General features: G+C 67.1%; 85 protein-coding genes and 1 pseudogene. 44 read left to right on the top strand and 42 right to left on the bottom strand.

Features of this window, described 5'->3' with window-relative positions; all coding sequences use genetic code 11:
- Nucleotides 1-179 precede the first annotated feature (179 nt).
- Nucleotides 180-1,859 (bottom strand): alpha/beta hydrolase, encoded by a 1,680-nt coding sequence (locus tag TX88_RS15520; protein WP_409365863.1) that lies wholly within the window; start codon nucleotides 1,857-1,859, stop codon nucleotides 180-182.
- Between the two features lie 117 nt (nucleotides 1,860-1,976).
- On the opposite strand from TX88_RS15520, the gene TX88_RS15515 reads away from it, so the two are divergent.
- The 4 genes from TX88_RS15515 (at nucleotide 1,977) to TX88_RS15500 (ending at nucleotide 6,085) form a co-directional block, all read left to right on the top strand.
- Complete coding sequence (locus tag TX88_RS15515) at nucleotides 1,977-2,543, top strand: TetR/AcrR family transcriptional regulator (protein WP_044517973.1); 567 nt, start codon at nucleotides 1,977-1,979, stop codon at nucleotides 2,541-2,543.
- A gap of 122 nt (nucleotides 2,544-2,665) precedes the next feature.
- The gene (locus tag TX88_RS15510) at nucleotides 2,666-3,322 is read left to right on the top strand and encodes a biliverdin-producing heme oxygenase (protein WP_044517971.1); all 657 of its coding nucleotides are present in this window, start codon (nucleotides 2,666-2,668) and stop codon (nucleotides 3,320-3,322) included.
- Between the two features lie 238 nt (nucleotides 3,323-3,560).
- The gene (locus TX88_RS15505; protein WP_044517970.1) at nucleotides 3,561-5,156 is read left to right on the top strand and encodes a PPE family protein; all 1,596 of its coding nucleotides are present in this window, start codon (nucleotides 3,561-3,563) and stop codon (nucleotides 5,154-5,156) included.
- Nucleotides 5,157-5,272: 116 nt separating this feature from the next.
- Nucleotides 5,273-6,085, top strand: a complete 813-nt coding sequence (locus TX88_RS15500; RefSeq protein WP_044517969.1) for a hypothetical protein — start codon at nucleotides 5,273-5,275, stop codon at nucleotides 6,083-6,085.
- Here TX88_RS15500 and TX88_RS15495 read toward each other — a convergent pair.
- Entirely contained in the window at nucleotides 6,082-7,140 is a 1,059-nt protein-coding gene (locus TX88_RS15495) for a 3-deoxy-7-phosphoheptulonate synthase (RefSeq protein WP_044517967.1), read from the bottom strand. The two genes, TX88_RS15500 and TX88_RS15495, sit on opposite strands and share 4 nt — an antisense overlap.
- A 269-nt stretch (nucleotides 7,141-7,409) precedes the next feature.
- Between TX88_RS15495 and TX88_RS15490 the strand changes: the two genes are divergently transcribed.
- Nucleotides 7,410-8,357: a LysR family transcriptional regulator gene (locus tag TX88_RS15490; RefSeq protein ID WP_044517965.1), complete on the top strand. Its 948-nt coding sequence runs from the start codon at nucleotides 7,410-7,412 to the stop codon at nucleotides 8,355-8,357.
- A 15-nt stretch (nucleotides 8,358-8,372) separates the two neighbouring features.
- Here the strand turns inward: TX88_RS15490 and TX88_RS15485 are convergent, their stop codons facing one another.
- Together TX88_RS15485 and TX88_RS15480 are read right to left on the bottom strand one after the other, a co-directional pair.
- Nucleotides 8,373-9,497: a TDT family transporter gene (locus TX88_RS15485; protein WP_244438431.1), complete on the bottom strand. Its 1,125-nt coding sequence runs from the start codon at nucleotides 9,495-9,497 to the stop codon at nucleotides 8,373-8,375.
- Between the two features lie 76 nt (nucleotides 9,498-9,573).
- Nucleotides 9,574-10,734 (bottom strand): CynX/NimT family MFS transporter, encoded by a 1,161-nt coding sequence (locus tag TX88_RS15480; RefSeq protein WP_044519439.1) that lies wholly within the window; start codon nucleotides 10,732-10,734, stop codon nucleotides 9,574-9,576.
- 140 nt (nucleotides 10,735-10,874) lie between these two features.
- Here TX88_RS15480 and TX88_RS15475 point away from each other — a divergent pair, with 140 nt between their 5' ends.
- Complete coding sequence (locus TX88_RS15475; RefSeq protein ID WP_044517963.1) at nucleotides 10,875-11,537, top strand: FadR/GntR family transcriptional regulator; 663 nt, start codon at nucleotides 10,875-10,877, stop codon at nucleotides 11,535-11,537.
- Between the two features lie 11 nt (nucleotides 11,538-11,548).
- On the opposite strand, the gene TX88_RS15470 is transcribed toward TX88_RS15475, so the two are convergent.
- Nucleotides 11,549-12,892 carry a sensor histidine kinase gene (locus tag TX88_RS15470; protein WP_044519438.1) on the bottom strand — a complete coding sequence of 448 codons (1,344 nt, stop codon included), beginning with the start codon at nucleotides 12,890-12,892 and terminating at the stop codon, nucleotides 11,549-11,551.
- Nucleotides 12,893-13,020: 128 nt separating this feature from the next.
- Between TX88_RS15470 and TX88_RS15465 the strand changes: the two genes are divergently transcribed.
- The 4 genes from TX88_RS15465 to TX88_RS15450 are packed head-to-tail and all read left to right on the top strand — an operon-like array spanning nucleotide 13,021 to nucleotide 15,326.
- The gene (locus TX88_RS15465) at nucleotides 13,021-13,767 is read left to right on the top strand and encodes a Clp protease N-terminal domain-containing protein (RefSeq protein ID WP_044517961.1); all 747 of its coding nucleotides are present in this window, start codon (nucleotides 13,021-13,023) and stop codon (nucleotides 13,765-13,767) included.
- A 39-nt stretch (nucleotides 13,768-13,806) separates the two neighbouring features.
- A complete protein-coding gene (locus TX88_RS15460; protein WP_044517960.1) occupies nucleotides 13,807-14,232 on the top strand; it encodes a PPOX class F420-dependent oxidoreductase in 426 nt (141 codons plus the stop codon).
- 45 nt (nucleotides 14,233-14,277) lie between these two features.
- The gene (locus tag TX88_RS15455; protein WP_044517958.1) at nucleotides 14,278-14,811 is read left to right on the top strand and encodes a hypothetical protein; all 534 of its coding nucleotides are present in this window, start codon (nucleotides 14,278-14,280) and stop codon (nucleotides 14,809-14,811) included.
- On the top strand, nucleotides 14,775-15,326 hold the full coding sequence (locus TX88_RS15450) for a GNAT family N-acetyltransferase (protein WP_244438430.1): 552 nt from the start codon (nucleotides 14,775-14,777) through the stop codon (nucleotides 15,324-15,326). The genes TX88_RS15455 and TX88_RS15450 overlap by 37 nt, the downstream gene beginning before the upstream one ends.
- On the opposite strand, the gene zapE is transcribed toward TX88_RS15450, so the two are convergent.
- Nucleotides 15,323-16,363: a cell division protein ZapE gene (gene zapE / locus TX88_RS15445; RefSeq protein ID WP_044517955.1), complete on the bottom strand. Its 1,041-nt coding sequence runs from the start codon at nucleotides 16,361-16,363 to the stop codon at nucleotides 15,323-15,325. The two genes, TX88_RS15450 and zapE, sit on opposite strands and share 4 nt — an antisense overlap.
- Nucleotides 16,364-16,397: 34 nt before the next feature.
- Between zapE and TX88_RS15440 the strand changes: the two genes are divergently transcribed.
- The 3 genes from TX88_RS15440 to aftC are packed head-to-tail and all read left to right on the top strand — an operon-like array spanning nucleotide 16,398 to nucleotide 20,088.
- Nucleotides 16,398-17,168, top strand: coding sequence for a pyrimidine reductase family protein (locus TX88_RS15440; RefSeq protein WP_044517953.1), 771 nt, complete (start codon nucleotides 16,398-16,400; stop codon nucleotides 17,166-17,168).
- Between the two features lie 28 nt (nucleotides 17,169-17,196).
- Complete coding sequence (locus TX88_RS15435) at nucleotides 17,197-18,774, top strand: alpha/beta hydrolase (RefSeq protein ID WP_209446987.1); 1,578 nt, start codon at nucleotides 17,197-17,199, stop codon at nucleotides 18,772-18,774.
- 33 nt (nucleotides 18,775-18,807) lie between these two features.
- Nucleotides 18,808-20,088: an arabinofuranan 3-O-arabinosyltransferase gene (gene aftC, locus TX88_RS15430; RefSeq protein ID WP_044517951.1), complete on the top strand. Its 1,281-nt coding sequence runs from the start codon at nucleotides 18,808-18,810 to the stop codon at nucleotides 20,086-20,088.
- Here aftC and TX88_RS15425 read toward each other — a convergent pair.
- From TX88_RS15425 to TX88_RS15415, 3 genes are all read right to left on the bottom strand, one after another.
- Nucleotides 20,080-20,652 carry a class I SAM-dependent methyltransferase gene (locus TX88_RS15425; RefSeq protein ID WP_044517950.1) on the bottom strand — a complete coding sequence of 191 codons (573 nt, stop codon included), beginning with the start codon at nucleotides 20,650-20,652 and terminating at the stop codon, nucleotides 20,080-20,082. The genes aftC and TX88_RS15425 overlap by 9 nt on opposite strands.
- Nucleotides 20,653-20,740: 88 nt before the next feature.
- Nucleotides 20,741-21,490: a helix-turn-helix transcriptional regulator gene (locus TX88_RS15420; RefSeq protein WP_044517949.1), complete on the bottom strand. Its 750-nt coding sequence runs from the start codon at nucleotides 21,488-21,490 to the stop codon at nucleotides 20,741-20,743.
- Nucleotides 21,491-21,498: 8 nt separating this feature from the next.
- Complete coding sequence (locus tag TX88_RS15415; protein ID WP_044517948.1) at nucleotides 21,499-22,236, bottom strand: SGNH/GDSL hydrolase family protein; 738 nt, start codon at nucleotides 22,234-22,236, stop codon at nucleotides 21,499-21,501.
- 416 nt (nucleotides 22,237-22,652) lie between these two features.
- Here TX88_RS15415 and TX88_RS15410 point away from each other — a divergent pair, with 416 nt between their 5' ends.
- The 3 genes from TX88_RS15410 to TX88_RS15400 are packed head-to-tail and all read left to right on the top strand — an operon-like array spanning nucleotide 22,653 to nucleotide 26,877.
- Complete coding sequence (locus TX88_RS15410) at nucleotides 22,653-24,437, top strand: flavin-containing monooxygenase (protein ID WP_044517947.1); 1,785 nt, start codon at nucleotides 22,653-22,655, stop codon at nucleotides 24,435-24,437.
- Nucleotides 24,434-26,002 (top strand): SDR family NAD(P)-dependent oxidoreductase, encoded by a 1,569-nt coding sequence (locus TX88_RS15405; protein ID WP_044517946.1) that lies wholly within the window; start codon nucleotides 24,434-24,436, stop codon nucleotides 26,000-26,002. The genes TX88_RS15410 and TX88_RS15405 overlap by 4 nt, the downstream gene beginning before the upstream one ends.
- Nucleotides 25,999-26,877, top strand: a complete 879-nt coding sequence (locus TX88_RS15400; RefSeq protein WP_049924953.1) for an amidohydrolase family protein — start codon at nucleotides 25,999-26,001, stop codon at nucleotides 26,875-26,877. The genes TX88_RS15405 and TX88_RS15400 overlap by 4 nt, the downstream gene beginning before the upstream one ends.
- Here the strand turns inward: TX88_RS15400 and TX88_RS15395 are convergent.
- Nucleotides 26,874-28,328, bottom strand: coding sequence for an aldehyde dehydrogenase (locus TX88_RS15395; RefSeq protein WP_044517945.1), 1,455 nt, complete (start codon nucleotides 28,326-28,328; stop codon nucleotides 26,874-26,876). The two genes, TX88_RS15400 and TX88_RS15395, sit on opposite strands and share 4 nt — an antisense overlap.
- A 10-nt stretch (nucleotides 28,329-28,338) precedes the next feature.
- Complete coding sequence (locus TX88_RS15390) at nucleotides 28,339-29,334, bottom strand: Rieske 2Fe-2S domain-containing protein (RefSeq protein ID WP_049924948.1); 996 nt, start codon at nucleotides 29,332-29,334, stop codon at nucleotides 28,339-28,341.
- A gap of 114 nt (nucleotides 29,335-29,448) precedes the next feature.
- Between TX88_RS15390 and TX88_RS15385 the strand changes: the two genes are divergently transcribed.
- From TX88_RS15385 to TX88_RS15375, 3 genes are read left to right on the top strand one after another with little or no spacing between them, the layout of a single operon-like run.
- Nucleotides 29,449-30,267, top strand: a complete 819-nt coding sequence (locus TX88_RS15385; protein ID WP_044517944.1) for a FadR/GntR family transcriptional regulator — start codon at nucleotides 29,449-29,451, stop codon at nucleotides 30,265-30,267.
- Nucleotides 30,268-30,285: 18 nt separating this feature from the next.
- Entirely contained in the window at nucleotides 30,286-31,023 is a 738-nt protein-coding gene (locus tag TX88_RS15380; protein ID WP_044517942.1) for an SDR family oxidoreductase, read from the top strand.
- Between the two features lie 18 nt (nucleotides 31,024-31,041).
- The gene (locus tag TX88_RS15375) at nucleotides 31,042-32,538 is read left to right on the top strand and encodes a class I adenylate-forming enzyme family protein (protein WP_044519434.1); all 1,497 of its coding nucleotides are present in this window, start codon (nucleotides 31,042-31,044) and stop codon (nucleotides 32,536-32,538) included.
- An 8-nt stretch (nucleotides 32,539-32,546) separates the two neighbouring features.
- Here TX88_RS15375 and TX88_RS15370 read toward each other — a convergent pair whose 3' ends face one another.
- The 3 genes from TX88_RS15370 to TX88_RS15360 are packed head-to-tail and all read right to left on the bottom strand — an operon-like array spanning nucleotide 32,547 to nucleotide 35,117.
- The gene (locus TX88_RS15370; RefSeq protein ID WP_244438516.1) at nucleotides 32,547-32,987 is read right to left on the bottom strand and encodes a VOC family protein; all 441 of its coding nucleotides are present in this window, start codon (nucleotides 32,985-32,987) and stop codon (nucleotides 32,547-32,549) included.
- A 5-nt stretch (nucleotides 32,988-32,992) separates the two neighbouring features.
- Nucleotides 32,993-34,159 carry an Rv3169 family protein gene (locus tag TX88_RS15365; RefSeq protein ID WP_044517938.1) on the bottom strand — a complete coding sequence of 389 codons (1,167 nt, stop codon included), beginning with the start codon at nucleotides 34,157-34,159 and terminating at the stop codon, nucleotides 32,993-32,995.
- A gap of 16 nt (nucleotides 34,160-34,175) precedes the next feature.
- The gene (locus TX88_RS15360; protein ID WP_044517937.1) at nucleotides 34,176-35,117 is read right to left on the bottom strand and encodes a metal-dependent hydrolase; all 942 of its coding nucleotides are present in this window, start codon (nucleotides 35,115-35,117) and stop codon (nucleotides 34,176-34,178) included.
- A 118-nt stretch (nucleotides 35,118-35,235) separates the two neighbouring features.
- Here TX88_RS15360 and TX88_RS15355 point away from each other — a divergent pair, with 118 nt between their 5' ends.
- Nucleotides 35,236-35,787 (top strand): TetR/AcrR family transcriptional regulator, encoded by a 552-nt coding sequence (locus TX88_RS15355; RefSeq protein WP_044517935.1) that lies wholly within the window; start codon nucleotides 35,236-35,238, stop codon nucleotides 35,785-35,787.
- On the opposite strand, the gene TX88_RS15350 is transcribed toward TX88_RS15355, so the two are convergent.
- Nucleotides 35,784-36,626 carry an alpha/beta fold hydrolase gene (locus TX88_RS15350; RefSeq protein WP_044517934.1) on the bottom strand — a complete coding sequence of 281 codons (843 nt, stop codon included), beginning with the start codon at nucleotides 36,624-36,626 and terminating at the stop codon, nucleotides 35,784-35,786. The two genes, TX88_RS15355 and TX88_RS15350, sit on opposite strands and share 4 nt — an antisense overlap.
- On the opposite strand from TX88_RS15350, the gene TX88_RS15345 reads away from it, so the two are divergent.
- The gene (locus TX88_RS15345; RefSeq protein WP_244438429.1) at nucleotides 36,601-37,797 is read left to right on the top strand and encodes a phosphotransferase family protein; all 1,197 of its coding nucleotides are present in this window, start codon (nucleotides 36,601-36,603) and stop codon (nucleotides 37,795-37,797) included. The genes TX88_RS15350 and TX88_RS15345 overlap by 26 nt on opposite strands.
- On the top strand, nucleotides 37,794-38,612 hold the full coding sequence (locus tag TX88_RS15340; RefSeq protein ID WP_162563143.1) for a hypothetical protein: 819 nt from the start codon (nucleotides 37,794-37,796) through the stop codon (nucleotides 38,610-38,612). The genes TX88_RS15345 and TX88_RS15340 overlap by 4 nt, the downstream gene beginning before the upstream one ends.
- 12 nt (nucleotides 38,613-38,624) lie before the next feature.
- Here TX88_RS15340 and TX88_RS15335 read toward each other — a convergent pair whose 3' ends face one another.
- Genes TX88_RS15335 through TX88_RS15325 form a run of 3 tightly spaced genes read right to left on the bottom strand, consistent with a single transcriptional unit; the run spans nucleotide 38,625 to nucleotide 42,593 of the window.
- Nucleotides 38,625-40,097, bottom strand: coding sequence for a TLP1 C-terminal extension domain-containing protein (locus TX88_RS15335; protein ID WP_049925187.1), 1,473 nt, complete (start codon nucleotides 40,095-40,097; stop codon nucleotides 38,625-38,627).
- A complete protein-coding gene (locus TX88_RS15330) occupies nucleotides 40,094-40,915 on the bottom strand; it encodes an enoyl-CoA hydratase-related protein (protein WP_049924945.1) in 822 nt (273 codons plus the stop codon). Before TX88_RS15330 ends, TX88_RS15335 begins: the two co-directional genes overlap by 4 nt.
- A gap of 31 nt (nucleotides 40,916-40,946) precedes the next feature.
- A complete protein-coding gene (locus TX88_RS15325) occupies nucleotides 40,947-42,593 on the bottom strand; it encodes an AMP-binding protein (RefSeq protein WP_044517930.1) in 1,647 nt (548 codons plus the stop codon).
- Nucleotides 42,594-42,888: 295 nt separating this feature from the next.
- On the opposite strand from TX88_RS15325, the gene TX88_RS15320 reads away from it, so the two are divergent.
- A complete protein-coding gene (locus tag TX88_RS15320; protein ID WP_049924944.1) occupies nucleotides 42,889-43,638 on the top strand; it encodes a TetR family transcriptional regulator in 750 nt (249 codons plus the stop codon).
- 17 nt (nucleotides 43,639-43,655) lie between these two features.
- On the opposite strand, the gene TX88_RS15315 is transcribed toward TX88_RS15320, so the two are convergent.
- Nucleotides 43,656-44,855, bottom strand: a complete 1,200-nt coding sequence (locus TX88_RS15315; RefSeq protein ID WP_044517926.1) for a cytochrome P450 — start codon at nucleotides 44,853-44,855, stop codon at nucleotides 43,656-43,658.
- A 192-nt stretch (nucleotides 44,856-45,047) separates the two neighbouring features.
- Here TX88_RS15315 and TX88_RS15310 point away from each other — a divergent pair, with 192 nt between their 5' ends.
- From TX88_RS15310 to TX88_RS15295, 4 genes are read left to right on the top strand one after another with little or no spacing between them, the layout of a single operon-like run.
- Nucleotides 45,048-46,583 carry an aldehyde dehydrogenase family protein gene (locus TX88_RS15310; RefSeq protein WP_084621919.1) on the top strand — a complete coding sequence of 512 codons (1,536 nt, stop codon included), beginning with the start codon at nucleotides 45,048-45,050 and terminating at the stop codon, nucleotides 46,581-46,583.
- A 47-nt stretch (nucleotides 46,584-46,630) separates the two neighbouring features.
- Nucleotides 46,631-47,491: a mycofactocin-coupled SDR family oxidoreductase gene (locus TX88_RS15305; RefSeq protein ID WP_044517924.1), complete on the top strand. Its 861-nt coding sequence runs from the start codon at nucleotides 46,631-46,633 to the stop codon at nucleotides 47,489-47,491.
- A 53-nt stretch (nucleotides 47,492-47,544) separates the two neighbouring features.
- Nucleotides 47,545-48,657: a Zn-dependent alcohol dehydrogenase gene (locus TX88_RS15300; RefSeq protein WP_044517922.1), complete on the top strand. Its 1,113-nt coding sequence runs from the start codon at nucleotides 47,545-47,547 to the stop codon at nucleotides 48,655-48,657.
- Nucleotides 48,654-50,045, top strand: a complete 1,392-nt coding sequence (locus TX88_RS15295) for a lipocalin-like domain-containing protein (protein WP_044517920.1) — start codon at nucleotides 48,654-48,656, stop codon at nucleotides 50,043-50,045. Before TX88_RS15300 ends, TX88_RS15295 begins: the two co-directional genes overlap by 4 nt.
- Nucleotides 50,046-50,051: 6 nt before the next feature.
- Here TX88_RS15295 and TX88_RS15290 read toward each other — a convergent pair whose 3' ends face one another.
- Nucleotides 50,052-51,212, bottom strand: coding sequence for a cytochrome P450 (locus TX88_RS15290; RefSeq protein ID WP_044517918.1), 1,161 nt, complete (start codon nucleotides 51,210-51,212; stop codon nucleotides 50,052-50,054).
- 93 nt (nucleotides 51,213-51,305) lie between these two features.
- Between TX88_RS15290 and TX88_RS15285 the strand changes: the two genes are divergently transcribed.
- Complete coding sequence (locus TX88_RS15285) at nucleotides 51,306-52,118, top strand: SDR family NAD(P)-dependent oxidoreductase (protein WP_044517916.1); 813 nt, start codon at nucleotides 51,306-51,308, stop codon at nucleotides 52,116-52,118.
- 22 nt (nucleotides 52,119-52,140) lie between these two features.
- Here the strand turns inward: TX88_RS15285 and TX88_RS15280 are convergent, their stop codons facing one another.
- Genes TX88_RS15280 through TX88_RS15265 form a run of 4 tightly spaced genes read right to left on the bottom strand, consistent with a single transcriptional unit; the run spans nucleotide 52,141 to nucleotide 56,012 of the window.
- Entirely contained in the window at nucleotides 52,141-52,944 is an 804-nt protein-coding gene (locus TX88_RS15280; protein ID WP_044517914.1) for an SDR family NAD(P)-dependent oxidoreductase, read from the bottom strand.
- Nucleotides 52,945-52,951: 7 nt separating this feature from the next.
- Nucleotides 52,952-53,665 carry a TetR/AcrR family transcriptional regulator gene (locus TX88_RS15275; RefSeq protein WP_209446986.1) on the bottom strand — a complete coding sequence of 238 codons (714 nt, stop codon included), beginning with the start codon at nucleotides 53,663-53,665 and terminating at the stop codon, nucleotides 52,952-52,954.
- Nucleotides 53,665-54,810, bottom strand: a complete 1,146-nt coding sequence (locus TX88_RS15270) for a sulfotransferase family protein (RefSeq protein ID WP_044517912.1) — start codon at nucleotides 54,808-54,810, stop codon at nucleotides 53,665-53,667. The genes TX88_RS15275 and TX88_RS15270 overlap by 1 nt, the downstream gene beginning before the upstream one ends.
- Entirely contained in the window at nucleotides 54,807-56,012 is a 1,206-nt protein-coding gene (locus tag TX88_RS15265; protein WP_044519430.1) for a DUF1214 domain-containing protein, read from the bottom strand. The genes TX88_RS15270 and TX88_RS15265 overlap by 4 nt, the downstream gene beginning before the upstream one ends.
- Nucleotides 56,013-56,654: 642 nt before the next feature.
- Between TX88_RS15265 and TX88_RS15260 the strand changes: the two genes are divergently transcribed.
- The gene (locus TX88_RS15260; RefSeq protein ID WP_049924941.1) at nucleotides 56,655-57,263 is read left to right on the top strand and encodes a hypothetical protein; all 609 of its coding nucleotides are present in this window, start codon (nucleotides 56,655-56,657) and stop codon (nucleotides 57,261-57,263) included.
- 71 nt (nucleotides 57,264-57,334) lie between these two features.
- A complete protein-coding gene (gene msrB, locus TX88_RS15255; RefSeq protein WP_044517911.1) occupies nucleotides 57,335-57,751 on the top strand; it encodes a peptide-methionine (R)-S-oxide reductase MsrB in 417 nt (138 codons plus the stop codon).
- Between the two features lie 13 nt (nucleotides 57,752-57,764).
- Here the strand turns inward: msrB and TX88_RS15250 are convergent, their stop codons facing one another.
- Genes TX88_RS15250 through hemE form a run of 4 tightly spaced genes read right to left on the bottom strand, consistent with a single transcriptional unit; the run spans nucleotide 57,765 to nucleotide 61,658 of the window.
- Nucleotides 57,765-58,508, bottom strand: coding sequence for a class I SAM-dependent methyltransferase (locus TX88_RS15250; RefSeq protein ID WP_044517909.1), 744 nt, complete (start codon nucleotides 58,506-58,508; stop codon nucleotides 57,765-57,767).
- A gap of 36 nt (nucleotides 58,509-58,544) precedes the next feature.
- A complete protein-coding gene (gene hemQ, locus TX88_RS15245; protein WP_044517907.1) occupies nucleotides 58,545-59,240 on the bottom strand; it encodes a hydrogen peroxide-dependent heme synthase in 696 nt (231 codons plus the stop codon).
- A gap of 4 nt (nucleotides 59,241-59,244) precedes the next feature.
- Nucleotides 59,245-60,600 carry a protoporphyrinogen oxidase gene (locus TX88_RS15240; RefSeq protein ID WP_044517906.1) on the bottom strand — a complete coding sequence of 452 codons (1,356 nt, stop codon included), beginning with the start codon at nucleotides 60,598-60,600 and terminating at the stop codon, nucleotides 59,245-59,247.
- On the bottom strand, nucleotides 60,597-61,658 hold the full coding sequence (gene hemE / locus TX88_RS15235; RefSeq protein ID WP_044517904.1) for a uroporphyrinogen decarboxylase: 1,062 nt from the start codon (nucleotides 61,656-61,658) through the stop codon (nucleotides 60,597-60,599). The genes TX88_RS15240 and hemE overlap by 4 nt, the downstream gene beginning before the upstream one ends.
- Nucleotides 61,659-61,769: 111 nt before the next feature.
- On the opposite strand from hemE, the gene TX88_RS15230 reads away from it, so the two are divergent.
- On the top strand, nucleotides 61,770-62,351 hold the full coding sequence (locus tag TX88_RS15230) for a DUF3000 domain-containing protein (protein WP_044517903.1): 582 nt from the start codon (nucleotides 61,770-61,772) through the stop codon (nucleotides 62,349-62,351).
- 1 nt (nucleotide 62,352) lies between these two features.
- Nucleotides 62,353-63,600: an HRDC domain-containing protein gene (locus tag TX88_RS15225; protein WP_044517900.1), complete on the top strand. Its 1,248-nt coding sequence runs from the start codon at nucleotides 62,353-62,355 to the stop codon at nucleotides 63,598-63,600.
- 11 nt (nucleotides 63,601-63,611) lie between these two features.
- On the opposite strand, the gene TX88_RS15220 is transcribed toward TX88_RS15225, so the two are convergent.
- Nucleotides 63,612-64,511: an alpha/beta fold hydrolase gene (locus TX88_RS15220; protein ID WP_044517899.1), complete on the bottom strand. Its 900-nt coding sequence runs from the start codon at nucleotides 64,509-64,511 to the stop codon at nucleotides 63,612-63,614.
- Nucleotides 64,512-64,597: 86 nt separating this feature from the next.
- Here TX88_RS15220 and TX88_RS15215 point away from each other — a divergent pair, with 86 nt between their 5' ends.
- The gene (locus TX88_RS15215; protein WP_044517898.1) at nucleotides 64,598-65,101 is read left to right on the top strand and encodes a phosphate-starvation-inducible PsiE family protein; all 504 of its coding nucleotides are present in this window, start codon (nucleotides 64,598-64,600) and stop codon (nucleotides 65,099-65,101) included.
- Here TX88_RS15215 and dxs read toward each other — a convergent pair.
- Nucleotides 65,098-67,011 carry a 1-deoxy-D-xylulose-5-phosphate synthase gene (dxs, locus tag TX88_RS15210; protein ID WP_044517896.1) on the bottom strand — a complete coding sequence of 638 codons (1,914 nt, stop codon included), beginning with the start codon at nucleotides 67,009-67,011 and terminating at the stop codon, nucleotides 65,098-65,100. The genes TX88_RS15215 and dxs overlap by 4 nt on opposite strands.
- Before the next feature lie 28 nt (nucleotides 67,012-67,039).
- The gene (nhaA, locus tag TX88_RS15205; protein WP_044517894.1) at nucleotides 67,040-68,332 is read right to left on the bottom strand and encodes a Na+/H+ antiporter NhaA; all 1,293 of its coding nucleotides are present in this window, start codon (nucleotides 68,330-68,332) and stop codon (nucleotides 67,040-67,042) included.
- 187 nt (nucleotides 68,333-68,519) lie between these two features.
- Here nhaA and TX88_RS15200 point away from each other — a divergent pair, with 187 nt between their 5' ends.
- Nucleotides 68,520-69,608, top strand: a complete 1,089-nt coding sequence (locus TX88_RS15200; protein ID WP_049924929.1) for a GGDEF domain-containing protein — start codon at nucleotides 68,520-68,522, stop codon at nucleotides 69,606-69,608.
- A gap of 19 nt (nucleotides 69,609-69,627) precedes the next feature.
- Here TX88_RS15200 and TX88_RS15195 read toward each other — a convergent pair whose 3' ends face one another.
- Together TX88_RS15195 and TX88_RS15190 are read right to left on the bottom strand one after the other, a co-directional pair.
- Nucleotides 69,628-70,848 (bottom strand): class I SAM-dependent RNA methyltransferase, encoded by a 1,221-nt coding sequence (locus TX88_RS15195; RefSeq protein WP_044517891.1) that lies wholly within the window; start codon nucleotides 70,846-70,848, stop codon nucleotides 69,628-69,630.
- Nucleotides 70,845-72,848: an APC family permease gene (locus TX88_RS15190; RefSeq protein WP_209446985.1), complete on the bottom strand. Its 2,004-nt coding sequence runs from the start codon at nucleotides 72,846-72,848 to the stop codon at nucleotides 70,845-70,847. The genes TX88_RS15195 and TX88_RS15190 overlap by 4 nt, the downstream gene beginning before the upstream one ends.
- Nucleotides 72,849-72,944: 96 nt before the next feature.
- On the opposite strand from TX88_RS15190, the gene TX88_RS15185 reads away from it, so the two are divergent.
- Both TX88_RS15185 and TX88_RS15180 read left to right on the top strand, forming a co-directional pair.
- Nucleotides 72,945-73,619, top strand: coding sequence for a potassium channel family protein (locus TX88_RS15185; protein WP_090425326.1), 675 nt, complete (start codon nucleotides 72,945-72,947; stop codon nucleotides 73,617-73,619).
- Entirely contained in the window at nucleotides 73,619-74,287 is a 669-nt protein-coding gene (locus TX88_RS15180; RefSeq protein ID WP_044517885.1) for a potassium channel family protein, read from the top strand. The genes TX88_RS15185 and TX88_RS15180 overlap by 1 nt, the downstream gene beginning before the upstream one ends.
- Before the next feature lie 15 nt (nucleotides 74,288-74,302).
- Here TX88_RS15180 and TX88_RS15175 read toward each other — a convergent pair whose 3' ends face one another.
- Nucleotides 74,303-75,004 (bottom strand): DUF3159 domain-containing protein, encoded by a 702-nt coding sequence (locus tag TX88_RS15175; RefSeq protein WP_044517884.1) that lies wholly within the window; start codon nucleotides 75,002-75,004, stop codon nucleotides 74,303-74,305.
- Nucleotides 75,001-75,372, bottom strand: a complete 372-nt coding sequence (locus TX88_RS15170; RefSeq protein ID WP_044517882.1) for an OB-fold nucleic acid binding domain-containing protein — start codon at nucleotides 75,370-75,372, stop codon at nucleotides 75,001-75,003. Before TX88_RS15170 ends, TX88_RS15175 begins: the two co-directional genes overlap by 4 nt.
- Before the next feature lie 134 nt (nucleotides 75,373-75,506).
- Between TX88_RS15170 and TX88_RS15165 the strand changes: the two genes are divergently transcribed.
- The gene (locus TX88_RS15165; protein WP_044517881.1) at nucleotides 75,507-76,226 is read left to right on the top strand and encodes an alpha/beta fold hydrolase; all 720 of its coding nucleotides are present in this window, start codon (nucleotides 75,507-75,509) and stop codon (nucleotides 76,224-76,226) included.
- A gap of 12 nt (nucleotides 76,227-76,238) precedes the next feature.
- Here the strand turns inward: TX88_RS15165 and TX88_RS15160 are convergent, their stop codons facing one another.
- Together TX88_RS15160 and dut are read right to left on the bottom strand one after the other, a co-directional pair.
- Entirely contained in the window at nucleotides 76,239-77,042 is an 804-nt protein-coding gene (locus TX88_RS15160) for a DUF3710 domain-containing protein (protein ID WP_044517879.1), read from the bottom strand.
- The gene (gene dut / locus TX88_RS15155) at nucleotides 77,042-77,506 is read right to left on the bottom strand and encodes a dUTP diphosphatase (RefSeq protein WP_044517877.1); all 465 of its coding nucleotides are present in this window, start codon (nucleotides 77,504-77,506) and stop codon (nucleotides 77,042-77,044) included. Before dut ends, TX88_RS15160 begins: the two co-directional genes overlap by 1 nt.
- 25 nt (nucleotides 77,507-77,531) lie before the next feature.
- Here dut and TX88_RS15150 point away from each other — a divergent pair, with 25 nt between their 5' ends.
- Nucleotides 77,532-78,011, top strand: coding sequence for a DUF3093 domain-containing protein (locus TX88_RS15150; RefSeq protein ID WP_044517876.1), 480 nt, complete (start codon nucleotides 77,532-77,534; stop codon nucleotides 78,009-78,011).
- Nucleotides 78,012-78,018: 7 nt separating this feature from the next.
- Here TX88_RS15150 and TX88_RS15145 read toward each other — a convergent pair whose 3' ends face one another.
- Nucleotides 78,019-78,321 (bottom strand): DUF4193 domain-containing protein, encoded by a 303-nt coding sequence (locus tag TX88_RS15145; protein ID WP_003880601.1) that lies wholly within the window; start codon nucleotides 78,319-78,321, stop codon nucleotides 78,019-78,021.
- Between the two features lie 165 nt (nucleotides 78,322-78,486).
- Here TX88_RS15145 and cei point away from each other — a divergent pair, with 165 nt between their 5' ends.
- Nucleotides 78,487-79,134 carry an envelope integrity protein Cei gene (gene cei, locus TX88_RS15140; RefSeq protein ID WP_044517873.1) on the top strand — a complete coding sequence of 216 codons (648 nt, stop codon included), beginning with the start codon at nucleotides 78,487-78,489 and terminating at the stop codon, nucleotides 79,132-79,134.
- Here cei and TX88_RS15135 read toward each other — a convergent pair.
- Nucleotides 79,108-79,941: an inositol monophosphatase family protein gene (locus tag TX88_RS15135; protein ID WP_044517871.1), complete on the bottom strand. Its 834-nt coding sequence runs from the start codon at nucleotides 79,939-79,941 to the stop codon at nucleotides 79,108-79,110. The two genes, cei and TX88_RS15135, sit on opposite strands and share 27 nt — an antisense overlap.
- A gap of 155 nt (nucleotides 79,942-80,096) precedes the next feature.
- On the opposite strand from TX88_RS15135, the gene ppgK reads away from it, so the two are divergent.
- Complete coding sequence (gene ppgK / locus TX88_RS15130) at nucleotides 80,097-80,918, top strand: polyphosphate--glucose phosphotransferase (protein ID WP_044517869.1); 822 nt, start codon at nucleotides 80,097-80,099, stop codon at nucleotides 80,916-80,918.
- A 205-nt stretch (nucleotides 80,919-81,123) separates the two neighbouring features.
- On the top strand, nucleotides 81,124-82,566 hold the full coding sequence (locus tag TX88_RS15125; RefSeq protein WP_044519427.1) for an RNA polymerase sigma factor: 1,443 nt from the start codon (nucleotides 81,124-81,126) through the stop codon (nucleotides 82,564-82,566).
- A gap of 117 nt (nucleotides 82,567-82,683) precedes the next feature.
- On the opposite strand, the gene TX88_RS15120 is transcribed toward TX88_RS15125, so the two are convergent.
- Nucleotides 82,684-84,123, bottom strand: a complete 1,440-nt coding sequence (locus TX88_RS15120) for a histidine phosphatase family protein (RefSeq protein ID WP_084622010.1) — start codon at nucleotides 84,121-84,123, stop codon at nucleotides 82,684-82,686.
- A gap of 334 nt (nucleotides 84,124-84,457) precedes the next feature.
- Here TX88_RS15120 and TX88_RS15115 point away from each other — a divergent pair, with 334 nt between their 5' ends.
- Entirely contained in the window at nucleotides 84,458-85,393 is a 936-nt protein-coding gene (locus TX88_RS15115; protein ID WP_044519425.1) for a LipP1 family hormone-sensitive lipase, read from the top strand.
- On the opposite strand, the gene TX88_RS15110 is transcribed toward TX88_RS15115, so the two are convergent.
- On the bottom strand, nucleotides 85,390-87,033 hold the full coding sequence (locus TX88_RS15110; protein ID WP_044517868.1) for a flavin-containing monooxygenase: 1,644 nt from the start codon (nucleotides 87,031-87,033) through the stop codon (nucleotides 85,390-85,392). The two genes, TX88_RS15115 and TX88_RS15110, sit on opposite strands and share 4 nt — an antisense overlap.
- A 246-nt stretch (nucleotides 87,034-87,279) precedes the next feature.
- Here TX88_RS15110 and TX88_RS15105 point away from each other — a divergent pair, with 246 nt between their 5' ends.
- Both TX88_RS15105 and TX88_RS15100 read left to right on the top strand, forming a co-directional pair.
- Nucleotides 87,280-88,056, top strand: a complete 777-nt coding sequence (locus TX88_RS15105; RefSeq protein WP_044519424.1) for a glucose 1-dehydrogenase — start codon at nucleotides 87,280-87,282, stop codon at nucleotides 88,054-88,056.
- 5 nt (nucleotides 88,057-88,061) lie between these two features.
- Complete coding sequence (locus TX88_RS15100; protein WP_044519423.1) at nucleotides 88,062-88,853, top strand: SDR family NAD(P)-dependent oxidoreductase; 792 nt, start codon at nucleotides 88,062-88,064, stop codon at nucleotides 88,851-88,853.
- Nucleotides 88,854-88,924: 71 nt separating this feature from the next.
- Here the strand turns inward: TX88_RS15100 and TX88_RS33345 are convergent.
- A pseudogene (locus TX88_RS33345) lies at nucleotides 88,925-89,117 on the bottom strand (hypothetical protein); the annotation flags it as partial.

The raw sequence follows: 89,117 nt of genomic DNA, 5'->3' as shown, positions 1-89,117 counted from the left end.
AGGCGATCGCCGTACCGGTGCCCACTGCCGCGCCGACGCCCGCGGCCACCGCGCCGACGCGTATCCAGTGCACCCACGGACTGGTGCGGTGACGACGATGCCGAGCCATCTGGACCCCCCTGGTCATTTGTGTCAGCAGCAAATTATCAGCTGCGTCAACAACGTGCCGGGCGATCAGGTCAGTCAGACAGATCGCTGCTCGCGATGGCGTCCTGAACCCGCTGGGTCAGCGCGGGATCCCAACCGCGCGGCGCCAGGATGTCGACCCACAGGTCAGCGGCATCCGGGCCGAAGGCGTGGCCGTACCCGTAGGGCACGTCCGCGGAGAAGATCATGTCCAGCGTCACCTGCCAGAACGTCACGAACGGCAGCCATCGCATCCCCGGGTCCACGTCGGGACCCAGCGGTTCTCGCAACCAGTCCGGGCGGTGCAACAGCAGGTCGAACGACCACCACGTGATCGGGTCGCTCGCGTGCTGCCAGAACACCACGCGCGGAAACTCCCACGGGCCGGTCAGATTCACATCGGAGGTCCGGGAGGCGAAGCGGATGTGGCGCCCCTCGTCGACCACCGGCAGGCGTTCCAAGGAGCCGAGGTCCCGGTTGGCGGTGATCCTCCCCCACGGCTGCGCGAAGTTGGGTGTACCGACCAGCAGCGCACCGTCGGTGCGGGCGACGATGTCCGCACCGGAGGCGAACGCGGATTGTCCGCCGAATGAACCCAGACTCTCCCCGAACACCACGAGTTTCGGCCGTTTGGTTTCGGGCAGGGCAGCCCAAACCCGGTGTACCGCTTCGAACAACGCCTGTCCCGCCAAGGGCGGGGTCTCGCGATCGGCGATGAAAGACAGCGCGCTGGGCAGGAACGAATACTGCATCGACGCGATCGCGGTGTCCCCGCGGTTGACGTATTCGAGGGCGGACGCGACATTCGGGTTCACCCAACCGCGGCCCGTGGTGGTCACGACGGCCAGCACCTTCCGTTCGAAGGCGCTGGTGCGGCGCAGTTCGGCGATCACCTGCTCGGCGATGCCTTCGACACTGTCGGCGGAGGTGCGGCCGGCATAGACCCGGATCGGGGTGAGTGCCGGGGCTCCCGTCACCTTCGAGATCTGTTGGGCGCTCGGGCCGCCGGCCACAAACGTGCGACCTTCCCGCCCGAGGGTGTCCCACGCCTGCGCCGAGGCCGGCGAACCGGAACGCTCCGGCGCACCCGGTTGCGTCACGCCCTCGGCGGTGCTCTTGTCGGCCACCTTCGCCGAACGTTCGGCCATGCTCAGCAGTCCACGATGCAGCGCACCGTCCAGCCCCATCGCTACCAGGGCCACGACGATGACCACCGCGGCCAGCCGGGCCGCCGGGCCGGGTACGACCCGCCTACCGAGATCGGTCAAATGGTTGGTGGCCCAACGCAATCCACGCCCGATGGCGACGAGAGCCAAGGCGATGGCCACCGCGATCAACAACACCAGGATGTAGAAGGACCGCTCGGTGCGCGGCATCCCGATCAGGTCGCGCAGGATCTGCTGCCACCATGACCCGAGCACCAGGAACAACGGGACGACCACGACAGCGGCACCGGCCAGCGTCCACCACCCGATCCTGCGGGTGCGCGACGACCACTGCGGGCGGATCCCGCACCGCCGCACCACCCACGCCACGGCACACCCCAGGCCGTATCCGATCCCGACGCTGATACCCGTCGCGACCCCTTGCAGATACCAGGCGCGCGGCAGCAGCGACGGGCTCATGGACCAGGCGAAGAACAGCAGCGCGACCGACAAACCGACCGGATGCAGGGTGCGCGCCGCGGTGGCGAAGCGTGAAGGGATGGGTGAGCCCCGCAAGGCACGCAGCACGAAGTACCACCGTTCATTCAGTTGGGTATCGAGACTGTAGTGGACCGCGTGATCACCGGCCGATTGCTAAGGCTGTACTAACAGCTTCGGATTTCGCAGCGGGCGTTAGAGTCGAGCGTGCCCAGGATCAGCGCCTCATCGGTCGAAGAACACCGCGAGCTGGTCCAACAGCGCATCTTCGAGGCGTTCGCGACACTCATGGCCGAGCACAGCTTCGACGCGATCACGATGGCCAAGCTCGCGGCCGAGGCCGGGATCGGCCGGACCGCGATCTATCACCACTTCCCCGACAAGGAATCCGTGGTGATCGCCTTCGCGTCGCACGAGACGACCCGCTACCTCGACGGGTTGCGGGCCGCCCTGGCCGAGGTCGACGATCCGGTCGGACGCCTGGGGGTCTACATCCGGCATCAGCTGGAGGCCGGGCAGGAATTCCACATGGGCATGGGCATGCAGCTCTACGGCGCACTGTCGACCGAAACCATGCTGGCCATCCGGGACCATGTGGTGGCTGTCGAGGACGTGCTTCGCGAAATCCTGGTCCAGGGTGTGGCCACCGGGCAGTTCGTCGTGGACGGCGAGCCCGCCACGATGTCGTTGATCCACGCATGTCTCGCGCCGCGCCACCTTCCGGTGGAGGCGATCGAACGATTCGTCCTGCGCGCACTCGGTGTCGCGCTCTAGCCGCGACGCGGCCCCCGAACACCCGTAGCTCCCCGAACCCGTCGGCACCGTGCTAGGTTTTCGACAAGTTGTCAGGATGCTGACAACGTGTCAAAGTTGAGCCCTACCAAGTGGAGCCGAGAATGCCGCCAAGCGCTGTCGCAACCGAGTCCGTCCGTTCGCTGTCCGCGGCGATGCGTCAGGACTCGACCGACCAGCACGACGCCGCCGAGCAGTCGCCGTTTGTCACCGAACTGCTGAGCGGCCGGGTCAACGAGCAGGGCTACGTGGACTATCTGCTGCGGCTGCGGGCGATCTACGACGCGCTGGAGACCGCCGTCCGGGAGCACCGCGACAACCCCCTCGTCGGCGCCGTGTACGACCCCGCACTCGAGCGGCTCGAAGCCATCGATGCCGACCTCGCCCACTGGGCACCCGGCGCGGATCGCGTCGTCGACTCACCTGCGGTACGCGCCTACTGCGCCCGGTTCGCCGATGCCCCCTGGGGCGGGGCGCTGGTGGCGCATCACTACACCCGCTACCTCGGCGACCTTTCCGGCGGCCAGGCCATCGGTCGCATCTTGGGGCGCTCGTTCGATCTCGACGGCGAAGGGTTGGCGTTCTACGACTTCCCGATGCGGCCCAAGCCGTACAAGGACGCCTACCGCGACCGCCTCGACGGACTGGGCCTCGACGGGGATGAGATCGACCGCGTGGTCGACGAGGTGAAGCTGGCGTTCAGCCTCAACCAGCGGGTCTTCGACGAACTGGCCGAGAACCTGCCGGCCTACCGCCGCTAGTTCAGCTCGAACCCAAATTGACGATTCCGGCAAAACATAGGAAGTTCATACCCCAAATCGACTGAAGTTAGCTTATGCTAACCATACTTGTCTGATGGGGGAGCAAACGATCGAAAGGAGACGCCGGGCCGCCTGCATGCACTGCACCCCGGACAACGCCGATGACCATCTGCACCCCCATCCCCACAGCAGCAAATAGCGACGCCACTGCGTCCCCCACCCTGCCCGGCGGTCTGCGATGACCGCCCCGGTCTGGATGGCCGTCCCGCCCGAAGTGCACTCGGCTCTGCTCAGCAGTGGCCCCGGCGCCGGACCGCTGTTGGCAGCCGCCGGCGCATGGAGCGCCCTGAGCACCGAATACTCCTCGGCGGCAAGCGAATTGACTGCACTGATGGGCACGGTGCAGGCCGGCTCCTGGGAGGGTCCGAGCGCCGAGCGTTACACGGCGGCACATGTTCCCTACCTGGCGTGGCTGAGCGAGACGAGCGCGAGCACCGCCGGGGTGGCCACCCAGATCGAGACCGCGGCGGCGTCCTACACCGCCGCACTGGCGGCCATGCCGTCGCTGGCCGAGCTGGCGGCCAACCGGGCAACCCTCGGCGTGCTGGTGGCCACCAACTTCTTCGGCATCAACACCATCCCCATCGCGGTCAACGAGGCCGACTACGTCCGCATGTGGATTCAGGCCGCGACCACGATGACCGTGTATCAGGCGGCTTCCGAGGTGGCGATGACGGCCGCGCCGCCGTCCACCGCAGCGCCGATCCTGCTGGCCCCGGGTGCCGGGGAAGCGGGCGCCGCGTCGGCCACCATGGCGCAGTCGGCGGCCGTGGCCAGGGCCGGCGAATCGGGCTCGTCCCTGAGCTTGAGCGACTTGATCAGCTCGTACGAGGAGTTCGTCGAGTGGATCGAGGCCAACGATCCGATCGGCAATTGGATCAAGGGGCAGTCCGACCACTTCTACGGGATGTACGACCAGCTCCGGGAATTCATTCTCGAGCCCTGGAAGATTCCGCAGATCCTCGGTGAGATCATCGCCGACCCGTCGTTGCTGTTCAGCACCTATATCAATGTGTTCTTCCTCGGCGCCTACGCGGCGACCTTCGCGGTGCTGGGCACCCCGCTGTACGCCGCGGCGGTCGCTGCGGCCTCCCCGGCCATGCTCGGACTGCTCGGGATCGTCGGGATGGCAAATGCCTACGACATTCCGATCGAGGCGCCGGCCGAGGAGATCGCCCCGCGCGCCGAGCAGCCCGCGGCGGCCGCGCTGCCCGGCTCCCCGGCACCGGCATCGGTGACTGCGGGCGCCGCACCTACGACGGCACCCACCTCCGCGCCCGCCGCCCCCGCACCGTCAACTCCCGCTCCGATGCCGGCCGGGGCCGAGAACGCCCTCTACGCGGTGCCGGGCGGAGGTTCAGGATTCGGTTTCGGCTCGACATCTAAGTACAGCGCCACAGCCAAGGCTTCGGACTCCGTCGGGGCTTCCGCAGCGGCCGCTGCGACGGCGGCAGCGATCAACAAGCGACGGGCCCAGGCCCGCAAGCGTCGCGGCGGGACGGCCAAGGACCGCGGTTACCGCTACGAGTTCCTGACGGCCGACGGCGATGCCGCCGCGCCCACGCCCGAGCAACCCGCGAGTACCAGCGCATCCGGCAGCGGCGCTGGAGATCTCGGATTCACCGGCACTTCGGTGAAATCGACCATTGCAGAGCCAGCCGGGCTGACCATGCTGGATGACGACACGTTCGGCAGCGGCACCAGCACCCCGATGATGCCGGGCAGCTGGCAGCCCGGGGCAGACGATCGGTCCGAGAACGAGGCCGGCGCCTGACCGATCTGTGTTGAGGCCGTGAACAATTGGTGAGAACTCGAGCTGTCGGCCGTCCGTGACGCCGGTGCCCGGCAACTCGCGGCAATACTGGTGGCTCCGAGCTGAGGGGGCACCGCATGACCGGCGACACCGCGCAGCCGCCCGGCACCTGGGAAAGTACGCTCCCCCACTTCTCGACCGTGGAGAAGCACGGCGGCATCACCGTGCCGATCTGCCGGCCGTCGAAAACGCTGCGGTACTTCGCCGGACTCAGCTTCGTGCTGTGGGTGGTGGTCGGGGTCGGGGCGGGTTTCTGGTTTCGCAGCATGCAGACCCACCACCCGTCGCCCTGGTTGGGTGTCGCAACGATCATAGGTTCGTTCCTGCCCGCCATCCTCGCGACCATCGTCGCCGACGAGGCCCGCGACACGTTCGGGCAACGCAGGACCGGCAATTGGATCGCAGTGATACCCGCATTGTCCGGCGTCGCGGTCGGGTTGCTCGGTGCCGCCGTCTGGTTCAGAGATTTCAGCAGCGGAGCCATCGCGCTGGCCAGCGTGGTGTGCTCGGCCGGCGCGGTGACCGCCACAGTCACGGCATGGCGGGGTGTGCGCTACATCCGGCGGCGCCAAGACCGGCTGGCGGCCTTGCGCGGCCACGGCTTTCGTTCGGCGGGCGAGCTGTGCACCCTGACATTCCTGAAACGCTGGACCGCGGACGACCCGCAGTTCACCGTCACGGTCGCATTCGAGGGTCCGACCGGACACCGGGTGGTGACTGCGAACATGGTCGCCGATCACACCCGGGTTCCGCTGGCGGGGTCACCCGTCGTCGTCTTCACCGCGCCTCACGACACGGGCGACGACGTCCTGATCGAACTCGACCCCGCCAATCCGCCCCGGTTCGACCGTGATCCCGGCGGCCGGTACCGCAAGCCGAGCGGCAATTAGCCGTTGCGGTTTGCGAGCTCCCGCAGCACCAGATCGGTTGCGTCCCAATCCATGCACTTGTCGGTGACGGACTGTCCGTAGGTGAGCGGCCGCGCCTCGGGCGCCTGCGCACCGGCGACCAGGAAGCTCTCCAGCATCACACCGCTGATCGGCAGCCCGTCCCGAACCAACTGGGCCACCTCCGCGGCCACCGACGCCTGGCGGACATGGTCCTTGCCGGAATTGGCATGGCTGCAATCGATCACGACACGAGCAGGCAGTCCGGCACCGGTGAGCTTGGCTGCCGCGTCGGCCACCGCGTCGGCTCCGTAGTTCGGTCCGTCGGTCCCGCCGCGCAGGATCACGTGGCAGTCCTCGTTGCCTGCGGTGCTCACCACCGCGCCGCGGCCCATATCGTCCATACCGAAGAAGACATGCTCGGCGGCAGCGGCTTTCACGCCGTCGACCGCGACCTGGATGTTGCCGTCGGTGCCGTTCTTGAACCCGACCGGCATCGACAGCCCCGACGCCAGCTGGCGGTGCACCTGCGACTCGGTGGTCCTGGCACCGATCGCGCCCCATGCCACGGCATCGGCGATGTACTGCGGGCTGGTCGGTTCCAGGAACTCACACCCGGCGGGCAGGCCGATGTCGATGATGTCGAGCAGCAGTTGACGGGCGATGCGCAAGCCGCGGGCGACGTCGAAGGTGCCGTCCATGCCCGGGTCGTTGATCAGACCCTTCCAGCCGGTGGTGGTGCGCGGCTTCTCGAAGTACACCCGCATCACGATCTTGAGCTGGTCCTTGAGCTCGTCGGCCACCTTGACCAACCGGCTGGCGTATTCCAGCGCGGCCGCGGGATCGTGCACCGAACACGGACCGACGACCACCAGCAGCCGGTCGTCGCGACCGGCCAGGATGTCGGCGATCTCGTCGCGGTCGCGGGCCACCCGCTCGGCGCGGCGCTCCCCCAGCGGGAACTCGGTCAGCACGTCGTGCGGGCTGGGAATCGCGCTGAAACTACGGACCCGTCGGTCCGATGTGGTGGGGGCGTTGGCGATCTGCGCCAAATTCATTTTCAGGTGCCTTCCTGGTGGTGGGCACCTGGCAAAGGATCCGGCGCCCTGTAACGACGAAAGGCAGCGACCGATGGTCACTGCCTGGGCTCCGGGTGGATGCGTGCTTAGTGCTGCGCTTTATCGGCTCCGCCCGGAGCCTCGATAAAGCGCCAATAGCTGGCACACACACCGATAGTCACGTCGGCCAGGCTACACCACGGGCCGAGCAGGGCCACAACCGGTGCGTTCACAACCGTGATTTGTGACCACGACCTACGATCCTGAGCATGCCGCTCAGCGCCCGGATGCCCGAGCTGGCAGCGTTCGAAGTGCTGCTGGCGATCGCGCGCACCGGCAGCCTCGGAGCCGCCGGGCGTGAACTGGGTCTCACCCAGCAGGCGGTCTCCGCCCGCCTGGCCTCCATCGAAAGCCAGACCGGGGCGAGGTTGGTGCAGCGCAGCCCCCGTGGATCGCGGCTGACCGCGGCCGGCGCGGTGGTCGCCGAGTGGGCCGACCAGTTGCTCGACGTCGCCGGGCGCGTGGACGCCGGGTTGGCCGCGATGCGCAGCGAAAGCCACAGCCGGATCACCGTCGCGGCCAGCCTGACCATCGCCGAGCAACTCATGCCGCGCTGGTTGGTGTCGCTACAGGCCGACGCCGCGCGCCGCAACGCCACGGCACCACAGGTCATCCTCACCGCAGCCAACAGCGACCAGGTGATCGCCGCGGTGCACGACGGTTCGGCCGACCTCGGCTTCATCGAGTCCCCTGGTACGCCTGCGGGTTTGCGCAGCCGGGTGATCGCCCATGACGAGCTGGTCGCCGTGGTGCCCCCGGATCACAAGTGGGCCCGCCGATCGGCCCCGGTCAGCCCCGCCGAACTCAACGACACGGCGCTGGTGTCACGGGAAACCGGTTCGGGCACAAGGGAAGCGCTCAGCTCCGCGCTGCGCTCCGCATTGGGCCCGACGAGCCGGCAGGCCGATCCCGCGATCGAATTGTCCTCGGCGGCGGCGATGCGCGCCGCGGTGCTGGCCGGCGCCGGACCGGCCGTGATGAGCCGGTTGGCCGTCGATGACGACCTCACGCTCGGCCGGCTGCGCGAGGTGCCCATCGCCGGGCTGGATCTGCGTCGCGAGTTGCGCGCCATCTGGTCGGGAGGCCGCACCCCGCCGGCCGGGGCGGTGCGCGATCTGCTCAGTCACATCGCTTCACATCAACACCGCCGAGAGTGACGCACGGGCCAGACGTCAGCCGCGCAGTAGCCGGCCGGACCGCACCCCGCGCACCGTGTTGGTGGCGACCGTGGCCCAGGCGCCGAGCAACAGCACGTACAACACAACCGCAAGCCCGGAAATGACCGCCGCACCGGTGGCGGCACCCAGCGCGGTCGCACCCGTCACGCAGGTGCCCACCGGGAAGGTGAAGCTCCACCAGGTCAGGCTGAAGGACAGCCCGCGCCGCGCGGCGTGCACCGTGAGCGCGGTGGCCAGGCAGAACACGAACGCTCCGAATCCACCCATCACCAGGCCGTACACGATGCCGAAGGCATGCAGCGCCGAGACCGTGGCCGCGTCGGTGAGCACCGATCCGGCGTGGGCGGCCAGCAGGTTGGCCGCGGTGATCGACTGGCCCACGACACCGAGCACGATCCACACCGTGGGAATCGCCTGCACCTGGCTGAAGCCGCCGTGCATCAGCCGCGAATACACCATGGTCGTGGTGATCAGACCGGCCAGCAGGCTCAAACCGAACATGGCGTAGCAGGCCACCAGCAGGGTCATCCCGGCCTGTCCCGGGCCGAGGTGCGACAGCAGCAGGGCGCCGGTGGAGGCCGACACCATGGGCGAAACCACCGGCATCATCCAGGCCGGGACCGCCTCCACGTCGGTGTGGTCCTCCCGGGTGATCATCGTGAACGGAAGCCACAGAGCGACAACCAATCCCAATACCGTGCCGGCGGTCCACAGCACCACGTCCAGGGCCAGCGCCGCGGACGGCCCGATGATCGAAGGGCCCAGCAGCAGCGCCCCTGCCCCGACGGTGAGCAGCGCCATGGCCGGTGCACCGTAGAACTGGCCGACCACGTGATGCGCTGCATAGGCTTTCGCCTGCTCACGGTGCCGGATCCAGTGCGTGGCGAAGGCCGCGGTCAGCACCACCAGCACGGTGCCGGCAAGAACCCATACCGCAGTGGCGAATTCGTGCAGTCCAGGCACATGCAGCGGCAGGGTGGCCGCGGCTGTCGCGACGATTCCGGTGCCCATCACCGAGGCGAACCAGTTCGGCGTGATGTGCCGGAATGCCGAACCCGCACTGTCCAATTCGGTCAGCAGGGCGGTATGGAACGGCCTCGGCGCGGTATAGGTGGTCACCTCACCAATGCTGGTGGCTGCGACCGATCACCGGTAGGCACCACGATGTTGTGGCGTCACAAACCGGGCTTGTGGCTCAGACGTAGCGGTTACGGCCGGCGAGTGCACCCGCCACCATCTGCACCAGGTAGACCGCCAGCACCATGACGAACGGAGCGGTCCAGCCCGCGGTCATGTCGTGGAGCAACCCGAACGTGAACGGCCCCACGCCGGCCAGCAGGTAGCCGAAGCCCTGCGCCATCCCGGAGAGCCGCGCGGTGTCCTCGGCATTGCGCGCCCGCAGCGCGATCACGGTGAGCGCCAGCGAGAACACGCTCATCCCGATGCCCACGAAGAAGCTCCACAGCAGGGGCGCCGCGCCGGGATCGACGAGCAGGCCGATCATGCCGATCATGCCGATCACGCCGAGCCCCACGATCCAGCCACTCTGGTTCTTCTGCTTGGCCGCCAGTGGCGGAACGATCAGGCTGATCGGCACCGCGAGGATCGACACCAGGCCGAGCAGGAGCCCGGCATCTGACTTGCTGACCCCGTTGTCGATGAACACCTCGGGCAGCCAGCCCATCATGATGTAGGCCAGGAACGACTGGCAGCCGAAGAACAACGTGATGGTCCAGGCCAGTGGGCTGCGCAGCAGGGACCGCGTGGAACCGCCCGGGGCGGCTTTCTCGGTGCGGGCCTGGCTGATGCCGCGCGCGCCGACCAGCCAGAACAGCAGCGCGACGATGGCCACCAAGGCCCAGGAACCCAGCGCCCCGCGCCAGCCGCCGAGCAGGGGCTCCAGGGCCGGGGTGACCGCAGACCCGAGCGCCCCGCCGCCCTGCAGGGCCGCGGTGTAGATACCGGTCATCAGGCCGATCTGAGCCGGGAACGACCCCTTGATCACGACCGGGATGAGCACGTTGACCAGCGCGATGCCGCCCGTGGCGACGAGCGTTCCGCCGATCACCACGTAGGGGCCGTCCAGCACCCGGATCAAGAGGCCGATGCTGAGGATCACCAGGGCGACCGAGATCGCCCGGCCCAGCCCGATCCGGCGGGCCAGCCACGGTGCGGTCAGGCCCGCGGCGGCGAAGCACAGTCCCGGCAGGGTGGTGAGCACGCCGGCCCAGACGGCCGAGGCACCGAGCGATTCCCGCATCTCCCCGAGAACCGGTCCGATGCTGGTGATCGCCGGCCGCAGGTTCAGCGCGGTCAGGATCACCGCCACGACCAGCAGGACTCCCCCGGCCGCCATCTGTCCGGGGCGGACCTCTACGGCACCGTCCAGCTCGAGCTCCAGATCGTGCTCGTAACCGTTCAGGGATTCGTTGCGCAGGGTCCTACTCACCCGGTTATGATGCCATACATCCCATGATTGGATGAAAGGACTTTCCAGTGCCGCTCGCCACAACGCGACGCACGGGCCTGGTCGACCAGGTCATCGAGCAACTGCGCACCCTGGTCACTTCCGGCGAATGGCCGGTCGACGGCCGGATCCCCACCGAGCCCGAACTGGTCGAGGCGCTCGGCGTCGGGCGCAACACCGTGCGCGAGGCCGTCCGGGCACTGGCACACAACGGCATCTTCGAGGTACGCCAGGGCGACGGCACCTACGTGCGCGCCACCAGCGAGGTATCGGCAGCACTGCGCCGGCTGTGCGGATCCGAACTGCGCGACGTGCTGCAGGTCCGCCGCTGCCTCGAGGTGGAGGGCGCCCGCCTGGCCGCCACCGCGCGGACCGAGGAAGACCTCGCCGAACTCCGCGCCCAATTGGCGCACACCGACACCACCGACCACGCGCGGTTCACACACTCCGACACCGAGTTCCACCTGGCTGTCGTGCGCGCGTCGCACAACCCGGTGCTCATCGAGATCTACCGGGGGCTGCTGGAGGCGATCACCGCCAGCGTCGCGACCACGAGCGCCACCCCCGGCGGCATGTTTCCGCACGACGGGTTGGTGGAGGCCATCGCCGACGGCGACGTTGAGCGCGCCGGGCGCGAGGCCGCGGGCTTCCTCGACGAGATCCTGGCCAGGTCAACGGTTCAGGACTGCTGAGCAGACTCGACTCAGAACGGGGCGTCGTCCATGCGCGCCCGGGTCAGCGGCAGCCGTAGCAGCAACCGCGCACCGCCCAGCGGGCTCTCCAGCAAAGCCGCTGTGCCACCGTGCAATTCGGCCTGCTGAGCGACCAGGGCCAGGCCCAGGCCGGATCCCGAACGCGACGCGGTGGAGCCGCGGGCGAACCGCTCGAACACCTCGGCCCGTTCCACCTCCGGCACCCCGGACCCGTTGTCGTCGACCACGATCTGCACGTCGTCGGCCGAACTGACTGCGCTGAGCCGGATCTCGGTGGCGCCACCGTGTTTGACGGCGTTGGCGATGGCGTTGTCGATCACCAGGCGCAGACCCGCCGGCATACCCAGCATCAACACCGTCGGCGAGGGCATCAGGGTGGCCCTCAGGCCCGGGTACGTGCGCAGCGCGTCGTGTGCGGCGCGATCGAGCAGCTCGGTGACATCCATCGGCACGAAATCCTCGACCGTGGTCAACTCCCCCTGAGCCAACCGCTCCAGGGCGGTCAGGGTGCCCTCGATGCGGCTCTGCGTGCGCAGCACGTCCCCGATCACCTCCTGGCGCTGGTCGGCGGTCATGTCCAGGGTGGACAGCACTTCCAGGTTGGTACGCATCGCCGTCAGCGGGGTGCGCAGTTCATGGGAGGCCACCGCGGCGAAATCGCGGGCCGACTCCAGCGCGGCCTTGGTGCGCTCCTGCTCGTTACCGATGCGCGCGAGCATGCCCTCGACCGCCTCGGCGATCTGCACGGCCTCGCGCACGCCGCGCACCTGCACCTCGTCCGGCTTGGACTGGGCATTGATCGCGCGGGCCTGCTGGGCCAGCAGGCGGAACGGGGTGATCATCACCAGCGAGATCACCCAGCCCACCACGACGGTGCTGCCGATGACGCCGCCACAGATCAACAGGACCCGCAGGTGCAACTCGTCGATCCGGCGCTGCGTCTCCGCCAAAGGTGCCCCGAGCGCGATGCTGGCCGGACCCGCGGTGAACGTCCGCACGCGGTACTCGACGCCGTCGATCGTGGTGTTGGCGTAGCCGTTCTCCAAGCGCGGCAGGACGATGTCACTGGGCACCGAGACACTGACGCCCCCGATGTGGGCGGTGCGGACCAGCCCACCGTCGTCGGGCATGGGCTTGTCGGCCGAACCCTGCTTCGTGGCGGTGAGCAGCGTGCTCACGTCACCGAGGCTGCTCAACGAATCCAGCCGCCGGTCCAGCTGGCTGTACTGGTCGTTGGTGACGCCGATCCATACCCAGGTCCCGAGCGTGATGACCGTGACGACCACCGACAGCGCACCGACGATGACGATGGTGCGCAGCGACAGCACCCGCATCACCGGCCGCAGCACGGGCCGCAACAGATTCAGCACGCGCTCTTCGAGATTCACCGGCGCTATCTTGCCCGATCGATCACCGTCAACTTGTGGTTGACGATATCCGATCGTCAACCTAGAGTTGACGCATGAGCCAACCCGTCACCATCACCAACCCCGTCCGTCTCGACGACCTCATCGGCGCGATCAAGAAGGCTCACACCGAACCTCTTGAACAGTTGATCGACGCCGTGATCGCCGCGGACGCCCTCGGCGAGATCGCCGACCACCTCATCGGACATTTCGTGGACCAGGCCCGGCGCTCGGGCGCTTCCTGGACCGATATCGGCACGGCCATGGGAGTCACCAAACAGGCCGCCCAGAAGCGCTTTGTGCCAAAGGTTCCCGATTTCGACCCGGCCGCGCTCGACCCCAACGCCGGATTCGGCCGGTTCACCCCGCGGGCCCGCAACGTCGTCGTCGTCTCCCAGAACACCGCGCACGCGGCCGGCAACGCCGAGATCACCCCTGAACACCTGTTGCTGGCACTGTTCGCCGAACCCGACGGAATCGCAGCCAAACTCCTTGCGAGTCAAGGCATCACCGCCGAGACGGCCCGTGCCGCCATCACCCTGCCGCCGCCCAGCGGGGAGGTCCCGGCACTGATCCCGTTCAACGCGGGCGCCAAGAAGGCGCTGGAACTGACCTTCCGCCAAGCACTTCGGCTCGGCCACAACTACATCGGCACCGAGCACATCCTGCTCGCCCTGGCCGAGGCCGAAGGCGAGGACGGACCGTTGCATCGGCTCGGCGCCGACCCGCAGCGCTTCGAGACCGAACTGGCCGCCGCCCTGGCACCGTTCGCCGCCAAAGGCGAGGGCACCGGAGAGGAATGAACCGGGAATGAAAGCGTCGGCGCAACCGTAGAACCTGATGTGTTACTCAACGACGCCGCACGCGAGTTGATCGGCGCAGGCGCCGACGCCACGCTCGTCACGCTGAATCCGGACGGTAGTCCACAGGTCACCCTGGTCTGGGTGGCGTTGCAGTCCACCCCGGACGGTGACGAACTCGTCACCGCCCATCTGTCCGAACACAAGAAGGTTCGGAACGTCCGCCGTGACCCCCGGGTCGCGGTGACGATCGTCGATCCGGGCCGGGTCGGCGAGGTGATGCGGCCGTACCTGGCGATCAACGGCACCGCGCGCATCGTCGAAGGCGGTGCGCCGGAACTCCTCAAGGAGCTGGCGCAGACGCTGGCCGCTCCCGACGCCCCGTTTCCGCCGAAGGATGCGCCGCCCGGGTGGCTGACCCGCATCCGGATCGACAAGGTGGGTGGCGTCGGGCCCTGGGTGTCCTGACCCATCCGGCTGTAACACGTTTCACTCTGTGCGATCATGCCTGGCATGCCTCGCTGGTTTGCGTTCATGTTCACGGCCATGGTGGTGGCGGTTACCGCCCTGGTGGCCCCGCCGGCGGCCTTCGCCGAAAGCACCCCGATCGGCAACATCGGCGACACGCTGCGCGTCCAGACCGACAACGGCATCGTCGCCGATGTCACCGTGCACGACGTGCTCGCCAGCGACGTTCCGCCCGGCTGGGGCTGGAACGGCTCGCCGCGATGGCGCGCCCAGGGCGGACCGTGGCGGGTCCCGATCACGGTGACCGCCATCCAGGCACCCAACCCGTATGCGATGGCGCTGGCCTTCACCTTCAACGGCGTCACCCCGTACGCCGACGCGTACGCACCCAAGCACACCGATGCGCCCAACCGGCTCGAGGCTGCGCTGCGCAACGCGCCCCCGGGAGCCACCGTCAACGGCGACGTCTACTGGGACGTCTACCGCGCACTGGTCACCAACGTGGTGTTGACCGACACCAAGTCGGGCAAGCACCTGGCGCAGTGGAATCTGTGGCAGCCGGGCGCGCCCCTGCCTTGATCAGCCTCGCCACGGAGGCTGATCTTCCGGAACTCGCGGCGGTCGCGGCCGCCACCTTTCCCCTGGCCCGTCCCCCGTCGGTAACGCCGGACAACATCGCCGCCTTCATCGCCGAGACCCTGTCCGAGGAACGCTTCGGCGAGTACCTCACCGATCCGAACCGGATCGTGCTGGTGGCGCGGGAGGACTCGATCACGGGTTACGCCATGCTGATTCACGGTGTCCCCGACAACACTGACGTCCAACGGGCGGTGCCGCAGCGGCCCGCGCTGGAGCTGTCGAAGATCTATGTGCTGCCCGGCCGGCACGGTGGCGGAGTGGCCCAGGCCCTGATGTGGGCGGCCCTGGCCGGCGCCGCCGAATCCGGCGTCGGCTGCGTGTGGCTGGGGGTCAACCAGCAGAACCGGCGCGCACAGCGCTTCTACGCCAAGAACGGTTTCACCGTCAGCGGCACCAAGACCTTCCGGCTCGGGACCCGCATCGAGAACGACTACGTGATGGTCCGCCCGGTCTAGACGGTCTTCTGCTGCGCGGCGGCGGTCAGGGCCAGCAGACGCGACGTGGCCCGCAGATACTTCTTCCGGAACCCACCGGCCATCATCTCCGGGCTGAAGATGGTGTCCAGCTTCGTCCCCGATGCCAGCACCGGGACACCCGCGTCGTAGAGCCGGTCGGTGAGCGCCACCAGCCGCAGCGCCACGCTCTGATCCTCGATCGGGTGCACCCCGGTGATGAACACCTCGGTGACGCCTTCGATCAACGCGTGATAGCGCGACGGGTGCATGGTGGCCAGGTGCGCACACAGCGCGTCGAAGTCGTCGAGGGTCGCGCCGGGGACTCCCTCGGCGCGCTGCGCCACCGCGTCATCGGACAGCGGCTCGGGGGCGGGCGGCAGGTCACGATGCCGGTAATCGGGCCCCTCGATCCGCACCGTGGTGAAGATCTGCGCCAGCGTGTTGATCTCACGCAGGAAGTCCTGGGCGGCGAACCGGCCCTCACCCAGCTGTTCGGGCAGGGTGTTCGAGGTGGCCGCGATCGACACGCCGCGCTCCACCAGAGCCGAGAGCAGCCGGGAGATCAGTGTCGTGTTGCCGGGGTCGTCGAGTTCGAACTCGTCGATGCACACCACGACATACTCCGAGAGCAGCTCGATGCACTCGTTGTAGCCGAACACGCCGGCCAGCTGGGTCAGCTCACCGAACGTGGCGAACGCCGTCGGTGCCTCGCCCTGAGACAGCGTGTAATAGGTCGATGCCAGCAGGTGGGTCTTGCCGACGCCGAACCCGCCGTCCAGGTACAGCCCGACCCCGGGCAGGACCTCACGCTTGCCGAACAACTTCTTCTTGCCGGCCCGTCGAAGGGCGGCCTGCTCGCAGAAACTGCGGCAGGACTCCACCGCGGCGGCCTGGGACGGTTCGGCGGGGTCGGGGCGGTAGCTGTCGTAGCTGACGTCGGCGAACGTCGGCGGCGGAACCAGCTGTGCGACCAGCCGCTCCGGTGTGACGGTGGGATGACGATCGGCGAGGTGAGCGACGCCGCTGGACCCGTGCATGGAGGCAGCGTAGCGACGTGCTCCAATTCAGTTCATGTCCGATGACACCGCCGGGACCGACCTGACCGTGCTGGGAAACGTCGACAAGATCGCCGACGGCCAGCTGGCCGACTACTATGCCTACCCCGATGACCTGCAGCGATGTTGGGTGCGGGGCAACATGATCAGCAGCCTGGACGGTGGTGCCACCGAGGACGGCAAGTCCGGCGGCCTGGCCGGTCCGGGTGACCGGGCTGTGTTCAATCTCATGCGCCAGACGGCCGACGTCATCCTGATGGGCGCGGCGACGGTGCGGATCGAGAACTACTCCGGCGTGCAGCTGTCGGTCGCCCAGCGGCAGGAGCGACAGCGCCGTGGCCAGGCCGAGGTGCCGCCGATCGCCGTCATCACCGCATCGGCCGAGCTCGACCACAACTCCAAGTTCTTCACCCGCACCGAGGTGGCACCGCTGATCCTCACCGCCACCGAGACCGTCGCGGGCGCACGGCACCGGCTGGGCACGCTCGCCGAGGTACTCGACGCCTCCGGTGCGGACCCCACGCGCGTCGACCCGGCGGTGGCACTGCGAATCCTGGCCGAACGCAAGCTCTTCCGGGTGCTGACCGAGGGCGGCCCGTCGCTGCTGAGCCTGCTCATCGAAAACGACCTGCTCGACGAGCTGTGCCTGACCGTGGCGCCGATCCTGCTCGGCGGCGTGGCACGACGCATCGCCACCGGTCCGGGGCAGGCGCACACCCGGATGCGGCCCTCGCACCTGCTCACCGACGACGAGGGCTACCTGTACACGCGCTACGTCCGCGGGTAGTGGGAACGCTGTCGCTACTGTGGTCAGCATGCGTCATCAGCTGGTGAAAGCCCTGCGAAGGTCGGCGGTCGCCGTGCCCGTTCTGTCACTGGGGCTCACTGCCTGCGCGCCGCTGTTCGCCGCAGATCCGCGGTATGCCACCGATTCCGGCGCCCACCCGCAGGGACAGCCCGTGACCACCTCGGCGGGCCCACCCAGTGCCCCCGGCATCGACGCGCCCAACAATGACCTGTCCTGGCGAGACTGCACCCCGCGCGTGTTCGGCGACGCCGGCGTCCAGCCGACTCCCGACGTGACGCTGGACTGTGCCACCTACGACGCCGATCTCGACTCGATCAACGGGGCCACCGGCACGGTGAGCATCGGCGTGGTGCGGGCCCGGTCGTCGCAGACCCCGGCCGACGCCGGTCCCCTGGTGATGACCACCGGATCCGACATCCCCACCTCGATACAGCTGCCGACGTGGTTGGCGCGTTCGGGAACCGACATCCTCAAGACCCATCCGATCGTCGCGGTGGACCGGCGCGGTATCGGCATGTCCGGCGCGCTGGATTGCCGCGACGTCTACGACCGCCAGGAAATGCAGGACCAGACGCAGTTCCAGGCCGGTGACGATCCGGTGGCCAACCTGGGTGCGGTCACCATGACCGCGACCACCAGTTGCACCGACACGATCGCCCCGGGCGACTCGTCCTACGACAACGCGCACGCCGCCGAAGATCTGGAAAGGCTGCGCAGCACCTGGGATGTGCCATCCCTGGCTCTGCTCGGCGTCGGCAACGGGGCCCAGGTGGCGCTCGCCTACGCCGGCTCGCACCCCAACAAGGTGTCGCGGCTGATCCTGGACTCCCCACTGCCGCTGGCGGTCGGTGCCGAGGTTGCGGCCGAACAGCGGGTCAAGGGGCAGCAGGCCGCACTGGACGCGTTCGCCGCGCAGTGCGTGGCCACCAACTGCCCGCTGGCCCCCGATCCGAAGGGCGCCGTCGACGCCCTGCTGGCCGACGCCCGCGCCGGTCGCGGACCCGGCGGAGCCTCGGTCGCCACGCTGGCCGACGCGATCGCCACCGGATTGGGCTTCCCCCAGGGCGACCGGGTGGCCGCCACCAACAACCTGGCCGGCGCCCTGGCCGCGGCCCGCGCAGGTGATGCCGGACCGATCTCGGGTTTGATCACCCAGGCCGACAACCTGCGCCAGAGCGACGGGCAGTTCGTCAACTCCTGCAGCGACGCACTCAACCGGCCCACCCCCGATCGCGTCCGCGAACTGGTGGTCGCCTGGGGCAAGCTCTACCCGCAGTTCGGCGCCGTCGGCGCGCTGAACCTCGTCAAATGCCTCAACTGGCCCAGCGGCACCGCACCCAAAGACCCGCAGAACCTCAAGATTCCGGTGCTGCTCCTCGGTGTGCACAACGACCCGATCGTCGGCAACGAGGGCGTCGCCGCCGTCGCCGCGACCATCATCAACGCCGGGGCCAACAACCGCCGGGTGATGTGGCAGGGCATCGGCCACGGCGCCAGCATCTACACCCCGTGCGCTCTGCCGCCGCTCACTGGCTACCTCAACAGCGGCAAACTGCCTGAGACCGACACGTACTGTCCCGCCTGACGCGGGGCCCGATCGGCGTCGGTATAAGGTTCGCTGGTGGCGGCAGCAGATTCCATCATCTCCGGTTTCGTGAACGCATTCCGTCCCCGCACCTCCGCGCCGAGCACCGCCACGGTGCTGCGCTCGGTGCTGTGGCCGCTGGCGATCCTGTCGATCATCCATCGCAGCTACGTGCTGGCCACCAACGGCTACATCACCGACGACTTCGGTCCGGTGTATCGCGCGGTGTCGAACTTCCGGCGGCACTGGGCCATCTACAACGAGCACTTCAGCTACGTCGACCCGCACTACCTGTACCCACCCGGTGGCACGCTGCTCCTGGCTCCGTTCGGCTTCCTGCCGGAGTTCGCGTCCCGGTTCTGGTTCGTGGCGATCAATTCCGTGGCGATCATCATCGCCGCCGCTCTTCTGGTACGGCTGTTCAAGTTCTCGCTGACCTCGGTGGCCCTGCCCGCCCTGCTGCTGGCCATGTTCTGCACCGAATCAGTCACCAACACCCTCGTTTTCACCAATATCAACGGCTGTGTGCTGCTGGCCGAGGTGCTGTTCTTCACCTGGCTGCTGTCGGGCAACGTGGGGCATCAGTGGTGGGCCGGCGCGGCAATCGGGTTGACCCTGACGGTGAAGCCTGTGCTGGCCGTGCTGCTGCTGTTGCCGCTGCTGAACCGGCAGTGGCGGGCATTGGTGACGGCCTTCGCCGTCCCGGTGGTGTTCAACGCGGTGGCCTGGCCCATCTCGGCCGACCCGATGGGCTTCGTGCGCAACACGGTGCCCTACATGTTCGAAACGCGCGACTACTTCAACAGCTCGATCATCGGCAACGGCGTGTACTACGGGTTGCCGGAGTGGCTGATCCTGTTGTTGCGCATCGGATTCGTGATCCTGGCCGTGGCCAGCCTGTGGCTGCTGTACCGCTATTACCACGAGCGCGACCAACTATTCTGGATGCTCACCTCTTCGGGCGTGCTGCTGATCACCTCGTGGCTGGTGCTGTCGCTGGCCCAGGGCTACTACTCGATGATGCTGTTCCCGTTCCTGATGACCGTGGTGCTGCCCAACTCCGTGCTGCGCAACTGGCCGGCCTGGCTGGCCGTCTACGGATTCATGACGATGGACCGTTGGCTGATGTGGCGCTGGCCCACCACCGGGCGGTACCTGGAATACATGAAGATCACCTACGGCTGGTCGCTCATGCTGATCGTGGTGTTCTGTGTGCTGCTCTTCCGGTATCTCGACGCCAGGCAGGACGGCAGGCTCGACGAGGGCATCGACCCGCCCTGGCTGAGCCGTACCCGGGAAGCCGAATCAGTCTGAGGTGAACTGCATGACCTGACCCGCCAGCCGGGTCTGGGTCCGCATCTGCAGGCCGTACCGCCCGCAGACCTCGTCGAGTTCGTCGGGATCGACCAACCGGAACGGTGACCGGTCGAGCCGGTGGATCGCCGTCGCCATCGGAGTGCGGGTCAGGTCGTAGCCGGTGAACACGCCGCCGGGCCGCAGCACCCGGGCGATCTCGGCGACGGCCTTCTCCCATTCAACGATGTGGTGCAGCATCAGGCAGCTCAGCACCGAATCGAACGAGTCGTCGGCGAAGGGCAGATCGGTGGCGTCGGCCCCGCGCACGGTGACATCGCCGAACGCCTGCAACCGCCTGGCCGCCGAGCGCACCATGGCCGGATCGAAGTCGGTGGCGGTGATGGCCAGCTCCGGGTTGGCCTGGTGTAGCCGGGCCGCGATATCGCCACTGCCCGAGCCGATTTCGAGCACATCGTGGCCGAGCCGATCGACCGGGATGCTACCGAGGACGGCCTGCCCGGTTCCTCCGCGCCACAGCGCCGTCTTGCAGAATGCGCGCTCGATCCGTGACATTGCCGGCATGTGAGCCCCTTTTCTCGATGTGTTGATCCTTCATCGAGCATCGCGCTCGGGGCGGTTCGGCGCTTGTACCGATCCGTCCGGTTTCGGGTCAGCTCAATGCCCGCGCCACATCACTGGGTGCGATCCCGGTCAGTTCACGACACACCCTGGTGGCGTGCGCGCCGTCGGCGAATCCGGCCATGTGCGCCGCATCGGTGATCGACGTTCCCGCGCTCAGGTGCTCCAACGCGGCCAGCAGCCGTGTCCACCGCGCCGTCGCCGCGAACGAGGTCCCGGTCTGTTTACGGAAGAGCCGGCCCAGGTAGTCCGCCGACATCGCCACCTCACCGGCAACCGAACCGAGATCAGTACGACTCGGTATCCGGGCGGTGACGAGTTCGATCGCCTGACGCACCTGCGGGTGCACCGCCGTCCCGGCAGGGACACCGGCCCTGCCGAGCAGGGCGTCGACCACCATGTCCGCCGCACCGGAGAGATCCCCGGCCCGCGCTGCGGCCGCGACCGCCATGACCAGCGGCTCGGCACCGTCCACCGCCCACAGGCCGGGATGGCGGGCGTGCGCCCGGATCGTGGCGTTGAGCGTTGTCGCCGTGTCTGTTTCAGGCCCGAGATAGATCGACAGCGCCGCGCGCGCACCGTCGGGCCGCATCGCATGCCGGGTCCCGCCCGCGACCGCGGCGATGGAGCAGCGCTGCTCGGTGCCATCTGCGGCCACCAACGCCAGCGGGCCATCGATGCCGACCGCGAGTTGCACCGCCGGATGGTGGTGCAACTCGATGTCACCGAACGAACCCAGCACCGCCATCATGCCGGGTCCGGTGGTCCAGCTGCCGCGCATACCGCAGATTACCGCGGCGGCAGCGACGCAACCATGTCCACGTGTTCCTCGATCACATCGGCGATCACCATCGCCCCGTGTGGATTCTGATGCACGTGATCGGTGGTGAGTATCAGGCCCCGCGACGCCGCGATCCGCTGATAGGAGTCGCCGAGCAGAAAGTGCCGCATCGCCGACCGGTACACAAGACCCATTCCGGAGTCGAATTCGACTGCCGGACCGGATTTTCGGCCCACCAGATATCCCGTCTGCCGTTCATTCAGCGGCAGATACGCGACGCGGTGCGCGGCGGCTGTCGTCCGGATGACCTCGCTGTACTCGGCGGCGGCCCGCGCCGGTGCGGCGCGCAGATCCTGGCCAAGCACCGGCAGCGAGGCCAGGGCGATGTCGGCTCGGGTCTCCGCACGCAGGCGGGTCACGATCATGTCGAGGTCATCGCGGTAGGTGTCGATGCTCGGATACACCGGCAGGTTCTTGCGGCGCACCGCCCGCCGAGCCGCCTCCGCGGAGATCCCGGCCCGCGCGTCGTTGGTCCCGATCAGCACCGTCACGACATCCGGGGCGGCCGCGATCACCGCGTCCAGCCGCTGCAACAGGTTGTGCGCGAGATCCCCGTCGACCCCGGCCCGGACGAACTCCGCCCGCTCACCGACCGGCCGTTGCCGCAGCATCGCGATGTAGTCGGCGCTCAGCCGCCCCCGGGTGATGCTGTCGCCCGCGCACACGACGCGAATCCGGTTGGTCATATTCCGTCCCTCACCTCGATGGCTGCCTGAAAACAGCCTGGCCCGGGCGAGCCGCGATGGCTTGTACGGATCCGTCCTACCTGCCGCGGTCCGGTACACCTAACACTGGCAATACCACATGTAACAACGACGTCTTTCTACCCGAACCCCGCACCAACGGGCCTCACTCAGTGGCCGCAGGCAATGGGCCTTAGGTGGTCGACACTTCACGCGAAGCCTTGATAATGCTGTTGGCCAACGGATTAACCATCATGTCAACGGCGAGCGTGGCAATCCTGCGCATCGGCCCATCGGCAGCACGAGCCCGGGTGACGCAACCGCGAATTCCGGCCCCAACATCATCGGATCGGCATATCGTTTTACATTCGTCACATAGTTTGTAACATAGGCAGAATTGCTGCCGAAAGGGAGACCACATGGCCTTCGACCCCGACGTCGTGCATGCGAAGTACCTCGCGGAGCGCGACAAGCGCCTCGTTCCCGGCCGCACGGCCATCCGCGATCTGGCCGGAGATGAGCACGCGGCCGGCTACCGGGCCGATCCCTTCACCCCGTACACCGAGCGTGAGCCGATCATCGACGACCCCGACGTGGTCATCGTCGGCGGTGGTATCGCCGGAATCCTTGCGGGGACGCATCTGCGCAAGGCGGGCGTCGAGCGCATCAGGATCGTCGACGAGGCCGGGGGCGTCGGGGGCACCTGGTACTGGAATCGGTATCCAGGGGTGATGTGCGACGTCGAGTCGTATCAATACCTGCCCATGCTCGAGGAACTCGACTACATCCCCAGCAGGCGCTACGCCTTCGGCGAGGAAATACGCCTGCATCTGCAGGCGATCGCAGACCGTTTCGACTTGATCCCCGACGCCCTGTTCCACACCGGTGTCACGGAAACCGTGTGGGACGACGAAGACGGTCGCTGGAAGGTCCACACCAATCGGGGCGACGAATTATCTTGCCGCTTCTACGTACTGGCCGTCGGAATCCTCAATCTCATGAAATTGCCGGCCATCCCGGGGATGGACGACTTCGCCGGCCGTGCGTTCCACACCGCGCGATGGGACTACGGCTTCACCGGGGGCCGGCCCGGCGAAGCGCTCACCGATCTCGGCGACAAGGTCATCGCCCTGATCGGGACGGGAGCAAGCGGGCTCCAGTGCCTGCCACCGCTGGCCGAGGCGGCCAAGCACGTCTACGTGTTCCAGCGCACCCCGTCGGCGATCGGGGTACGCGGCAACCGCCCCACCGATCCCTCGTTCGCAGCGGATCTGAAGCCGGGCTGGCAGAAAGCCCGGATGGACAATTTCCAGTCGATCATGCTCGGCCGGCCAGTCGAGGCCGACCTCACCGACGACGGATGGACCCATCACTACGCCGCCGTCCAGAATCCGCCCCGGCGCAAGGGAATGAGCGCCGAAGAGTTCATGCGGACCGCAGAACAGCTCGACTTCGCGATCATGGAGGAGCACCGCCAACGCATCGACGGGCTCGTCAAGAAGCCTGACGTCGCGGCCGCACTCAAGCCGTACTACCGCTACCTCTGCAAGCGACCCTGCTTCCACGACGAGTACTTCGACGCGTACAACCGCGACAACGTGACCTTGATCGACTGTCCTGCCGGCATCGAGCGGATCACCGAGCGCGGCCCGGTCGTCGGAGGACACCAGTACGACGTCGACGGCATCATCTACGGCACGGGATTCGAGGCCGAGGTCACGCCGCTCCCCCGGCGTATCGGCCACGACATCGTCGGTCGGGACGGCATCTCGCTCGCCGAGAAGTGGGCCGACGGGGCCGCGAGCCTGTACGGAATGATGAGCCGCGGATTCCCGAACATGTTCGTCATGCCGGCACCGGGCCAGCAGTCCGTGGTCACGGTCAACTACACCCAGCTGGCCGTGTTCGGGGCCGAGTTCGTCGCCGGCACCGTGGAATTGCTCGGGAAGCAGGGCGTCGAGGTGTTCGACGTGAGCGCAGACGCCGAGGCGAACTGGATACAGCAGATCGTGGACACCTACGTCGATCCCAGCGGCGTGATGTCGGCGTGTACGCCGTCGCGCCTCAACAATGAGGGCGACCCCGGCGCCATCAGGCCGCGCGACACCAATTACGGTCGCGGATTCGGCGACTTCTTCGCCTACCGCGAACTTCTCGAAACATGGCTTGCGGCAGGCGAATTCGACGGCCTGGACCTGGCATGACGGGGCGACAGCGGGTGGCCGTCGTGACCGGGGGCGGCGGCGGAATCGGCGCCGCGATCGCTGAATCGATCTCTCGTACCGGCGCTTTTGTCGTCACCGTGGACCCGCTGGTGTCCGTCGACGGTTCCGAGCAACTCCCCCGGCCCGAGAAAGACACAGAGACCACGGCCGGTCGCATCGTCTCCGCAGGCGGAGCCGCACGTGCGTCCGGGGTGTCGGTCACCGATGAATCGGGTTTGCGCCAGTTGTTCGGTGAGCTGGCCGATGAGTTCGGCGGGCTGGACGCCGTGGTCAATGTGGCCGGCATCAGCCGTCCTACCGGATTCGCCACCGGCAGTGACGACGACTGGTTCGGCGTGCTCTCGGTACACCTCGACGGCTATCGCAACGTCCTGCGCGCCGCCCTGCCGCTGATGGCGGCGGCCGGCCGAGGTCACATCCTCGGTGTCACTTCCGGATCGGGCTGGCGGTCGGCCGACGCGGGTGCCTACGGCTGCGCCAAGCGCGCCGTCGCCGCACTGACCTGGCAGCTGGGCCGGCACGCTCCCGATGGTGTTGTGGTCAACGCCATCTCGCCGATCGCCGCCACCCGCATGGTGGCCGCAGCGCTGGGCCGCACGCAATCCACGGGTGGGCTGTCACTGAGCTCGATGCCTCAGCCCGAACACCTCGGGCCGCTCGGTGCCCACCTCGTGAGCGACGAGTTTGCCGCATGCCGGGGTCAGGTGATCTTCACCGCCGGATCCGAGGTGGCAGTGATCGACGAGCCCCGGCTGATCGAAGCGGTGCGCAACGACACTCGGCTGCTGGAAGCCGCGACCACCGTGGCACTGGCCCCTGCGGAGGCCAACCAGGCGAGCGGGGGCGGCAGCAACGCCCGCTTCGGCGCAGTGTTCGACGAGCCCGACGACGGCGATCCCTCGACCACCGCGACGCGTTCTTGTGCGGTTGTCGCCGACCATCCCGAGGTCGCGGAAGCCGTGTCCGGGGCTCTCAAGGCGTGGGGCGTGGCGTGCCGGGTGATCGACGACCCCGCATCACTGGCAGACGTCGACGCGCTTGATGCCGTGATCGTTGCCAGGGCGGGCACACCGGGCGCGACCGGTGCGACCACGGGTTGGGAGCGCGTGCTCGACGAGCACGACGGACTCGTCGGACAGATCCAGGCCGACGCCCGGTGGTCCCGTGCCGTGGCCGATGTGGCAACAGCGGCGGGTCGCCCCATCCGGCTGGTGACCCTCACCGACGCCACCACGGCCGGCGGCCGCAGTCGCGCTCAGGCCTCCGCACAACTGGCGCGAGCCGGCCGGACGGCCACCGGCGAGCTGGTCCTGCCCTTCGCCGTCAGCGTGGAGGCCGGTGGCGCAGACGATGCCGCCGAGCTCGGCGCCCACCTGGCGTGCAGCCGAGCGGCCGCCGGGCTGGCCGGCGCCGAATTGGTCTCGGGTGCGGGCTGGTTCGGCCTCCGAAGCCACCCGCGGCCCATCAGTGCCATCAGCTTCGGCGGCCCCGCCGTGCCCCCCTGGTTCGACGACACGCTCCGAGAGGCAGTGCAGCCACGATGACCACGTCGCCGATGGAAAAGCCGGCCCGGATCGTCGACGCCCACGTGCACCTGTGGGATCCGGCCCGCACCGATTGGTACCCGTATCTGTCGGGGCGACAGGAGCTGGACATGGGTGACGTGTCGAGGATGTCGCGTCGCTTCGATGCGCCCACCTACTTCACCGAGGCCGCCGGGTGGAACGTCGAGAAGTTCGTCAACGTCGCCGCCGCCACCGGGTGGAACTCGATCGACGAGGCACTCGAACTCGACCGGCGAGCAGACATCGACGGTCACCCCGCTGCGATCATCGGCGGCTTGCCGCCCACCGACTCGGTGGCCGAGACCGTGGCCGCACTGGACCGGCAGCTGACCGCGCGCCGGTTTCGGGGGGTCCGCCCGATGGGCGCGAGCGAGGGACCGCTTCCCGGTGACGAGGTGCTCGACGCATTGCAAGAGCGAGATCTCTTGGTGGAGGCGATGATCCATCCTGATCAGCTGTTGGCCACGGCCCGCAGGATGGAGAACCACGATTCCCTGGTCGTGGTCATCGAGCACACCGGGTGGCCGCGCAACGGATCCGACGAAGAGCGAGCTCTCTGGACCGAGGGGATCAAAGCCCTCGGCGGCCTGGGCGACAACGTGCTGTGCAAGCTCTCCGGCCTGGCCGGTCCCATGGGTTCGATGGCGGCCGATGCGCTGGCCCCGTGGCTCGAGTACGCCATCGACGCCTTCGGGGTCGACCGATGCATGTTCGCGAGCAACTTCCCGGTCGACGGGATCCACGGGACTCTCGACGAGTTGTTCTCGTCGTACTCAAGTGTTGTCGCGGGCGTCGACCCCGACGCCCGCGACAAGCTCTTCGCCGCCAACGCCGAACGCGTCTATCGCTGTTAGCGGTCGGGCAGCCTCCCCGCGCTGACCACCGACTGCAGCTCGGTGTACTCGGCCAGACCTTCCCCGGCGAACTCGCGTCCGATACCGGACTGCTTGAATCCGCCGAAGGGGGCTGAGATGTCGAGCATGTACATGTTGATGCCGTAGGTGCCGGTACGGACCTGGCCCGAAACTTCCAAGCCGTGCGCGACGTCCTTGGTCCACACCGAACCGGCCAAGCCGTAGTCGCTGTCGTTGGCGATCCGGATGGCGTCGCGTTCGTCGGTGTACTTGATTACGGTCAGCACCGGACCGAAGATCTCCTCGCGCGCGATCGTCATGTCGTTGGCGGCGTCGGCGAACAGCGTCGGTCGTACATACCAACCGCGATCCATGGGCGAATCATCGCCACCGAGCACCATTTTGGCTCCCTCGGCGGCACCGGCACGGATGTAGTCCTGGACCCGGAGCTGCTGGCGTCGGGAAACCAGCGGCCCGATATCGGTGGCCGGGTCGGCGGGATCGCCGATGACCAGGCCCGACATCATCTCGGCGAGCGCATCGACGAACTCGTCGTGCCTGCGCTCGCTGACCAGGATGCGGGTCTGGGCCACACACGCTTGGCCGTTGTTCATCAGGCCGGCCATCTTGAGGCCGGCCACCGTCTTGCCGATGTGCGCGTCATCGAGGACGATGGCGGCCGACTTGCCGCCGAGTTCCAGGCTGTAGCGCTTGAGCTGCTCACCGCACAGGGAGGCGATGTGACGCCCGGTGGCAGAGCTGCCGGTGAACGCGATCTTGTCGACGCCGGGATGGCGCACCAGTGCCTCGCCCACCTCGCGGCCACCGGGCACCACCGATACCACCCCCTCTGGCAGGCCGATATGCTCGATCATCTCGGCCACCCACAGTGAATCCAGTGGCGTCTCCGGTGCGGGCTTGACCACCACCGTGCATCCGGCGATGAGTGCGGGAATGAGCTTGGGCATCAACAGGTTCTGCGGCACGTTCCAGGGAATGATGATGCCCACTGTGCCGACTGGCTGCCTGCGTAGATGCACCTCGCCGAAGACGCCGTCACGGCGCTCTTCCCACGGAAACGCGTTCGCCGCCTGAACCGCGAGGTGCATCATCGAAGCCGCTCCGGCGGCCTGACCCAGCCGGCTGAAACTGGCGGGCGAACCCATCTCGGCGGTGATCAGGTCGGCCATGTCGTCGATGTGCGTGGCGTACACGGCGGCGAATCTCTCCACAGCCGCGATCCGCTCGGCGTGACTGAGGTGCGGCCATGGCCCCTGGTCGAACGCCAGGCGCGCGGCCCGGACCGCCGCGTCGACATCTTCAGCCGACCCTGCCGCGGCGTGCGCGATGACTTCTTCGGTGTGCGGGGACACGACATCGATGCGACCGGCGCCGGTTGGGTCCTGCCAGCGTCCACCGATGAACAGCTGCTCGTATGACGGAATCTTCATGAGTCGCCTTTCAACCATTCGGCCCGACCACGTACCACGCGGTGCTCTCCACCGGCTCGGCATAGGACAGTTCCGCCCAGTGCCGGAACTCGGTGATCGCGGACTCGCCCCGGGCGAGGGCGGGCCTGTTCCGGTAGATCTTGGCTTCCCAGATCGGGATGTCCTGTTCGATCTGCCTGCAGAAATCGCGCGCGAAACCCAGCCCCATGCGGGTCTTTTCGCCGGTCTCCGGGTCGAGTGCGACAAAGAACGTGTACCGCGCCTCGACGTATTCGCCGTCGATCGGCGTCACCGTCAGCAGCGTGCAGGACCTACCCAGGCCGCGGTGCCGCACTACGTCGATGCCCATCCCGTGCAGCTCTGAGTCCACCGCCCCGGACACCGGGCCCCGCGGTGTCTCGAAATTGATCTCGGCCACCGCACGGAACTGATGTCCGTTGTGCTCGACATCGAGCGCACCGAACGCCGAAACGCCGTGCACGGTCGCGAAATGCGCTATGTCAACGGTATTCTCGAAGACTTCCTGAGGATGGGACCGGAACGTCCAGCGCGCCGCCTCTGGCGCGTGGAACGCAAAAGCGGCATCCTCGGCTTCCGGAATCTCGGGCAATTCCCACTCCGGCGCGGTGCCATCGGGCGCGTACCAGACGAAAACGATGCCGGCGCGCTCGACCGTGGGCCAGGACCGTAACTTCGCGATCCGGTTGGGCGCCCGCGTATAAGGGATCTCGACGTTCGCGCCCTGCCCGTTGAACTTCCAGCCGTGGAACGGACACACCACGCAGTCCTCGCGCACGGTTCCTCCGACCGCGATGTCCGCACCGAGGTGAGGGCAGTACGCGTCGAGCACATGGACGGCGCCGGATTCGCCCCGGTAGCAGATCAACCGACTACCGAAGTAGTGGAGCGAGGCAACGTCGCCCATCGCGATGTCGCGGCTGTACGCAACCTGAAACCAGCCCTTGGGATAGTCCGCGAACGGGAAGCGTTGCGCCACCGCCGGCATCGCACCACCTCTCAATCCCGAGGCCAAGATGGCAATGATGCTAACATAGCAATGAAAGACAAATTGGACCGATTTTGTAACGCAGTTCCCGGACGGCCATTAGGTGGACATCCCATGACAACCCTTGGTGTAGGCCGAGAGACCCGTCGCCGACTGACATCTCCCCGGATCGCCGAAACCGTCGCCGACGAACTTCGCCGCCAGATCGTGGACGGCGAATTGGCGGATGGTGATCTCCTTCCCCCGCAAGCCGTCCTCGTGGAGCGGTTCAATGTCAGCCTCGTGTCCCTGCGAGAAGCGATGCGAATCCTGGAGACCGAGGGCCTGGTATCGGTGCGGCGGGGCAACCAGGGCGGCGCCATCGTGCACGCCCCCACCAAGGCCAGCGCGGCCTACATGCTCGGTCTGGTGCTACAGAGCGAACATGTGCTGCTCGATGATCTCGGGGCGGCCCTGCGCGATCTGGAGCCCACGTGCGCCGCACTGGCCGCACAGCGGTCCGACCGGGCAGAAACGATCGTGCCCGAGCTACGGCGACTCACCACCGCCATGTCGGAAAATCTCAACGAGGGAACGGCTTTCACCGATCTGGGACGTCAGTTTCACGACGCGATCGTGCGTGGTTGTGGCAACTCGACGGTGACGGCCGTCGTCGGCAGCCTCGAGGCGCTGTGGAGCGGCCATGAGCGGCGCTGGGCCAAGCGGAGCGCGGCGTCGGGCGAGTACCCGAAAACCGCCGAACGCAAGGCCGTGTTGAAGACCCACATGGCGTTGACCGACGCGATCGAAGCCGGCGATCCGGAACGTGCACGGCGCATTGCCGCGCGCCACCTCGCCGACGCCCAGACCTACGTGTTGTCCGGGGACGGCGCCCAGCGGATCGTCGCCACCTCGACACACGATTCGGTGCGCGCCCGCGACTGGCGCCCCTAGCAAGGCAGGGATGGGTACATGGCCTCACCTGGGCACGATGCCCGCATTGCCGTAGTCACCGGCGGCAGCGGTGGAATCGGAAAGACCTGCGGCCGAGCACTTGCCGACCGCGGCTATGACGTTGTCCTCACCGCACGGCGCGAAGCCCCGCTCCGCGTGGCCGCCGAAGACATCGGAGCCCGGTGGATAGCTGCTGACGCATCGGATCCGGCCGGATTCGCCGGCGCAGTGACCACTCTGGACCGGGTGGACCTCCTCGTCCACGCCGCCGGGGTGCTCGGCGGTACCTACGCCCGTAAACAGTCCTTCGAACAATGGCGAACAACCATGTCCGCCAATCTGGACTCGTGCTTCGTGGTGACTCAGGCGGTGTTGCCCAAGATGGGCCCGGGCTCCCGCTTCGTCTTCGTCTCGTCTTCGGCCGCACACGAACCGATGCCGGGCCGCACCGCGTACTCTGCGTCGAAGGCCGGCATGAACGCCTTCGCCAGGGCGCTGGCCCTCGAAGTCGACCGCGATGGCATCAATGTCAGCATCGTCACCCCCGGACCGGTGGAAACCGAGATGCTGCAGGATGTTCCGTTCGAAATGCATGCCATCACGGCGCACGACGTAGCCCAGGCCGTCGCTTGGGTGGACACTGTCCCCGGATCGGTCGACCTGCCCGAGATCCGGCTCAACGCGATCACTCGCGGGCCGTCGGCACGGCCACCTGTCGTCCCGTTGGAAGTCCAGCGACGAGCCCTCGACACCTGAGTATTGGACAACCTGTTGATGCCTGAAGCCCAGCAGTCCCCCACCACCGCCGTCGCCGACGAGGCCATCCCGTACGGCCGCCAGCTCACTGTGCGAGCGGAGGCGGATCCGGACGGAATCGCGCTCATCGTCGTCGCGAAAGACGGCTCCGAGACGGCCATGACCTGGGCCGACCTGGAAAGCACGGCCAATCGATGGGCGCGCGCCCTGCAATCGTCCGGGGCCGTCCAGGGTGCGATGGTCGCGTTGTCGATCCCCAACTCGGTCGAACTCGTCGTCGCCGCCCTGGCCACCTGGAAGCTCGGTGCCATTCCCATACCGATGCGTTGGGACCTGCCGGACTGGGAACACCAACGACTGCTGGACGTCATCGACCCGGCCCTGGCGCTCAGCGAGGACAACCTGCTCGGGTTGTCCGGGATCGCATACGGCGAGGCCGATACCCCTGTGCCAGAGTGCATTTCACCGGCGCTCAACGGCATCTGCAGTTCCGGGTCGACCGGTTTGCCGAAGATCATCCTGAACACCGCACCGGCCGTGTGGACTCCGGCGACCAGTATTCCCTTCATGATGCAGTGGGCACCGGTCAGCCGGCCCCAGACGATCCTCGTGCCCGGGCCCATGTATCACACCAACGGGTTCAACACCCTGAACTACCTGCTCGGCGGCGACCGCCTGGTGGTCCTGGAAAAGTTCGACGCCGCATTGGTTCTCGACGTCGTCGAGCGTCATCGCATCACGAACTTCACGGCTACGCCGACGATGCTGGCGCGCATCGCCGATCTGCCCGGCGTCGAGGACCGCGACCTTTCCAGCATCGCGTGGATCCTCCAGGGTGCCGCCGTGATGCCACCCAGCCTGTTGCGCCGGTGGTTCGAGTTGCTCAGCCCCGAACAGGTGGTGATGGCCTACGGGATGACGGAGAACCTCGGGCTGACCGCACTTCGGGGCGACGAGTGGCTGAATCATCCCGGCAGTGTCGGACGAGGCTTCCGCGACACCGACATCCGCGTGGTCGACGAGCAGGGAAACATGGCGGCATCCGGTGTGCTCGGCGAGATATACCTGCGTGCGCCGATGAACGATCAGTACCGCTACATCGGTGGGGCGCCGCCGCTCCCGACCACGGCGGACGGCTTCACGTCCGCCGGGGACATCGGCCATCTGGACGACGACGGCTATCTGTACATCGCCGACCGCCGCACCGACATGATCGTCACCGGGGGCGCCAATGTCTTTCCCGCCGAGGTGGAATCGGCCCTCATCGATCATCCCGAGATCGCCGATGTCGTGGTGATCGGGATCTCGGATCCGCAGTGGGGCCGGCGGGTACACGCGGTGGTCCAGCCGATCGATCCGACCCTCCCACCTTCTGCCCAGGAGGTGATCCGTTTCGCGAAGGACCGGCTGGCCGGCTACAAGGTGCCCAAGACCGTCGAATTCATCGATGAGATGCCGCGGACGGCTGCCACGAAGGTCAACCGTTCGGCCATGGTGTGGGCGCGCGAACGCTGAGCACCGGGCTATTTCATGACTGAAAGCTCGCCGAGGGAAAGCAGTTCGACCATCACGCCATCCGGGTCGGTCACGGTGGCAGCGATTCCGCCGCCCGGTGTGGACATCGCGCGTGGCGTGCCGCCAAGTCCGCTCGCCTCGAGTCGGGACAGCGTGGTCGGTACGTCGACCTGGAAGGACAGCAGGAAGACCCCGCGGGTGGGAAGGCCCGGCTGGGGCTCGGCCTCGTCGATTGTCCGTGGGCCGAGGTCGAGTAGTTCGACGATCCCGGAGTCCGGGTGTCCGGTGTCGCCGAGGAACACCGTTCGCACTGTCTCGGTCGCTACCCCTAGGAGTGATTCGAGGTCCGCATGGAGCACTTTGTCCGCGAGCACGGCGAGCCCGATGCAGTCACGGTAGAACCGCAGCGACTCCTCCATGTTCCGGACGCACAGGCCGGCGTGGTGCATGGTGGTCACAGGAATGAGTTCTCCGCGGTCAGGCCCATCTCCGGGAACGCCCCGAGGGCGAAGGACTCAAGATCCCCCAGACCGACACCACCGCCTACCGGATCTTCGACGCGCACAAGAAGATCGCGCAACTGATGAACTCGGCGCGCAATCTCCGGCTTGTCGCAGTCGGTGATGTGATTGCCTTCGACCCGGAGTTCGCCGACCCACTCGCCGTACACCCAGTCGTTCCATCCGTAGTAGCCGGCCGGACCGAGGTGGTAGCCGGTCGGACCCGCCGCGGTCACGGTGATCGGGCGCTTCGTGCCGTCGCTGTCGATCAAGGTGATGGTGCCATGGGTGAAGCGTCGGTTGCCGTCCTCGAAGTTCAGCTGTTGCTCCACCGATGCGAACCGACTCGACGAACCATCGTCGTTCTGTTGTTCTGCCTGACAACGGGTTTGACTGAATCCGTCGCCTCGCTCCTCCTGGTAGAAGACGAACAGGGAGTATTTCGAGCCGTCCGGACGGGTCAGCATCATCGGAGACCATGTCATGAACATCTGGTTGATCCGGTGGCGGCCGCGTCGGGGCAATCCGGGGATCGGTTTGCCGACGCCGGGGCGCAGGCCCCAGGAATGGTCCCGTATCGAGATCCACTCGTCGCGGCCGAATTCGGTACGCTCACCCGCGACGTCGACCCAGCCCGACGCAACACCGATCTGGTGGTAGCGCAGCACATTATGGGTGACCCGATAGCCGTCCGGGCTGCGATCCGGCCAGGGATCCTCGAGTCCAGGAGTGAATTCACCCTCCATCAGTACGTCGAATGAGATCGGCGCATGCTCGTTCGGCTCGAGGCGCACCCGAATCGACTTCAGCGGTTCGACCACCTCGTACCGCACGGGGCCCACGACGGTGTTGGACGGGTCGGACGCCAGTCGCCGCCCGGCTCGCACGGTCCACTGCTCCGTACCACGGCATACCCCGGCGGCGCCGTCGAAAACTCCCCGGTTGGTGTACTTCCCCACTCCGAGCACGATCTGGAGCGAGTTGTCCCGCGCGTGCGCCATGGTCCAGATCTTCTCGGTCCAGGACGGATCGGATTGGCTCACCGTCGCGAACGTGTCCACGATCTGATGGGTCAGCATCTCGTCCTCGGGGAGCAGGTCCCCGTAGTTCGTCGACAGCACGTACCGATTTGTCCTCTCAGCGTTGGTTTCCGGCGTCGGGAGGGGCCCCGAAGAACGCCGTCATGTCGGTGCCTCGTTCGTACTCACGCATCCAGGTATCCGCCCAGTCCGGAAGCGGCTGATCGGCCGGGTCATGATTCGGCGTCTGCGAAAGTGCCAGGCGCCACGCCATTCTCGCCAAGTGTCCGGTGGGGACGGCATTGAAGAGGGTGGGCGCGCCGGTCTGCCGGGAACGTCTGCGGGTTCCGCCCGGACCGCGGAACTTGAACTCGTCGACCAGCAATGCCGGAGACATCAGCTCACGTGCCGACGCGCCCCGCTCCTCGAACGGGATCTGCTCGTCGAACGCGGCGGCGATGTTGGCGGCGACTTCGCTGGTGTGCCGGAACGTCTCCCGGAAGTGTTTGACGCGGTACCACCGGTTGGGCACCAGGTGGCGGTACAGGATCAGCCCCGAGCTGCGGTGTTCGATCTCTTCCACGAAATGCCACATCATCAGCGACGCCACCCGCTGGTCACCGCCGCCGAACAGCGCCTCCCGATTGTCGAGGATGACCTTGAACAGCGGGGTGAAAGTCGCTTCGAGGTTGGCGATGTAGGCGGCATGGAATTCGACAGGCCGATTCTTGATCAGGTCGTCATATGACTTGACGGTGTCCTGGTAGCACTGCTCCAACGCCGGATACCGCTCGATGAGGGCCAGCATGTGCTTGCGGTGCGCCGCGGCGTGTTGGGCTTCCTGGCGCAGGAACGCTTCGGCTTCGGCCGCGACTTCCGGATCCTGCTCGAGCCGGTCCTGGGCCTGCCTCAGCGAACTGATGATGTACTTCTCGAACGGAACCGCGATGAATGTGAATGCGTTGCAGAAGATTCCGAAGTTCGGGTTTGCGGGCTGCCACCTGAACGGAACGCTTGCGTCGAACCCCCACGCGATCTTGCGGACCACCAAGTCCGTCATCGATCGTCACCTCTTTGCGTCGCACGAGTAACATTGCGCTGCCTGCCAAAGAAGTGACAGGCCCGACTCAGTGTGACACTATGGGCACTTCATGTAAAGGAAACGGACGGTGGTACAGATGGCCGCGGACGCCGCACCATCGATGCGAAAGCGCATTCTCGATGCCGCCCATGTCGTGCTGTCCCGAAGCGGTCACGACAAACTGCAACTGTCCGAAGTCGCCGCCGAGGCCGGCGTGTCACGGCCCACCCTTTACCGCTACTTCGGTTCGCGGGAAGGTTTGCTGGAGGCGTTCAGCCTCTACGAGCAGGACAACTTCGATGCCGGTATCGCCGCCGCGATGGCGGGACTGAGCGGGGCGGACCGCCTCGATGCCGCGCTGCAGTTCATCGTGGAGTTTCAGAACTCGTTCTCGGCACGAGCCGTCGTCGACATCGAACCCGGGCATGTACTCGCCGAGATGCGCCGGGTGCTGCCGACCATGCACGCCCGGCTGCGCCACGTCATCCCCGGCGACAAAGCCGATATCGCCGCGTCGGCGGTTGTTCGGATCGCGGTGTGCCACTACCTGGTCCAGGGTGGCTCGCCGGACCAGTTCCTGGCCGAGCTGCGCCACGCGGCGGGGCTGGAGCCCCGCCGCCGACGCCTGCCCAGAGCTGCTGCCGGCTAGTCGGCCAGCCAGGCGCTGATCCGCCGCCACACCTCGTCCGGCGCCTCCAGGTGCAGGAAATGCCCGACCCCGTCGAGCAGCTCGAAGGCCGAACCGCCCGCCGGAAGACAGCCGGCGACGTCGGTGAGGAGCTCCGCTCCGATCGCGCCGTCGGTTGATCCATGGAGGTAGAGCGTGGGGATCGGCGGCAGGCACATCGTCGCGGCCGCCTCCGCCTCCGTGCCGGGGTCGGCAACCTCGGGATTGAAGGAAGCCCGGTATGGGTTGACGACGCCGGCGATCGTCTCGGCTCCGACCCAACGACGAAGCTCGGCGATATCGGCTGCCGCGTCATACCCGGGCGACCAGTCCGCCCAGAGCCCCTCCCAGAACCCGTCCCCCAGCAGGACGGGCTCCGCCAAACCGGCCTGCTGGATGAACCAGACGTAGAAGGACCGCTTGAGTTGCCGGTAGCTGAACAGTCCCGCGCCCAAGGCGGCGGTCGGCGGGATGGCCAGTGATACGAACTGCGAAAACGCCGACGGCGCAAAGCTGATCGCCCCATAACCCGCGTTCGCACCCCAGTCATGACCGATCAGGACCGCGCGCTCGTCACCTCGATGGGCAGCGCGCACCTCGAGAATGTGCCGGACATAGGTACCGACGGACACCGGATGCGAGGCCGGTGCCGCGTACCCCGGCAACCACGGAGCCACCACCCGGTAGCCGTGCTCGGCCATTTGCGGGCCGAGGTGCCGCCAGGTGTGCGGCGTGTCCGGAAAGCCGTGCACCAGCACCGCGAGCGGCAAGGATTCGTCATCGATCGCCCCGAAGGTGAGCCCAGCAGGTCCGGACGACATCGGCAGCCCCCTCGTACGGCGTTTCGTCGGGTCCGATCGATATTACAAGGAACGTGCCGCACGTAAAGCCATATTGCTTTACATCAATACGCCTCTGTGTAACAGTATCGGCATGGCCGGCCTGACCCTCGTACCGCGAGACCTCGCCGAAACCCGGGAGCAGCTGCGCGGCTGGGTCGAACGCCGATTCGGCCCGGGTGCCACCGTCTCCGAGTTGACTGCGGCCAATCGCGCTGCCGGATGGTCCAGCGAAACCTTGGCCTTCTCGGTCCACGCGGGCGAAAACGGCGCGGAGCCTCGCGATTACGTCATCCGTATCCCTCCGGCGGGCGGCGGAATGTTCGCGGAGTACGACTTCGCCGGGCAGACCCGCACACAGGAGCTGATGCGGCGCCACGGAGTCACGACCCCGTCACCCGTCTACTACGAGCCGGACGAGAGCTGGATCGGTTCGCGCTTCATGGTGATGCCGCGCATCGTCGGGCACACGCCGTCGGACACGTCGTATGCGACACGTGGGTGGCTGCACGACGCCGGCTCCGATGTGCAACGGCGACTCCATGATTCGTTTCTGGACACCTTGATCGCCGTCCAGCGAGTTCCCGTCGACGAGGCGCCATGGCTGCGGCGGCCCACCGGTTTCGGCGTCGGACCCGAAATCGCCTGGTGGAACGACTATCTCCACTGGGCCACCGACAACGACGTCCCCGAACTCATGGTCCAAGCCTTTTCCTGGCTGGAACGTCATCAACCGACCGACGAACTCCCGCCCGCGATCAGCTGGGGTGACGCCCGTCTGTCGAACACCATCAGCGACGACACCGGCATGATCATCGCCGCGATCGACTGGGAACAGGCGTGCATCTGCCCAGCCGAGGCCGATCTCGGCTGGTGGCTGGCCACGCGCCGACAAACCCTGGAAGTGCAGAGGGTTCGAGCCGACCCCGAGCTGCCCGGCTTCGACAGCCGTGAGCAGGTGGTCCGCCGCTACCAGGACATGCTCGGCAGAGAGCTGCAGCACCTGGACTGGTTCGAGATGTTCTCGATGGCCAGGATGGCCTGCTGCATCCTGCGTACCCATGTGTTGTTGCGCCGCCTCGGCCTGACCGACCACGGCTTCTTGCGCGCACCCGTCATGCCCTCCTGGGCGGTGGAGACGATCCGCCGATGACCGGGAACTGGAAGCACTTCTCCGTAGCCGTCGCGGCCGTCCTGCGCACCCGACGCCGTCCCGCTGCTCCGACTGCCGCCAAGACCGATACACTGCAGATCAACATCGAACTATGTTATGGGCCAAAGGTTCTCACGACCGGTCGGCCGGTGGAACGGATGACGCCGGAAGACTGCATAACCATGCTCCGTCGAGAAGTGGACGAGCTCACCCCACTGGCCGATCACCTTTACGGGATGACGGAACTGGCCGCGCACGAGCAGGAGGCCACCGAGGAGACCTTCGTCCGCCTCGACGACTTGCGCTGGCTTCTGGGCAATTACGTGATCAAGGGTGGGCGTATCCGGCGTCTCATCCAGTTGCCCGACCTCCTCACCTCCATCGAGCTTCTCGATCCGCCGGGGGCAAGACAGCCTCAGCCCGCCCTCGAACCGTTCCGGGCGAGCGCTGCCGAGTTGCTGCAGCGGATCCGCGACACCAACGTTGCGACAGTCGACTGGCTCATGACACATCGGGTCGCGATTCCGGATCCGGAGTACCTGGACACCAACGCACTGCTGGGCCGGTTCGACCGGCTGGATGCCGAGCCGATGTCGATATCTGCCGATCCCCTGTATCTGCTGACCTGTCACGTCCACGACTTCCTGGACACCGTCGAATGTTCCGGCGACGTCGAACATCCGGTACTGGATGTTCTCGAGGCACAGCTGGGCAGAATCCTGTCGACGATCGAGAGCGAGATCGTCGCCGCACAGGCGTTCAACGCCGCGCTCATCGCGCTCGCACGCGGGATGCGCCCGGCTGATGCCGCGTAGCGGGCCGGTCCCCTACCAGCGCGCTTCGTTGCGCTTGCCGTCGGTGGTCACCGTCACCGCTTGCCCGACGAGCTCACGCGATTCGGCGTCGGCAAGTAGACCGGGCTCGTGCACACGAGCCAGTGCCCGCCCCGCCTCGGTATCCAACACCACCAATCCGCGCTCGGCCGCACCGTCACGACCATGGGCCACGGTGTAGGCGCATACCGTCGCGGGCCCTGCCCAGGTCGTGAGCAGCTCGCGCCGCGGTTGTTGCGCATCGACCTCGGCCTGCACACTCGCCGGATCCGAGGGCGCACCCGTAGGCTCCGGCCTCGACGACCAAATGCCTGCCACATGCTTGGCCAGATGCATGCCGACACCCGTGATCAGCGCGCGGCCGGGGTGTTGACACAGACGATCGTAGGCACTGGCGATGGCATGCATCTGGTAGCCGCTTGCCGGTCCGCCGGCGTACGGGAGCCCTCCGGTGACGGTGAGTCCACGCGAGTCGTCCAGGGCCAGACCCAGAGCGTCACAGGCCAACCGGAGCGAAGACGGGAAGCACGAGTACAGATCGAACAGGTCGATCTCGTCCAGTCCGATGCCCGCGTGGTTCAAGGCATGCCTGCCGACGACAGACATCGCGGCAGACCTCGACATGTCGTCGCGCTCGGCGATACTCGCCGGATCTTCGGCGTGCGCCCAGCCACTCAGGTACAGCCGCCGATCTTCACCGACTCCCAAGGCATCAGCCTTCGCGCGAGTCGCCAGCAGCACCGCGGCGGACATGTCGACGTCCATCACCGCCACCTCGTGCTTGGTGTACGGCCAACCGACATAGCGGTTGTCCGCGGTGGCGGTGCCGACTGCTGCAGCATCGAGTGCCGTCGGCCGCCAGGCGTGTGGATTGCCTGCGGCGACAACGCTCATCGCAGCCATCATCGCCGCGGCCTCCGCGGCGTCGTCTACCAGGGACGCGCCGCGCTTGGCCCGCCGTGCGGTGTCCCAGAGCGGAAACGTCTCCCACGCCTGCATCACCTCGTGGGCCAGTTCGGATGGGTGCGGTGGCTCCCAGGGGAATGGTGAAGATCTGCGATGGCTCCACGGCAGCCGCTCACCGGCCTTCTTCGCTCTCCTCACGGTGGCGAGTGCCTCCGCACTGCAGATCAGCGCGATGTCCAACTCGCCTCGCTGCATCGAATCCGCCGTACGGTTGATCAGGTCCTGCGGTGTCGTGCCACCGATTCCCGAATAGAGACGATGCCGCGGCGAGGCGCCCAGCGCGGTCGCCAGACGACCCGCAGGGTCGTCGTAGGGCCAACTCTGGCAGTACACGATCTGCAGGGAATCGATCTGCGGCAGCACCGATTCGAATCCGACGGCCGCCTCGCGCGCCCGCGCCTCCCAGCTCAGCAGTGGTTCTGGCGCGTGCCCGTCCCGGACGGTGTGCTGGGCTGCGCCGATGACGCACAGCCGGCGGTCGTCGCGATGCCCCTCCGTCACGACCCGGACCACCGCGGCGGACGTTTCTCGGCGAAGGCCCGTGGGCCCTCTTTGGCGTCTTCGGTGGCGAAGACCTCCCGAGATATCCGGGCTTCGTTGCGGTAGGCCTCGCGCATGTCGAGCTTCAGCCCCTCCAGCACGCTGCGCTTGGTCGCCTGAATCGCCAGCGGCGCATTCTTCGTGATGCGAGCGGCATATTCAAATGCCTTGTCCAGCAATGCCTCCTCGGAAACCACCGCGTTGAGCAGGCCCATCTGAAGTGCCCGCTGCGCGTCGATCTGATCGGCACACAACAGGAACTCCATGGCCTGGGCGAAGGGAATCTGCCGCGGCAGCCGTACCGTCGTGCCGCCGCCCGCGAACAGACCCCGCGCGGGTTCCAGTACCCCGAAAGTGGCGTGCTCAGCGGCGATCCGGATGTCGACACCGCCGAGCATCTCCATGCCGCCGGCCACGCACGGACCATTGATCGCCGCGATGATCGGCTTATAGATCTTGGTACCACGCAGCACCGCATCGGTGCCGTCGGACAACGAGTACCCGTTTACCGACGTCGCCGTACCGTCCTGGAGTTCCTTTGCCAGGGCGGTGATCTCCGGAACGTACGTCTTCAGGTCGGCGCCCGACATGAAGGACCGGCCGACCCCGGTGAAGATCGCCACCCAGGCCTTCTCATCGGACTCAAAGCGCTTCCACGCCTGGGCCAACTGGTGAAAGTGCTCGAGGTCGCAGGCGTTCTTGGCCTCCGGTCGATCGAGAGTGATGAGCACGACGTGCTCCAGGTCGGGGCGCGCCCCGAGTTCATAGTGAACCGGCACGGGTCCTCCCTTCTGACGATTCCCTTTGCTGTCAATGCCTTTCGGATACGAAGGGCGTGGAGTCCGGATACGCGTCCATCCTCCCGTGGGCGAGGAACTCCTCGCGCAACGTCTCGCGGTCGGTATCCGTCATGAGTGTGTAGGCAGTGCCCCGGGGCGGCCTCCACCAGACCGGGTCCCGGCACAGCCAGGCCTCGGACCGCAGCGGCTTCTTGTCGATCTTGCTCTGACCGATCACCGGAAGTTCCGATGTGATGCGGACGAAGCGGGGCGCCCATTTGGTACCGAGATCGGGCTGGGCATCCAGAAAGGAGGCAAACGACCTCGGATCGAACGACCGGCCCGCCCTCAGCTCCATCGCCACCAGAATCTGATCCCCGGCAAGCGGATCGGGCACGCCGACGACGGCAACCGCGGCCGCTTCGGTGAATCGTCCGATGATCCGCTCCACCGGGCTGGCCGCGAAGTTCTCCGAATCGACCCGCAACCAGTCGCCCACCCGTCCGGCGAACCAGAACACACCGTCGGCGTCGCGATAGGCCAGGTCGCCGGACCAGAACCAGCCGCCGCGCAGCCGCTCCGACTGCGCTCCCGGGTTGTTCCAGTAGCCCTCGAACCCTCCGGCGGTGTCGCGGCGCACCAACTCGCCGATCGCCGCGGCAGCATTGGACATCTTGCCGTCGGAATCGAAGCGTGCCGTCTCGCATTCCATGCCCGCGTCGGTGACAACTGCGATATCGGCGCCGGGCGGAGCGGTTCCGAGCGATCCGGGCTTGGTCGCCGGCATGAGCGCGATGCCACCCTCGCTGGAGCCGTAGCCGCTGAGCACAGTGACGCCGAAGCGCTCTGTGAACTCCGCGGTATCCCGCGGAGAAGCCTCCGGCGCAAGTACCGCCCGCAACCGGTGTTCCCGGTCGTTCGGGGTCGCCGGGGTGGCCAGGATGTAGCCGAGCGCGCGACCGACCGTGCTGGTGAAGGTCACGCCGTGAGACCGGACATCGTCGAGCCACGCACCCGCCGAGAAACGATCGCGCAGCACCAGCCGGCAGCCGCTGGCCAGCGCGGGAAACAGGGTGGCGTTCAACGCGTTCCCGTGCGCCAGGGTCAGCGGGCAGTACAGGACGGCGTTCGGCCGGAAACCCATTCCCGCCGCCGTCCCCGCCAGTCGGGCCTGACTGCATTTCGTGGCCTTGGGTGCCGATGTCGAACCGGAGGTGAACAACAGGAACAGCAGTGACGACGGCGCTGGATCTCGCTCCGGCAGGCCTGCGCCCGCGTAGTCGGCCCACGGCGCGTCTTCGACCCGCACCGGATTCTCGACGAGATCAGCGAAGGCGTGATCGGCGATCACGAGTTGGCATGCCGTGTGGTCGATGTCGCGGGCCAGTTCCGCACCGCGGCGGGTCGAGTTCACCCCGACGACGCACGCCCCGGCCAATGCCGCACCGAAGATCTGGAACACGTACTCGGGCACTGTCGGTAGTAGGACGCCCACGTGCGGCGGACGGTCGGGATCCAGCGTCGCGCGCATCCACGCCGCCCGCACCGCGGACTCGGCGACCACCTCACGCCAGGTCCAGGAACGCTCGCCATGGACCAGACCGACGTTGTCGTCGTCGGCACGGGCCCGGACCAGTGCCGCAACCGTCTCGGCACGCCCGCCGGCTGATGCCGTCACGCGGGTACGGTCCGAATCTTCATCACGCCCACTCGACGATTCTGATCGACGGCCGTGGCGCACATGGTGAAACTCCTGGGATTGCTCGCCGACTTCTCAACTTCCCTCCAGGACAATTGCGGTAATCCTTATCGTTGTAATTACCGTACCTGTTGCGAGAAGCCGGCGCAGCCCGTTGCAAACATCGCGGGGAGGTTTACGGTAACGATAACCGTAGGCGGTGGGCAAAGCGTACAGTTACCTTACGTCGCAGCACGTCTCGTGTCTGAGTACGCACCGGAACCCAGGAGGGTCGATGGCAGATTCCAACGCGGCCATGAAGCCGAGTACGGCCAGGGCGCGCAGCGCCAGGCCCAAACGGCGTCCCCGGGGATCCCTTGATGTCGAGGAGATCATCTCCGGCGCATTCGAATTGGCCGAGGAGGTTTCGATCGCCGGCCTGAGCATGCCGGAGTTGGCCAGACACCTGGACGTTCCGATCACCAGCATCTACTGGCACTTCCGCAAGAAGGAGCAATTGCTCGATGCCATGACGGCCAGGGCCATCCAGCAGTACCACTTCAGTAACCCGTTCGTGGACGGTGGTACCTGGCAAGAAGGACTGCGCAACCACTTCCGCAAGATGCACGTCGTTTTCCGCGAGAACCCTGTGCTGTGCGAACTCATCCTGATGCGCACGGGCGAACTCAGCGCGCAGGCGACTCAAGCCTCGGTCGACAACCTGGAGACGGTCATCCGCACCATGGTCGACGCGGGATTCAACCCCGACGAAGCGCTGACGGTGTACATGGCGTTGTCCGCGCACAGCCGGGGTACGTCGATGATCGAGCATCTCAACACCGCTCAGGCACAGAACGGCGGCCCCCGCGCCACCGGGGTGACGCCCGAACATCCATTACTGAACGAGCTCGAGTACAAGGGGCACAAGATCGACGCCCTCGAGTTCGATTTCACGCTGGAAGCGATCATCAACCGCGCCGAAGAACTCCTGGCGAAGCCCAAGGGCACGAAGTCCACGAAATCGAAGAAGACCGCCAGGCGCTGATTCTCGGACTTCGAACGTCACGGCAGGACCCGCACCGGAACGTTGTGCCAGCCCACCACATTGGTCATCGCCACCCGCTTGAGTCCGGCTCGATCGACCTCGAATCGCGGCATGAAGTCCAGCAGCTTGTCGATCGCGATCACGCTCTCCATGCGGGCGAGTGCGGCGCCGAGGCAGCTGTGCACGCCGTAGCCGAGCCCGACGTTCTGCGCCTCGCTGCGGTCCCGGTCGATGTCGAAGGTGTCGGCATCGGTGAAGGCACGCTCGTCGCGGTTGGCCGAACCGACGCACAGCAGAACGGGATTGCCGGCCGGGATGGTGCTGCCGTGCAGCTCGATGTCCCGCATGCTGTAGCGCACCAGGTACTGGGCCGGAGCTTCCCAGCGCAGCAACTCCTCCACCGCGGCCGGGATCTTGCTGCGGTCCGCGCGCAACGTCTCCCACTGCTCGGGGTGCTCGGCGAAGGTCACCACGGCGTTGCCGACCAGCTTGGTCACGGTCTCGGCGCCCGCTCCCCCGAGCATCGAGGCGAAGCCGGCGATCTCGACGTCGTCGAGTTTGGACATCTCGCCGTCGCGATCGAGTTCGACGGCGATCAGATCGCTGATCATGTCGTCCTGGGGGTCGGCCCGACGCTGCTGAATGATCTCGTAGTACATGAGGCCGGTCTCGATACCGGCCGCGATACCTTCCTCCGGCATCTCGACCTTGCCGTACTCGCGTTCCAGTTGCTTGTCGAGCAGCAGACGCACTTTCTGGCGCAAGTCGATCGGGACCCCGAGCATGTGGGTGATGACCTCGACCGGGAACAGCGCCGAGAAGTCCTGCACGACATCAAATTCCGTCGGGTCCGCGGCATTCAGGAACCTGTCGATCTGATCGGACACCGTCTGGCGCTGCTGCTCGATGGCGCGCGGCGTGAACACCTTGTTGACCAGACTGCGCATCCGGCGGTGGTCAGGCGGATCCATCATGATGATCAGCGGCGGCACGGGGTCATCGGACTGCACCATCTGCAGATCGACACCGCGGGACGACGAGTAGGTTTCGAAGTCCTTCAGGGCGACCGACACATCGGCATGGCGGGTCAATGCGTAGAAGTCGTACTTCTCGTTGTAGTAGACCGGGGCCTCGTCACGCAGACGGCGGTAGGTGTCGAATGGCGCGTTGAAGAAGTCGTCGGAAAACGGGTCGAACACCACTTTCGATTGGGTCACTGCATCCTCCTGTACGTCCCGCGACGGGACCGATCCCGAGCTCGGGCGCGAACCTCCGACCACCGTCGAAGCACCGTTGACACAACGTTACCGTAGGACATACCGTAATCTTCGCAAAATGCGTTTCACGGTCGCATTCCTATCCACTACCCGCGGACTGTTGCCCGACCGGATTGTCAACTGGGAGCGTGCATGACAGCGCCATCGTCCTCGGCTTCGGTGCAGCTGGAGCCCACCGAATCCACCACGCTGAACGCGCGCGTCGCAGCCCGGGCCGAAGGCCGCCTGCTGATCGACGGCGAACTACGCGAAGCGCGATCCGGCAGGCGGTTCGACAACATCAGCCCGGCGACCGGCAAGGTGATCGGCAGCGCCACCGCCGCCGGCGCCGAGGACATGGATGCCGCCATCTGCGCGGCCCGCCGCGCGTTCGACGAGACCGACTGGAGCGTCAACCGGCAACTGCGCAAACGCTGCCTGCTCCAGCTGCAGGCCGCACTGGAGGCCGAGCGCGAAGAACTGCGCGAGGAGATCATCGCGGAGGCCGGCGCTCCATGGATGACCACCGTCATGGCGCAGGTCGATTGGCCACTCGACGATGCGCTGATCTACCCGACCGAGTTGATCGACTCCTTCACCTGGGAACGCGAGCTCGGTATCGGCAAGGCCGGTGACGGCCGGCGCCGCGTGGTCAAGGAGCCGGTCGGTGTCGTCGCCGCGATCGCCCCGTGGAACTATCCGTTCGAGATCGTGGCCAACAAGCTCGGGCAGGCCTTGGCGACCGGCAATACCGTTGTGCTCAAACCGGACCCGAATACACCGTGGACGTCCACCCGGATCGGCCGGCTGATCGCCGAGCACACCGACATCCCCGCCGGCGTGGTGAATGTCGTGACCACGCCCGATAACGCGGTGGCCGAGCTGCTCGTCACCGACCCCCGAGTGGACCTGGTGTCATTCACCGGGTCGACGCACGTCGGACGACTGATCGCCCGCAAGGGCGCCGACACGCTCAAGCGGGTGTTCCTGGAACTCGGCGGCAAGTCGGCGATGGTGATCCTCGACGACGCCGACGTGGATACGGCGCTGCCGAACACCGCCCAGGTGTGTTTCCACGCCGGCCAGGGCTGCGCGGTCAACACCCGACTCCTGGTTCCGGCCGCGATGTACGACACCATCGTCAACAAGGTCACCGAGCTGTTCTCGATGCTGCCGCCCGGTGACCCGGCCCGCCAGGACACCGTGCTGGGACCGGTGATCAGCGCCGGGCAACGGGACCGGATCCTCGGCTTCGTGGAACGCGCCGGGGCCTCCGGCGCCGAGGTCCTGACCGGCGGCGACAAGCCCGTCGGGCTGCACCCCGAGCTCGCCGGTGGTTACTACCTGACACCGACACTTGTTGCCGGCGTGGATAACTCATCCGAGATCGCACGCCAGGAGGTCTTCGGTCCGGTGATGGTGGTGATGCCGTACTCAGATGATGCCGAGGCACTCGCGCTGGCCAACGACAGCGAGTACGGCCTGTCCGGGTCGGTGTTCTCCGGTTCCCCCGAACGCGCGATGGGCTTTGCGAACCGGGTCCGCGCCGGTTCGTTCAGCGTCAACGGCGGACTGTTCTACGGTGCCGACGCACCCTACGGCGGATACCGGGCCAGTGGTGTCGGACGGCAGAACGGCATCGAGGGATTCGAGCAGTACCTGGAGACCAAGACCATCGGCTATCTGTGAGCCGGCAGCCGGATTCACCGGCGACAACACGACAAGGGAGTCAGGCAGTGGGCAGAGTCGAGGGCAAGGTAGCTGTCATCAGCGGTGCGGCGCGCGGGCAGGGGCGGTCACATGCCAGATTGCTGGCCGCCGAGGGCGCCGACATCATCGCGATCGATCTGTGCCAGGACATCGCGACCAACGACTACCCGTTGGCCCGGCCGGAAGACCTCGACGAGACGGCCCGGTTGATCGAGAAGGAAGGCCGCAAGGCCTACACCGTCATCGCCGACGTCCGCGATCGCGTCGCCCTGTCGGCCGCCGTGGACGCCGGGGTGGCCGAATTCGGGAGGCTCGACATCGTGTTGGCCAATGCCGGCATCGCGCCGCTCACCAAAGGTGGTCCGCAACAAGCCTTCGTCGACGCGGTGGACGTCGATCTGGTCGGCGTGCTCAATCTGGTTCATTCCAGCCTGAAGCACCTCAAGGCCGGCGCCTCGATCATCGCGACCGGTTCGCTGGCCGCGTCACTGTCCTCAGGGAACACCAGCGGTATGGACGCCGGCCCGGGCGGTGCCGGCTACGGTTTCGCCAAACAGGTGGTGTCGCACTACGTCAACAATCTCGCCCTGCAACTGGCCCCGGAGTTCATCCGGGTCAACGCTGTCCACCCGACCAACGTCAATACGGACATGCTGCACAGCACGCCGATGTACCGGGCGTTCCGGCCGGATCTGGAAAATCCGACGCGCGAGGACGCCGAGTTGACCTTCCCATTGATGAACGCCATGCCGGTCCCCTATGTCGAACCCGAGGACGTCAGCGAAGCGGTGCTCTACCTCGCCTCCGACGCTGCCCGTTACGTGACCGGCCAGCAACTGCGTATCGATGCCGGCGGTGCGCTCAAGGCCATACCGTGGTCAGGGTAGTCAGCGCCCGGTGACGTGAAGCCGGGCATCCGGACGAGCCAGAGGAACCAGGGATGAGCGAACGCGGCGCGATTCTCCGCACCATCGGCAAGCCGCTCGAAGTCGACGAGATCACGCTCGCGCCCCTTGCCCCCGACCAGGTTCGAGTGCGCATCGTCGCCAGCGGCGTGTGCCATTCCGACCTGTCTCAGGCCACCGGAGCACTGCCGGCCGGCACACCGTGCGTCCTGGGACACGAAGGCGCCGGCGTCGTCGAGTCGGTGGGTTCCGACGTGCACCATGTGAAGCCCGGCGATCACGTGGTGATCGCCTGGGTGGCCGCCTGTGGTCATTGTTGGTTCTGCCTGCGCGGAGAAGTCCATCTGTGCCGCAACGCGATCCGCGACACCTATTCGATGCCGTATGCCACCGACGCCGGAGGCAACGCCCTGTTCACGTCGATGGGGGTATCCAGCTTCGCGACCGCCACCAACTGCCTGGCGCGCGCCGTGGTCCCGATCGACGCCGACATTCCGTTGGACATCGCGTCACTGATCGGCTGCGGTGTCGCCACCGGCGCGGGGGCTGCACTCAACACCGCGCCGGTCGAGCACGGCAGCGCCGTCGCGGTCATCGGGCTCGGCGGCGTCGGCCTGGCGTCGCTGATGGCCGCGAAAGTCCGTGGCGCCGCGGAGATCATCGCGATCGATCCGGTGGCATCACGCCGCGAGACCGCGATAGCTCTGGGCGCCACCCACGCCGTGAACCCGGCCGATGGTGATGTCGTCAAGCAGGTCCGGTCGCTCACCGGACGGCGCGGCGCGGACTACGTATTCGAAGCGGTCGGGCGCCGAGCCACCATCGAGACGGCGATCGAGGCGACCCGGCGCGGCGGCACCACGTGCATCGTCGGTGCCGCACCGGTGGAGGAACGCGTCTCCCTTTCGGCCTATGACCTCTACATGCACGCCAAGACCCTTGTCGGGTGCCAGTACGGATCAGTGGTACCCGGGCGGGACTTCCCGATGCTGTTGAACCTGTGGCGAACTGGGCGACTTCCGCTGGAACGCTTGATCACCGGCCGGGTCACGCTCGACGAGGTGAACGGCGCGTTCGACGATCTGCGCAGTGGTACCGGCATCAGATCCGTCATAGTCAATGAGCAGGAGGAGAGCGGGCCACCATGAGCACGACCGATGCATCGACACAGTCCGATTGGCGGCGGTACCCGTTTCACCTGGTGCCCGGCGATCCCCAGCTCGATTTCCCCGGCGCCGAGGGCACCCATCCCGAGTACCAGTCCGACACCTGGTACCTCGCGGGCTATCTGACGGGACAGGAATCCGGTCGGCGGTTCGCCTTCATCACCATCTACAACAGGAACCGCCCCGGCGGTGAGGTGGTCGCCGACTTCCACACCTTTGCGCTGTTCGACCTCGATCACGGCAGCTACGGCACCTTCACCGACTACGACATGCCGCCGCGAAACATGGAGCCCGGCACTGTGCACAAACTCGACAGCGCCGAGGGATACCTGGATCTGCGCTACGCGAGCAGTGCCGGCACATCCACCTGGGCGGCGTGTCGTGACAGCAGCGGAGCACTGATCCCGTACACCTATGACTTCGCTGCATTCGGCCGTGACATCGACGACGCCGCAATGGAATTGCGGCTGCACCTGACCCCCACCCGGTCTCCGGTGCCGGTCGGGGCGTCGGTCTACAACGGCAAGATCGTCGCGAGCCTGCAGGACGACACCTACTCGTACTTCCAGACCGGTGTGCGAATGACCGGAACATTGCGCTGGGGCGCGTTCACCGAGAAGGTCACGGGCCCGTCCGGCCATATCGACCGGCAGTGGTTCCCGAGCTACGCCGGCGGCGGCGCCACTGCCGGCGACATCCGCGGCCAGGGCCACCAATGGCACACCATCAGCCTGGACAACGGTGCCGACCTCAGTGTGTGGCGACAGTTCGACCGGCGCCTCGGCAACGCGCTGGTGCCGTTCACCGGAATCACGGCGGCCTACGACGACGGCACCGCACCGGAGTGCGTCGAGGACCTCGAGGTGACCACGACCAGTTTTGTGCGCTGGCCCAACAGGATTCGCAGCCTGGTGCGACCGCCGTCGCCGCACCGATACATGCCCGGGCGGCACAGCATCAGGTCGGCGAAGCTCGATCTGGAGTTGACGGGTGAGCCGCTGGTGCAGGCTCCCGCGCATGCGTTGCCGGTCGAGTACCTCGAAGGTCCGTACCGCTACCAAGGGACGATGGCAGGCACGCCCGTCACCGGATTCGCGCTCTTCGAGTCCTCCGACGCGATGTATCGCGACTGGGAACTGGTCGATGTTCTGGCGACCCAGATCTCTTCTGCCGGTGCCGACTCCGCCGAGCTGACGTCGGCCATCGTCGAGGTGCGTTCACGTGTCGCGCAGCGCGACAAGCCAGCCACATTGAACTGCCTGGACAGCCGGTTGCGCCCCCTGCTCACCGCACTGCCGGATGACGCGTCCGGCGACCTGATCGAGGTCCTCGACGCGCTCGCCGAGGCCGTGGAGAACGACGTGCGATAGTCGATGTCAATCGGCCTGCAGCAGTATCGGAAGTTTGGTCGTTTCCCGCAGAAGTGTCGACGCGCCCATCTGCACGCCATCGAGTACCTGATAGTCCGGCCAGCGCCGCAACACCTCGGTGAACACGATTTTGGCTTCCAGCCGGGCCAACTGAGCGCCGAGGCAGAAGTGCTCGCCTATCCCGAAGGCCAGATGCGGGTTGGGTGACCGGGTCACGTCGAATTCTGCCGCGTCCGAACCGAACACATCTTCGTCCCGGTTCGCGGCGGCATAGAGCATCACCAGATACTCGTCGGTGCCGACATCGACGCCACCCAATGTCACCGGGCATGTCGTGGTACGCGCCATCGCCACAATCGGTGTGACCCAACGCAACATCTCCTCGACCGCGGTCGGGATCCGGGAGTCGTCCTCGGCGAGTGTGGCCCGCTGCCCGGGATGATCGGCCAGGGCGACCAGTCCCCCGCTGATGAGGTGTCGGGTCGTCTCGTTGCCCGCGACCAGCAGGCTCATGCAGAACCCGAGTTGCTCGGCCCTGTCAAGTTCGGCATCCACGGTGATCGCCGTGAGCAGGTCCTCCGGCGGATCCACCTCTGCCGCACGCTCGTCGAGCTTGGTGTTGAAGTAGACGAAGAAGTCGACCGCCGCCATCGCCCGCGGATCGGTCGGGTCCGTCGCGGCAATCGCGATCGCATCCGACCACGTGCGGAATGTGGGGAGGTCCTCGGCCGGGACCCCCAGCAGGTGAGCGATCACCAGGATCGGTACCGGTGCGCTGATCGCGTCCACGGCATCGATCGGCACCGTCGGATCGATTGCATCGAGCACCTCGGACGTGATGCGCTCGACGATCGGTGCAAGTTCGGCAACTCTGCGGACGGTGAAGCCCTTGTTGACGATGCGCCGCATCGCGACGTGCCGTGGCGGATCGACGTAGAGAATGGACTCCGTACCGGTCACGGTGCGCTTCAGATCGCCGATCAGGACACCCTTGGACGAACTGTAGGTCGCCGGATTCTTGCTGATCGCGACGATCTGTTCATGGCCGGCGACCGTCCAGAAGCCGGCCTCGGGATGCCGCGCGACGGGGCAACCCCGGCGCAGCTCCGCGAGTTCGCGGTCGGGTCCGTATTGCCAGAACTCCGGGTCATGGACATTCGGAACCAACGTGCAGCCCCTTCCTGGAACGCCACTGCCAGCCTCAACGGTATACCTTACGGTAAGCATTGTGTACTGCTTTGACGAGACCCAGGAGACGGCATGACTCTCGATGCTTCGAGCATTCTTCTGACGGACCGCGTCGCGGTCGTCACCGGAGGCGGCGCAGGTATCGGTCGCGGCATCGCGGCGGGACTGAAAGCCTTCGGAGCCAAGGTGGCGATCTGGGAACGGGCCCCCGAATCGTGTGCGGCGGCCGCCGACGAGATCGGTGCGCTCGGCATCCCCACCGATGTCCGGGACAGCTCCGCCGTCGATGCCGCGCTGGCGCAGACCGTCGCCGAACTGGGCCCGGTCACCATCCTCGTCAACAACGCCGGGGGTGTATTCCGGTCGGGCATCCTCGACACCACCGAAAACGGCTGGGACACGCTCTACAGATCCAACCTGCGCCATGTCTACCTGTGCACTCAACGTGTGGCGCGGGAACTCGTCGAGCTGAACCTACCGGGCAGCATCATCAACGTCACCTCCATCGAAGGCGTCCGCGCCGCACCGGGTTACGCCACCTATGCCGCCGCCAAGGCCGGGGTCATCAACTACACCAAGACCGCGGCACTGGAACTCGCACTGCATGGCATCCGCGTCAACGCCCTGGCCCCCGACCTCACCATGACCGAGGGCATCAGAGCTCTCTCCCCGCCGGGCGCCGAAGAGCGGGCCGGGTTGATGGTCCCGATGGGCCGCCCCGGCCATGTCGACGAGATGGCCGCCGCCGCAGTGTTTCTCGCGTCCGATATGTCCAGCTACATCACAGGTCAGACCATCCACGTGGATGGCGGCACCCAAGCCTCCAGCGGCTGGTCCCACCATCCCGACACCGGCGAGTACGTCCTCGGCGCCACCAAGATCTGAGGCCGGCCTCCGCCTCCCGGCCTCAGATGAAGTCCGAACCGCCATCCACGTTGACGGTGGCACCGGTGACGTAGCCGTTGCGTCGTGACGCCAGGTAGGTCGTGATCGACGCGATCTCCTCCGGCAGTCCGGCGCGGCCGAGGTCGCACGGCTGATGAAAGTTGTCGTCGATCCACGTCATCACATCGACGGGATTGGTTGCGTCCAAGCCATCGGCGGCCAGGATGTCTTTGAGGTTCTCGGTGAAGCTTGCGGTGACGATCGTTCCCGGGCATACGCAGTTCACCAGAATCCCGTCCTTGGCAAGGCTTTTCGAGAGGTTCTTGGTGACGCTGCTCAGCGCGGCCTTCGAGGCGGTGTAGGCGACGATCCGGGGGTTCTGGCGCTGGATGGAATGCGCGGAGAGCGTGACGATGCGGGCCCAATCGGCGGCGCGCAGCATCGGCAGGGCGGCCCGGATCGAGCGCACCCCGGACATGGTGCCCAGCGCGAACGCGGCATCCCACTCGGCGTCGTCCATCTCCTCGAAATAGCCGTCGCCCGGACCGATGGTGTGCACCAGGCTGTTCAGCGCGCCCCACCTTTCCCGCACGGCCTCGAAGCCGGCCGCGATCGAATCAGAGTCGGTCATGTCGACGCTGATGCCGACGGCATCCGGCGCACCGGCCGCCAGACAGGATTCCGCGGCGGCGTCGAGAGCTTCACGACCACGTGCCATCACCGCGACGCGGGCCCCTTCGCCCGCCAGAGTCTCGGCGATCGCCAATCCCATGCCTTTGCTGCCGCCGGTGACAACGGCAGCCGAACCCGCCAGACCCAGATCCATGTTCTCCCTATCTCGATCGGGTGTGCACACCACTCTTGGACGCGTTGCGCTTCATCGGTTTTCGCTCAGTCCGCGGTTCGTTCACGACCGCTTGGATCATCTCGGGCGCAACTCCGAGCCCGCGAAGGCAGAAGCGCAGTACATGCGCCCGGATTTCCTGCAGGTCACAACCCGGCGTTGCCCATTGCCGCTCGATGTTCGACCACACGACGCCCTGGATCGAGAGGACCTCGACCTCGGGGTCGATGTCGTCGAACAGCCCCGCCTGCCTGCCGTGTTCGAGCTGGTCGACGAGTGGGCGGAGCATCTCGCGGTAGGCCGGGCCGACCAACTCGGGCGCGGCGAACATCTGGGACTGGGCCTCCAGCGACATCTGGCGTAGGTCCGACCGGATGCCGGCGTTGAACGCGAGGTCCAGTCGGCCATCGATCCAGGCGGCCACGGCACGAACGGCGTCAGGAGCCGCCGCCATGTGCCGCTCGAGGCGTTGCACCTCGACACGAGCCATCTCAAGGAACAGCGCCGACACGAGTTGGTCTTTCGAATCGAAGTGCCGGTAGAACGCCCGGGTGCCCAGATTCGACCGATTCAGCACCTCCGCGATACTGAGGGCACTGACGCCGTCCTCGCGGACGATCTCGGCGGCAGCGGTCAGAATTGTGCTGCGAATCCGTGGATCTGGCTCGAGCTTCTTCCTGCCGCCCGTCGTAGCGGGTTCCATCAGGCCGTCGCGTCGTAGGTCGCGAGGTATTCGCCGAATGCTTCCCGGACTTGTTCTTCCGTGAGTCCGTAGTCGGCCAGCTCGTAGTTGTGTGTTCCTCGCTGGCCGGGCTTGTGCCCGTCGGCCCATTCCTGCACCTTGGCGCGCGCGGCGTCGGTGAAGGTGAGACCCAGTTTGTCGTAACTGTCGGCCACCGTCCTCACCGAGTCGGTCTGCAGGTCGGCGAACGACACATCGACAAAGCGGTCATCGCCGAACTTCCTGCGGAAGTCCATGGCCCGGCCCATACCCTCGGCCCACCATGCCAGCTGCTCCGCACCGAGCTCCGCTGGGTCGGTGTAGTCGCTGCTCCAGCTGCGGATGTAGGCGATCAGACTGCATACCGACCCTAGAACCTTCGCCGGATCACGATGGCTCCAAAGGAATTTCGCGTCAGGATACGCCTCTACGAAGGCATCGAGGGCGAACATGTGCACCGGTGTCCGCAGGTGCCACAAGCTCGGCTTACAGCGCCATTGCAACAGCTTGAGCACCTGCTTGTGGTATTCGTACGTTTCGCGCATATCCGCCTGGAGCAGCCACTCCACATAACCCGGCACTCGCACGACACCGTCGAAGTGGTAGGTACGAAAACTCATGCCCATCAGATCCTGGCATTCGGTCGCCGCTTCGGGCTCACTGCTCATCATCGCCTTGAAGTCGGGGAACATCTGATTGATCATCGCGATGCCCTCGGCAGCCTGGGCGATCCTCGGATCGGTGTGCTGCGTCGCCGCTTCCGGCGGCGGCGTCGGTGCCTGAGATTCCCAGGTCCGCAATGACCGGAACTGCGGGTCGTTCGCCACCAATTGCCCCAAAGCCGTTGTGCCGGTGCGCGGCAGTCCGAGAATGACGACAGGCCCCTCGATCACCTCGTCGCCGATCTCCGGATGCCGCTTGTACGTGTCGATGATCTTGAGCCGTTGGATCAGGGCGTTGCTGATGGTCGCGTGTTGCATCACCCGGCCCAGGTCGTTGAGCTGAGCCTCGTTGTTCAGCGCATCCACGGTGCGCTCGAGGCCCTCTCGGTAATAGGACGTACCGAAGTCATCCAGACCGGTGGCGGCGCACGCACCCTCCTCCAGTTCGTCGGCGCACAATGTCATCTGGCGAACCTCTCGTGTACCGCGCGGCGACGCGCCTCGATGACCCGGGCACGTACTTCAGGGGTCGTCATGCTGGTGCCGTCCGGTAACGCCGAGGCCACCTGGTCGAGGTTGACGACACGTGCCTCGGGCACCGGCGCGCTTTCGGTTCGCACACAACGCAAGAGCATTGCGCCATTGCTGTGTCCGGCGGTGTCCAGCCAGTTGGTCACGCCTGGATCCCGTGCGGACAGGACGAATCGGACCTTGCCGTCGGCGTCCTCGACGGCCTGGTGACCATTGAGGCTGGACTGGTGCCGTCCGTAGTTGATCGTCTCCAACCATGGGTTGCCGAGCGAGACGCTCCAGTACACACCTTTGGGCGGTTCGAACTCGAGAATCAGCGCCTGATCGGGCTCCAACTCGAATCGTCCGATGACGGGCCGATTTTCGGCGGCCGCCCCCATCGAACTCATGTCCATCGGCGGGACGAACCCATTGGCCTCGGCCATCGCACCGAAGTCCAGGAAGAATTTCAGGTTGTCATAGACGAACTCGCCCAGCGCGAACAGCTGACGTGCGACCGAGACATCCAGGTCGACGGACCGATCAGCCAGTTCGACTTCATCGCCGATGCGCTCGATCTGCAACGTCGCCGGAGTCTCGGAGTCCCAGTCGTAGAGGAAGTTCCGCACCGTCAGCGTCGGATGGTCCCCGGCGAGTTGCAGCCAGTTCCCCTTGTGTTCGTCGGCCGACAGGATCGCCTCGAAGTTCCCGTCGGCGTCCACCTCGAGTTCGTCGACGAGTCGGTTGGCGGTCGCTGCCATCCCGTCCATGGTCTGCAGCCCGACGTAGCGGGCAGTGCCCCGATTGCCGAACAGCCGATAGGTCTCGCCGGCGCGGAGGTTGGCATTCATGTACACGCAGTCCGGGCACTCCAGCCCCCAGGTGACCACGTCATCCATCCTGGCGCGGGTGACCGCCAGGATGGGATCGGGGTCCACGCGCAGCGCCATGTCGATCCCGACTGCCAACAGAATCATCAGGTGACGCATGCCCGCGGCGTAATCCAGCCGGTTCTTGTTGACCGGCGTGGAGACCACGAGTTGTTCTGCCGCGGACAGCCGCTCCTGGAGGTGAGCCCACGCCGCGGCCATCTCGACATCGTCACCGCCGATCCCCGAGAGGGCGGCCTCGGCGATCGAATGCGGCAGCCACGCCATCGGGTTCTTCCACGCCGTCGGCGCCGCCTCGTCAGCCACGGTACCTCCGCCTCCACCACGCGACGCGCAGTTTTGAAAACATCGTTTTCGATTGATATCTGGAGCATTACACCGAGCCCCATCGATGTCAACAGGCGACCGCGACAGGAGGTCCCGCCGTACGCACGGCTGCAACTCCCGGGATCGACCGATGACAACGGATATCCAGACACGTCAGGTCCACGGTCCGACGCGCTACGCACCGGGGAGCCCATCATCGTGACGCGATCCGCCACCGGCAACAGGTGACGTGAATGCACTGTTATGTAACGCTCAATTCCCCACTGTCGACAATGACCGCGAACAACTTCGCAGGATGAACCCCGTCATTCGCCGCGATGCCCGATGACCCAGGCAAGCGATTCGCTCACGTGTGTCACGGATTACTCTGTATATCAATTGATTTCATGACGATCATCATCCGAGCACCGCAGCTGGTGGTTCATGCCCGCGCAACGACATCGGCATCGGACCAGCACCGCGAGCGCACGCCCTCGTTTACATATGATGCCTCTGATGTCACACTTCGACGTATCCGAAGAAAGCCGGCCGGTACCCGGGGAATCGAAGGAGACGACACGACATGAACTGGGGTTGATTCGAATGAACGACGGAAACTCCGGCCACTTCCGCGACGGGAGGCGTGCCAAACATCGGCGCTCGGGCCTGGCACGCACAAACGATTCGCTGAGTCGATACGCGATGACGCTCGTCATCGACGACGTCGGTGAGGCGGTGTGCGCGGCAGGAGGATGGATGATCGACCGCGTCCGGGCGGGGTGGCGCATCGAGGCGGTACTTCCTCCCGACTGCGACGCGAAACCACTGGCGATACTCGGCGTCAGTGCCACGCATGCCGACACCGGATCGGACCCGTCGTGGTTCTCTTCCAGGCCCGCCGCACTGGCAGTCGGGATCGGCGTGCTGTCGCCCGCCAACCCGATCCGCACGCAGGTACACGCGCTGATGCGAGATCCGGGTATCGAAGTCACCATCTGGGGCGACGGCGAATTCACATCCGGCAGGGCCTTCGAGGCAGTGCAGTATCGACTGAGCCGGGCTGCGCAGGCGTTCAAGGCGCACGCGATGCGTGCGGCATCACTGTCCACGATGCCGGGCCCAACCGAGTTTCTCCGCAGTTGCACGTCCTGGTATCCACTCGACCGTGGCGTCGACCTCGATCGCGTAACCCCAGGTGGCGGCTCACCGTGAACGCGACGCCCCGGCTCGGGCGGATCCGTCACACCTGGCGCGGACCGGCCCGGAGCACGTAATTTGGGTTCATGACGACCGACGGTCCCAAGCTGCAACTGACCGATGACGAGTGGCGCGAGAAGCTGACCCCCGAGGAGTTCGCGGTGCTGCGCCGGGCGGGCACCGAGCGGCCCTTCACCGGTGAGTACACCGACACCAAGACCGAAGGCGTGTATGAGTGCCGCGCCTGCGGGGCCGAGTTGTTCCGCAGCACCGAGAAATTCGAATCCCACTGCGGTTGGCCGTCGTTCTTCGATCCGGCCGATTCCGCCGCGGTGATCCTGCGGTCGGACACCTCGCTGGGCATGCGCCGCGTCGAGGTGCTGTGCGCCAACTGCCACAGCCACCTGGGCCACGTGTTCGAGGGCGAGGGCTACCCCACCCCGACCGATCAGCGGTACTGCATCAACTCGGTCTCGCTGAAGCTGGTACCCAAGTCGGAGTGACGGGCGGCCGTCCTCAGTCGACGCGGGTGGCGTGCACCTCCCAGAACGGCATGTGCACCCGGCCGTCGACCAGCCACGGTTCGATCACCCGCAGCCGTTCCAGCAGCGGGGTCATCTCGTCGGCCATGTCAGGGTTGCGGGCAGCCATCGTCTCGAAGACCTCGACGCTGACATTGCCCTGGTAGGTGGTGGTTCCGAGATAGGTGATCTCCCAGCCGGCGTCCGGAAGGACTTCACGGAAATCCTCGGCAGACATCGAACGCGGCATCCTGAAGCCGTTGACGTTGTGCTCACCGAATTCGTACATGTACAGCCGCGCACCGGGTTTCGTGGCCCGGTGCAGCGCCCGCACGTACGACTTCTGCAGTTCGGGCTCAGCGGTGAAAACGTGGCAGAAGGCGGTGTCGACGACGGTGTCGAACCTCCCCTCCAGTCCCTCCAGCTTCGTGGCGTCCGCCACCTGGAAATCCACCGTGACGCCGGCCTGCCGCGCGTTCTGCCGGGCCCGCTCGATCGCGGCCGGAGACGCGTCAACACCCGTGGCCGACAACCCTTTTGACGCATAGTGGATGGCGTGGTGACCGGGACCGGTGCCGGGATCGAGCACCTCGCCCTTGACGGCGCCCAGCGCGACGAGCTGCTGCACGACCGGCTGCGGCCCGCCGATGTCCCATGGTGTCGCGGCCGGCAGCCCGTGCGCCGTCCGCTCGTCGCGGTACATCTCTTCGAAGCGATCGGATTCTTGCGGAGCAGTCATGTCCGCGAGGGTAGACCCGCTAACTAAAAGCCCAGGTCAGGGCAGCTTGGCGACCAGGTCCTCGACGCTGACCCGCGGCCCGGTGAAGAACGGCGTCTCCTCGCGAGTGTGGCGACGGGCGTCGGTGGCGCGCAGATCGCGCATCAGGTCGACGATGCGGTGCAGCTCGGGCGCCTCGAAGGCCAGGATCCACTCGTAGTCGCCGAGGGCGAACGCGGGCACCGTGTTGGCCCGCACATCCTTGTAGCCGCGGGCGGCCATGCCGTGCTCGGAGAGCATGCGGCGACGCTCCTCCTCTGGCAGCAGGTACCACTCGTAGGAACGCACGAACGGGTACACGCAGATGTAGTTGCCCGGGTCCTCACCGGCGATGAAGGCCGGGACGTGGCTCTTGTTGAACTCGGCCGGGCGGTGCAGCGCCACGCTGCTCCACACCGGGTCGCTGACCCGGCCCAGCGCGGTGGTGCGCCGGAAGTCCGAGTAGGTCGCCTGCAGCGCCTCGATGTTGTCGGCGTGGGTCCAGACCATGAAGTCGGCGTCTGCGCGCAGGCCGGCCACGTCGTACAGGCCGCGCACGACCACCCCACGCTCTTCCTGGGTCTTGAAGAAGGCCGTCGCCTCGTCGATCACCGGGGTACGTTCGTCGCCCAGTTCCCCGGGGCTCACCGCGAACACCGAGAACATCAGGTAGCGGATGGTGGAGTTCAGTTCGTCGTAGTCGAGCTTGGCCATAGGCCTATCGTGCCACGCCGCTGTACACCAGTTCCGCGGCCGCCCGGGTGGCGGTGCCCACACACGCCGGCACCCCGATCCCGTCCAGATAACCGCCGGCCACCGCGAGCGTCGGAGGCAGTCCCGCACGCAGTTCGGCGACCAGATCACCGTGGCCGGGGCCGTACTGCGGCATCGCGTCGATCCAGCGGTGCACATGGCTGTCCACCGGGTCCACGGTGACTCCGAACAGCGTGTTCAGATCGCGCGCCGACCAGGCCAGCAGATCGTCGTCGCCGGTGTTGGCGGCCATGTCGTCGCCGTAGCGCCCGAACGACAACCGCACCATCTCGACGTTTCCGCGCCTGCCCCACTTGCGCGACGACATCGTGACCGCCTTGGCGTTGAGGTGTTCACCCGCGGCCACCAGCACACCCGATTGCTGCGGCAGCGGTGTCCCGCCCGGCAGCGCCAGGGCCACGACCGCCGCCGAGGCCACCCGGATGCGTCTGGCCGCGGCCGCCGTCCGCGGGGCGATGTGTTCGATCAGCGCCGGCAGGTGGGGTGCCGGAACCGCCAGCAGCACCGCGTCGGCCTGCCAAGTGGCACCCTCGTCATCGAGCACCGACCAGCCCTGTCCGCGACGGTCCACCCGCACCGCGCCGACCTGGACCCACCGCACATCGGCGCGGCGACGCAGCTCCTCCAGCAGCACGGTGTACCCGCCGTCGACCGCGCCGAACACCGGCGCGTCCGACGGTGGCGGCAGCGCCTCACGCACCGCCTCGGTGAGGCTGTGTGCCCCGCGGTCCAGGGCGGCTGCCAGCGAGGGCACCGCCGAGCGCAATCCGATCGTCGCCGAGGACCCCGCATAGACGCCGGTGAGCAACGGGTCGACGGACCGCGTCACCACCTGCGAGCCGAACCGGTCACCGACCAGTTCGGCGACCGACGGATCGGCGCCCCGGCTCCACCGCAGCGGCCGGGCGCGCTCGTCGTGGATGCGCGCCACGGTCTCGTCGTCGACGAGCCCGAGCAGCGACGACGCCTGCGCCGGAATGCCCTGCAAGGTGCCCTGCGGCAGCTGGTGCAGCCGCGCCCCGCTGTAGATCAGCGGCCGGGTACCGGTGGGGCTGACCCGGCGGCCGGCCAGGCCGAGCTCGGCGAGAAGGTCCAGCATCTCGGGTCTGCGCACGATGAATGCCTCGGCGCCGACATCGAACGGCTGCCCGCCGACCCGTTCGGTACGCAGTACACCGCCGAGCCGGTCAGCAGGATCGAGCAGGGTGATCTGGGCCCGCGGTCCGGCCGCGAGCCGCAGGCGATACGCCGCGACGAGTCCTGAAATACCGCCGCCGACAACGCAATAGGACGCACTCACAGCGAGTGCACCAGTGTCACCGCCTCGGTGATGATGCCGGGATCGGTCGCCGGCAGCACACCGTGGCCCAAGTTGAACACGTGACCGGCCGCCCCGGCCGCCACCGCGGCACGCCCGTCATCGACCACGCGCCGCACGGCGACCTCGGCCACCGGCCAGCCCGCCAGCAGCACCACCGGATCGAGGTTGCCCTGCAGGGCGCTGCCCGGCTTGACCCGGGTCGCGGCGTCGACCAGCGAGGTGCGCCAATCCACCCCGACCATGGTGGCCGGCGCCGAGCCCAAGGCTTCGGACATCGCCCCGAGCAGCTCTGCGGTGCCGACGCCGAAATGGGTCATCGGCACCCCCGCGGCGGCCATGGTGGCGAACACCCGCGTGGTGTGCGGAAGCACGTAGGTGCGGTAGTCGGCCAGTGACAACGTCCCGGCCCAGGAGTCGAACACCTGCAGGGCATCGACCCCGGCGTCGACCTGGGCCTGCAGGAAGGTGATGGTCAGATCGGTCAGCGCCGTCATCAGCGCATGCCAGGTCGCAGGCTCACCCAGCATCATCGCCTTGGTGCGTTCGTGGTGCCGGCTGGGCCCGCCCTCCACGAGGTAGGAGGCGAGGGTGAACGGCGCGCCCGCGAAGCCGATCAGCGGCACCTCGCCCAGCTCGCCCACCAGCATCGAGACGGCCTCGGTCACCGGCGAAACCTGTGCCTGATCAAGCGGTTTCATGCCTTCGACATCGGCCACCGACCGGATCGGGTGTTCGATCACCGGCCCCACGTCCGGGACGATGTCCAGACCGATCCCGGCGGCCTTCAGCGGCACCACGATGTCGGAGAACAGGATCGCGGCGTCGACGCCGTGCCTGCGCACCGGCTGCAGGGTGATCTCGCAGACCAGTTCGGGGTCGAAGCAGGCCTCCAGCATGCGGTGCTGGGCACGCAGCGCGCGGTACTCCGGCAACGAGCGGCCGGCCTGCCGCATGAACCACACCGGCACACGGTGCGGAGTGCGGCCGCTCGCGGCGGCAAGATAGGGGGAATCGGGCAGCTCCCGGCGGGTATTCATCGGCTCCTATGGTGCCACGTGCCCGTGGGCACGCACCGTTGCCGGTTCGTGACGCCGCGACTTCGGCGCGCCTGCGTCCCGTCCTGCCCGTATCCGCTAGCGTCAAACGCCGTGACCTCTGCCGAACCGGCCCAGTTCCGGACGGCGGTGGCGGCGATGAACGCCACCACCGTACGGCCGGAAATCGAACTGGGTCCGATACGCCCGCCCCAGCGGCTGGCGCCTTACAGCTACGCGCTGGGCGCCGAGGTCCGACATCCCGATACGGCGGTCATCCCGGAACGCTCCGAGGGTGACGCGTTCGGACGGCTGATCCTGCTGCACGACCCCGAGGGAGCCGAGGCCTGGGACGGCACCATGCGGCTCGTCGCCTATATCCAGGCCGACCTGGATTCCACCGAGGCCGTCGACCCGCTGCTGCCCGAGGTGGCCTGGAGCTGGCTGGTGGACGCCCTGGAATCAAGGGCCGAACACGTCACCGCACTGGGCGGCACTGTCACCGCCACCACCTCGGTGCGCTACGGTGACATCTCTGGCCCGCCGCGGGCACACCAGCTCGAACTGCGGGCCTCCTGGACCGCCACCAACCTGGAGTTGGGGCCGCATGTGGAGGCATTCTGTGAGGTGCTTGAGCACGCTGCAGGGTTGCCCCCGGCAGGTGTGACCGACTTGAGTTCCCGTACGCGCGCGTGAGATGACTGACGAAGACCCAGAACCAGCCGAGCCCGAAGAGGCCGACTCGACCCCACTGCTGTCACCCGCCGAAGGGGTTCCAGAAGTCTGCGTCACCGCCGGTGAAATATCTTCTGCGGCAACATCTCTCGCCAAGGGCAGCGGGCCCTTCGCGATCGATGCGGAACGGGCGTCGGGCTTCCGCTATTCCAACCGCGCATATCTGGTGCAGATCCGGCGCGCCGGCTCGGGTACGGCACTGATCGACCCGGTCAACCACGGCGGCTCCCCCATCGATGCGATGGCGCCGGTGGCCGATGCGCTGTCCCAGGACGAATGGGTCCTGCATGCCGCTGACCAGGACCTGCCGTGCCTGTCCGAGATCGGCCTGCGCCCGGGCAGCCTCTATGACACCGAGCTGGCCGGTCGGCTGGCCGGTTTCGAACGGGTCAACCTGGCCGCGATGGTGCAACGGCTGCTCGGCCTGCAGTTGATGAAGGGGCACGGTGCCGCCGACTGGTCCAAGCGCCCACTGCCGCAGGAATGGCTCAACTACGCCGCACTGGACGTCGAGGTGCTGCTGGAACTGCGCAACGCGATCGCCGCGGTCCTCGAAGAGCAGGGCAAAACCGACTGGGCGGCACAGGAATTCGAGTACCTGCGCACCTACGTGGCCCAGCCCACCCGGCGTGACCGCTGGCGGCGCACCTCCGGCATCCACAAGGTGCGCAACCCACAGGCGCTGTCGGCCGTCCGCGAGCTGTGGACCACCCGCGACAGCATCGCCCGCGGCCGCGACATCGCGCCCGGACGGATCCTGCCCGACGCGGCGATCATCAACGCGGCCACGGCCGATCCCAAGACGGTCGACGAGCTCACCGCGCTGCCGGTCTTCGGCGGCTCCAAGCAGCGGAAGAGCGCCAAGGTCTGGCTGGACGCACTGAACCGGGCCAGGGAGAGCACCGACCCGCCAGAGGCCAACGACACCCAGAGCGGCCCGCCGCCGGCGGCCCGGTGGGCCAGGCGCAAGCCGGAAGCGGCGGCACGGCTCGAAGCCGCCCGCGCCGGCCTGGCCGAACTGTCCGAGCGCGTATCGGTGCCTGCCGAGAACCTCATCACCCCCGAAGTCGTGCGCCGGTTGTGCTGGGACTGGCGTCCGGTCGCCGACGTGGCCACCGCCGTGTCGGAATTCCTCGTCGAGGCCAACGTCCGCCCCTGGCAGCGGGAGCTGACGGTGCCGGTGCTGACCGCCGCACTCAGCGCCGACTGACCCCCTTCGGCTCACCCGCCGAGGCGGTCGATGTGAGCCAGGAAATGTGACAGCACGCCCTGCGGATCCTCGATTTGCGGCCAGTGCGCGATGTCGTCCGCGAGCATGACCACGTCGGGATCGGGAATCACCTCGAGATAGCGCTGCGCCATGTGCCGACCTGAATTCGGGTCCGACGGCCCGTCGATCAGCCGCATCGACACCTCGGTCTCCCGCATGGCCCGCACCCACCGGTTCCGGTAGGTGTAGCGGTCGTTGACGAACCTGCCCACCTTGTGGATGACCCGCTTGCCGTCGTTGTACTCAAGGATCTGGTGGAACTTCTCCATCAGCTGGGCCGACGGTTTGGTGTTCACCCCGAACATCTCGTTGATCGTGGGCTCCACTATCCGGCGCGAGAACCGGCTGCCCTGCAGCGGACTCATGATGTCGCCCAACGGAGTTCGCGACATCGCCTTCTGCAGCAGCCGCGGAGTGTAGGCCTCGTTGAACAACCCGCCGTTGAGCCAGGTGATCGATTCGATGTCCAGTGCACCGTAGGAGCGTCCACCGAACTCGTGGCGGGCCAGGAGTTCCTGGCCGACCGACACTCCCAGGTCATGGGCCAGAATGTGGGCGCTGTCGACCCCGAGGTGATCCAGCAGCGCCTCGTGCATGTCGGCATGGTCCGGTACCGAGTAGCCGTAGGCGACGGGCTTGTCGGAGAAGCCCATCCCGATCATGTCCGGCGCGATGACGGTGAACCGCTCGGTCAGCGTGGGCCAGATCAGCGACCAGTCCCACGAGTTGAACGGATAGCCGTGGATGAGAAGAAGATTCGGTCCGATTCCCTCTACCCGGTAGAAGATGTCGAAGCCCAGGTAGTCGAACAACTGCCCGGCGTCCTTCCAGCTCTGCAATTCGGCGTCCATGTCTGCAACCTAGTTGACCGTGCGTCCCGGCGTCCGCGACCCGATTCCGCCCATGGCCTCGCCGCGACTGGAATATCGTCAGTGCGGTGGCACAGCGGGAAGAGACGGACGACGAGCAGGAGCGGGAGCGCTTCGCCGACCGTGCGCTGAGGATCGTCGAGGACGGCGTCTACTGGTCGATCGCGGCTCTCCTGCTGACCGGGTCGGTCGTGCTGATCATCGCTCAGGTCAGAATTCTGCTGCATCTGCGCGACTCCCCGACCACTCAGGTCATGCTGGAGATGCTCGACGGCCTGCTGCTGGTCTTCATCTTCGTGGAGCTGCTGTACGCCGTGCGGACCTCACTGCGATCCCGCGAGCTCGTCGCCGAGCCGTTCTTGATAGTCGGCATCCTGGCCTGCATCAAGGAAATCGTCGTGGTGTCCGTCGACGCGGCCAACCTGTTCGAAAGAGGACCGGAGTTCGCCCGCGCCATCGTGCAGGTCGGCGTGCTGGGCGCGCTGGTACTCGTCCTGGCGATCGCCATCTTCGTGCTGCGATTACACCGGGCCGGCGCCGACCACATTCGCGACAGACCCGACGATTCCTAGTCGACCCGGTGACTGACTTCCCGCTCGCCCTCCGGCGCGCCGATCGCGGCGATCCACCCGGTGATCTGACGGGCGATGTGCTGGTCGGTCAGACCGATCTCGGCAAGCACCTCTCCGCGCGAAGCATGGTCCTGGAAGACCTGCGGGACACCGAGATCCCGGCACGGCACATCGATCTCGGAGTGGCGCAGCGCTGCGGACACCGACGAGCCGATGCCACCGTGCACACCGTTGTCCTCGACCGTGACCACCAGTTTGTGATCGCGGGCCAACTCACCGAGGGCCTCCGGAACGGGCAGCACCCAGCGCGGATCCACCACCGTGACACCGATGCCCTGGTTGCGCAGCCGCTCGGCGACGGCCAGGGCCATCGTCGCGAACGAGCCCACCGCGACCAGCAACACGTCGTCGGTCAGACCGGTTGCCGGGACGGCGAGCACGTCGACGCCTCCGCGCCGCTCGACCGCCGGAATATCCTCGCCCACATCACCTTTGGGGAACCGGAGGGCGGTCGGGCCGTCGTTGACAGCCAACGCCTCGCCCAGTTCCTCGCGTAGCCGCGCACCGTCGCGGGGCGCCGCGACCCGGATGCCCGGGATGATGCCGAGGATCGAAAGATCCCAGACCCCGTTGTGGCTGGCCCCGTCCGGTCCGGTGACACCGGCCCGGTCCAGCACCATGGTGACGGGCAGCTTGTGCAGCGCCACATCCATCATCAGCTGGTCGAACGCGCGGTTGAGGAACGTGGAGTAGATCGCCACCACCGGATGCAGGCCGCCCATGGCGAGCCCCGCCGCCGAGGTCATGGCGTGCTGCTCGGCGATACCGACGTCAAAGAACCTGTCGGGGAACCGATCCCGGAATGCACTCAGGCCGGTCGGCCCGGGCATGGCCGCGGTGATCGCCACGATGTCGCGGCGCTTGGTGCCGATCTTGACCAGCTCGTCGGAGAACACCGACGTCCACCCCGGCGCCGAAGCCTTCGTCGGCAGCCCGGTCTCGGGGTCGATCACGCCGCAGGCGTGCATCTGATCCGCTTCGTCGTTCTCGGCATGCGCGTAGCCCATGCCCTTGCGGGTCACGACGTGCACGATCACCGGGGCATTGAAGCCGCGGGCGTTGCGCAGCGCGTTCTCCACCGCGTGCTCATCGTGACCGTCGATGGGCCCGACGTACTTGATGCCCAGGTCGGTGAACATCACCTGCGGGGCGACCGCATCCTTGATGCCTGCCTTGATGCTGTGCATGCACTGGTAGCAGAACTCCCCGACCACAGGCAGTCCGCGCACGGCCTTGCGGCCCTCTTCCAGGATGCGCTCGTAGGCCGGCTGCAGGCGCAGGCCCGCGAGGTGATCGGCGAAGCCGCCGATGGTGGGCGCGTAGCTGCGGCCGTTGTCGTTGACGACGATGACCACCGGGCGGCCACCCGTGGCGATGTTGTTCAGCGCCTCCCAGCACATGCCACCGGTCAGGGCGCCGTCACCGACGACCGCCACCACATGCCGATTGCGGTGCCCGGTCAGCTCGAAGGCCTTGGCCAGGCCGTCGGCGTAGGACAGGGCGGTGCTGGCGTGGCTGGACTCCACCCAGTCGTGCTCGCTCTCGCCGCGCGACGGGTATCCGGACAGGCCGTCCTTCATCCGCAGCGTGTCGAAATCCTGTGCGCGCCCGGTCAGCATCTTGTGCACGTAGGCCTGATGGCCGGTGTCGAAGATGATCGGATCGTGTGGCGAATCGAACACGCGATGCAGCGCCAAGGTGAGTTCGACGACACCCAGATTGGGGCCTAGATGTCCACCGGTTGCAGCGACCTTGTGGATCAGGAACTGACGGATTTCCTGTGCCAAATCAGTCAGCTGGGACTGTGACAGGTGCTGCAGATCAGCGGGACCGCGGACCTGTTCAAGCATCCAGCCAGTGTACGCACGCATCCTGAAGTCAGTCCTGTCGAGGCTGATAGATGTCGGGCACACCGTCGTGGTCGGCGTCGACGGTTTCCAGCTCGTGAATCCGGCGATATGCGGCGTTGCGCGACACCAGAACCACCGCGGCGAGCAGGCCTGCCACCACCGATCCGGTGACCACCGCGATCTTCACGTCGTCGTCGGCCACGCTGGCGTGTCCGAAGGCCAATTCACCGATAAGCAGCGACACCGTGAAACCGATCCCGGCCAGCATCGCGACTCCGAGCACGTCCCGCCAGGCGAGATCCTCGTCCAGGGTGGCGTGGGTGAAGCGGGCCAGCAAATATGTGGTTCCCAGCACGCCGATGGGTTTGCCGAGTACCAGGCCCGCGATCACCCCGATGGTCACCGGATGCGACAACGCGTTGGCGAAACCCGACCAGCCGCCGACCGTCACCCCGGCGGCGAAGAACGCGAACACGGGTACTGCGAAACCCGCCGAGAGCGGCCGCACCAGATGTTCGAAGTGTTTGGCCGAGGCGTGGCGGCCGAGTACCGGAACCGTGAAACCGAGCACCACGCCGGCCACCGTGGCGTGAACGCCGCTGGCGTGGACCAGCGCCCAGGCCACTATGGCCGGCGGCATCAGGATCCACCACTGCCGAACCCCCCGCTGCACCGCGAACGCATACAGCCCGATCGGGATCAGCGCTGCCACCAGTGGCCCGAGCGCCACGTGGTCGGTGAAGAAGAAGGCGATCACCGCGATGGCCAGCAGATCGTCGACGACCGCCAGCGTCAGCAGGAAGATCCGCAGTGCCGTGGGCAGGTGCGTGGACACCACGGCCAGCACCGCCAGGGCGAAGGCGATGTCGGTGGCGATCGGCACCGCCCACCCACCGAGGTTCTCCGGATGGCCCGAGAACAGGTTGATCCCGACGAAGATCGCCGCGGGCACCACCATGCCGCCCACGGCGGCCGCGATCGGCAGCGCGGCACGGGCCGGATCCCGCAGATCGCCCGCGACGAACTCCCGCTTGAGCTCCACGCCCACGACGAAGAAGAAGATCGCCAGCAGGCCGTCGGCCGCCCAGGCCGACAGGCTCAGGTCAAGGTGCAGAGACTGCGGACCGACGGTGAACTCCGAGAGCCGGTGATAGCCGGCCGACCATGGCGAGTTGGCCCATACCAGCGCCGCGCCCGCGGCGGCCAGCAACAATGCCCCGCCGACCGTCTCGGTGCGGAGCAGCTCGGAGACCCGCTGCCACTCCGGCCACGACCCGCGCGCCAGCAGACGGCGGCTGCTGTGTTCACGGCGATTGCTCATGGGGCTCCTGTGGTCAGCATGCATCCAACGCCGACCAGACTTCCCGGCACACCTGCGGTAACGCTAACAGGTGAGGCGGTCGAGCAAATACCGGCGAAGTCCGTGGCAGCGCCTCAAACCGGCGACAAAACCGCGGCTCTCATGATTACGTAAGGTGAAGGCGAAGTCGATTACTCCGGGGTGCGGGTTGAGTCCATTCGATAACTACTACGCGCGAACCGCGCTGCTCGCTGCGCAGGGCAAGCGCATCCAGATGCAGCGCCTCGTCGGGGTCACCATCGTCGGTTTGAGCCTGGTTCCGCTCTTGTTGCTGGTCAGCCCGAAGGGCCCGCACGGCGGCCTGCAATATGTGGCCGTGGCGGTGGCCGTCGGCGGCCTGACCCTGGCGCAATGGTGGTGGCGGCGGCAGTGGCCCAGCCGCACCCAGTCGTGGACCGTCGTGTCCATCGGCACGGCCTGTATCGCGGCGACCTGCATCCTGCTGGTGGATCCGGTCGTCGGGCTCATGGGTTCCAGTTCACTGAGCCTGATCACCGCCTATACGGCCTTCCTGCACAGTCGCCGGGTGCTGTACCTGACCTGGGTGTCCTCCGGCGCGGTCGTGGCCTTCCTGGGTGTCCGGGTCGGGCTGACAGATGTCTGGCTGGGGGCCGTGGGCACGCTGGTCGCATTGCTGGTGATCCTGAGTACCTCGGCGTTGTGCCGGATGGCAGTCGAGTTGATCGAACCCGACCGGGTTCAGCACCCGGCCGAGATCGACCCGCTGACCGGTTTGCTCAACCGCGAGGCGTTCGACATGCACACCGCCACGATGCTGGGCTCCCACAGCCGCCACGACGATCAGTACCTGGTGGTCGTTGCGGTCGGCATCGACGACATGGCGCTACTCAGCGACATGGACGGCAGCCACAGCACGTTCCACGCCCGGGTCGCCGTCGCGCAGGCCATCCGTGAGACGGTGCGCCACAAGGTTCCGCTGGCCCACGTGTCCGACAGCGAATTCCTGATCGCCGACGTGTTCAAGACCAACGACCCCTCACCACTGGTCAACAGGATCCGGATGGCCATCACCACAACGCCCATGCGCCTGACGGCCAGCATCGGCACCGCCTGCAGCCAATTGCGCCCGCTGACCGAACTGCCCACCCCGCAGGTCGTCGACGCCCTCGTCGCGCTGGCCGACACCGCGATGAACCAGTCGAGGGCCCAGGGCGGCAACCGGGCCACCTATGCGCACTTCCCCACCCCGACGATGGGGCCCGACGCCCAGGAGTGAGCGCGCGGGGCCACCCGGGTCAGCGGGTCAGCACCGCGACGCACTCCACATGGTGGGTGAGCGGGAAGGAATCGAACACCCGCAGTTCCTCCACGGCGTAACCGTGCCGCAGATACAGCCCGACGTCCCGGGCGAAGGACGCTGCCTCACAACCGATGTGGATGACCCTCGGCACCCCGGTGGCGGCGAGCGCATCGATCACCTCCCGGCCGGCGCCGGTGCGCGGCGGGTCGAGCACCGCGACGTCGGGACGTCCCGACTCGGCCGACAGGGCGCGACGCACCGATTCGGTGACCACCGAGACCCAGGGCAGGTCGGCCAGAGCGCTGCGCGCCGCACGTGATGCCCCGCGTGAGGTGTCGACGGTCATTACGCGTCCGTCCGGCCCGACCAGTTCGGCCAGCGCCGCGGCGAATACCCCGGCACCGCCGTACAGGTCCCACGCCGTCATGCCCGGCTGCAGCCCGGACCAATCGGCCACCAGCCCGCTGTAGAGGGCCGCCGCATCACGGTGGGCCTGCCAGAACGCCGTCGCCGGCAGCATCCACTGCCGCCCGCCGACGCGCTGCACCGCCTCGTAATCGCCTTCGATGACCCGTGTCGTGTTTTTCGGACCGCCCGCGCGGCCGGCTTTGCGGCCGGTCGCATTGGGGCCTGATTGCACGATGTGCCTGCGGCCGTCGGAGTCCAGGACCACGTGCACGTGCGCGCCCGGCGTCCAACGCATCTCGGACAGGCCGTCGGTCAGCTCCGCGGGCAGTTGTCCGCAATCGAGGTCTGTGACCAGCTCGGCGCTGTGGTACCGGTGGAATCCGGCCCGGCCGTCGGTGGTGGTGTCCAGCCGCACGCGGGTCCGCCAGCCGAGGACTTCCCCGGCACCGACCGGTTCGGCGACCGCCGTCTGTTCGTCGCGCCAGGTGAATCCGCCCAGCCGCGCCAATTGGTTGGCCACCACCGAGCCCTTGAGCCGCCGCGCCGCCTCCGGCTCGGCGAACGCCAGATCGCAGCACCCGGCGCCGTCGACCCCGGCGATCGGGCACAGCGGATCGACGCGGTCGACGGAAGGTTCCAGGACCTCGACAACCTCGGCGTGCCAATACGACCCACGTTCGTCGAGCACCTTGACCCGCACGGTCTCGCCGGGCAGGGCGTAACGGACGAACACCACCCGGCCGTCGTGGCGGGCCACGCAACTGCCGCCGTTGGCCGCCGGTCCCGTGGTCAGCGTGAGTTCCGTCATTCGAGGAACCCCCTGCGGGCATCGCCCGGGGTGGCGCGCGGCTGCAGCGCCTTCAACCGCTCGGACGAACTCAATTGCCACGGAACCGATGTCACCATCACGTTGGGCATGAACAGCAGCCGGCCCTTGAGCCGCAACGCGCTCTGGTTGTGCAGTACCTGTTCCCACCAGTGGCCCACGACGTATTCGGGGATGAACACCGTCACCACGGTCCGCGGCGATTCCTTGGTGACCCGTTTGACGTAATCGAGTACTGGCCGGGTGATTTCACGGTAGGGAGAGGCGATCACCTTCAGCGGCACGCTGATATCGCTGTCCTCCCACTGGTGCACCAGCGCACGGGTCTCGGCGTCGTCGACGCTGACCGTGATCGCCTCCAGCACGTCCGGTCTGGTGGCCCGGGCGTAGGCCAGCGCCCGTTTGGTCGGCAGATGCAACTTCGACACCAGGACCACCGCGTGGTTGCGGCTCGGCAGCACGATGTCGCCCGCTTCCTCGTCCTCCTTCTCGAGCTCGCGGGCCACGGTTTCGTAGTGCTTGTGGATGAGCTTCATGATGACGAACAGCGCACCCATCGCCAGGATGGCGATCCAGGCACCGGCGAGGAACTTGGTCACCACCACGACCACAAGAACCGTGCCGGTGGCCGTCAGACCGACCGCGTTGATGATCCGTGACCGCATCATGTGCCGCCGCACCGCCGGATCGGTTTCGGTGCGCAACAACCGGGTCCAGTGCCGGACCATGCCGATCTGGCTGAGCGTGAACGATACGAACACGCCGACGATGTAGAGCTGGATCAGCGCGGTCACCTCTGCGCGGAACGCCACCACGAACGCGATCGCCGCGAAGGCCAGGAACAGGATGCCGTTGGAGAACGCCAGCCGGTCACCGCGAGTGTGCAGCTGCCGCGGCAGGAACCGGTCCTGAGCCAGGATCGACCCCAGCACCGGAAACCCGTTGAACGCGGTGTTCGCCGCCAGCACCAGGATCAGCGCGGTGACCCCCGCGATCAGGTACAGACCCACCGGGAAGTTGTGGAACACCGCGTCGGCGAGCTGCGCGATCAACGTCTTCTGGTGGTAGTCGGGCGGCGCCCCGATCAACTGCTCCTGCGGCCGTTCGGCGATCTGCACCCCGGTCGCCTTCGACAGCAGGATGATTCCCATGAACAGGGTGACCGAGATCACCCCGAGCAGCAGCAGGGTCGTGGCAGCGTTGCGCGACTTGGGCTTACGGAAGGCCGGCACCCCGTTGCTGATCGCCTCGACACCGGTCAGCGCTGCCGAACCCGAGGAGAACGCCCGGGCCACCAGGAACACGAGTGCGAAGCCGAGCACCTCACCGTGTTCGGGACGCATCTCGAAACCGGCGGATTCCGCGCGCAGCGGATGATCCAGAACGTAGATCTGGAACAGCCCCCAGCCCAGCATGATGTACATGCCGATCATGAAGGCGTAGGTGGGAATCGCGAACGCGGTGCCCGATTCTCGCAGCCCGCGCAGGTTCATCGAGGCCAGCAGCAGGATCGCCACCACCGCGAACAGCACCTTGTGCTGCGCGACGAACGGCACCGCCGAGCCGATGTTCGACATCGCCGACGACATCGACACCGCAACGGTCAGCACGTAATCCACCATCAGCGCGCTGGCGACCGTGAGCCCCGCGGTGGGCCCGAGGTTCGTGGTGACGACCTCGTAGTCCCCGCCGCCGGACGGATATGCGTGCACGTTCTGCCGGTAACTCGCAATCACGATCAGCATGACGCCCGCCACCGCCAGGCCGATCCACGGCGTCAGGGAGTAGGCCGTCAGCCCCGCCACCGACAGCACCAGGAAGATCTCCTCCGGCGCGTAGGCGACCGACGACAAGGCGTCGGAGGCGAACACCGGCAGGGCGATCCGTTTGGGCAGAAGGGTGTGAGAGAGCTTGTCGCTGCGGAACGGCCGCCCCAGTACCAACCGGCGCGTCGCCGTCGAAAGCTTGGACACGAGAGCCAAGACTAAGCCCGAACGGGAAAAGTCGTCACAAAGCTGTAGCGTTCGAGGGCACGGACAGCGCAACCGCGCGTTTCTGCCACCGGAAAGGACCTTCGGGTGCGAGTAGTCGTCATGGGGTGCGGCCGGGTGGGCGCCTCCCTCGCAGACAGCCTGGCCCGTATCGGCCACGAGGTCGCGGTCATCGACCGCGACAGCACCGCGTTCCACCGGCTCTCGCCGGAGTTCACCGGCGAACGGGTGCTCGGGATGGGCTTCGACCGCGACGTCCTGCTGCGCGCCGGGATCGAGGAAGCCGGCGCGTTCGCCGCGGTCTCCTCGGGCGACAACTCCAACATCATCTCGGCCCGGGTGGCCCGCGAGACGTTCGGCGTCGAGCGCGTGGTGGCGCGCATCTACGACGCCAAGCGCGCCGCGGTCTACGAGCGGCTGGGCATCCCCACGGTGGCCACCGTGCCGTGGACCACCGACCGTCTGCTCAACGTGCTGACCAGGGAGACCGAGACCACCAAGTGGCGCGATCCCTCGGGCAACGTGGGCGTGGCCGAACTTCCGCTGCACCAGGATTGGGCCGGGCACCTGGTCACCGACCTGGAGGTCGCCACAGGCGGCCGCGTGGCCTTCATGATCCGGTTCGGCAACGGCTACCTGCCCGAACCGAAGTCCGTGATCCAGGCCGGCGACCAGGTGTACGTGGCCGCCGTGTCCGGGCACATCGCCGAGGCGCTGGCCATCGCGGCGTTGCCGCCCAGCGAGGACTTGGAGTCTCACTGATGAAAGTTGCCATCGCCGGGGCCGGGGCCGTGGGCCGCTCGATCGCCCGCGAGTTGCTCGACAGCGATCACGACGTGACGCTGCTGGAGCGCAATCCCGACCATATTGACGTCGATGCCATCCCAGCCGCCCACTGGCGGCTCGGTGACGCCTGCGAGCTCAGCCTGATGGAGTCGGTCAAGCTCGAGGAATTCGACGTGGTGATCGCGGCCACCGGTGACGACAAGGTCAACGTCGTGGTCAGCCTGCTGGCCAAAACCGAGTTCGCGGTTCCCCGGGTGGTGGCCCGCGTCAACGACCCCCGCAACGAGTGGCTGTTCGACGAGAACTGGGGTGTGGACGTGGCGGTGTCGACACCGCGCATGCTCGCCTCGCTCGTCGAGGAGGCCGTCGCGGTCGGCGATCTGGTCCGCCTGATGGAGTTCCGCAAGGGGCAGGCCAACCTGGTCGAGATCACGCTGCCCGACGACACCCCATGGGGCGGGCGTCCCGTCAAGCGCCTCGATCTGCCCCGTGACACCGCTCTCGTGACGATCCTGCGTGGCGCCAGGGTGATCGTGCCCGAGTCCGACGAGCCCCTCGAGGGTGGCGACGAGCTGTTGTTCGTGGCCGTCACGGAGTCCGAGGACGAACTGCGCGAACTGCTGCTGCGTCCGGCGCCGCGCTAGCCCGCTGTGTCGCGGCTAGCCCGCTGTGTCGCGCTCGACCGGCGCTGCGGCGTCCTGGGCGTGTACGGCACGCTGCGCGGCCCGGATGGCCAGGTAGGTCACCAACGCGGCGACGGCGGTCAGCGGCCAGCCCATCGCGATGCGCGCGAAGCCCAGCCAGCCGGTCTGGTCGGAGTCATAGAGGTACTGCTGAACCAGGAATCGCGACGCGAACACCGCGACCCAGGTGAGCGTGGCGACGTCGAAGGCCAACACGGCCCGACGGACATCGCGCCAGGCCCGGTCGTGTGAATTCACCCAGCCCCAGATGTAGCCGACCACCGGGCGCCGGATCACCACCGATACCCCGAACACCACGGCATAGATCAGCGAGCTCCAGATGCCAAGCAGGAAATAGCCTTTCGACTCCCCCACCAGATAGGCGATGAGTGCGCTGACGCCCACGGCGAAGAATCCCGACACCGCGGGCTGAATGGAATCGCGGCGGATCAACCGCCAGATCAGGATCAGGGTCGCCACGCCGAGTGCGGCGGCGATCGCGGGCAACAGCCCGAACGCCGTTGACACCGGGACGAAAACCACCACCGGCAGCGACGAATAGATCAGGCCGCTGATGCCGCCCATCTGGTCGAGCACGGCCCGTCCGCCACCATGGGCAGGGGTCGGCGCCGGCTCACTCTCGGATTGCGGGGGCGCGTTGTTGTCGGGCTGACTCACTTCTGGATTTCGTAGCGGGGGTTGTAGATCGCCTTGGCGCCGTTCTCCAGCTTGCCGACCCGGCCGTGCACCCGCAGGGTGCGGCCGGACTCGATACCCGGGATGCGGCGCTGCCCCAGCCACACCAACAACACCGTGTCGGTGCCGTCGAACAGTTCGGCCTTGATGCCGCCGGAACACCCCTTGCCGTTACATTCGACGCTGCGCAGGGTGCCGACCATCGTCACTTCCTGGCCGCGCTGAGCATCGATCGCCCTGAGCGCGCCGGTATTGGCGGCTTCGTCGCTGAGCTCTTCGACATCAAGCTGTTCGGGGTCTTCCGTCAGGCGTCGCGTAAGCCGGCGCAGATACCCTTCGGCCGTAGCCATGGCCTCTCCTGACCTTCTGCAGATCCACTGTGAATCTGCCCAACCAAGGCCACGGTAGACCTCTTGCGGGGGGAATGCCACGTGGGGTGTGGGTCGGCACGCCGACGATTTGACGGGGCAGGCACGATCGTGTGATGAGCGTCATTCTGCGCGGTGTCCCAACCGTTCTGCTGCCCGGCACCGGGTCCGACGACAACTACGTCTACCGGGCCTTTTCGGGTGCACTGCACGCCGCCGAAGCTCTGGTGGTGACCCCGCCACCGACTCCGGACCGGCTTGTCGAGGGTTACCTGCACGCGCTGGACGACGCGGCCCGTTCGGGCCCGATCGCCGTCGGCGGAGTGTCCATCGGCGCCGTCGTGGCGCTCCGGTGGGCGTTGGACCATCCCGGCCACACGGTGGCGGTGCTGGCCGCCCTGCCGCCGTGGACGGGCTCCTCCCAGCATGCCCCTGCCGCGCTGTTGGCCCGGCAGTCGGCGGACCTGTTGCGCCGGGATGGGCTGGCGGCCACAGTCGCGCAGATGCGCGCCTCCAGCCCGCCGTGGCTGGCCGACGAACTCGCCCGTTCCTGGGTGGGCCAGTGGCCGACGTTGCCCGATGCGATGGAGGAAGCCTCGGGTTACCGCGCACCCGGCAGTGCCGAACTCGAACAGCTCCGGGTGCCCATGGGCGTCGCGGTGGCGACCGACGATCCGGTGCATCCGGCCGAGGTCGGTTACGAATGGGTGGCCGCAGCACCGCAGGCGGCGTTGCGGTCGGTCACCCTCGAACAGATGGGGCTCGACACCGGTGTGCTGGGTGCCGCCTGCGTGGCGGCGCTGCAGGAGGCCGCCAGCGACACCGTCGCAGGCTGATGCGCGGGTGTTCTACCCGCCGGTGATGGTGCGCAGCTGCTGCATCGCCGAGCCCTGCTCACTGCGGCGCGCCACCGGCTCGGCCGGAGGCTGATCCTGCGGCGGTGCCTGAGTGGCAGCGGCGAGCTGCTGAGCGGCCTGCTGCACCGCGGCCTGCTGTGCTGCGGCGCGCAGTTGGGCGGCCATCGGCTCGGGCAGCTCCACCTGCAGCGGCGTGCGCACCGGCAGCGGCGTTTCACCGCGGCGAATCACGGTGTCGGCCAATGATGCCCGCGCCTCGGCGGCCAGCGCGTCGATCGTCTCGGGGGCGCCGTTGACCACACAGCGCACCATCCAGCGGTAGCCGTCGACGCCGATGAAGCGCACGACACCGCCGTTGCCCGCGCCGACCACCTCGCGGCCCCACGGGCCGTCCTGGATGTTCACCGAGCTGGCGTCCTTGCGCAGCGACTCGGCGAGCTCGCCGGCCACCTCACGCCACAGGCCCGCGCTCTTGGGGGCGGCGTAGGCGGCGATGGTGAACCGCCCGTTCGGGGTCACCACCCACACCGCGCTGGGCGCCCCGGCCTCGTTCAGCTCGACCTGGACCTGCCCGCCGTCGGGCATGGGGATCAGCACCGAGCCGAGGTCGAGCCTGCCCTGCACCGCGATCGCGGGATCGTCGAAGTCCTCGACGTCGAACGGGCCCTGGTCGGACCCCTCGTCGACATCATCGGCCACGTCTGCCGAGGACGGCTGGTCGACGACCAGTTCGTCGTCGTTCTGACCGGCCGAATCGTCGGCCGAATCCTTGCTCTTGCGTTTTCCGAATGCCATCACAAACTCGCATGTCCGCCGGAGGAACCGTGGCCGCCTTCGCCACGGGAGGTGTCAGCCAGGCCCGCCTCGTCGAACGAGGTCACCTCGACCAACTCGGGCAGTTCTACCCGCTGTACCAACAGCTGGGCAATCCGGTCACCGCGGTTGATCACGATCGGCGTGTCGGGATCGAGGTTGATCAGCGAGACCTTGATCTCGCCGCGATAACCGGCGTCTACGGTGCCCGGACTGTTGACGATCGAAAGACCCACGCGGGCAGCCAAACCCGACCGCGGATGGATCAATCCCACCATTCCGTGCGGAATGGCCACGGCGACTCCGGTGGGCACGAGCTCCCGCTGCCCGGGGGCCAGCTCGACATCACGCGCGCTGTAGAGGTCTACGCCCGCGTCCCCATCGTGCGCCCGGCTGGGCATCGGTAGTTCGCGGTCCAATCGGACGACCGCCAGAGAGGTGGACACGACGTCACAGATTACTCTGAGCCCCGTGTCAGACACGCGCGCAACCACCCAAAGCGTTCACTACCGCGAACGTTTGTGGGTGCCATGGTGGTGGTCGCTGCCGGCTGCGGTGCTGGCAGGGGTAATCGCATTCGAGATCGGCCTGGCCGCCCCGGCCATTCCGGCGTGGTTGCCGTACGTGCTGCTCTTCGGCGTGGCGGGGGCTGTGCTGATGTGGTTCAGCAAGACCGAATTGAAGGTCGTGCGCCACAGCGGTGGCGACACCGAGTTGTGGGTCGGTGACGCACACCTGCCGACGAGCGTCATCTCCCGGACCGCGGAGGTGCCGCGGTCCGCCAAGTCCGCCGCGCTGGGTCGCCAACTCGATCCCGCCGCCTACGTCGTCCACCGGGCCTGGGTGGGCCCGATGGTGCTGGTGGTGCTCGACGATCCGGATGATCCCACCCCGTACTGGCTCGTCAGTTCCCGCCATCCGGATCGCGTCCTGGGTGCACTCCGCGGCTGAGCCGCCGTCAGGCGGCGCAGTCCGTGCAGATCATCACGCCGTTCTTCTCGCTTGCCAGCCGGCTGCGGTGATGCACCAGAAAACAGCTGGAGCACGTGAACTCGTCGGCCTGCTTCGGAACCACCCGTACCGACAATTCCTCGCCGGACAGGTCTGCGCCCGGCAGCTCGAACGACTCCGCTGTTTCTGATTCGTCGACATCCACCACCGCGGACTGCGCCTCGTTGCGACGCGCCTTGAGTTCCTCCAGCGAATCCTCAGAAACCTCGTCTGCTTCGGAACGCCGTGGAGCGTCGTAGTCGGTAGCCATCGTCTGTGTCCCCTCCCTTACCTTGCAGCAGAGCTTTGTACCAGCGTCGAACGCATTCCCCAAATGATTCGTGCCCGTATTGCCACACGTTTCAGTGTGATTTACATCACACTACCGTCTGAGCTCTACTGCGTCAGCGAACACCATTGCCCTTAGAGTGCAGGTGTGGTCGCGCAAATCACCGATGGCACCGCCTTCGACCGTCACGGTCGGCCCTTCCGTCGGCGCAGTTTCGTACCGGGCATTGTGCTCTTCGTCGCACTCGCTGTGGTGACGATGATCGTCTGGATCATCGCGCTCAATCAGCCCGCCGATGTGCACGAGGCCACGGTCTGCAACAACCCGCCGGCCACCGATCCGGCCGCCCCCAAGCTGGGCGAGCAGGTGGCCAGTTCGGCGATGACCGAAGTCACGCCGGCACCGCTGGCCGAGACCAGGATCCGGGTGCTCAACGCCAGCGGCCAGGGCGGCCAGGCCGGCGAGGTGGCCGGGGCCCTGCGCGATCTCGGCTTCGCCCAGCCCGAGGCGGCCAACGACCCGATCTACGCCAGCACGCGGCTGGAATGCCAGGGCCAGATCCGATTCGGCCCGTCCGGCCGCACAGCGGCCGCGGCGGTGTGGCTGGTGGCCCCCTGCACCGAGCTGTTCCAGGACGAAAGGCCAGACGCCACAGTCGATCTGGCGCTCGGCACCGAGTTCAGCGAACTCACCAGCAACGACGACATCAAGGCCGTGCTGGCCAGCCTGCGGCCCGACGCCACCGCACCGTCGGATTCCGCACTGCTGTCAAAGATCCATACCGGCACCTGCTAGCGCGTCGTGCAGGGCGTCGGCGATGCCCGGCGCCGACGCCGCCGCGTACTCGGCACCGGGAACGGTCGGCAGCCACACTGTCGCCCCGGCCTCGGCGGCGATCAGCGCCGCGGCGGCCCAGTCCCAGACCTGCACACCGTCTTCGTAGTAGGCGTCCAGCCGGCCCGCTGCCACCATGCACAGATCGAGCGCGCACGAGCCGATGCGGCGCACGTCGCGCACCGAGGGCAGCACCTGGGCCAGCACCGCGGCCTGCCGCGCCCGCTGGGGTGGGTCGTAGGCGAACCCGGTCCCCAGCAGCGCCATGGACAGATCCTCGACGCCGGAGCACCGCAGCTGCGTGCGCAGCCCGTCCCGCACCAGTTCGGCACCATGACCCAGGGCTGCCGAGTAGACCTCGCCGGCAGGGACATTGGCCACGGCCCCGGCCACCGACCGTCCGTCGTACTGCGCGGCCACCGACACCGCGTAGGCCGGGATCCCGTAGACGAAGTTGACCGTGCCGTCGATCGGGTCGAGCACCCAGCTCAGTCCCGGGCGGTCATCCTGACCGCCCTCCTCCTCCCCCAGGATGGCCTCTGCGGGCCGCAACACCGCCAGCCGCTCACGCAGCCACCGTTCGGTTTCGGTGTCGACGATCGTGACGGGGTCGGTCGGGGTGCTCTTGGATCTGACAGTCCGCCCATCGTCACGTACCCCGGCGCCGAACACCTCGGCGCGACGGCGCGAGACGAACTCGGCGGCTTCGGTGGCCAGTTGCTCGGCCACGGCTCGCAAGGCGGGAGCATCGAAACTGTTGTCGGTCACGGCCCTATCGCAACATCTTCCGACCGAAAAGTCGCTTCGCAGTGGATGGCAGACCAGCCGCGGGTGCGATGTTCACCGACTAGGGTGGGGACGCGCCTTGGTTTGTCCCTCATCCTGTCCGACAGCCTCACCGCCTGTCCCACAAAGGAGCACCCATGACCGCACCCGACGCATCCGCGGCAGATCCGGTTTCCCCCGCCGACGCGCAACACCGCGGATTCGGCGTCGACGTCGGCGGCAGCGGGATCAAGGGCGGCATCGTCGACCTGGACACCGGGCAGCTCATCGGCGAGCGGTTCAAGCTCGACACGCCGCAGCCGTCGACGCCCGACTCGGTGGCGAAAACGGTGGCTGCGGTGGTGGCCGAGTTCGGCTGGACCGGCAGCGTGGGCGTCACCTACCCGGGCGTCGTCACCGACGGCATCGTGCGCACCGCCGCCAATGTCGACAAGGGCTGGATCGGGGTGAACGCCGCCGAGGTGATCAGCGCCGCGATCGGCGGGCAGCCGGTGCGCGTGCTCAACGACGCCGACGCGGCGGGCCTGGCCGAGGAGCGTTACGGGGCGGGCAAGGCCAACAGCGGTGTCGTGGTCCTGCTGACCTTCGGCACCGGCATCGGCTCCGCGGTGATCCACAACGGTGTGTTGTTGCCCAACACCGAATTTGGCCACCTGCAGGTAGAGGGCAAGGAAGCCGAACACCGCGCCGCGTCCTCGGTCAAGGAACGCAAGGAGTGGAGTTACGCGCGGTGGAGCGAAGAGGTGAACAAGGTTCTGGTGACGATCGAGAACGCGATCTGGCCGGACCTGTTCATCGCGGGCGGCGGCATCAGCCGTAAGTCCGACAAGTGGCTTCCCCTGCTCAAGATCCGCACCCCGATCGTCCCGGCGGCGTTGCTCAACACGGCAGGCATCGTGGGTGCGGCCATGGCCAGTCAGGACCCGGGGCCCGCCGGCACGCAACCTACCGCCGGGTAACTTTGCCGCTTTCGGTCGGCCACGTGGCGAAATTTGCCGCTCGGCACGGTGAACACCCACACTGTCGTTACAATGGTCCTCGGCGGCCGCCTACCGAATAGCGGTGAATATCCCAGCCGATAAGAACGCCAACATTCGATAGCAGACGCTTTCGGTGGAGTATGCCCATGCCCACCGAGAATTTCGCGAGACCGAAAGGGTGTACGTGGCAGCGACAAAGGCAAGCCCGGCGACCGACGAGCCGGTGAAGCGCACCGCTACCAAGACTCCCGCCAAGAAGGCCCCGGCCAAGCGGGCAGCCAAGAGCACCGCGGCCAAGGCCGAGGGCGGTACCGCCACCAAGCGCGCCCCCGCCAAGAAGGCCCCCGCCAAGAAGGCCACGAAGGCCGCGGCGGGCAAGCCCGAGGACGTCAACGACGATCTGGAGACCACCGAAGACCTCGAGTCGGGTCCGGGTGAGGATCTCGACGTCGACGACGCCGACCTCGAACTCGATGAGGATCTCGACACCGACGACGAGGTCGAAGAGTCCGGCGACGACGAGGACGAGGACGAGGCCGAGAAAGGCGAGAGCAAGGACGCCAAGGCCGCCGCGCCGGCGAAGCCGGCCAAGGCCGACGAAGAACACCCCGAGCCGTCCGAGAAGGACAAGGCCTCCGGCGACTTCGTGTGGGACGAGGAAGAGTCCGAGGCGCTGCGGCAGGCACGCAAGGACGCCGAGCTGACGGCTTCGGCCGACTCGGTCCGCGCCTACCTCAAGCAGATCGGCAAGGTCGCCCTGCTCAACGCCGAGGAAGAGGTCGAGCTCGCCAAGCGCATCGAGGCCGGGCTGTTCGCCACCCAGAAGATGGCCGAGTTCGCCGAGAAGGGCGAGAGGCTCACCACCCAGGTGCGACGCGACTACCAGTGGATCTGCCGCGACGGCGATCGCGCGAAAAACCATCTGCTGGAAGCCAACCTGCGTCTGGTGGTGTCGCTGGCCAAGCGCTACACCGGCCGCGGCATGGCGTTCCTGGACCTGATCCAGGAAGGCAACCTGGGCCTGATCCGCGCGGTCGAGAAGTTCGACTACACCAAGGGCTACAAGTTCTCCACGTACGCCACCTGGTGGATCCGCCAGGCCATCACCCGCGCCATGGCCGACCAGGCCCGCACCATCCGTATCCCGGTGCACATGGTCGAGGTGATCAACAAGCTGGGCCGCATCCAGCGTGAGCTGCTGCAGGACCTGGGCCGCGAGCCCACGCCCGAAGAGCTGGCCAAGGAAATGGACATCACGCCGGAGAAGGTGCTGGAGATCCAGCAGTACGCGCGTGAGCCCATCTCGCTGGACCAGACCATCGGCGATGAGGGCGACAGCCAGCTCGGTGACTTCATCGAGGACTCCGAGGCCGTGGTCGCCGTCGACGCGGTGTCCTTCACCCTGCTGCAGGATCAGCTGCAGTCGGTGCTGGAGACGCTGTCCGAGCGCGAGGCCGGCGTGGTCCGGCTGCGCTTCGGTCTGACCGACGGCCAGCCGCGCACCCTCGACGAGATCGGCCAGGTCTACGGCGTCACCCGTGAGCGCATCCGCCAGATCGAGTCCAAGACCATGAGCAAGCTGCGGCACCCCAGCCGCTCGCAGGTTCTGCGCGACTACCTCGACTAACACCCGGCCCGGTCCGGGCCGCCACGTGCCATAACGAGATTGGCCCCCTCCGTCTGACGGAGGGGGCCAATTTCTTATGCGGGCGACTGGACAACTACACCGGCCGGCCTGCGTTCATCAGCTGTCCGAATCGGCGGAAGCCTTCTCGGAACCGGCGGTGTCACGCGAAGCGCTTGGCGCGCCGACACTCTCGGACACCTTCTTGGCGGCACCGGTGATGCTGCCGAGCGAGGACTTCACCGTCGACCTGAGCTGATCGGCGGTGTCGGACAGCGCGGTACGAACCTGTTCGCCGGTGCGCTTGGCATCGGCGAAGGCCTTGCCGGGCCTGACCATGTTGCCGGCGGTGAGGTCGGTCGCACCGTTGCCCCGCACCGAGGAGGTGACCTTCTGGGTCACGGTGTCGCGGCCGGAACCGGCCGATTCCGGCGCGCCCTTCGGATCTGTCACCACAGCGTTCAGTGGCTTCAGCATGTCCGTGGCCGAACCCGTTTCCGGGACAACGCTCTTGACCGTGTCGGACACCTTGTCGGTGAGCTCCGGCACCGGATCGGAATCCGGATTGCGCACCTGATCGATGGCCTTGCCGACCCGCTTGATGACCTCGGCATTGATCGCACGGTTGAACTTGGCCACCGAGAAGGAGGCATCGGCCACGCTGCGGTTGATCGCCGTCGCAACCTTGATCACGTCACCGGTGGCGAATGAGTCCGTCACCTGCTTCATGGCGGCCTCGAGCTGGCGGGTCAGTGTCCGCATCTGCAGCCCGACCTCATGCGCGAACGTCGGCTCGGGGCTGAACCGCTGGCCGTTCCAGTCCACCAATGTCCAGCCGTCCTCGGGGTTTCCCTCGATGACGACGTAGTCGGTGTTGCCCAGTGCGTGCTGGCTCAGCAGCATGCCCTTCTCCGCCAGGGTGAGGTTCTTGGCGTTCATCATGGTCCAGAACATGATGGTGCCGCCGTGCGAGAACACGACCGCGTTGCGGTCGCCCTTGTCGTACATGGTCTTCAACGCGCCGTCGACTCGCGCGTCGAACTCGTTGCCGTCGATCGAGCCCGGGATGCGCGCGCCGAGCTGACCAGCGAACGCCCAGGCGATCGGAGACTGGAGATAGCCACCCAGTGCACCGCTCTCGGGTGTGCCCTCGTAGTCACCCGCCTCGATCTCCTGCAGGCCGGGCAGCACCTGGATCGGCAGACCCAGATAGGCCGACATCGGTTCTGCGGTCTGCTGGGTACGGATCATCTGCGACGCATAGATGGCGTCATAGTTGTTGTCCCCCAGCTTGTCGGCCACCGCCTGGGCCTGCTCTCGCCCCAGCGGGGTGAGAGACGGACCCGGCGTCGAGGTGTCGATGTTCCCCGATGTGTTGCCTGCGGACTGACCGTGGCGCACGAAGGTGACCCGCATGTTCTCGGCGGCCCATGCGGGCAGCACGGAAATCACGAAGAAGCCGAAGGCGGTCAGCACGATGCCGAGGGCTCTCCATGTCGTTCTCGAACGACGACGCACAGCGGGTACGGCGCCGTTGTCGAACTTGCTATGTCGGTCCATTTCCTCTCCATCTATCAGGTTGTCGAGCACGCCGCAGTGGCGGCTCAGGTTGCCCGGTCGAATGCGACTCCCCGACTGTGGATTTCGCCGAGCGCCGTCTCCGGTGTGTCGACCGCCTCACTTGGCCAGGCCATGTGATGGTCCGCACTCGCAGCGCGACGGGGGCTCGCAGTCTCGCTCAGCGGTACAAGACCAGCCTCAATCGTGCTGGCCGAGAGCCGGATCCAGTGAGTCCCGCTGCGCGGAACACCCGGACCAGAGGCGGCGCCGGTGTGGTTCGGTGAGCCAAAGGACCCCCGTTGCCGTGCACGGACAACTCGACGAACAGGCGGAGATGAAAGTCGATCCGGAGATCGCAGAACTGCTGCCCGTACTGAATACCGGTTTCCCTGCCGTCGAGACGATGAGCGGCGCCGAGGCCAGGGCCGCCGTGCGGTCCCGGTATCGGGCACCGGACCGTCCGCAGCCGATCGGCGCGGTCGAGGAGCGGGCGATACCGGGGACCGAGGGCGATGTTCCCGTCCGGATCTACTGGCCGGAAACGTCCTCCGGTGCCCCGGCACCCGTGGTGCTGTTCGCGCACGGCGGTGGATTCGTGTTCTGCGACCTCGACACCCACGACGATCTGTGCCGGGACCTGTGCAACGGCATCGGTGCGGTGGTGGTGTCCGTCGACTACCGGCTGGCACCCGAAGCGCGTTGGCCTGCCGCCGCAGACGACGTGTACGCCGCATTGTGCTGGGTCGCTCGTACGGCCGGCGAACTCGGCGCCGACGCGTCTCAGATCGTCGTCGCGGGAGACAGCGCCGGCGGAAATCTCGCCGCCGTCACCGCGATCCTCGCCCGCGATCGCGGCGGTCCGGACATCGCGTGCCAGGCACTGTTGTATCCAGTGATCGCCGCGGATTTCGACACCGAGTCCTACCGCCGGTTCGCGGCGGGGTACTACAACACCCGCGCCGCCATGGCGTGGTACTGGGACCAGTACGTGCCGGATGCGGGCGACCGCACCCACCCCCATGCGTCGCCGCTGAGGGCGGATCTGTCGGGGCTGCCGGCCGCGGTGGTGATCACCGCGGGTTTCGACCCGCTGCACTCCGAAGGCGAACGTTACGCCGAAGCGCTTGCGGCCCAGGGTGTTCCGGTGGTGCACCGGAGTTGCCCCGGCGCCATCCACGGGTTCATGACGATGTCGGCGCTGACCCTGGCCGGCACCGCCAGGCGGCAGGTGTGCGCCGACATCCGAGCGGCGCTGGGCCGTGATCGCTAGGCGGTCAGATCCTGGTGGATGTCGAAGCCCTTGTAGCCCGCTGCCGCGACGTCGGCGATGATCTCGCCGTACACACCGAAACCGCCGACGAACGGCATGAACACCCGCGGCTTGCCCGGGATGTTCGCCCCGAGATACCACGAATTGGCCTGCGGCATCAGTGTTCCGGCAGCGCGTCGGGTACATTCGGCCACCCACTCGGCTGCGGCGTCCTCACGCGCCTCGATCGCCGGAGCGCTCTGCGCGTCGAGGAAGGCGATCGCATCGGCGACCCAGTTCAGGTGCAACTCCGAATGCAGCACCATGTTGGCCAGCACCGAGGGGGCGCCGGGACCGGCGATGTTGAAGAGGTTCGGGAAGCCCGGGACACCGAGGCCGAGGTAGGTCGCGGGCCCTTCCGCCCACGCCTCGTTCAGCGGCCGGCCACCCCGGCCCACCACGTTGAGCTTCTGCACCGATCCGGTCATCGCGTCGAATCCGGTGGCCAGCACGAGAGCGTCGAGATCGTAGTGCGCCTCGGTGGTGTCGAGGCCGGATGCGTCGATCCGCTCGATCGGGGTGGCCCGCAGATTCACCAACGAGACGTTGTCCCGGTTGAAGGTCTGGAAGTAGTTGTCGTCGGTGCAGATTCGCTTGGCGCCGATCGGATGATCCTTCGGGATCAACACGTCGGCGACCGCGGGATCGTCGATCACGGCCCGCACCTTCTGCTCCCAGAACAGGCGTGCGGTGTCGTTGGCCTCGATGGTGACCAGCTGATCCGGGAAGGCCTTGGAGAACAACACACCGCCCAGTTCCCAGCGCCGCTCGTAGGTCTGCCGCAGTTCCTCGGCGGAGACGTCGAGGGCAGACTTGGGATGAGGCTGATGCGGCGAGCCGCCCCCACTGCGCATCGAGAGCCTGCGCCGCTCGGCGTACCCGGCTTTCTGGGCGGCGCGCGTTTCATCGTCGAGCGGAATGTTGCCCGCCGGCACGCTGTAGTTCGGGGTGCGCTGGAAGACGGTCAGCTGTGCGGCTGCCTTCGCGATGTACGGGATCGCCTGGATGCCCGAGGATCCCGTGCCGATCACGCCGACCCGCTTGCCGGTGAAATCAACGCCTTCGTGCGGCCAGTGCGCGGTGTGGTAGACCTCGCCCGCGAACGAATCGAGGCCATCGATCGCCGGGATGTTCGCGTTCGACAGCGGCCCGACGGCCAGGATGCAGAACCGCGCGGACACGATGTCACCGCGGTCGGTGCGAACCTCCCAGCGCAGCGTCTTCTCGTCGAGCACCATGTCGGTCACCCGGGTCTCGAAGGAGATGTCGCGCCGCAGGTCGAACCGGTCGGCCACGTGGTTGAGGTAGGCCAGGATCTCCGGCTGGGTGGCGTACTTCTCGGTCCAGTCCCACTCCTGCTCAAGGGCGGAGTCGAACGAGTAGGAATAGTCGACGCTCTCCACGTCGCAGCGCGCACCCGGATAGCGGTTCCAGTACCAGACTCCGCCCACTCCGGCGGCGGCCTCGAACACCCGCACCGAGAGGCCCTGCCGGCGAAGGCGATGCAGGGCGTACAGCCCGGCGAAACCGGCTCCCACCACGACCACATCCACCGTGGCGGACTTGTCGGCGGTACCTGACGGAGCTGGCTGGGCTGTCACATCGTTGCCTTTCGATTCATGATTCGGCTCGTCACGTTACGAACCGGCGAGCGCAGCGGACAGCTGTTGTCTCACTCACCGGTACTGGGCGGCATCGTCGCAGCGCTGCGCCACCCATTCCCGCTGAATGAGACTTTCGGCCACGCCATCGCCGTGACGAATATCGTTGCGTTCATCCACCGCGGCGCTGCGGCCAGGATCGATCCTGACTCCGGCCCGGGTTTACCCCGAAAGGAAATTGTTGAGATGCAAGCAGATTCGGATAGCTTGTCGGATGTCGTAGCGATCGTCACCGGCGGCGCACGTGGCCTCGGCGCTTCGTTCGCCCGGCACATCGTCGCGCGGGGCGGCAAGGTGGTGATCTCCGACGTCCTCGACGAGGACGGCAACGCGCTGGCCGCCGAACTGGGTGCCGGCGCCCGCTACGTCCACCTCGACGTGACCGATGCGGCGCAGTGGCAATCCGCGGTCGAGCTGACCCTGGCGGAGTTCGGCACCCTGAACGGCCTGGTGAACAACGCGGGCATCTCGACCGGCCAGTTCATCGAGCACGAGCCGCTGGACCACTTCCGTACCGTGCTCGAGATCAACCTGGTCGGCGTCTTCAACGGCCTTCAGGCGGTCATCGCGCCGATGCGCGCCGCGGGAGGGGGTTCCATCGTGAACATCTCCTCGGCCGCCGGCCTGATGGGCCTGGCGCTGACCGCCGGGTACGGCGCTTCCAAGTGGGGCGTGCGCGGGCTGAGCAAGATCGCCGCCGTGGAACTGGCACCCGACCGGATCCGGGTGAACTCGGTGCACCCCGGCATGACCTACACGCCGATGACCGCACAGATCGGCATCGCACAGGGTGAGGGCAACTACCCCAACACCCCGATGGGCCGCGTCGGCGAGGCCGACGAGATCGCCGGCGCGGTCGGCTACCTGCTCTCCGGCGCCTCCACCTACGTCACCGGCGCGGAGATCGCCGTCGATGGCGGCTGGACCGCCGGTCCGACCGTGAAATACGTGATGGGACAGTGATGGTCATGAATCGACTTGAGGGCCGCCGGATCCTGGTGACCGGCGCAGGATCCGGGATCGGACAGGCCACCGCACTGCGACTGCTCGATGAGGGTGCCGCGGTCGTCGGCGCCGACATCTCCGCCGAGGGCCTGGAAGCCACCCGGCAGAGCGCACAGGAGGCCGGCACCGCAGACCGCCTCACCGCGCTGACGATGGACATCGGCGATGAGGCGTCGGTGGTCGACGGTGCGCGTGGCGCGGTCGAGACGCTGGGCGGGCTCGATGCGGTGGTGAACGCCGCGGGCATGCTGCGCGCGGTGCACACCCACGAGATGAGCCTGCAGGCGTGGAACCAGATCATCACCGTCAATCTCACGGGGACGTTCCTGGTGATCCGCGAGACTCTGCCGGCACTGCTGGAGAATCCGCAGAGTGCGATCGTGAACTTCAGTTCGACGTCGGCGGCGTTCGCCCATCCGTACATGGCGGCCTATGCGGCCAGCAAGGGTGGCATCCAGGCGATGACCCATGCGCTCGCCCTGGAGTACGGCAAGCAGGGTCTGCGGGCGGTCAGCGTGGCGCCGGGCAGCATCAAGTCCGGAATCACCGACGCCACACCGGGACTCGTTCCCGCCGACAGCGACTGGTCGTTGTTCGCCAAGTTGTCGCCGATCATGCCGACCAACCTGGCCTCCGGCGGTGCCGGGATGGGTGCCCCGTCCGCGGTCGCGGGCGTCATCGCGATGCTGGTATCCGACGACGGTGCGTTCATCAGCGGCACCGAGATCCGGATCGACGGCGGAACGCACGCCTGATCAAGGCAACGAAAACGGTGGGCGGCGCTGACCTCAGCGCCGCCCACCGTTTTTTTCGTGGAGCCGTCGAGCTACGGGGCCACTGCCTTCGACTCGCCGACCACCGTCGCGAGACCGACGTGGGCATCGCGCCACAACCGCTGCACCGGGCTGGTGCGGCGCAGGGCCTCAACGCTTGAGTGGCAGGCGATCTCATCGATCGCACGCACCGCCCGGCGGGCCGCGGCGATCTGATCGCGGCGTGCGCGTCGCCCGCACGTACCC

The organism is Mycolicibacterium septicum DSM 44393, from assembly GCF_000455325.1.
Lineage (GTDB): Bacteria > Actinomycetota > Actinomycetes > Mycobacteriales > Mycobacteriaceae > Mycobacterium > Mycobacterium septicum.
The sequence above is the reverse complement of the archived record's forward strand: the minus strand, read 5'-3'. Positions and strand labels throughout refer to the sequence as shown.

Excerpts from the sequence above, each read along its gene's own strand:
- TX88_RS15510 (WP_044517971.1), top strand. The coding sequence starts at position 2,666 with ATGCCGCCAAGCGCTGTCGCAACCGAGTCCGTCCGTTCGCTGTCCGCG.
- TX88_RS15505 (WP_044517970.1), top strand. The coding sequence starts at position 3,561 with ATGACCGCCCCGGTCTGGATGGCCGTCCCGCCCGAAGTGCACTCGGCT.
- TX88_RS15500 (WP_044517969.1), top strand. The coding sequence starts at position 5,273 with ATGACCGGCGACACCGCGCAGCCGCCCGGCACCTGGGAAAGTACGCTC.
- TX88_RS15495 (WP_044517967.1), bottom strand. The coding sequence starts at position 7,140 with ATGAATTTGGCGCAGATCGCCAACGCCCCCACCACATCGGACCGACGG.
- TX88_RS15490 (WP_044517965.1), top strand. The coding sequence starts at position 7,410 with ATGCCGCTCAGCGCCCGGATGCCCGAGCTGGCAGCGTTCGAAGTGCTG.
- TX88_RS15480 (WP_044519439.1), bottom strand. The coding sequence starts at position 10,734 with ATGGCGGCCGGGGGAGTCCTGCTGGTCGTGGCGGTGATCCTGACCGCG.
- TX88_RS15470 (WP_044519438.1), bottom strand. The coding sequence starts at position 12,892 with ATGCGGGTGCTGTCGCTGCGCACCATCGTCATCGTCGGTGCGCTGTCG.
- TX88_RS15465 (WP_044517961.1), top strand. The coding sequence starts at position 13,021 with ATGAGCCAACCCGTCACCATCACCAACCCCGTCCGTCTCGACGACCTC.
- TX88_RS15455 (WP_044517958.1), top strand. The coding sequence starts at position 14,278 with ATGCCTCGCTGGTTTGCGTTCATGTTCACGGCCATGGTGGTGGCGGTT.
- zapE (WP_044517955.1), bottom strand. The coding sequence starts at position 16,363 with ATGCACGGGTCCAGCGGCGTCGCTCACCTCGCCGATCGTCATCCCACC.
- TX88_RS15440 (WP_044517953.1), top strand. The coding sequence starts at position 16,398 with ATGTCCGATGACACCGCCGGGACCGACCTGACCGTGCTGGGAAACGTC.
- TX88_RS15435 (WP_209446987.1), top strand. The coding sequence starts at position 17,197 with ATGCGTCATCAGCTGGTGAAAGCCCTGCGAAGGTCGGCGGTCGCCGTG.
- TX88_RS15425 (WP_044517950.1), bottom strand. The coding sequence starts at position 20,652 with ATGCCGGCAATGTCACGGATCGAGCGCGCATTCTGCAAGACGGCGCTG.
- TX88_RS15420 (WP_044517949.1), bottom strand. The coding sequence starts at position 21,490 with ATGCGCGGCAGCTGGACCACCGGACCCGGCATGATGGCGGTGCTGGGT.
- TX88_RS15415 (WP_044517948.1), bottom strand. The coding sequence starts at position 22,236 with ATGACCAACCGGATTCGCGTCGTGTGCGCGGGCGACAGCATCACCCGG.
- TX88_RS15410 (WP_044517947.1), top strand. The coding sequence starts at position 22,653 with ATGGCCTTCGACCCCGACGTCGTGCATGCGAAGTACCTCGCGGAGCGC.
- TX88_RS15405 (WP_044517946.1), top strand. The coding sequence starts at position 24,434 with ATGACGGGGCGACAGCGGGTGGCCGTCGTGACCGGGGGCGGCGGCGGA.
- TX88_RS15400 (WP_049924953.1), top strand. The coding sequence starts at position 25,999 with ATGACCACGTCGCCGATGGAAAAGCCGGCCCGGATCGTCGACGCCCAC.
- TX88_RS15395 (WP_044517945.1), bottom strand. The coding sequence starts at position 28,328 with ATGAAGATTCCGTCATACGAGCAGCTGTTCATCGGTGGACGCTGGCAG.
- TX88_RS15390 (WP_049924948.1), bottom strand. The coding sequence starts at position 29,334 with ATGCCGGCGGTGGCGCAACGCTTCCCGTTCGCGGACTATCCCAAGGGC.
- TX88_RS15385 (WP_044517944.1), top strand. The coding sequence starts at position 29,449 with ATGACAACCCTTGGTGTAGGCCGAGAGACCCGTCGCCGACTGACATCT.
- TX88_RS15380 (WP_044517942.1), top strand. The coding sequence starts at position 30,286 with ATGGCCTCACCTGGGCACGATGCCCGCATTGCCGTAGTCACCGGCGGC.
- TX88_RS15375 (WP_044519434.1), top strand. The coding sequence starts at position 31,042 with ATGCCTGAAGCCCAGCAGTCCCCCACCACCGCCGTCGCCGACGAGGCC.
- TX88_RS15370 (WP_244438516.1), bottom strand. The coding sequence starts at position 32,987 with ATGCACCACGCCGGCCTGTGCGTCCGGAACATGGAGGAGTCGCTGCGG.
- TX88_RS15360 (WP_044517937.1), bottom strand. The coding sequence starts at position 35,117 with ATGACGGACTTGGTGGTCCGCAAGATCGCGTGGGGGTTCGACGCAAGC.
- TX88_RS15355 (WP_044517935.1), top strand. The coding sequence starts at position 35,236 with ATGGCCGCGGACGCCGCACCATCGATGCGAAAGCGCATTCTCGATGCC.
- TX88_RS15350 (WP_044517934.1), bottom strand. The coding sequence starts at position 36,626 with ATGTCGTCCGGACCTGCTGGGCTCACCTTCGGGGCGATCGATGACGAA.
- TX88_RS15340 (WP_162563143.1), top strand. The coding sequence starts at position 37,794 with ATGACCGGGAACTGGAAGCACTTCTCCGTAGCCGTCGCGGCCGTCCTG.
- TX88_RS15320 (WP_049924944.1), top strand. The coding sequence starts at position 42,889 with ATGGCAGATTCCAACGCGGCCATGAAGCCGAGTACGGCCAGGGCGCGC.
- TX88_RS15310 (WP_084621919.1), top strand. The coding sequence starts at position 45,048 with ATGACAGCGCCATCGTCCTCGGCTTCGGTGCAGCTGGAGCCCACCGAA.
- TX88_RS15300 (WP_044517922.1), top strand. The coding sequence starts at position 47,545 with ATGAGCGAACGCGGCGCGATTCTCCGCACCATCGGCAAGCCGCTCGAA.
- TX88_RS15295 (WP_044517920.1), top strand. The coding sequence starts at position 48,654 with ATGAGCACGACCGATGCATCGACACAGTCCGATTGGCGGCGGTACCCG.
- TX88_RS15285 (WP_044517916.1), top strand. The coding sequence starts at position 51,306 with ATGACTCTCGATGCTTCGAGCATTCTTCTGACGGACCGCGTCGCGGTC.
- TX88_RS15280 (WP_044517914.1), bottom strand. The coding sequence starts at position 52,944 with ATGGATCTGGGTCTGGCGGGTTCGGCTGCCGTTGTCACCGGCGGCAGC.
- TX88_RS15275 (WP_209446986.1), bottom strand. The coding sequence starts at position 53,665 with ATGGAACCCGCTACGACGGGCGGCAGGAAGAAGCTCGAGCCAGATCCA.
- TX88_RS15270 (WP_044517912.1), bottom strand. The coding sequence starts at position 54,810 with ATGACATTGTGCGCCGACGAACTGGAGGAGGGTGCGTGCGCCGCCACC.
- TX88_RS15265 (WP_044519430.1), bottom strand. The coding sequence starts at position 56,012 with ATGGCGTGGCTGCCGCATTCGATCGCCGAGGCCGCCCTCTCGGGGATC.
- TX88_RS15260 (WP_049924941.1), top strand. The coding sequence starts at position 56,655 with ATGAACGACGGAAACTCCGGCCACTTCCGCGACGGGAGGCGTGCCAAA.
- msrB (WP_044517911.1), top strand. The coding sequence starts at position 57,335 with ATGACGACCGACGGTCCCAAGCTGCAACTGACCGATGACGAGTGGCGC.
- TX88_RS15250 (WP_044517909.1), bottom strand. The coding sequence starts at position 58,508 with ATGACTGCTCCGCAAGAATCCGATCGCTTCGAAGAGATGTACCGCGAC.
- hemQ (WP_044517907.1), bottom strand. The coding sequence starts at position 59,240 with ATGGCCAAGCTCGACTACGACGAACTGAACTCCACCATCCGCTACCTG.
- hemE (WP_044517904.1), bottom strand. The coding sequence starts at position 61,658 with ATGAATACCCGCCGGGAGCTGCCCGATTCCCCCTATCTTGCCGCCGCG.
- TX88_RS15225 (WP_044517900.1), top strand. The coding sequence starts at position 62,353 with ATGACTGACGAAGACCCAGAACCAGCCGAGCCCGAAGAGGCCGACTCG.
- TX88_RS15220 (WP_044517899.1), bottom strand. The coding sequence starts at position 64,511 with ATGGACGCCGAATTGCAGAGCTGGAAGGACGCCGGGCAGTTGTTCGAC.
- dxs (WP_044517896.1), bottom strand. The coding sequence starts at position 67,011 with ATGCTTGAACAGGTCCGCGGTCCCGCTGATCTGCAGCACCTGTCACAG.
- nhaA (WP_044517894.1), bottom strand. The coding sequence starts at position 68,332 with ATGAGCAATCGCCGTGAACACAGCAGCCGCCGTCTGCTGGCGCGCGGG.
- TX88_RS15195 (WP_044517891.1), bottom strand. The coding sequence starts at position 70,848 with ATGACGGAACTCACGCTGACCACGGGACCGGCGGCCAACGGCGGCAGT.
- TX88_RS15180 (WP_044517885.1), top strand. The coding sequence starts at position 73,619 with ATGAAAGTTGCCATCGCCGGGGCCGGGGCCGTGGGCCGCTCGATCGCC.
- TX88_RS15170 (WP_044517882.1), bottom strand. The coding sequence starts at position 75,372 with ATGGCTACGGCCGAAGGGTATCTGCGCCGGCTTACGCGACGCCTGACG.
- TX88_RS15165 (WP_044517881.1), top strand. The coding sequence starts at position 75,507 with ATGAGCGTCATTCTGCGCGGTGTCCCAACCGTTCTGCTGCCCGGCACC.
- TX88_RS15160 (WP_044517879.1), bottom strand. The coding sequence starts at position 77,042 with ATGGCATTCGGAAAACGCAAGAGCAAGGATTCGGCCGACGATTCGGCC.
- TX88_RS15145 (WP_003880601.1), bottom strand. The coding sequence starts at position 78,321 with ATGGCTACCGACTACGACGCTCCACGGCGTTCCGAAGCAGACGAGGTT.
- ppgK (WP_044517869.1), top strand. The coding sequence starts at position 80,097 with ATGACCGCACCCGACGCATCCGCGGCAGATCCGGTTTCCCCCGCCGAC.
- TX88_RS15120 (WP_084622010.1), bottom strand. The coding sequence starts at position 84,123 with ATGGACCGACATAGCAAGTTCGACAACGGCGCCGTACCCGCTGTGCGT.
- TX88_RS15115 (WP_044519425.1), top strand. The coding sequence starts at position 84,458 with ATGAAAGTCGATCCGGAGATCGCAGAACTGCTGCCCGTACTGAATACC.
- TX88_RS15105 (WP_044519424.1), top strand. The coding sequence starts at position 87,280 with ATGCAAGCAGATTCGGATAGCTTGTCGGATGTCGTAGCGATCGTCACC.
- TX88_RS15100 (WP_044519423.1), top strand. The coding sequence starts at position 88,062 with ATGAATCGACTTGAGGGCCGCCGGATCCTGGTGACCGGCGCAGGATCC.